Below are 87541 nucleotides of genomic sequence, written 5' to 3'. Positions count from 1 at the left end.
GGATAGCGCCGAGGCGGTCGGCTTCATCACCGCGTTGACGCGGCGGCCGTCGGCGAAGGCGTGGAGCTGGGCAGCCAGGTACTCCGCGGGCCGGCCGGCCAGCCGCGGGTAGCCGGCGGCGGCGGTTCCGCCGCCGGGCGCCCCCGGGCCCCCGCGCCGCGGCCCCCCCCCCCCGCGGCGCCACCGTCGCCCGCCCGGGCAATGGCCACGGCGCCCCCCCCTGCGCGAGCTGCCACGGTGGGGCCGGCGGCGTAAACGCCGCCGCCGGCTACCCGCGGCTGGCCGGCCTGCCCGCGGAGTACCTGGCTGCCCAGCTCCACGCCTTCGCCGACGGCCGCCGCGTCAACGCGGTGATGAAGCCGACCGCCTCGGCGCTATCCGACGCCGACATCGCCGCGGTCGCCGAGCACTACGCGCAGATGGCGCCCCCCGCCGGCGATGGCGGCACGCCGGGCGACCACCCGCAGGGCCGGCGCATTGCCCAGGACGGCCTCTGGGAGCAGGGCGTACCCGCCTGCACCACCTGCCATGGCCCGGACGGCCGCGGCGTGGGTAGCGTGTTCCCGCCACTCGCCGGCCAACACGCGAACTACCTGCGCAACCAGATCGAGGCCTGGCAGTCTGGCGACCGCCACGACGACCCCCACGGCCTGATGGCCTCTGTCGCCGGACGCCTCGAGGCGGACCAGGCAGCCGCCGTGGCCGAATACTTCGCCGCGCTGCCCGCCACCCGGCAGTAGGCGCCGGCGGAACCGAGAGGAGAACCATCATGACGACCCGCATGCACGCCGCGATCCCGGCCGCCGTCGCGCTAGGCCTCGCGCTCACGTTCGCCGCCGGTGCCGGCCATGCCGCCGACGACCTGCGCGCCCAGAAGGAGCTGGCCCCGAGCCCGGACGCCGGCGAGGCGGGCTACCACCAGGCCCCCTCCCCCGACGCCATCCCGGACGGCGCGTTCGGCGACTCCGTGCGCCGCGGCCGCGAGGCATTCATCCATACCCGCAAGAACGCCGGCCAGTACGTCGGCAACGGCCAGGAGTGCGCCAACTGCCACGTCGGTGGCGGCACCGTCGCCAACTCCGCGCCGTTGTGGGGCGCATGGCCCGTCTACCCGAAATACCGTGGCAAGAACGACCACGTGAACACCATGGACGAGCGCATCCGCGGCTGCTTCACCTACTCCATGAACGCCCAGGATTCCGAGGCCGGCCATCCACCGCCGCCGGACAGCCAGGTCCTCAAGGACATGCAGGCATACATGTTCTGGATGGCCCAGGGCCTGACCGTCGGCAAGGCCGCCCCGGGCCGCGGCTACAAGGCGGTGCCGAAGCCGGACGGCGGCTACAGCATCGACCGCGGCAAGACCGTCTACACCAAGGAATGCGCCATCTGCCACGGCGACGACGGCCGCGGCCGCTTCGCCGCCGACGGCACCCAGATCTTCCCGCCGCTGTGGGGCCCGAAGGCGTACAATTGGGGCGCCGGCATGCACCGCATCAACACCGCCGCGGCCTTCATCAAGTACAACATGCCGCTCGGCAAGGCGAACCCAGCGGCCGCCGAAGGCGTACTCAGCGACCAGGAGGCGTGGGACGTGGCCGCCTATATCAACAGCCACGAACGCCCGCAGGACCCACGCTTCGAGGGCGATATCGCCAGCACCGACCGCGACTGGCACAACCACACCTGCCTCTACGGTGACGAGCGCGACGGGCACACCATCGGCACCGGGGCGAAGGCACAGTGAGCGCCGCCGCCGGGGCGACTGCGCCCCGGCGGCTCAGAACAGCACGGTGAGCTGCAGCGCAAGCCTGTCCCCCACCCCGTCGAGGTGGGCGTCGGGCCCGGCGGCCTCGGAGCTGAAGTCCCGTACCGCATAGTTGAGCGTGGCCCGGGTCTTTTTCGTGAAGTGGTACTGCACGCCCGCCGTCCAGGTCTCGAAGGTGGCCCGGGTTGGCTGGTCGAGGTTGCGGCGGTAGGCGTCGTAGCGCAGCTGCAGTTCCCAGGGCGTGCCGGGGACGAAGTAGGCGCCCTCGATGTAGCCGCCGCGAGCGCGATAGTCGTTGAACAGCTTCTCCGGAGCGTGCTGGCCCTGGAAGATCATGCCCTTGCCCTGCATGAACTCCGCGCTCACCCGGAACGGACGCCGGAGGTAGTACGCGCCGACACCGTAGCGGACGCGGTCCTGCGTCCGGCTGCTGTCATAGGCGTCCGTGCGCTCGCCGCCCTGGTACCAGCCGAAGAACTTCAGCGTCGGCCGGAAAGGGCCGCCGCCGGGACCGTCGAAGAGGTACGCGGAGGACCAGTAGAGATAGAGGTCCTCGTCACCGTCCGACTCGTCCATCTGCACGCCGCTGCCGTTGCCGAGCATCACCGCGTAGCTGTGCTCCCAGCGGCCGGCGTCGAAGGCGTCGAAGACCTGCACGCCCGTATCGCGGAACGCCCCGACGGGGTTGGAGAAGGCGTTCATGTCCGCGTCCGGGGTCGACTGCGGCGGGACGTTCGTCTCCCCGGCCTCGGGGAAGCGCTCGAGCAGGAGCTGGTTGGTGACGGTGGTGTAGTTGACGTAGGGCAGCGCGATGATGCCCTGCATCCCCTCCTCCGAGCCCGGTGTCTTGAACAGACCGGCACGCACCCGCGCACCGTCGATGGCGTTCACAGTCACGCTGGCATCGGTGAGCTGGGGACTGTAGCTGTCGTAGCGCCCACCGTTGGTGAGGCCGTTGTTGCCGAACTCCGCGAGCACGAAGTAGTTGATCCGCGGGTCCCCCGGGTGCGCGGCGCCACGCACGCCCACACGGGCGCGCTTGATGTTGAAGCCGGACTGCTCGTCCAGCCCCGGGCCGATCAGCTTCGGCGGGATGTAGGCATCCCCCGGCCCGCTGTCGCTGAAGTCGCGCTGGTATTCCGGCTGGATGAAGCCCCAAACCCGGGCCAGGGGCGGATTCTCCGCGCGCTCGGTGCCCTGCAGCATCAGCCAGTTGGCGGAGCGGGCGAGCCCGGCCCAGCCGATGCCGACGCACAGACCGAGGGCGACGGTGGCGAGACGCGTGTGACCGTGTGTCATGGTGATGGTCTCCGAAAGGTATGAATCGTTGGCGCACGGCGGCCACCGGCGGACGGCCGGTGCCGGTGTGATGCGGTAACGCCCGCCCGGGCCGCGCTGCGGCCCGGGCGGGCCTCAGGTGGCCCGTTCCAGCCGCGCGGGCAGCGCCTGCCGCACCGCCGAGCCGCAGGCCCAGTCGACCCAGCCGTTGGGTGCCTCGCGGGTCGGGTCGACGATGCCGAGGTCGTTGAGGTTGACGCCGGCGCCGAGCGCCGGGTCGTGGGGCGTCTCCCGGCCATCCACCACGTGGGCGCGGGCACCGAGCTCGCGGTGGCCGTAGCCGTGCTCCACGGCGAGCACGCCGGGCATGACGCCGTCGCGCAGCAATGCCACCCCGGAGACCCGCCCGCCAGGGGTCACCAGCATCACCGCCTCGCCGTTGGCGATGCCGAGCCGCTCGGCGTCCCGGCGGTTGATGCCGACGGGGTTTTCCGGGTGGACCTGGCGCAACCGGGGCGAACCGATGGACGACGAGCTCTGCAGGTTCGACTTGTAGGCGGTCAGCCGAAACGGCCACGACTGCGCCGGGAACGCCTCGCGCGCATCGCTACCGTCGGCGAGCCGCGCCGGATACCACGTCGGGCAGCCACTGAAGCGCTCGCCGGTCACGGCATGGCGCTTCGCCGCCACGGTCTCGTTCCACAGGCACTGGCCGCGTTCCCAGCGCGGCAGGGCGTCGCCTTCCGGCTCGGCCCCGAAACGGCCGCCGCGGGCCAGCACATACGCGGCACGCCGCCATTCGCCGGCCGTCAGGATCCCGGTGAGATCGGGTTCGAGACGGGTGACGCCGGTGACGGCGAGGTCGTCGTCGTCCGCCTCCGGCACCGGCTCGCCGACATGGGCGACGTTCGCCACCGCACGCAGATAGAAGTCCGCCGCGCGATGGAAGCCGTGGAGCCCGCCGTCGGCGTCCGGGATCGCGTCGTCGCCGAAGCCCGGCAGCCCCAGGCGCGTGGCGGCGGCCACCAGGAAGCTCTCCAGCGCCACGGGCTCGCCGTCCGCGGTGCGCGCCGTGCGCGGCTCGACCACCGGCCAGCGCGCGGTGCTGGTCTTCTGCCGCACGCCGGACCAGGGGGCAGTGAAGCCCCAGCTCTCGTAGGTGATGGTGTCCGGGACGATGTAGTCCGCGAACGCATTGGTCTCGTTGATGAAGGCGTCCACGCCGACCATCAGCGGCAGGCGCTGCGGGTCCTTCAGCCGCTCCGCCACCGCGCTGCGCAGACCGGCCTGGCCGTACAGCGGGTTCGCCATATGGTTGATCCAGACCTTGGCCGGATACGGATAGCCGGCGAGCGCGGAGGCCAGGTGCTCGGTCAGGATCGGCGGCGAGAAGGGATACCACGGCGCCCGCGCGGGATACGGCGACTCGCCGGCCTCGACCTTGCGGCGGTACTCGCTGGTCTTCTCGTAGGGGAAACGGCTGCGCGAGAGGAACACCCCCTTCGGCTTGACCATGCCCGGGAAGGTCTTGAGGTCATAGCGCGGCCCCCGGCCGAACTCCGGGTAGTGGCCACCGGCCAGGGCCGTGCCGCCGCGGGCGTTGAGGTTACCCACCAGGGCGTTGAGCATCATCACCGCGAAGGCGGAGTAGAAGCCGTTGCCGCTCATCAGCCCGCCGTGGGCATCCACCACCGCCTGCTTGCCGTAGCTGGTGAACGTCCGCGCCAGGGCCTCGATGGCCGCCACCGGCACCCCGCACTCCGCACTGTACTCCGCCAGCGTGAACCGCTCCGCCTCCTCGCGGAGGCGCTGCAGGGCGGACTTCACCCGGACGGAACTGCCGTCCAGGGTCACGGTGGTGTCCACGAACAGCCGCGCCGGCGCGGCGGCGGTATGCGCCCGCCAGTGGCCATCCGAGGCGTCCGCGACCACGAACACCTCGTCATCACCGTCGGCGGGCCAGCCCAGGTCGCTGCCACGCAGCAGCCGGCCCTCCGAGGGATGCCCCGGCTCGCTGATCACCAGGTGCGTGGCGTTGCCCCAGCTCGGCTCACCCGCGGCGGCCATGGCGGCGGGCCCCGGCTGGGCCAGGTGGCGGGCGTCGTAGCGCTCGTGATCGATGATCCAGCGGATCATCGCCATGGCGAGGGCCGTATCCCCGCCGGGCCGGACGGGCAGCCAGGTATTGCCGGGCTGGCTGGCGAGGCTGGAGCTGTTCGGCAGCGCCGGCGAGACCACCACGTAGTCCAGCCGGCCCTCGGCGCGGGCGCTCGCGAGCTGCCGGCCCTGGAGCTTGAATGGCTTGCCGGACTGAGCCGGCGCCGTGCCCATGAACAGCGCGAAGCGCACGTGCTCCCAGTCCGGTTTGACGTGGGCATACTTGCGCATGTCGTTGAGCCAGGCGCCGGAGCCGGCGCGGAAGGCGAAGCCGCAGTAGGCGCCGTGGTGACCATAGTTGCGGCTACCGAAGGCGTTGAAGGTGAAGCGCCGGACCAGCGCGTCCCGCCCCTCGTTGGCGCCGGTGGTGAACAGCAGCTGATTCGCCCGTGGCCCGTACTCGGGGCTTTCGGGGGCCACCGGGGTATCCAGATCGCGCACGGCGCGCAGCCCGTCCACGTGGCCCTCGCCGAAGAGGTCGCCACCCTCCACGACCTCCTCGACGAGCTGCTCGAAGCTGATGCGCTGCCAGCGGCCACTGCCCCGCGGTCCCACCCGCTTGAGCGGCCGGGTGACACGGTAGGGGCTGGTGAGCTGCTCCAGCATGGCGGCGCCGCGGGCGCAGGCGGTGGACCGCCCGCCCAGGCCGGACTCCCCGCCCAGCCGCGCGAACGCCTCGCGCACCGGCGTGGTGTAGGCCTCCGGCCGCTCATGGGAGAGCGGGTTGTAGGGGTTGCCGGCGATACGCAGGATCCGGTTGCCCGTGGTGTCCACGCGGGCGCGGACGCCGCACAGCGTCCAGCAGCCGAAGCACTGGGTCAGGCTGACGACCTGTCCCTCGGCCATGGTGACCGCCCCGGTCTCCGGGTCGATATGGCACTCCGGCGGCAGGGCGTTGCCGGCGATGCGGTCCTGCGTGGGCACCCCCGCGGTACCGCGGACGAGTCCCCTCACGGCGTTGACGGCGGGGCCGGCATAGCCGGCGGCGAAGACACCGAGACCGCCGGCGGCGAGGCCGCCCTTGAGCAGATTGCGGCGTGTTTTATCCATGAGCGACCTCCCGGGGAGCGGCCGCCGCCGGGCCCTGGGGCCAGCGGGCGGCGATGGCGGAGACGATGATCACGACGGCGACCCACAGGCCAAAGGTGGCGACGATGCCGAGCAGGCCGTCGCTGCCCAGCGGCAGCTCGTAGGGATAGAGCCCGGCGCCGTACTTGGGCACCGTCTGCACGTTGATGAACACGACCCAGCGGAACGACCAGGTACACAGCAGCGCCGGCACCGACAGCCACCAGCTGTGCGCGAGCAGCGCCGGGCGGCGCAGTGCGAGTGCCGTGCCCGCGATGAGTAGTGCCCCCACGGCCGCCGAGCCCGCATACATCAGCCGCCAGAACGGCTGCTCCACGGCCAGACGCAGCGCCTCGGCGAACGAGGCTCCCCCCCCGGCACCGAGGCCGAGCGCGCCGGTCACCGCCCAGCCCGCGGCGGCCGCGGCCGTCGCCACGAGCACGGCGAGCTGGACCCGGTTCGCCAGCCGGTAGTCGTCCGCGCACGCCACGCCGGACCAGCGCAGGGTGAACAGCACGGCGCCGACGGCGCCCACCAGGGCGGTGAGCGCGAAGTTGAGCGGCAGCCAGTAGGTATGCCAGAGCAGGCGGGCACGCACGACCATGACCTCGGCACCGGTGTAGACGAGCACCGCGAGCGCCAGCACCACGAGCGCCACCGCCAGGGCGAGGACGGCACGCCGGCGCCCCGCCCCGCCGTGCCAGTGCTGCCAGGCCGCCGCGTAGGCCAGCAGTACCGCCACGTAGGCCGGCAGCAGCAGCGAGCCGATGGACATCCACGACCATGGCGTGAAGTGCGCGTAGAAGTGCCAGAACCGCCCCGGCTGATGAAGGTCGGCGAGCAGCGCCACCGGCGCCACCACCCCGGCGGAGACGGCGACCAGCACCGCCGCCGGCTGCAGCCGCCGCAGCGGGCCGCCCGCCTCGCCCGCCGACGCCAGCAGTGCCGCGGCGGTGCTCAGCCCGATGAAGAAGAAGTACTGCACCGCCCAGGGCAGCCAGGCCACGTCCTGGGCGGGGACGATGATCTCCGTGATCGTCATGCCGTGGCCTCCTCTGCGGGGTGCTCTGGCTGGAACCACAGCCCGGGCTGGCCGTCCACGCGTTCGACGAAGGCCTCGTTCATGCCGAGATAGAATACGTGCGGCCCGGTCCCCATCTCCGGCTTGAGCACGCGGATGTCGTCCTCGTGCTCGCGCAGCATCCGGCTGATGGTGCTGTCCGGGTCGCGCAGGTCGCCGATCACCCGGGCACCGCCCACGCAGCTCTCCACGCAGGCGGGCAGCAGCCCCGCCTCCAGGCGGTGGACGCAGAAGGTGCACTTGTCGGCGGTGCGGGTCTCGTGGTTGATGAAACGCGCGTCGTAGGGGCAGGCCTGGACACAGTAGCCGCAGCCCACGCACCGCTCGTTGTCCACGACCACGATGCCGTCGCGGCGCTGGAAGGTGGCCTGCACCGGGCAGACCGGCACACACGGCGGCTCGTCGCAGTGATTGCACAGCCGCGGGAGCATGAAGCTGGCCACGCCGTCACCGTCGGACTCCGCCACCTCGTACTGGTGGACGATGGTGCGGAACTGCCCGATGGGGGGCTGGTTCTCCAGCGAGCAGCTCACCGTGCACGCCTGGCAGCCGATGCAGCGGCGCAGGTCGATCAGCATCGCGTAGCGGCGGTCCGGATCGCCGCCGCGGCGGGGCGGCTGCTCGTTGATCGCCGCCCGGGCCTCGCTGAGGGGGATCGTCGCCGCACCGGCGGTGAGCACCCCGGCCCGGCGCAGGAACTCGCGTCTGCTTGGGTCCATGATCACGCTCCGAAAGATGATGTCGCGATCATGCTGTGCCGCCGCGCACGACGCCGGTATTGTGGTTTTCCACATATCCGGGTGTGGCTTGATCTGGGACAATCAATCCGGGTTTGCGGAGGGAAGGTGCAACGCTGGTGGCGACTTTCAGGCTCCTGCTGGGCGCCATGCTGCTGGCGGTCACGGCGGCCGCCGCGGCGGAGCCGCTGAACGTCGGTGTGCTCGCCTACCGCGGCGAGGGCCGCGCGCTGGAGCGCTGGACACCGACGATGGATTACCTCCACGAGGCCCTGCCGGGACAGCGCTTCGAGATCCGCCCCTTCGATCTGGAGGGAATGACCCGGGCGCTGGCGGACGGCAATCTGGACTTCCTGCTGACCCAGCCGGGACAGTACGGGATGCTGGCACCACGCTACCGCCTCACGCGGCTGGCGACCCTGCGTCCGGCGGACCGCAGCTCTGCCCGTCACGCCACCGGCTCCGTGCTGCTGGTCCGTGCCGGCAGCCACTACCGGGACCCGCGTGCCCTCGAAGGCCGGCCGGTGGCGGCGGTGCACCCACGGGCGTTCGGCGGCTTCCTGCTGCTCCGTGCTGCCCTCGCCCGCCGTGGGATCGACGCCCGCGAGGCCTACGACCTGCACTTCCTTGGCTATCCCGTGGACCGCCTGCTCCTGCGCCTGCAGCAGGGCGAGGTGGAGGCGGCCATCGTGCCGGCCTGCCTGCTCGAGCGTATGGACGCGGAGGACCTGCTGGAGCGCACCGACTTCCGGGCACTGATGGTCCACGACACCGACGGGGACTGCCTGACCAGCACCGCCCTCTATCCGGCGTGGTCGTTCGCCGCCCTGCCCGGCACCTCCGAGGCCCTGAACTCGGCGGTGGCCCGGGCGCTGCTGCGCATGCCCGCCGCGGACGGGGACCGCTGGGGCGCCCCGGTCTCCCAGGCCCGGGTGGAGCGGCTGCTCGACGAGCTCTCGCTCCATCCGCTGCACCCGCCTCTGTCCGAGCAGATCGCCACGTGGGTGGCCGATAACCGCACGCTGGTGATGCTGGCCGCCGTCTTCGCGCTGCTCGGGCTGCTGCATCACTGCTGGCTGCAGGCCCTGGCCCGGCGGCGGGCGCACCAGCTCCGCGCCACCCATGCCCGGCTCCAGTCGCGGGAGCGTGAGCTCGCCGCCGCCCAGCGAGCGAGCCTGGTCGGCGAGATGGCCACGGAGCTCGCCCACGAGCTGAACCAGCCCCTGGCCGCGATCCGCAACTACGCCGAGGGCTGCCTCGTGCGCCTGCGCCGGGACGACCCGGCACACCCGCTGCTGCCGATCCTCCGCCGGATCGATGACCAGGCCGAGCGCGGCGCCGCCGTGGTGGCCCGCACGCGGGCGTCGCTGCGCCGGGAGACACCGCCGAACCAGCCGGTTCGGCTGGGGCCGCTGATCCGCCACGCACTGGCGCTGCACGAGCACCCGCTGCGCCGGCGGGACGTCACCGTGTCCGTCGACGTCCGGCCGCCGGAGCTGACTGCATGCGCCGAACCCCGCGCCCTCGAGCAGGTCCTCGGCAACCTGGTGACCAACGCGGTCGAGGCGTACGCCACCACCGGCTGCGGCGGCCCGCTGTGGATCGAGGCCGGGGCGGTGGACGATGCCGCGGTCGTCCGGGTACGCGACGCCGCGGGCGGCTTCCCGGCGGCCCACCTGGACGAGCCCTTCGTGGGCTTCCGCAGCACCCGGCCCGAGGGGCTCGGCATGGGCCTGCTCATCTGCCGCCGGCTGATGATCGCCCAGGGCGGCACTATCGCGCTGGCGAACCGGGACGGCGGTGCCGAAATCACCCTGCGACTCCCCCTGGAGACAGATGACGATGCCTGCGCCGGACATTCACCTGGTTGACGACGACGCCTCCACGGGCGATGCGTGCCGGTTCCTGCTCGAGGGCTACGGCTACGGCGTGACCTACTGGTCCGCCGGCACGGACTTCCTCGCCGGCGCGACGCTGGAGGCCGAGGGCTGCGTGATCCTGGACCTGCGCATGCCGCGGATGGACGGCACGGCAGTGCACGCGGCGCTGCGGAAGCGCCGCAGCCCCCTGGGCGTGGTGATACTCACCGCCCACGGGGACGTGCCCACCGCGGTCGAGCAGATGAAGCAGGGCGCAGCAGACTTCCTCCAGAAACCGGTGAACGGCACCCGCCTGATCGCGGCGGTGGACGCGGCGCTGGCGCGCTCGCGCTCGGCGTGGGAGGTGCGGATACTGGCGCAGCGGGCGACGACGCTGAGTGAGCGCGAACGCCACGTCGCCGGGCTCGTCCGCGACGGGCTCACCAACCGAGCCATCGCCGAACGCCTGCACGTCGCGGTGCGCACCGTGGAGGTCCACCGCGCGGCCGCGATGCGCAAGATGGGGGCCCACTCCAGCGCGGAGCTCGCCGCGCTGTGGCAGCGCGTCGCCGATTGAGCGCCGCCCGCAGGGCGGCGCATGACACGGGATCGGGGACTCCGCCGGGACGTCGCAGCGCCCCGGCGGCAGTGGCCCGGGCTCAGAAACGCGCCGTCAGCTTGAACCAGGCGTTGCGCCCGGGCTCGTACACGCGCCCGGTACGGGTGCCGGCGTCCGCCGAGCCCGAGGCGAGGTGCTCGGCGTAGGTGCGGTCGAACAGGTTGTCCACGCCCGCGGTGACCGTCCAGCGCTCACCCGGACGGTAACCCGCGTTCACGGATACCACGCCGAAGCCGCCGGTCTCGCCGATGTCCGTGCCGTAGATCGTGCCGCTGCCCGGGTCGATACGGTCCTGGCGGGCGACACCGCGCAGGAGCACGCCGCCGGACCACAGGCCGTCGTCGTAGCGCAGGCCCAGGGTGCCCTCCAGCGGCGGCATCTGCGCCAGGGGCACGCCGTCGGTGCGGTTCTCGCCGCGGACGTAGGACACCGTGCCGGTCACCGCCCAGCGCGGGGTCAGCGCGTAGCGCAGGTCCAGCTCACCGCCGACGGTCCGTGCCCGGATGTTGCGGGCGTCATCGCCGTCATCCGTGATCAGGATGTAGTCGTCGATACGGCTGTAGAACAGTGCCACGGTGGTGGTCAGCCGTGAGCCTCGGTACTGCCAGCCGGCGTCGAGCTGGGTGGCGCGCTCCGGGTCGAGGGAGAAGTCGCGGTCGCGCTCCCAGAAATCCGGCGAGCGCTGGGCGTGACCGAGGCCGAGATAGACACTGGCCGGGCTCGCCGCGAGCTCGTGCTCCCAGCGGGTGAAGCCGCTGAGGTTGGTGTCACTGTCGTCGGTGCCCGCGGCGACACCGCCGTAGCCGTCCGGGTTCATCATGGTGGCCTGCCTGTCGGCGGTGACCGTGACCTCGTCCGCGCGGGCGCCGACGACCACGCGGTCCCGGGCACCGAGGTAGTGCGCGAGCTCGCCGAACACCCCGGTCTGGCGGAAGGTAGCGACGTCCTCGCGGTCGCCGAGCGCCGGCTCGCCGGTGGCGCTCATGGCCATGCGCCCGTCGCGGGCGCTGTGCTGGTAGTCCACGCCGGTCACCAGCTCCGTCGCCGCGGACAGGTCCAGGGTCGCCTCGATCCGCCCGCCCCGCGTCACCCGGCGGGGGTTCATCACCCGGTACACCGACGGCGCGGTGTCGCGCAGGGTGTAGTTGTCCATGACGTGGTCGATCTCGTTGCGGTAGAGCGTCGCCTCCACCCGGGCGATCAGCGGCGAGATGTTCTCACGGGTGGCCCGGAGGCTCACGCCGGTGCGATCGAAGGCGGCACCGTCCATACTCCGGTCGGCGTAGGCGGCCTCGCCATCGCCGCGCTCGTAGGTCAGCTCCATCCGGGTGTCCGCGTCCGGGGTCCAGCCGGCGATGGCGGTAGTGCTCCAGCGCTCGAACTCCGAGTGCACGCTCTCGCCGTCGCCGTCCTCGTAGTCCCCGGCCTCCGAACGGGTGGCGATGCCGCGCAGGTAGCCGGTGCGGTTGCCGGCGGTGACGTCCACGAGCCCGTCGTTGCGGTCGAAACTCCCGCCCAGCGCACTGAGCGTGGCCCGGCTCCCGGGGGCCTCGAAGCGTTCGGTATCCCGCTCGAAGCGCACGGTGCCCGCCACGCTGGCACCGTAGCGCACGCTCTGTGGCCCCTTGAGCACGGTGATGCGGTCGAAGGCCTCCGGCACCACGTAGGCCGTGGGCGGGTCCATACGGTGGGGACAGCCGCCGGGGATGGCGCTGTCGTTCACGCCGATGTTCAGCCGCGAGCCGCCCAGGCCGCGCAGGGCCGGGTCGCCGTTGGTCCCGCCCTTGCGCGAGAGGCTGAATCCGGGAATCGGCTTGAGATAGGCGCCGCCATCGGGGGCCGGCACCGGCTGGCGGGGCCGGCGCGGGTCGGTCACCACGGTGAAGGGATCGCCCATCATCGGGGCGGTGACGACGACGTCCTCCACGGTGATGGACGTGTCTCCGGGCTCGGCCGCGACGGCCGGACACACGGCGACGGCGGCCGCGAAAAAGCCGCCGGCCACGGGCGCGCGGCGGCGGACGGTACGGGTTACGGGCATGATCGGATGCCTCCTGTCCTGCAGGCGTTTCGAATAGCTACTGACGCTGGAAACGGACACGCCGCGGCACCACCGGCCCACACCACCGGCACAACGGGGACGCGGTCCGCAGTGGCAGGGCCGGCACGGGCGGTGTTACCGCGGCGCGGTCAGGACAGAACGGGGGGCGCGCGGGGACGCGCCTGGGACGGCACCGGCCAGTCGTTCACCTCGGCCGCCGGGGCAATCGGCGGCCGGGGATCGTCGAAAGGCCGGCGGATGCCCCCCATGTCACCGCCGGCGAACGGCGGTGCCGGGGCGGCACCCATGCTGTGACAGCCCGGGGTGTCCGGGCACAGGGGGCAGCTCTGCGGCGCGGAGCTATCGTGGTTCGAGGCGAGCAGTTTGGAGAGGCGGACCTGGCGGAAGCCGTCCCCAGTGCAGATGGTGACCCAGCCATCGTCGGCCGCACCGGCACCCAGGGCGGTGGCCAGCGGCATGCTCATGTTCATCAGCATGAGCAGGCACAGGCCGATCACCCAGGCGGGGCGCCGGTGCAGGCGGTGGATGGCGGGGTTTGTCACGGTGTTATCCGAATATCCATATATCTTTCGGAAATATCGCGACTCTACCCCGCCGGAGGTCCCGGGCAGTTGACCCCGATCAATTCAGGCGGCGACGGCATCCCAGTCGTCGATCAGTCGCTCGACGCCCCGCAGCGCCACGGCATACATGGTGTAGGTCGGGTTGTTCGCCCCGGCGGTGGGGAACAGGCCAGTGCCCGCCAGCACGAGATTGGGCACATCGTGGCTGCGCCCGTAGCCGTCCACCACCGAATCCGCAGGATCACTGCCCATGGGCGTGCCACCCATCATGTGCGCCGTGCCGAGCGGCCCCGCCCAGGCCTCGTCCGCCCCGGCGGCCCGCATCACCGCGAGCCCCTCCCCGCGGGCGTGGCGGTGCACCGCCATGGCGTCGTCGGTGAACCGGTGAACCACCTTCGCGGGGCGCCGGCCGTAGCCGTCACGCCCCTCGCCAAGCACGACCCGGTTATCCGGGTCGGGGAGGTCCTCGCCCATCGCGAGCATGTTCGCCATGTGGTGGGAGGCCCGCCGGATGAACGCATGCAGGGCGTCACCGTAGAGGTCCGCCCGGGTGACCGCCATACCGAGGAGACCATTCGGCTTCATCGCCGGGGCGATCAGCCACTGGTAGCTGCCGAAACCCTGCTCCCGGTCCTTGCCGTAGCCGTCGCGGCAGCTCAGCTGGGCGCCGCTCACCCCCATGAACGGCTCGGTGTCCTCCTTGAACAGGCCGTAGATTCCCGCCACCGAGTGGGTCATGAACCCGCGCCCGACCTGGCCGCTGCGGTTGGCAAGGCCGTCCGGCCAGTCGTCGCTGGCGGAGTTGAGCAGGATCGCGGGGTTGTGCACCGCAGAAGCCGCCAGCACAACCACGGACGCGGGCTGGAAACAACGCTCACCGTCGGCATCCGCGTACTCGACACCGGTAGCGCGGCCGTTGCGGCTGGTCACACGGATGACGCTCGCATGGTTGCGGATCTCGGCGCCCGCGGCCAGCGCCCCGGGGACATCGCGGACCAGCGGGTTGTAGAGCGCCCCCGTCGGGCAGCCGGCGTCGCACCAGCCGTCATAGATACACGCGGCCCGTCCGGCGTAGGGCTGGGAGTTGATCGCCATCGGCATGGGCGCGGTATGCATGCCCATGGCGTCGAAGCCGCGACGGATGGCCTCGGCCTGACCGAAGGTGGCAAGCGGCGGCATCGGGTAGGGATCGCCCGCCGGGCGCCAGATCTCCGCCTCCGCGTCTCCGGACAGTCCGACCGCCTTCTGGATGCGGTCGTAGTACGGGCGCAGGGTGGCGTAATCGAATGGCCAGTCCCGGCCGCGGCCGAAACGGCTACGCATCTCGAAGTCCGATTCGTCCAGGCGCAGCCACGTGCCGTAGTGATGGGTCGCCGCGCCGCCATTGCCCCAGCCGGCATTGAACCCGTAGCCGAAGGGATGTTCACCGGTCGTCACCACCTGCTCGCCACCCCAGCGCAGGCGCCGGGCCCAGATCAGGCTGCTCTGAAGATCGGTGTGCTGCCAGCCGGGGCCGGCCTCCAGCACCGCCACTGACCGGCCGGATTCCGCCAGGTGGCGTGCGTAGAACGCCCCCGCGGCGCCGGCACCGACGATGACCGCATCCACACTGTTCATCCGCCTCATGCCATGGCCTCCGGGTCGATGTGGGCCATGTACGGCACGTCCAGGGCATCGAAGCCCTCGGGCCGCCCGTACACCAGGTCCACGGCATCGGCGCGGAGCACGAAGTGCGCGAAGCCGGCCGGCGGGCCCGCCCACTCCGCCACCTCGCCCCCGGCGATCACGCCGGCGAGGTCGTGGGCCGCGTCGGCGGACAACTCGGCGAAGGGGCAGTCGTGACGCCGCTGCGCGAGGGCGTCGAGGCCGTGGGCAACACCGGTATAAAAGCCATCCCACGGCGCGGGCACGTCCAGGTAACGGATCATGAGCAGGCTATCCGCCGGGTCCACGGAGAGCTGTGCATCCAGGTAGTGCGCCAGACCCGCCTCGTCCGCACCGGGCAGCAGCACCTCGCCGTAGGCGGCCAGGGCCCGGGCCTGGGCCGGCGTGAGCGTGCGCAGATCGGCGCCCTCCGCCCGGGCCTCGCGGGGTGTCAGCCAGGCCGGCACACCACCGACAGTGAACAGCACGGCCCCGGAGGCGGCCCCCTTCAGAAACGTTCGGCGATCCAGCGGCATCACGGCTCCTCTCGTTTTTGCCCCACACGGCTCACCACCGCATTTCTTTATATATAAATATTTATTGAGTAAAACAGATCCACACCGGATTGCAACCGCCGGGCGTGGGCCGGGAGCGCGGACAGGGGCCGCCACTGGTCGCTGACGGACGGTCTCCAAGCGATGTTGCAGCGCGTCAAACGCTTTGCTACGCTGCATCGCAACAAGGCTGATGAGTTCGATCAGGCCTTGTGAACTCAAAAGCCTAGGAGGCTCATCATGACGAACACGAACTTCAGTCAGTTCACCGAGCAGTTCGAGAAGACCGTCCTCGGTCCGATGCGTGCCTACGCGACCATGGCCGTGGATCACTTCGAGAAGCTCTCCGAGGTGCAGTACGACGCCGCCAAGGCGTACACCGAGTTCGGCATCCAGCAGGTCCGCTCCGCGATGGACATCAAGGATGCCTCGGACGTGCAGAGCTACTGGCAGCAGCAGCAGAAGGCCGCGGAGACCATCCGTGACCGCGTCAAGGGCGACGCGGAGAAGGTCGTAGCGCTGAACCAGGAGTTCGCCGAGAAGGCGCAGAAGGCCGTTCAGGAGAACGCCAAGACCGTCTCCCAGGCCGCCGGCACCAAGTAAGGCGCGCGCCTGACGCAGTGAACGCAAGCGCCGGTCCCCGACCGGCGCTTTTTTACCTTCCTACCCCTACCCGACGACGCTGAACCGCCCCTCCCGGATACAACCCCGCAGCGGCCGTGGTGTATCATCCTCCGCGCCACGGAGCCCGCAAGGAGTGCCGCCATGGCCCGCCCGGCCGCGCCCAGCCTCGATCCCCAGACCGTCTTCTTCCCCCTGGCCGCCGTCTATGCCGCCGTGAGCGTGCCGGTCAGCGTGTTCGCGATGGCGTACGGCAGCTGGCCGCCGCTGCTGGGCTCGCCGGCGGCCCACGGACTCGAGCTCCTCATCGGCTATTTTCTCGCGGTGATCGCCGGCTTCCTATTGCCCGCGGGCCCCGGCACGGCGGGCACTGCCGCTCTCGCCGGGCTATGGCTCGCGGGCCGCGCCGCCGCCTGGGGCTGGCCGCAACCCGCGATGGCGCTCAACGCCGCCTTTGCCGTCGCGATCGTGCTGACGGCCGCGCCCCGTTTCCTCGGCGGCTCGAGGCAGTGGCACAGCACCCTGTTCGGACTGACCCTGCTCGCCACGGGCGGCACCCTTGCGACCGCCGCCCTGGCGGACGGCGTCCTGCCGCCGGCCTGGCAGCCGGGCGCACTCGTCGAGGCGGCACTGCTGGCCAGCACGGTGGTCGTATTCCTCGGCGGACGGGTGGTCGCGCCCGCCACCGGCGGTGCCTGGCCCACGGCGGAGCGCACCGGCATGGCCGCCGTCCAGCCGGCGACCGAGGCGGTCATTCTTCTCGGTATCACCGCCGGTGCGGTCCTGCTGCCCTACCATGCGCCGTCAGCGGCGGTCCCGGTCGCCGCGGCGGGGGCGGCGGCACTGTGGCGGGTCTTTCGCTGGCGGCCGTGGACGCTGAGACACCAGCCGGACGTGCAGGGGCTGATCACGGCCCACGCCTGGACCGGCGCCGGACTACTCGGCCTCGCTGTTGCGTGGGTCGCCGCTCCGCTGCGGGCGGGAACGATGCTTCATGTCCTGCTCATCGGCGGCCTGGGCACCTTCGGCCTGCACCTGATGGCACGGATCGCGCTGCAGCGCGCCCGCCAGGGTGTGGCCGGCATCCGGCTGCTGCCGGTCGCGACGGTCCTGCTTGCCGTGGCGACGCTGGCGCAGTTCGCCCCGGGGCTGATCCCGGTGGCCGTCGGCCTGTGGAGCCTCGCCTTCGTGCTCGTCGCCCGGCTGCTGTTCAATCTCTCGCGGGAACGCTGGCGGGCCGCCTTCGCCACGGGGTGGTTCCGCCGCCTGTGACGCCGCGCCGGCCGGCGGCTGTGCCACAATGGACGGATCCCCACGCAGCGGAGGCGTGACCATGAGCGAAGCGCGCATGAGGGCGATGGTGCTGCCGGCACAGGGCCGGCCTCTGGAGGCGCAGGAGTGGCCGGTACCGGAGCCGGGCCCGGGGCAGATCCGCCTGCGTGTACGCGCCTGCGCGGTCTGCCGTACCGACCTGCACGTGGTCGACGGGGACCTGCCCGACCCCACCCTGCCCCTGATCCCCGGCCACGAGATCGTCGGCACCGTCGACGCCGTCGGTCCGGGCGCAGAGCGCTACGGCATCGGCGACCGGATCGGCGTGCCCTGGCTCGGCCACGTCTGCGGCAAGTGCGATTACTGCCGCAGCGGCCGGGAGAACCTCTGCGACGACGCCCGTTTCACCGGCTACCAGCTCCAGGGGGGCTATGCCGAGTACACCGTCGCCGACGAGCGCTTCTGCTTCCCGATCCCCGAGCCCTACGGCGACGCCGAGGCCACCCCGCTGCTGTGCGCCGGGCTCATCGGACAACGCGCCCTGCGCATGGCCGGCGACGGTACGCGGCTGGGCCTCTACGGCTTCGGCGCGGCCGCGCACATCGTCGCCCAGATCGCGCGCCACGAGGGCCATCGGCTGTTCGCCTTCACCCGCGAGGGCGATACCCGTGCGCAGGCATTCGCCCGGCGTCTCGGCGCCGAGTGGGCGGGGACGTCCACGGACGCGCCGCCGGAGCCGCTGGATGCGGCGATCATCTTCGCACCGGTGGGATCGCTGGTGCCCGCCGCGCTCCGTGCCGTGGCCAAGGGCGGACGGGTGGTGTGCGCCGGTATCCACATGAGCGAGATACCGGCCTTCCCCTACCGCATCCTCTGGGAGGAGCGCAGCATCCGCTCGGTGGCCAACCTAACCCGCGCGGACGGCGAGGCACTGATGCGCGTGGCCCCGGCCGTACCGGTGACGACCCATGTGCAATGCTATCCGCTGGGCGAGGCCAACCAGGCCCTCCGGGACCTGCGTGACGGCAACCTGGAGGGCGCGGCGGTGCTGATCCCGTAGCGTCCCGGGATCAGCAGCGGGCGGGAATCGTCTTCAGGAGGCGCTGGCAGCCAGGCCTGCGGCCTCGATGCCGGCCACCGCCACGGCCTCGTCGGCGTCGGAGGCGTCACCGCTGACGCCGACGGCGCCGATCACCAGGCCCTCGCCGTCGAGCACGAGCACGCCGCCGGCCACCGGCACCGCGCCGTTGTCGGCGACGCCGCTGACCGCGGCGAGGAAGGCCGGACGCTCGGCGTTGGCGGCGCCGAGGGCTCCGCTGGCCACGCCCGTGCCCAGAGCGGCCGACGCCTTGCCGCGGGCGACCTCGAAGCGCACGGTCCCGGCGCCGTCCTCGCGCTCGACCACCACCGGATGCCCTCCGCCGTCGACGACGACCACGGTCATGGGCTTGAGGTCACGATCCCGCGCCGCCTTCAGCGTTTCGCGGGCGATCACTCGCGCCGACTCCAGCGGCAGCAGCGTCCGGTGCTTGTGAAATCCGGCCATTGAGCAGTCCTCCCCGTATCCATCGATTGCTTCGCCCCGGCGCCGAGACGCCGGACTGGTGTCCTGGATCAGGACACCGGCAGCCTACCCCAAGCCGTCGGCCACAGGGAAACCGAACCATGGGAACGGGCCCCCGACAAGGCGGGATGACACGACGCGAAATGGATTCACCTTTGAACCGATAAAAACAAAGGCACCGCCAGTCAGTGCGTTACAGGAACGTTACGCAACAAAAAAGGCATTCGATCAAAAATGTTGCAGCGCATCACCACCGCTGCTACGATCCAGTCAGAATAACCACAATGGATCACGGCTCTCACAAGGAAAGAGGTGGATAACCATGAATCAGCTCAACTTCGACCAGTTCAACCAGCAGATCGAGAAGAACCTCCTCACCCCGACGCGCGACCTGACGGTCATGGCCCTCGACCACTTCGAGAAGCTGGCCGAGGTGCAGTTCGAGGCGGGCAAGGCCTACACCGACATGGGCGTGCAGCAGCTGCGCGCGCTGCTCAACGTGCGCGACCAGAAGGGCGTGCAGGACTATGTCGAAAGCCAGCAGAAGCTCGCCCAGAGCGTGACCGACCGGCTCAAGGGCGATGCGGAGAAGGTCGTCGCCCTGAACCAGGAGTTCACGGAGAAGGCCCAGAAGGCCGTGCAGCAGAACGTCACCAACGCGACCAAGGCCGCGCAGAAGGCCACCAGCAGCCAGAAGGCCAGCTGATAGTCCGTGTGGCCGCCGCGGGGAGACACCCGCGGCGGCCTTTCCTTCCCGCACTCCCCCCCGTTTTCGTTCGAATGATTCTGGCCTGCATCCTCCGGCGGCAGTAGACTCGCCGGTTTGGACGGAGGCAGCGCATGACACATCGCCACCCGCCCGCGGGCCTGGCCTGGCTGATCTGGGGACTCGGGGCGTGTCTTTACCTCGTGGGCTTCTTTCAGCGCGTGGCCACCGGGGTGATGGGCGACGAGCTCATGAGCGACTTCGCCATCGGCGCCGCCGGCCTGGGCAACCTCTCGGCGTTCTACTTCTATACCTGCGCGGCCATGCAGATCCCAACCGGGCTTCTGGCGGACAATTGGGGACCGCGCCGGCTGCTGACGGCCGGCAGCGTGGCGGCCGCCGCCGGCGGCCTGCTCTTCTCCCTCGCGCCGCAATTCTGGCTCGCCGGGATCGGACGGGCGGTGGTGGGGGGCGGCGTCGCGGTGGCATTCGTGTGCATCATGAAGCTCGCCAGCCACTGGATGGCACCGAGGCAGTTCGCGTTCGCCATGGGCAGCGCCCTGCTGGTGGGGATCATCGGGGCGGTATCCGCCGGCGTTCCGCTCGCCGCCGCGGTCACCACGGTGGGCTGGCGCCCGGTCATGGCCGGGGTCGCGGTGGGCACCGCGATACTCGCCGCCGCGATCTGGTGGGTGGTCCGCGACGATCCCGCGCCGGCGGGCTATCGCAGCCACGCCGCGGTGGCCCACGGCGACGGCCCCGGCGCCCGCGAGAGCCTCGCGACCGTGCTGCGCTACCGCGAGACCTGGCTGCTCACACTCGCTCCCGGCGGACTGGCCGGACCGGTGCTGACCTTCGCCGGGCTGTGGGGCGTACCGTTCCTGGTCACGCACTATGGCTTCAGCCGCACCGTGGCCACCAGCTACTGCACCCTGCTGCTGGTGACCTGGGCCCTCGGCGGCCCGCTGCTCGGCGCCCTTTCGGACCGGCTCGGCCGCCGCCGCCCCCTGTATATCGCCGCCTTCGCCACATCCGCCGCAGCATGGGCGGCGGTCATCCTGATACCGGCGCTGCCGCCGATGGCTCTCGCCGCGGTACTCGCGCTCGCCGGGTTCGCCGCCGGCGGTATCATCATCGGCTTCGCCCAGGCCCGGGAGGCAGTGCCGGCGGAATGCGCGGGCACGGTGGGCGGTGTCGTGAACACCGGCGTGCTGATCGCGCCCATGCTGCTGCAACCGGCGATCGGCGTGGTGCTTGACTGGAACTGGGACGGCACGCTCCGCGGCGGGACGCACATCTATCCGCTCCACGCCTATACCGAGGGCTTCGCGCTGATGCTCGCCTGGAGCATCGCGGGCACGATCCTGGTAGCGCTGACCCGCGAGCGCGCCCCGCAGGCGCAAACGGCCTGACCGGGGCACCCGAACGGCGCCGCGGCAGGGCCTTTCCGGGCACTCTTGCGCCAGATCAAGTTGACCTCGTGCATGCCCGCTAGAATGCCGGAGTCACCCGTCTCTAGCGAGTTCCTCCCATGCCCGACGGCTCCATCTCACTGGCGATCATGGGCAGTGGCGGCACCGGCGTGATGACCGCCGGCCAGCTGCTGCTCTCCGCGGCCGGCGACGCCGGCTGGTACGGCCTGATGACCCGTTCCTTCGGCCCGCAGATCCGCGGCGGCGAGGCCGCAGCGCTGCTGCGCCTGTCATCCCGGCCGGTGGAGGCCCCGCCGGACACCTACCGCCTCGTGCTCGCCTTCGACTGGAGCAACATCGAACGCTTCGCCGCCGAGATACCCATCGACGCCAGCACCCTCGTGCTCCACGACCCGGACGCCGGCCCCCTGCCGGCGCCCATAGCCGGTGCGGGACCACGCACCGCTGAGGTGGCGCTCAAGCAGATGGCCAAGGGCATTGAGGGCGGACGCGTGAACATGATCGCCCTCGGTGTGCTCGCCGCGCTCGCCGGCCTGCCGGTGGAGCCCCTGGAGGCCCGCGTACACCAGACCCTCGCCCGCCGCGGCGAGGCGGCGGTGACCAGCGGCCTGCGCTGCCTGGAGGAAGGCCGGGAGGCGGCCGCCACCCTCGGTGAGCCGCCGGAGCCACTGACCGCCGCGCACACCCCGCGCTGGCTGATCAGCGGTAACGAGGCCACGGGCCTGGGGGCACTGCGCGGTGGTGTACGCTTCGTTGCCGCCTACCCCATCACGCCCGCCACCGACGTGCTTGAATGGCTGTCACCGCAGCTCCCGCGCGTCGGCGGATGTCTGGTTCAGGCGGAGGACGAGCTCGCCTCGGCGAACATGTGCGTGGGCGCGAGTTTCGGCGGCACACCCTCGCTTACCGCGACCTCGGGTCCGGGGCTCGCACTGATGACCGAGACGCTGGGGCTTGCCGTGGCCTCGGAAACGCCGATGGTCGTGGTCGACGTCATGCGCGGCGGGCCGTCCACCGGCATCCCCACCAAGTCGGAGCAGGGGGATTTCGATATCGCGGTCCACGGCCTCCATGGCGACGCGCCGCACCTGGTGGTCGCGCCGAACGGCGTCACGGACTGTATCAACGCGACCCAGTGGGCGGTCTCGCTGAGCGAGGCCCTGCAGACACCGGCGCTCGTGCTCAGCGACCAGGCCATGGGCCAGGGCCGCGCCATCGTGCCCGAGCCGGCGCTGCGGGACGTCGATACCGCGCGGCGCACCCCCTCGGAAGGCGAGGCGAACGACTACCGCCGCTACCGCGTCACCGAGGACGGCGTCTCCCCCATGAGCCTGCCCGGTATGCCCGGCGGCGCCTACACCGCCGACGGCCTCGAACACGGCGAGACCGGCACCCCCTCGTCCCAGGCCGCTCACCACCAGGCCCAGCTCGACAAGCGCCGGGACAAGCTGGAACGCCACGGCTACGGCGACTACTGGGCGGACATCGAGGGCGACGGCGTACTCGCCGTGATCACCTGGGGGTCGATCACCGCGGCGGCACGCGAGGCCGTCGACCGGCTCGCCGCCGACGGGATCGACGTGCGGCTGATCTCCGTACGGCTGCTCGCGCCGACACGCCCGGCGGACATGGCCCGGGCACTGGCCGGGGTGGAGCGGGCCCTGGTGGTCGAGCAGAACCACGGCGGACAGTTCCTCGCGTACCTGCGGGGCCACTACGACATCAGCGCGGAGCTGGTGGCGTTCCACCGGCCCGGGCCGCTGCCCATGCGCCCGGGCGAGATCGTCACCGAGCTGCGGGAGCTGGCGAAGCGGGAGGCGGCGTGATGAGCACGTGCGAATTCAGGCCCAAGGATTTCAAGTCCGGCGTCAAGCCGGTGTGGTGCCCCGGCTGCGGCGATTTCGGTGTCCTCAACGCCATGACCAAGGCGCTGTCGGGGCTGTCGCTGGCGCCGGAGGAGGTGGCCTTCATCTCCGGGATCGGCTGCTCGGCGCGGCTGCCCGCGTACGCCGCGGTCTACGGCTTCCACGGCGTCCACGGGCGGGCCCTGCCGGTGGCCACCGGACTGGCGGTCTCGCGCCCGGAGCTGACCGTGCTCGCCATGGGTGGTGACGGCGACGGCTTCTCCATCGGCGGCAACCACTTCCTGCACGCCTGCCGCCGCAACGCCAACCTGACCTACGTCGTCATGGACAATGCCGTCTACGGAATGACCAAGGGCCAGGCCTCGCCGACCACGGAGGCGGACTGGGAAGGCAGCAAGCTCACCCCGGAGGGCACGCATATCCCGGCGCTCCGGCCGCTGGAGCTGGCGCTCAGCGCCGGCGCGGGCTTCATCGCCCGGGGCTTCTCCGGTGACCCCAACGGCCTTGCCCACCTCATCGCCCAGGGCATCGAGCACCCCGGCTTCTCCTTCATCCAGGTGCTCTCCCCCTGCATCACCTACCGGCCCGAGCAGATGGAGTACAAGAAGCACGTCCACGAAGGCTTCGAGACCACCTCGGACCGCCGTGCGGCCTTCGCCCAGCTCATGGACGACGACAACTTCACCCAGGGCCTGCTCTACCGCAGCGACGCGCCGCCCTACACCCCCGACCGGGCGGAAGCGGCGGACCTCGACCGCATCGCCGGGCAGTTCGCCCTGGCCGCAGGAGAACAGTGATGGAATCTGTGCCCCTGTTCCTCGCCCACGCCGTCGCACTGGAGGACGAGGCCGCCCAGCGCTACGACGAGCTCGCCGACGCGCTGGAGGTCCACAACAATCCGGACGTGGTGGACCTGTTCCGCAAGATGGCCCACTTCTCGCGGCTGCACCTGGCGGAGGCCCGCGAGCGCGCCGAGTCCGAGGGCGGGCTGCCACAGCTCAAGCCCTGGGAGTACCAGTGGCCGGACGACGAGAGCCCGGAGTCGGCGGAGATTTCGGCGAGCCACTATCTGATGACGCCGGCCCACGCCCTGCGCCTGGCCCATGCCGCGGAGACCGCGGCCCACCGTTTCTACGACCACTGCGCCCGGAACACCGGTAACGCGACGCTGCGCGGCCTCGCCGCCGAGTTCGCCGCCGAGGAGTCGGAACACGCCGCGGAGCTGGAGAGCTGGATGGCACTGTATCCCGAACCCGACGCGGGCTGGGACGACGACATGGACCCGCCGGTATCCGTGGACTGAGTGCGGGCATCGGCGCGTCGCGCACCACACGGCGCGCGACGAGGTAGCGTCCACCGGGATCGGGTTAGTACTGTAGCGGGACACACCCACCACCCGACCGGGAGACGACCATGACCATCGCAATCGGTGACACCCTGCCGCGGGCCACGCTCAAGACCAACGGACCCGACGGCCCCGCGGACATCTCCACCGACGAGCTGTTCAAGGGCAAGCGCGTCGTGCTCTTCGGGGTTCCCGGCGCGTTCACCCCGGGCTGCTCCAACACCCACATGCCCGGCTTCGTGGTTCACGCCGACGAGATCCTCTCCAAGGGCGTGGACACCATCGCGTGCATGGCGGTGAACGACGCCTTCGTCATGGATGCCTGGCAGAAGGACCAGAACGCCGAGCGCATCACCATGGTCGCCGACGGCAACGCGGAGTTCACCCACGCCCTCGGCCTGGACATGGACGTGAGCGCCATGGGCATGGGCACGCGCTGCAAGCGCTTCGCACTCGTCGCCAACGACGGCGTGGTGGAGTATATCGGCGTCGACCCCAAGGGCGTCGACGCGAGCAGCGCCGAGACGGTCCTCCAGAAGCTCTGAGGCGGCCCGGCACCGGGGGCCTTCAGCCGGCCCCCGGCCCCATCCCGTTCCCGTCCGTCAGGCGTGCACGGAGCACGTGCAGGTATTCGCGGATCCGGCCCACGTAACGCACCGGCTCCGTGCCCCGCGCGTAGCCGTGATTCAGATCCCGGTAGTAGCGCTTGTCCGCAAGCAGCGGGAGCACCTGCTTGATGTCGTGCCAGCGGTGGGGATCCAGTCCACGCTGACGGGCGAGCACCTGGGCGTCGTGGACGTGCCCCCGACCGACGTTGTAGGCCGCCAGGGCCAGCCACGTGCGATCCGGCTCCTCGACCCCGTCATCGAAGCGCGTCTTCATCCGCGCCAGATACTTCGCACCGCCCATGATGCTCTGCTCCGGGTCCAGCCGGTCCTTCACACCCATCGCCCGCGCCGTGGAGCGCGTCAGCATCATGATCCCGCGCACGCCCGTGGGGCTGCGGGCGTCCGCACGCCAGTGGGATTCCTGGTAGGCCTGGGCGGCGAGGAGCAGCGGCGGCAGGTCATAGCGCCCGGCGGCCTCGCGGAAGAACGCCCGGAACCGCGGATACCGCTCGTCGATGCGACGCACATAGCGGGCGATATCCACATAGTCGAAGACCTGGAAGAACCCGTAGTAGCGGTCGCGGATCAGCGCCAGGCCCTCCTGCGCCCGGAAGTCGTCGAGCCAGTCGCTGACGGCCTGGTCCAGGGCTTCGGCGCCGGCGGGCATCAGCCAGCCCAGGTGCTGCTCGCGGCTGAGGTTGAACGGCGCGATCAGCTCCGGGTAGTAGCGGCGGTTGATGTCGACGATATTGGAGTCCGCCACCGTACAGTCGATCTCCCGGCGCCAGACCCGGGCCAGCAGCGTCTCGGTGTCCACCGCTTCGGTGGTGCGCCAGTCCAGATCCGGGTGGCCATCGGCCTTGAGCGCCCGCAGCCGCTGGACGTAGCTGCTGTTGGCGATCACCACCAGGTCCAGCCCGGCCAGATCCGCAACGGACTCCGGCTGGACATTGTCCCGCCGGCAGACCACCTGCTGGGTCACCGGCTGGTAGGGCGGACCGAAACGGAAACGCTCCCGGCGTGGCCCGGTGATGGTCAGCCCCGCCGCGGCCAGGTCCGCCCCGCCGGCGGCCATACCCTCGATCACCGCATCCACGGTGGGCGCAACGCGGTAGCGCACGGACACGCCCAGGTGCTCGGCGAACGCCTCGACCAGATCGTGCTCCGGGCCGGTGGGCCGGCCGTCACGGCCGATGTAGTAGGTGGTGGGCGCATTGCGCGTGAGCACCACCAGCTCACCGGAAGCCCGGATCGCCGCGAGGCTGCGCGGTCCACTCCCCTGGCCGGACAGCGGCAGGGTCACCGCCAGCAGTAGTGCGAACAGCAGGGCTGCGGCCAGAACGCCGCCGCGGAAGCCCGTCATGGCGTCACCCCCTCGGTCACCGGACAACCATTACAACCAGCCATGAGTCCTGCCGCCCCGCCGCGAGTCCAGCGGCGGCTGCCGCGGGCACGCGAATGCGCCGGGACGGGGATGGAATACACGGTTCAGCGCCAGTGTACCAGTCCCCACAGGCCCGCCCCTCGCGTGTAGAATCCGCGGTCTGCCCGGCACCACAAGAACCTGAGGACACGAGGAGACGGACCCGCATGGAGATCGGCCAGCGCCACACCGCCCTGCTCGCCGGCTTCATCGGTAACGTCGTCGAGTGGTACGACTTCGCCCTGTACGGCTACATGGCCGGCATCCTCGCCGGACTGTTCTTCCCGGGCGACAACCCCACCGCCTCGCTGATCGCCACCTACGGGGTGTTCGCCGCCGGTTTCATCATGCGGCCGCTGGGCTCCGGGGTATTCGGCTGGCTCGGCGATACCATCGGGCGCAGCCGTACCATGCTGGTGTCGGTGATGATGATGGCGCTGCCGACGCTGCTGCTCGGCTGCCTGCCCACGTTCGAGACTATCGGCCTGTGGGCGCCGGTGCTGCTGGTGCTCGTGCGCATCGTGCAGGGACTGTCCGTGGGCGGCGAGTTCAGCAGCTCCGTGACCTATCTCGTGGAGACCGCCGACCCCGGGCGCCGGGGCTTTGCAGGGAGCTGGGCCAACACCGGCAGCATGTTCGGCATGCTCCTCGGCGCCGGCGTCGCCGCCCTGGTGACCACGGTGCTCGCCCACGAGACGGTGCTGGCCTGGGGCTGGCGGCTGCCGTTCCTGTTCGGCGGCGTGCTCGGCACCGCGGCCATCGTGCTGCGCCGCCGCCTGCCCCGCTCGGAACACTTTCAGCGCCACCACCGCGAGCGCGAGGACACCTCACCGCTGCTGGAGGCGTTCACCGCCAACCGCCGGCAGATGATACAGGCGGTGCTGTTTGCCTCGGCCTACGGAGTGCTCTTCTATCTGCCGCTGGTCTACCTGCCGGAGTGGCTGCACGACCAGACCGGCATGCCCCTCGCCGAGGCGCTGCGCATCAATACCGCGGCGACGGCGCTGCTGCTGGTGCTGATCCCGGTCTCCGGCTGGATCGGCGACCATCTGCTACGGCGCACACACTTCATCACCGCGGCCATGGCGGTGATGACCACCGTTGCCCTGCCACTCTACGGCTGGCTCGCCCGGGACGGCGTCTGGGGCGCCGTCACCGTGCAGTTCACGCTGGTGATCCTGCTCGCCGTCCCCCTCGGCTCCGCACCGGCGATGTTCGTCGAGCTCTTTCCCGCCACCGACCGCCTGTCCGGCTACTCCGTGGCCTACAATCTCGGCCTGGGCGTCGTCGGCGGCGCCACGCCCATGATCGCGACGTGGCTGATCGAGGCCACCGGGCTGGCGAGCGCCCCCGCCGGCTTCCTCGCCGCGGTCTCGCTGGTCGCGCTGGCGGTGATGATCTCCATGCCCGACGGCAGCCGCGAGCCGCTACCCTGACCGGCGCACGGTGAGCGTCAGGCCGTCCGCGGCAACCACCTCGACCGCCGTCCCCGCGGCAATGCACCCCCCGTCCACTGCGCGGGCCCGCCAGCGCTCGCCGCGCACGCTCACCCAGCCGTGCGGTGCGAGCTCGGTGCGCGCCACCGCGCGCTGGCCGGTGAGCGCGGCGCCGCCTGTGGGGGCGTCGTCGCGGAGCGCATGGCGGTAGAGCGGATAGAGCGCGATCTCCTTGATCAGCCACAGTCCCGCCACCACGGCCGCTGTATTCGCGGCGAACCAGCCCGCACGCACGGCGAGCACGAGCAGCACCGCGACCAGCGCGAGCTCCGGGAGCTGGATGAGGGCGTAGCGGAGCGGCAGCGACCGGCGCACCGCAGTACCGTCAGCGATCCGCCTCGCCACTCTCGTGGGCGAGCCGGCCCTGGGCCTCCTCGTAGGACAGCCCCGCGATCCCCGACTGCTCCATCGAACGGCCCAGCGAGTGCGCCAGGGCGAAGGCGAAGGCGCGGCGGTAGAAGGTGAAGCGGCGCTCGTGCACGGGCAGTACGTCGTCCACGGCCTCGACATCGCCCAACTGGCGCTCGAAGGCGGCCCGGCGCTCGGCGAGTTCATTCATGAATGCGTCGTCCGCGGCCACCGCCTCGTCGAGCTCCAGCGTCCAGGTCATGTCCGGCTGCAGCTCGCAGGCGCCGATGAACCGCCCGGTCACCGCCTCGCCCCCGCCCCACTCCTGCGGCGGGATCATGGAGAGCCAGTAACGCTCGGGCTTGCGGTAGAGGTAGTAGCGCTTGCCGGGCACGGGCCGGAAGCGGAAGTCGCTCTCGAGCACGAACAGCGAGGTGAACAGCTCCGTGGACACCTGCTCGATGTGCTTCGGCGGCACCGCCGCCACCGCCGCACGCTGCGCCTCTAGGGTGGCGAGAACCGGCGCCCCGCCCTTGCCCTGGGGATTCGGGTTCTTGCTCATGGGTTCCCGGATTTCAATGAGTTGTCGCCAGACTCCGGGCTTACCTTACGCGAGCCGTTGCGGGCTGTCATGGCCGGCGCACCGGCGACGATGCCGATGCCGGCGAGCACCGCAGCGAGGAACGGCAGGACGCTCAGGTTGAGCGTCGACCAGCCCACCCCGTCCAGCAGCGAGCCGGCGGACAGCGCCGTGAGCGTCACCGTGGCGAAGACGATGAAGTCGTTGCAGGCCTGGGCCCGGCCCTTCTCCGCCTCGGTGTAGGTCTCGGTGAGCAGGGTGGTGCCGCCGATGAACATGAAGTTCCAGCCCACGCCCAGACAGACCAGCGCCGCCCAGTAATGCCACACGCCGGTGCCGCTGACGTTGATGCCCACGCAGACGGCCATCAGTACCACGCCCAGGGCCATCACCTTGAGCAGCCCCAGCCGGCGGATGACCTCGCCGGTGAAGAACGAGGGTACGAACATCGCGAGCACGTGCCACTGGATCACGAAGGCGGTATCCGGAAACAGGTGTGCCTGGGCCCGCATCGCCAGCGGCGTGGCGACCATGACCAGGTTCATCACGCCGTAGCCCACCGCGGCGGTGGCCACGGCGAGCACGAACCGCGGCTGACGGGCGATCGCCGCCAGCCCCCGGCCGCTGTGGCCCCGGGCCCGGGGCGGCGGCAACGGGATCCGCAGCCCGGCGATGGCGAGCAGGCCGACGAGGTAGACACCGCCGAGCACCATGTAGCTGCCGGCGAAGTGCGCACCGAGCAGAGTCCGCGTCCACGCCCCCAGGTTCGGGCCGAGGAAGCCCGCAGCGATACCGCCGGCGAGCACCAGCGAGATCGCCCGGCCCTTGCGCTCCGGCGGGGCCACGTCGGCGGCGGCGAAGCGATAGAACTGCCCGGAGCCGTTGAAGGCGCCGAGCAGCACCGCCGCTACGCAGAACAGCCAGTACTGCCACTCCAGGATCGCGACCGTGGCCAGCGCCACACCGGCGAGCCCCAGGGTCATCCCCGCCATGAAGCCCGCGCGCCGGCCATGGCGCTGCATGAACAGCGACACCGGCACGGTGGCGACGGTCATCGCCAGGAACTGCAATCCCAGGGGCACCGTGGCGAGCACCGGCGAGTCGGCGAGTGCCGAGCCCACCAGCGCCGAGGTGGACACCAGCAGCGACGTGCCCGTCATCAACACGGCCTGGCAGAGCGCGAGCAGCGTGAGGTTGCGGTACGGATGCATGCAGCAGCCTCCTCCGGGCAAATTCAGCGGACGGATTACCAGCCCACGGCTGTCACCACACACCGGCCCCGGGGCGTCTCCGCCCACCTTGCCGGCAGGGCACGGGGGCGTTGTCGCGGGCATTCCCGTGCCAGGCGAACCCGACACGACCACCAACGGGATCGCTGAGGGGGGCAATATCGATAGCCGGTTCGTCATGGTGCGCGAGCGCGTCGGCCGGGGCAACTCGGCCCCCCATTGCACCGCGGGCGCACGGGCGCGAGACTCTCACGCTGGCGGCGGACCACGCCGCCGGAACGGGGAAAGATCACCGAACAAGAACGCGCTCTGGAGACATTCATGGAAACGCTTAGCGAGATGCTGGGTTCCGTAAGCGACTTCGTCTGGGGCCCCGTCATGCTCATCCTGCTGCTGGGCACGGGCCTCTACCTCACCATCGGTCTGCGCGCGATGCCGATCCGGCGCATCGGCTACGGCTTCCGCCAGCTCATGAGCGGCCGCCGCGTCGTGGAGGCGGACAAGGGCGAGATCACGCCGTTCCAGGCCCTGTCCACCGCGCTGTCCGCCACCGTGGGGACCGGCAACATCGGCGGCGTGGCCACAGCGATCGCCGTCGGCGGCCCGGGCGCGGTCTTCTGGATGTGGATCACCGCGCTGGTGGGCATGGCCACGAAGTACGGCGAGGCGGTCCTGGCGGTGAAGTACCGCGAGGTCGACGAGGAGGGCCGCTACGTCGGCGGGCCCATGTACTACATCCGCAACGGCATGGGTGCGAAGTGGGGCTGGCTCGGCGCGCTGTTCGCGCTCTTCGCCATGGTCGCGGCCTTCGGCATCGGCAACACCGTGCAGTCCAACGCGGTGGCCGACGTCATGGAGGCCAATCTCTACGTGCCCACCTGGGTCACCGGGCTGGTGCTCGCGGTGCTGGTCTTCTTCGTGATCATCGGCGGCGTGCGCCGTATCGCCGGCCTCGCCGAGCGGCTGGTGCCGCTGATGGCCGTGGTCTACATACTCGGCGCCCTGGTGGTGATCGTCGTGAACATCCAGGCGGTGCCGGGAGCGCTGGCCCACATCGTCGGCGACGCCTTCACCGGCACGGCGGCCACCGGCGGCTTTGCCGGCGCGGCGGTGATGACGGCGATCCGCTTCGGTGTCGCCCGCGGCATCTTCTCCAACGAGGCCGGCCTCGGTTCGGCCCCCATCGCCCACGCCGCCGCGCGCACCAACGACCCGGTACGCCAGGGCACCGTGGCGATGCTCGGTACCTTCATCGACACCATCATCGTCTGCACCATGACGGCGCTGGTGATCGTGCTCTCCGGTGCCTGGGAGAGCGGCACCAGCGGCGCCGAGCTGACCTCGATCGCCTTCGGCGACGGCGTGCCCGGCGGCAACTGGGTGGTCACCTTCGGGCTGATCATCTTCGCGTTCACCACCATCGTGGCCTGGAGCTACTACGGCGAGCGCTGCGCCGAGTACCTCTTCGGCGTAAAGGCCATCATGCCCTACCGCTACCTCTGGGTGGTGCTGCTGTTCGTCGGCGCGGTGGCCAAGCTCGGCATCGTCTGGCTGATCGCCGACGTGCTCAACGCGCTGATGGCCATCCCCAACCTGATCGCCCTGCTCGCGCTCTCCGGGACGATCTTCGCGGTCACCCGCGACTACTTCGCCCGGGAGGAAAGCGGCCGGTAAGGGCCTTCCGTCCCGCCGGCACGGTGCCGGCGGGACGGGTCTCACAGCAGCCGCGTGCCCGTCGGCACATCGCCGTCGGGCACGCACAGCACGACCTCGCCGTCGTCGTCATGGAAACCGGTGACCAGGCACTCCGAGCGGATCGGGCCGATCTGTTTGGACGGGAAGTTAACCACCGCCACCACCTGCCGCCCGACCAGCGACTCCGGCGTGTAGTGCGCCGTGATCTGGGCACTGGACTTGCGCTGCCCGATCTCCGGGCCGAAGTCCACGTGCAGGATATAGGCGGGCCGCCGCGCCTCGGGGAACGGCTCCGCCGACACCACCCGGCCCACACGCAGCTCCACCTTCATGAAATCGTCGAACGTGATCGTCTCCATCATTCCTCCCCGTCACACTGTTGCTGAGCGCGGCCCCTTGGCGGAGTCTCCCGCGGGGGCACACTATACCCGCCGGCGGCACGCCGTGCCGTCACAACGCCACAGGGAGTCGGCATGATCGAGAGTCAGCAGCTGACCCGGCGCTACGCCGGCGTCACCGCCGTGGAGGACGTGTCCTTCCGCATCGGCCGCGGCGAGGTCGTGGGCCTGCTCGGACGCAACGGGGCGGGCAAGAGCACAGTAATGAAGATGCTTGCCGGCGCCCTCGACCCGAGCGCCGGGCAGGTGGTCATAGGCGGCCACGCGATGGACCGGCACCGGCGGGCGCTGCAGCGCCGTATCGGTTACCTGCCGGAGAACTGCCCCGTCTACCCGGAGATGAGCGTCGCCGACTATCTCGACCAGCGTGCCGCCCTCCAGGGGGTTGCACGCGGTAACCGGCCGGCGGCGCTGCGGCGCGCGCTGGCGAGCACCGACCTCGCCGGGCGCGCCGCCCAGACCATCGCCACCCTGTCCCGGGGGTATCGTCAGCGCGTGGGCGTCGCCGCCGCCATCATCCACGAGCCGGCCGTCGTGATCCTGGACGAGCCCACCAACGGCCTGGACCCCGCCCAGATCCGTGGTATGCGCACGCTCATCCGCACGCTGGCAGAAGATGCAACGGTGCTGGTGTCCACGCACATCCTCCAGGAGGTGCGCGCGGTCTGCGGCCGGGTGCTGCTGCTGCGCCGCGGCCGCGTGGCACTGGACGCCCCCCTGGACAGCCTGGACCGGCCCACGGGACTGGCGCTCACCGTCGACACCGGGGCGGAGAGGCTGCGCGCGGCGCTGGCCGGTCTCGACGGCCTCGGCGAGGTGACGCCGCTGCCGGCACCGGAGGGCCTGCACCGCTTCGCCATCGACAGCGGGACCCCCGGCGCCCTCGCCCCGGCCCTCGCCCGCCGACTGCACGAGCACGCCATTGGCCTGCACGCCATGGAACCCCGGCGCCAGGACCTGGAGGCGATGTTCGCCGAGACGGAGAACGAGGCCTGACATGCGTGGAATCCGGCAGATCTTCCGACGCGAGGCGGGGCTGCTCTTCGGGGCCTCCGCCGCCTACCTGTTCATCGGCGCGTTCCTCGCCGTCAGCCTGTTCGTGGTCTTCTGGGTCGAGGCCTTCTTCGCCCGGGGCATCGCCGACCTCCGGCCACTGTTCGAGTGGATGCCGCTGCTGCTGATCGCGCTGGTCGCCGCGGTGACCATGCGCGCGTGGAGTGAGGAGCGCCGCGCGGGGACCATGGAGGTCCTGCTCGGCACCCCGGTGGCGAGTCCGGCACTGGTCGCCGGCAAGTTCCTGGCAGCGCTGCTGCTGGTCGCCACCGCGCTGGCGCTGACCCTGCCGCTGGCGGTGACGGTGGCATGGCTCGGCCCCCTGGACCCGGGGCCGGTTATCGGCGGCTACGTCGCCACCCTGGCCCTGGCCGCCGCCTACCTCGCCATGGGGCTGTTCGTCTCGGCACGCACCGACAACCCGATGGTCGCGCTGATCGCCACCGTGCTGCTCACCGGCGGCTTCTACCTCGTCGGCAGCGACTGGCTGACCGCCCTGTTCCCCGCGCCGACCGCCGCCGCCATGCGACTGATCGGCACGGGCGCGCGGTTCGAGGCCATCAGCCGGGGCGTGCTTGACCTGCGTGACCTCTACTACTACCTCAGCCTCACCGCCACCTTCCTGGCGCTGAACGTCCTCGGCATCGAGCGGCTGCGCTGGGCCGGGGCCGGCGGTTCCCGGCGCCGGGCCGGGGCGTGGTACGCGGTCACCGCGCTGATCGCCGCCAACTGCCTGATCGCCAACGCCTGGCTGCAGCCCGTCGCCACCGCGCGGGCGGACCTCACCGCGGGGCATCGCTACACCCTCTCCGCGGCGAGCCGCGACCAGCTCGCGGGCCTCGACGGACCGCTGGTGATCCGCGGCTACTTCAGCGGCCGGACCCACCCGCTGCTCGCGCCCCTGGTTCCGCAGCTCCGCGACCTCCTCGACGAGTACGCCCGCGCCGGCGACGTGCGGGTCAGTGTCGACACCGTGGACCCGCAGACAAACGCGTCCCTCGCCCGGCGCATCCGCGAGGACTATGGCATCGAGCCGGTGTCGCTCAAGAGCGCGAATCGCTACGAGTCCTCGGTGGTGAGCGCCTACTTCCACGTGCTCGTGCGCTACGGCGGCGAGCACGTGGTCCTCGACTACCACGACCTGGTGGCGATCAAGGGCGGGCGCGGCGGCGATGTGCGCGTGACCCTGCGCAACCCGGAGTACGCACTGACCTCGGCGATCCGCAAGGTCCGACGGCGGGCCCGCCACAACGGCAATCCCTTCACCGGACTCGACGCGCCGGTCACTTTCCACGGCTATGTCTCGCCGGCGGCCGGATTGCCCGGCCCCCTGGCGACGCTGCGGGGGTCGCTCGAGGATATCCTCGCGGACCTGCGCAGGCGCTCGGACGGACGGCTGCGCGTGTCCTTCGACAATCCGCAGGCCGGCGACGGCACCCTCGCCCGCCGCCTCCGGGACGAGTACGGCTTCCGCGCGATGACCACCCGGGCCAACCGCGACAACAGCTTCTATTTCTACATGGTCCTGGAGCAGAACGGGCGCACGGTCACCGTCGACCTGCCCCGGGACCTCGAGCCCGACACCCTGCGCAAGGCGATCGAGTCCGGCATCCGGCGCTTCGACGCGCGCCAGCAGCGCACCATCGCCGTCTACCGGCCGCCCAGGGGCCTGCGCGCGCGCCTCGGTACCGGCGGGCGGACCTACCGCACCCTGCTCCAGCGCCTGGAGCAGCACGCCACGGTCGCACGCACGGACCTGCGCGACGGTCGCGTGCCCACCGGCACCGATCTGCTGCTGGTGCTCTCCCCGCGGGGCCTGGACGAACGCCAGCGCTTCGCCATCGACCAGTTCCTGATGACCGGCGGTACGGTGATCGTCGCCGGCTCGCGCCGCCCGGTACTGGTCAGCGCCAAGGACGGACTGAGCGTGCAGCCCGGCGACACCGGTCTGGCGGCGTGGCTGGCGCACAACGGCGTGTCCGTCAGCGACCGTTTCGTCCTCGACCCGCAGAGCGGCTCACTCACCCTGCCCTCGCGCCGCAACGGCGAGGTGAGCATGCGGACCATGGACTACCCCCTGTTCGTCGACGTGCGCGGCGACGGGCTCGCCGACGTGCCGGCGCTGGGCAACCTCCGACAGGTCACCATGGCCTGGAGCGCACCGGTCCACGTGGACACGGCGAAGGCCCGCGGACTCTCCGTCACACCGCTGGTACAGAGCTCCTCACGGGCATGGACCAGCGGCGAGCGCGCGCTGCTGCCGGACTACGACGCCCACCCGCTGCTCGGCTTCCCCCAGCCCCGGGACCGCGGCCGGCGCACCCTCGGGATCATGCTGCAGGGACGCTTCACCTCCGCCTTCGACGATCCTCCCGCCCCGGGGCCGGACGACAACGGCGCGGCCGGGGCCACACCGCTGATCGACCACTCACCGGCGGGCACGCGGCTGGTCGTGTTCGGCGGAAGCAATTTCCTCACCGACTCCGCACTGGACATCATGGCGCGGAGCATGGAGACCCAGTACCTGCAGCCGGTGACGATGGCGCAGAACCTGGTCGAGGCCTCGCTGGCGGACCCGGCGCTGATCGCCCTGCGCGGGCGCAACCGCTTCTCGCGGCTGCTCCGGCCGATGAGCGACGAGACCCGCCGGCTAGTGGAGTACGGCAACTACGCGGCCGCGCTGGCCGGCCTGCTGCTGGTGCTCGTCGTCCAGCGCGCCGCGGCCTGGCGCCGGCGCCGCCGCCTGCGCCGGATACTCACGGAGGAGGGATAACGATGCGCCGCCTGATCCTCGCGCTCGCCGCGCTGCTCGCCGTCCAGATCGCCGTGACCGCCGCCGTCCGGGCCACCGCCCCGACGGCGGCGACGCCGATCGCCCCGGACCCGCCCACCGACACGGAATAACGCCGGGGTCAGCCGCGGTCGGCGAGCCCGTCCGGCAAGGCCGCCACCCGCCGCATCTCCGCGGTGTCGAGCACCGCCGGCTCCGCGAGGTAGGCCAGCGCGAAATCCATGCCGTCGTTGCCCCAGAACAGCTCGTCGCCCACCGCCAGTGTGGGCACGCCGAAGACACCGCGCTCGATGGCGGCCGCGGTCTCACTCCGCAGCCGGGCACGCACGGACGCCTCGCCGGCCGCGTCCACCGACACCCCGAGCCGCTCGGCGGCCCCGGCCACGGCCGCCTCCGTGCGCGGATCGACACCGGTGGTCCAGAGGTACTCGAAGACGTGATGGACCACCCGGCGTCCGCACCCGGCGGCGACGGCCAGGCGCAGGTAGGGCACCGGGTTGAACGGGTGCGCCGCCGGGAAACGCAGCGGTATGCCGTGGGTCTGGGCGTAGCGCACGCACACCCGGTAGGTCCACAGCCGCTTGCCCGGGATCTCCGCCGGCCCCTTCTGCCCCCAGTGCGAGAGGACGGCGCCGAGCACCACCGGGTGCAGCGCCGGCTCCGAGGGCAGCGCGTCCAGGCGCTGCAGCGCGAACCAGGAGAACGGCGAGACGACATCGAAGTACCAGTCCAGTGCGGTATCCATCGGCCCCTCCCGGTTGCGGCTGTTCACGTTCGGGCGCTTTACCCCGCCCCACCGCGAGTGTAGCGTCAGCGCCGCAGCCGTGCGTCGCCACCACCGGGAGTGCCATTGACCACACTGATGCTGTGGAGCGCCGTCGCCCTGATCGCCACCGGCGTGATCTGGAAGGGCAGCGGCCTGCTGGAGCGCGCCGCCGAGCGGCTGTCCGCCTACTACGAGCTGCCGGAGATCGTCCAGGGCGCCATCGTCGTGGCCATCGGCTCGAGCTTCCCGGAGCTCTCCACCACCGTGATCGCCACGCTCGTGCACGGCGAGTTCGAGCTGGGTGTCTCCGCCATCGTCGGCTCGGCGCTGTTCAACATCCTGGTCATCCCCGCCGTCTGCGGCCTCTCGGGCCGGCACCAGCTCCACGCGAACCGCGACCTCGTCTACAAGGAGGCGCAGTTCTACATGATCGCCGTCGCGGTGCTGACCCTGAGCTTCTCCTTCGCGGTCATCTATCACCCGGTGGCAACCACCGCCGGCGCCATCAGCGGCTCGATGACGCGCGGCCTCGCGCTGATCCCCCTCGCCGTGTATGCCCTCTACGTCTTCGTGCAGTACCAAGACACCCTGGAGTACAGCTCGGAGGTGGACGCCTCGCACATCCGCCCCGGCCGCGAGTGGGCACTGCTCGGGGTGTCGCTCGCGATCACGGTCGCCGGCGTGGAGGCGCTGGTGCGGGCGGCGCTGCACTTCGGGGAGTACTTCGGCACGCCGAGCTTCCTGTGGGGCATGACCGTGGTCGCCGCCGGCACCTCCGTGCCGGACGCCTTCGTCTCCGTGCGCGCCGCCCGCGCCGGGCGCGGGGTGACCAGCATCGCCAACGTGCTCGGCAGCAACATCTTCGACCTGCTGGTGTGCATCCCCGCCGGAATCCTGCTCGGCGGCGCGGCGGTGATCAATTTCTCCGTCGCCGCGCCGCTGATGGGCCTGCTGACCGGGGCGACGGTGCTGCTGTTCCTGCTCATGCGTACCCGCATGGTCTTGAGCCGCCACGAGTCGGTGGCCCTGCTCGGGGCCTACACCGCCCTGCTGGTCTGGATCACGCTGGAGAGTTTCGGCACGATCGACCTGGTACCAAGCCTGCCCCCGGCGGCGCCGGCCTGACCCTCACAGCCAGGGGGGGCGCCGCGGACGCGATAAACAGCCCAACGAGCCCGGCAGGCAACACCGTGGAGGCCGGGCCGAGCCCCGTCGTCCGCGATTTGCACGGCGCTCGGCGGACACCGTCGCTGAGCGGCGGCGGCGACGGGATGCCCGACGGGCATCCGGCCCTCGCGGCCCGGGCCGCCCGCCGCGGCGGGCGCTGCCCCCCGGCGAGGGCGAGGCGGTCACCGAGGCCCTGCCACCACCCGGCCTCTTTCCCCGCTGGACCACCACAGCCGGCGGGCCTACCCTGTCCGCTGCGGGTGGGGGCAACCCGCGGAGATACTCCGCAAGGCACGGGGATGCCGCTGGTTCGGCAACGGCGTGTCGCACGACACTAAAATCCGCCCGGAGATATTGTCGTGTGCCAGTGCGCCGGACCGGTTCGGGGCAGGACGCGTTCGCGCCAGCGTGGCGGGACTCACGTCAGGCGGACCACTCCGACGCTCCCCGTGGGACAGCGCACCGCCGGGGCCGCGTTGCCCGCCACTCCCGTAGCCTGGCTACACCGCGCGACCCGCGCCGTGCCGCGCCGGCACACAGCCCGGCTGACGCAGGACGACACCTTCGAGAAGATGGGTTAAAGGCGCTGCGGTGCACACAACACGACACAATCGATTCCCCTGGCGCTTCGCCGCGGTGATTGCCGGTGGCTATCTCGTCTTCGGGCTGCTGTGGATACTGATATCGGACCGGCTGCTGGCTCTCATAGCGCCCGGCGAGGCCGTCCTGTTGGAGTGGCAGACGTACAAGGGCATGGCGTTCGTGGTGCTGAGCGCGGTGGTCATCGCCGCATTGGCGCTGGCCGAAGCACGCCGTGCACGCCGGGTGGACGTCTTCTGGCACGGAATCATCGACGGCGCCCGGGAGGGCTTCTGGCTGGTCGACGCCAACGGCCGCACCGTCGAGGTCAACCGCACCCTGGCCGAACGGCTGGGCTACGCCCGCGAGACAATGCAGGGACGCCTGCCGTTCGAGTTCGCCGACACCGCCAGCCGGGCCGATTTCCAGCGCCAGGTGGGTCACGACGGCATCCCGGGCCTGCGGCACCGGGATGCCGCACCACGCCGCTACGAGGTCACGCTGCTGACCCGCGACGGCGAACGCGTGCCGTCACTGTTCCATGCCACCAGCCTGTACGACGAGCATGACCACCTGAACAGCTCCTACGCGTTCGTCACCGACCTGACCGAGCTGCGTACCCGAGAGCGTGAGCTCGAACTCACCCGGTATGCGCTGGAGCACAGCTTCGATGCCATCCTGCGGGTCGCGCCCGACGCCCGGATCATCGACGCCAACCAAGCCGCCTGCACCATGTTCGGCTACCCCCGCGACGAGCTTCTCACTCTGGGGGTTCCGGACATCAACACAGAGTTCACGCCGGAGAACTGGGCTGTGCACTGGGCGGAGGTCCGCGACCAGGGGAGCATGCGGATCGAGACGCGCAACCTCGCCCGGGACGGCACGACCCGGCCGGTGGAGGTGGGCATCAGCATGCTCACCTACAACGGCGAGACCTTCATGATCTCCGTGATCCGGGACCTCACCGAACGCAAACGGGGCGAGGCCCAGTTGCGGCGCACCAACCGCGCACTGCGCTCGCTGAGCCGGGCCAACACCGCGCTGATCCACGCCGGGGACGTGGACGGCCTGCTGACCGGCGTGTGCCGGGCGCTGACCGACACCGGCGGCGGCTATCCGCTGGCCTGGGTCGGATGGATCACGGAGGACGACAGCCGCAACGTGCGCGCGGTCGCATCCTCCGGCGAGGGTGCGGGCTATCTCCAGGCCATCCGCGTGAGCTGGGCCGAGGACGACCCCCACGGCCAGGGCCCCGCCGGCAACGCCATCCGCACCGGCGAGATCCAGCGCGTCAACGATATTGAGCAGGACCCCGGCTTCCGGCCCTGGCGCGAGGCGGCAAGGTCCCACGGCCTGCGTGCCCTCATCACCGTGCCGATCCTCCTCGATGAGCATCCCCGCGGCGTGCTCAGCGTCTACGCGGACATGACCAACGCATTCGGCGACGCCGAGGCGAACCTGCTGCGCGAGCTCGCCGACGACATCGCCTTCGGCGTGGAGGCGTTGCGCATCCGGGCCGAACACGAGCGCCAGCTCTCCGAGCTGCGCCTCGCCGCCACGGTATTCGAGCACAGCGCCGAGGGCATCGTGGTCACCGACCCGCAGCAGCGCATCGTCGCGGTGAACCAGGCCTTCACCCGGATCACCGGCTACCCGGAATCCGAGGCCCTCGGCGAGACGCCGACCCTCCTGCACTCCGGCGTTCAGGACGACGGGTTCTACCGCAACATGTGGAGCGAGCTTACCGCTCGCGGCGTCTGGCAGGGACAGATCTGGAATCGCCGCCGCAACGGCGAGACCTATCCGGAGTGGCTCACGATCACGGAAGTGCGCGGCGATGACGGCACCCTGGAGAACTATGTCGCGGTATTCGCCGACATCACCGAGGCCCACCAGGCGCAGGAGGAACTGACCTACCGTACCTACCACGACCACCTGACCGGCCTGCCGAACCGTGCCTTCTTCCGCGAGCGCCTGGAGCACGCGCTGGCCACCACGAGCCGCCGTGGCCGGACGCTCGCCGTGGTCCTGCTGGACCTGGAGGGCTTCGGCGCAATCAACGACAGCCTGGGACCGGAGGCCGGCGACACCGTGCTGCGGCAGGCCGCGGAACGGCTCGGCGCCCACCTGGACGCCGACGACACCCTGTCGCGGCCCGGCGGCGACGAGTTCTGGATACTCCTGGAGACCCTCGGCCCGCGCCATCAGGCCGACCACCAGCTCCAGCGACTGATCGACGCCCTCGCCGACCCGCTCACCGTGTCCGGCCAGACCCTGCGTCTGGCGGCGAGCGTGGGCGTCGCACTCGCCCCCACGGACGGCAGGACCACCGACGAGCTGCTGACCCGCGCGGCCACCGCCCTGCACCGGGCGCAGCAGTCCGGACGCGGGCGCATCGAGTACTTCCAGGCCGATATGCACGAGCAGGTCCAGCGCCGCGTCCGGCTGGAGGAGGCCCTCAAGGTCGCCATCGACGCCGGCGAGCTGCGGCTGTGGTATCAGCCCCAGGTCGACCTCGACAGCGGGGAGACGGTAGCCGTGGAGGCGCTGGTGCGCTGGCAGCACCCGGAATGGGGACTCGTTCCGCCAGCGGAGTTCATCCCCCTCGCGGAGGAGACCGGACTGGTGGTACCGCTGGGGGAGTGGGTTCTCCACCAGGCCATCGCCCAGTGCGCCGAGTGGCGGCACCGCGGATTGCCGTTACAGCGGATCGGCGTAAACGTCGCCGCCGCCCAGCTCCAGGCCGCGGACTGGCCCGACCGGGTCGCCGCCGCTCTCGACCATGGCGGCCTGGCCCCGGAGAACCTGGAGCTGGAGATCACGGAGCAGGGCTTTCTGGCGGACGTCGGTGCGACGATGGCCAATATCGACCGTCTCGTCGACATGGGCATCCGGCTCGCCATCGACGACTTCGGCACGGGCTACAGCTCGCTCGCCTACCTCAAACGCGTCCGTGCACGCACCCTCAAGATCGACAAGGCGTTTATCCGCGGGCTGCCCGACGACGAGCACGACCGCTCCATCGTCAAGGCGATCCTCGCGGTGGCGCAGGCCATGGACATGGACGTGCTTCCGGAGGGGGTGGAGACGACGGCGCAGGCAGAATGGCTCCATGCCCACGGCGTGCACCGCGTCCAGGGCTTCCTCTACGGCCGGCCCCAGCCCGCCGGGGCGCTGGAAGACAGCCTGGCGACGCGCCACTGAGCCCCGTATGGACCGAGCGGGTCATCAGTACCGCCCCCGAAACCAGGGCCGGCCCGATCAGTACCCCGGCTCGGTCTCGAGGATCCGCTTCGCGAGCGCGGCGGCATCGTCCACCACCCGGTCGACATCCGCGGGGCTGTCCGCGAACGCGAGTATGTAGGCGGTCAGCGGTGGCGTGCGTAACACGCGGCACAGATCCTCCACCTTGACCACCGTAGGCTGCTTGCGCCCCCGCTCGAGCTCGCTGATGTAAGAACGCGAGATCGCCGGGGCCATACTGTCCTGGGCAACGCCCCGGAACTGCCTCACGCGCCGAACGGCCTTGCCGTAAGCCCCACGTCCCATCGTCCCTGTCCTATTGATTGCGGGAAATGACGAAGGACAGCACAATCACGCGGACAGTGACGACCCTTCATCGAACGTCATTCAAAAGAATGCAACATCATTCACGCGACAGTCGCAGGACCGGATCACGACAAATGGCCCCACCGATCATGCCCCCAGCGGGGTACCACTGGTGATGCCGGCGGCGCCCGGTCCGCACCAATGGCCGACACGGCGCTCTTCAGCGCCGGCGGCGGCCCTGGTGATACTGTTCGCCCTGGGTGCCGCGCTGCTCTATTCGGCAGACGGGGCGGCCGCCACCGCCAGTCACTTCCTCTACGTCCCCGTGATCGTGGCCGCCAGCATTTACGGCCCGGCAGGCGGCATCGCCGCCGGCGTCGTGTGCGCGCTGCTCGCGGGCCCGGCCCTCAGCGCGGCGCTCGCTGGGGCCGTGACCGCGGCAGCGGCACTCTCGTGGGGCAGCGCAGGGACCGGCTACGTCACGGTCGGCGCGGTCACCGGGATGGCATTCCGGATCATGGGCCGGCAGACGCAGGAGCTGACGCGGCTGCGTTTCACCGATGCGGCAACCGAGCTCCCCAATATCAGCGCCGCACGCGCCTATCTGCGGGGAACGAACATGCTCGGCCTCCCCGCCGGGCCCGGTACCTACACGGTGCTCAGCATCCGCATCCTCAACCACGAGAAGCTCGTGGAGACCTTCGGCCAGGGACACGTCCGTCAGCTCGTCCAGCGCTTCGCCGGCCTGCTGCGCGACCGCCTCGGCGACGAGACCTTCGTCGCCCGCAGCGCGCCGGACCGACTTGCGCTGATTCATCCCCGCGGCCAGGACGATGCCGAACGCCTCCTGCCGGTGATCGACGGGATCGCCAGCCACCCGGTGGACGTCAGCGGCGTCCCGCTGTTCCTGGACATAGCGACCGGCCTGGCCTGCTCGGAGTCGCCCGACGACGACCCGGAGGAGATGATCGCGCGGGCCGACGTGGCCACCACCCGCGCCGCTGGCGCCGGCCGCGACACGGCCGTCTACGACGGGCGCCGGGAAAGCGACCACCGCCGTGGGCTGAAGCTGCTCGGCGAGGTGGACCGGGCCCTGGCGGAGGGCCAGTTCCATCTCGTCTACCAGCCCAAGCTGGATCTCGCCACCGGCCGGCTGCTGGGCGCGGAGGCGCTGGCCCGCTGGCATCACCCGGAGCACGGCCCGCTCAGCCCGGGGGCGTTCATCCCCCTGCTGGAGCAGACCCGGCTGGTGGACCCGTTCGCGCGCTGGAGCGTGCAAACCGCGATTGATCAGGCTCTCGCCTGGCGCCACGCGGGTCTGTGGGTACCGGTGGCCGTCAACGTCGCCGCCCGCAACCTGCACAGCGACACGCTGCTGGATTTCGTCGACCGCACGCTCGACGGGCGCGGCATCGACGCGGCGCTCCTGGAGCTGGAAATCACCGAGACCGCCCTGCTGAACATCGGCGCCCCACGGCTACGCCAGCTGGAACGGCTTCGCGACCGGGGCGTGGGCATCTCCGTGGACGATTTCGGCACCGGCTACGCCTCGCTGACCTACATCCGCGACCTGCCGGTAACCGCGGTCAAGCTGGACCGCTCCTTCATCCATGCCCTGCCGGAACGCCCCCGCGACCGCGCGCTCGTGTACCGGGTGATTCAGATGGCCCACGACCTGGGCCAGCGCGTGATCGGCGAGGGAGTGGAAGACGCGGCGACGCTGCAGAGCCTGCAGGCGCTCGGCTGCGACGCCGCCCAGGGGTTCCACATCGCCCGGCCGGCGGCCCCGGCGGACGCCCGCCGGCTGCTGGCGGCGCCGGCCTGGTCGCCCCCTGCCGGAAGCGGGGCGGCATAACGCGGCCCCGCAGCCGCCGTGTCAGCGGGCGTTGCGTGCGGCCCGGCCGCCGCGCGGCGCGGCGTCGCTGCGCCGCCGCCCGCCGCCGCCGGAACGCCGGCGACCGCCCGAGGGCTTCTTGAACAAGGGCTCCGGCTTCTCCGAGGGATCCGGCTCGAAGCCGGACACCGTGTGCCGGCGGATATCGTCACCGAGCAGCCGCTCTATCCCCTTGAGCAGCTTGAGCTCGTCGACGCAGACCAGCGAGACCGCCTCGCCGCCGTTACCCGCCCGGCCGGTGCGGCCGATGCGGTGGACGTAATCCTCCGGGACGTTGGGCAGGTCGAAATTCACCACGTGGGGGAGCTGGTCGATATCCAGGCCACGGGCGGCAATGTCTGTGGCTATCAGCAGGCGCACGCGGCCCTGCTTGAATCCGTCCAGGGCCCGGGTGCGCGCCCCCTGGCTCTTGTTGCCATGGATCGCCGCGGCGGTGAGGCCCTCGCGGTCGAGCTGCTTGGCAAGCCGGTCGGCACCGTGCTTGGTACGGGTGAACACGAGCACCTGACGCCAGTCGCCCTCGCGGACCAGATGGCTGAGCAGCGAGCGCTTCTCCCCCCGGCTCACCGGGTGGACGGTCTGGCTGACGGTCTCCGCGGCAGTATTGCGCGGCGCCACGTCGATACGGGTCGGCGAGCGCAGCATGCCCTGGGCGAGCCGGCCGATCTCCTCGGAGAACGTGGCGGAGAACAGCAGCGTCTGGCGTTCCGCGGGCAGGGCGCGGATGACCCGGCGGATATCGTGGATGAAGCCCATGTCGAGCATGCGGTCGGCCTCGTCCAGGATCAGCGTCTCCACTTGGGAGAGGTCCACGTTGCCCTGCCCCAGGTGATCGAGAAGCCGGCCCGGCGTCGCCACGAGGATGTCCACGCCCCGGCGCAGCGCCTGGACCTGGGGATTCATGCCCACGCCGCCAAAGATGACCGCGGAGGTCAGCGGCAGGTGTTGGCCGTAGGTGGTCACGCTCTTCTCGACCTGGGCGGCCAGCTCGCGGGTGGGCGTGACGATGAGCGCGCGCACGGCGCGGCGGCGGCCCTCGGTGCGCGTGCGCATGAGCCGCTCGAGCAGCGGCAGGGTGAAACCGGCGGTCTTGCCGGTGCCCGTCTGGGCGGCGGCCATGACGTCACCGCCGCCGAGGATGGCCGGTACGGCCTGCGCCTGCACGGGCGTGGGGGTGTCGTAGCCCTGCTCACGCACGGCACGAAGCAGCGCGGCCGAGAGGCCGAGATCATCGAATGACATGTTCTGGGAATACTCCTGGGATGCCTACCCGGCGGCCAGGGGCCGCGTGCGGGGTCCGGTCCAGGCTTGGAAGATCGGGAATTCGGGGCAGGCCCTGAGGGAAAACCGCGAAAACGGTGATACCGACCGGAGGGTACCAGCGGCGGCGACTATAGCACGTCCCGCCGGCGGTGACACGCCGGCGTGCGCCGGGCCCCGGATCAGCCGCCGCGGAGACACTCGTTGAGCAGACGGTCGAGCTCACCGGCGAAGGCCCGCCGGTCCGCCTGACTGAGCGCCGGCGGGCCGCCGGTCTGTACGCCGCTCGCACGCAGGGTCTCCATGAAGTCGCGCATGGTCAGCCGCGCCCGTATGGTGCCCTCGGTGTAGCGCTCGCCCCGGGGGGTGAGCACGCGGGCATCGCGCTCCAGCACCTCGGCGGCGAGCGGGATGTCCGAGGTAATCACGAGATCCCCCGCCGACACCCGGCGGACGATCTCGCTGTCGGCGGCGTCGAAACCCGCCGACACCTGCAACCGGTCGACGTAGCGCGAGCGCGGCACGTGAACAGGCTGGTTCGCGACCAGGGTGACGTTCACGCAGGTACGCTCCGCGGCGCGGAAGAGGATTTCCTTGATCGGGACGGGACAGGCGTCCGCGTCCACCCAGATTCTCATGTCCGTGCCGACCCGGCGCTGCGCGCCGCGCCGGCCTCCGGCTGCATGGTCCCGGTATCGACGAAGCGCTGGTGCCAGGCCAGGGCCTCGTCGAGCAGGTGCGGGGTATGGCGGCCGTAGCTCTCGCGGCAGGCCCGCTCGAAGTAGTCCTCCAGCAGCGGCCGGTAGTCGGGGTGCGCGCAGTTGGCGATGATGGTGCGCGCCCGCTGCTTGGGCGAGAGCCCGCGCAAATCGGCGAGCCCCTGTTCGGTGATCAGGATCATGACGTCGTGCTCCGTGTGGTCCACGTGGCTCGCCATCGGCACGATCGCGGAGATCCCGCCACGCTTGGCCATGCTCGGCGACATGAACACCGAGAGGTAGCCGTTGCGCGCGAAGTCCCCGCTGCCGCCGATGCCGTTCATCACGCGGCTGCCGGCGATGTGGGTGGAATTCACGTTGCCGTAGATATCCGCCTCGATCATGCCGTTCATGGCAATGCAGCCGAGCCGGCGGATCAGCTCCGGGTGGTTGGATATCTCCTGCGGACGCAGCACGATGCGCTCGCGCAGCTGCTCGATATCCTCCTCGAAGGTCGCCAGCCCGTCAGTGCTCAGCGAGAAGGAGGTCGCCGATGCCATGTCCAGCACGCCGGTGCGCAGCAGATCGAGCATACCGTCCTGGATCACCTCGGTGTAGGCGGTGAGCCCGCGGTAACCGCCCTCGGCGAGCCCCGCGAGCACGGCATTGGCGATGTTGCCCACGCCGGACTGCAGCGGCAGCAGCCGCTCGGTAAGCCGGCCGTGGCGGATCTCGTGGTCGAAGAAGTCGAGCAGGTGCGCGGCGATCTGACGCGAGACCCCGTCCGGCGGGCTGAACGGCGAGTTGCGGTCCGGCGCGTCGGTCTCCACCACCGCGATCACCTTCTCCGGCGGGCAGTGGAGGTAGGGTTCGCCGATGCGCTCGTCCGGATGCTCCAGCGGGATGGGCTTGCGGTGCGGCGGCAGCGCGGTGCCGTAATAGACGTCGTGCATCCCCTCCAGGGCCGCGGGCTGCCATCGGTTGACCTCCAGGATCACCCGGTCCGCCTGCTCCAGCCAGGTCTTGTTGTTGCCGACGGAAGACGACGGGATCAGCGCCCCGTCCTCGCGGATGCCGACGACCTCGATCACCGCCACGTCGATCTCGCCGAAATAGCCGAACCACGCGTGCTGCGCCACGTGGCTGAGATGCATGTCGATGTACTCGAGCTCGCCGGCGTTCACACGCTCGCGCACGGTCGGATCCGACTGGTACGGCAGGCGCAGCTCCATGCCCCGGGCCCGTGCCAGCGCACCGTCGAGTTCGGGCGCGGTGGAGGCACCGGTGAGCACGCGCAGCTGAAACCCCTCGCCCGCATCCGCGGCGGCATTCATGCGCTCGGTCAGGGCCTGGGGGACGGCCTTGGGATAGCCGGCACCGGTGAAACCGCTCATCGCCACGGTCATGTGCGGCTGGATCAGGGCGGCCGCCTCCTCGGCGGACATCAGGAGCTGGCGCAGGCCGGGATGCCGGATGCGTTCGTCCATGTAACACCTCGATTGCAGGATACGGGGAAAGGGGACGCACTCGCGTCCGCCGGCGGGGGAACGCGGCACGAAACCGTTAGACGGCAAATCATAGCATCGCTACCCACCGCCACCGCCAGTGCCCGGCCGCGCCGGGGCCGGGACGGCGGGACACGCCGGCTCAGAGGCCGGGGGCGGGCCGGGCGGAGAGCACGACCCCGGTGAGCACGGCGGCGTAATGACAGCCGGCGGCCACGAGCACCATGGAGTGCCAGATGACCGTGTGGTAGGGCAGCCGGGAGAACACGAACACCAGCACCCCGGCGGTGTAGACGGCGCCGCCGACGGCCAGAAGCACCAGCGGCGGGAACGCCAGCCCGGCAACCAGCGGCTGAAGCGCCGGGAGGATGCTCCAGCCGAGCAGCAGGTACAGCGCGATGGAGGCGGCGTAGCCCAGCCTGCCGGCGAGCTTGAGCCCGGCTCCGGACAGCGCGACGGTCCAGACGAAGGCCAGCAGCCCCCAGCCCCAGGCACCGGCGAGCACACTCAGGGTGAAGGGGGTATACGTGCCGGCGATCATCAGGAAGATCGCGGCGTGATCGAAACGCTCCCGCCGGGCAACCCGTTTCGGGTCGTCATGGCGGTCGTAGTTCGCCAGCGCCGAGGCCACCAGCATGGTGATCAGGCCCACCCCGTAGAGCATCACCCCGCCCAGCATCACGGCATCGCGCCGGCCGGCGGCGAGCCACACGAGCACACCCACGCCCAGCACCGCGACGACGAGCCCGACGACGTGGATGATACGGTCGGCGATCTGTTCCGCCAGCGTGTACCTACGGCTGGAAAGCGGCATTCCTCGACCTCCGTTGCCCTGCCCCGCCCGATTCCGGCGATACCGTCATCGCCGGAAGGATTCGATATCCTGATGCCGCACCACGTTCCACTCGCCGCTGTTGCGGTACAGCCGCTTGTCCCGGCGGGGGTAGTCGGTTACGTCCTGGGCGAGGCGCTGGCCCACCACCAGGCAGACCAGTGGCTCCGTACCGTCATTGTAGAGGTCGTGGGCGACGCCGTTGGCCGGGCAACCGATGAAATCGCCCGGTCCGACGGGCTGCTCCGTCTCGCCGATCGTCGCCCGTCCGCATCCGGCGAGCACGTAGATGCACTCCTCCTCGTAGTGATGGCAGTGGTACTCGGTGGAGAAATGGCCGGGTTCGACGGCGATCCGGTGCACACCGAGATTACGCAGTCCCACCGCGTCACCGAGCGAGCGATTCACCCGCACGGCCTGCGGATTGAGGAAGTGGGTCTTCTCCACGCCTTCCAGTGCTGCTATATCCTCGGCAGAAAGGTACATCGGGATCCTCCCGGCTGGTGGGTGCGACATGTATGATCCGCGTTTCAGGCCTCTCGTTGCAACGCTGCTCGCCGCGGCGTTGACCGCCGGCTGTGCCGGCACCCCCGCGCGGCCGGGGCCCACCGCATCTGCGGCCTTCCCCGCCGACGCCTATCGTGCCCTGGCCGCCGACGGCACGGTTTACCGGCTGGATCCCGCCGCTTCCTCGCTGCAGATCATCGTCTATCGGGGCGGTCCACTCGCGGAAAAAGGACACAACCACATCATCGAAGCCCGGGATTTCCGCGGGCTGGTATTCCTGCCGGACAAGGGTCTGGACGAGGCCCGGCTCGACCTCGCCGTGCCTGCCCGGGGGATGGTCGTGGACCCGCCCGCGGCACGCTCGGCAGCGGGCGGGGCGTTCGCCCACCCGCTGAACGACGAGGCCCGCACCGGCACCCGCGCCAACATGCTCGGCCCGCAGGTGCTGGATGCCGGGCGTTTCCCGCAGATCGCCGTGCACGCCGACGACATCCGTGGCGCCCTGCCCTGGCTGGTGGTCCGGACGACCGTGACCCTGCACGGCAGGACGCGCCGGTTGACCGTGCCGGTGGAGGTGCAGGCCGGGACGGAGGGCCTCACGGCCACCGGTCGTCTGGTACTGCGCCAGAGCGATTTCGGCATCACACCGATTACCGCCATGGGCGGACTGCTGCGGGTGCAGGACACGGTGACCGTGGCCTTCCGCCTGGTCGGGCGCCGCGAAGGGAAGGAGGGCTGAGCGGCGACGCGGCCGGCACCGCCGCGACGACCTGATCCGGAAAACCACGGTGGCCCCGGTGGCCGGGTGACGAACGGCCCACCAACGCGACGGCCGGCACCGCACCGGGCTTCGGATGCTGACGAGGATGACGTATACTGTACGTTTCGTCTGGCCTGCCAGTCCTCTCCCGCTACACCCAGGGTTCCACCACGTTGACTTCCGATTCGCCCGCCGGCTTCCCGGCACTGGGCCTGAGTGCCCCCGTTCTCACCGCTCTGCAGGAGGCCGGTTACGAGGCCCCGACCCCGATCCAGGCCCGGAGCATCCCGCCACTGCTCGCCGGCCGTGACCTGCTCGGCCAGGCCCAGACCGGGACCGGCAAGACCGCCGCGTTCGCGCTGCCGCTGCTCTCCCGGCTGGATGTCAGCCGCCGGGACACCCAGCTCCTGGTGCTCGCCCCCACCCGCGAGCTGGCCATCCAGGTGGCGGAGGCATTCCAGACCTACGCCCGCCACCTCGAGGACTTCCACGTCCTGCCGCTCTACGGCGGCCAGGACTATGGCATCCAGCTGCGCCAGCTGCGGCGCGGCGCCCAGGTGGTCGTGGGCACGCCCGGACGGGTGATGGACCACATGCGCCGCGGCACCCTGGCCCTGGAGACCCTCTCCGCGCTGGTCCTGGACGAGGCGGACGAGATGCTGCGCATGGGATTCATCGACGACGTCGAGTGGATCCTCGGCCAGACCCCGCCGGACCGGCAGGTGGCGCTGTTCTCCGCGACCATGCCGTCGAGCATCCGCCGGGTGGCCCACAACCACCTGAACGACCCGGAGGAGGTCCGCATCGAGGCCCGCTCCTCCACGGCCCAGACCATCCGCCAGCGCTACTGGTCGGTGAGCGGCATCCACAAGCTCGACGCCCTGACCCGGCTGCTGGAGGCCGAGCCCATCGACGGCATGCTGGTGTTCGTACGCACCAAGAACGCCACGGTGGAGCTCGCCGAGAAGCTCACCGCCCGCGGCTTCAGCTGCGAGGCCCTCAACGGCGATATCCCCCAGGCCCAGCGCGAGCGCACCGTCGCCCGCCTGCGCGACGGCCGGGTGGATATCATCGTGGCCACCGACGTGGCGGCGCGCGGACTCGACGTCGAGCGTGTCAGCCACGTGCTCAACTACGACATCCCCTACGACCCGGAGTCCTACGTCCACCGCATCGGGCGCACGGGCCGGGCCGGGCGCAGCGGCGAGGCGATCCTGTTCGTCGCGCCCCGGGAACGGCGCATGCTGCGCACCATCGAGCGCGCCACCCGTCAGAGCATCGAGCCCATGCGCCTGCCGAGCGCCGACGACGTGAACACGCGCCGCGTCGAGCGCTTCAAGCAGCGGATCACCGAGACGCTCGCGGACACGGACCTGAGCGTGTTCCGCCGGCTGATCGAGGAGTACGTGGAAGAGACCGGCGCCGAGCCCACCGCGGTCGCCGCCGCCCTCGCCCATGCCGCCCAGGGCGGCACGCCGCTGCTCCTTGACGAGGTCGCCGCCGAGCCGGAACCGGGCCCCCAGCGCGAGCGCGGCCCGCGCCGCGGCGCCCCGGACGCACGGGCGAAACCGCTGCGCGAGCACCCGGACGTGGCGATGACGCGCTACCGCGTGGCCGTCGGCCGGCGCAACGGCGTGCGCGCCGGCAACCTGGTGGGCGCCATCGCCAACGAGGGCGGCCTGGACAGCAGCTACATCGGCGCGATCGATATCCAGGGCGACTACACCACCGTCGACCTGCCGCAGGAACTCCCCGGCGAGACGCTGAACCGCCTGCGTGCCGCCCGCGTGTGCGGGCGGCGCCTGGAGCTGCGCCCGTTCGAGGCCGGCCCGGCGGGGGGCGGGCGCCGGGCGAAGCCGAAGCACCGCGGCCGCTGAGCGCCCGCCGGCTCAAGCACCCCGGGCCGGCGGCCCCACCCAGAAGAAGGGATTGCAGGCCACCTCCCAGAGGTGGCCGTCCGGGTCGGCGAAATAGCCGGCGTACCCGCCCCAGTCCGCCTCCCGCGCGGCCCGCAGCCAGGAGGCACCGGCCACGCGCGCCTGGGCGAGCATCGTGTCCACCGCCGCCCGGCTGGTGACGTTGTGCGCCAGCGTCACCCCGGAGAAGCCGCTGCCCGCGGGATCCACCCCGGCGTCGGCGGCCAGCGCCTCACGTCCATAGAGTCCGAGCCAGGTCCCGTCCAGGGTGAAGAAGGTCACCTCCGGCGGTGACTCCCGGCGCGGCAGCCCCGGCCCTTCTCCGTAGAAACGCGTGGATGCCGACAGGTCCCGCACACCCAGGGTGATCATGCTGATACGCGGCTCCATCGCGGATGCCCTCCTCACGGGGATGCAGTGCGGCAGCACCGCGCTACTCCCCCAATCATAGCGACACCGATCCGCGCCGGCACGGTGCAGCGACGACGCGCACGCACCACGGCGGGGCGTCGCGAAAGCACCGGGGCACGGCCCGACGGTGCGGCGCGAATCCCACGCATTCCGCGTGGTTGCGCTTACGCCGGCCTCTTCCCGGTGATCGTGTGACCGGGTTAACAACTGGCGCGGGTCTTGCTTGACACTCCCCGACGGATTCTCCGAGGGGGTGGACCGTGAATACCAAGGGGCAGGCTCCGGGGCACACCGGCGTGGGCAGCGCCGCCACAGAACGGCTGCTGCAGGTCGCCGATGCGCTGACCCTGGAGCCGGACTTCGAACGTTTCTTCACCCGCGCCGCAGAGGCGGCGCGGGGGTTCGTCGAGGCGGACGGCGCCGCGCTCATCCTGTGCACGGACGACGACCGCCTCGAGTACCAGTTCTTCAACGGCGCGCTGCGGCGGCTGGCCCGTTTCGCCGGACTGCGCTTCGCCCAGGACGAGGGCCTGGTCGGGCGCGCCCTGCGCGCCGGCCACACCCTGTTCACGCCGGACTACGCCGACGACGGCCACGCCATGGCGGCGTTCGTCAACGCCGGCCTGCGCGCCAACCTGATCATTCCCCTCATCGGCAGTGAGGGCGCCATCGGGGCGCTGGCCCTGTCGTGGTTCCGGCCGGTGGACGGGCCACCGGAAACGGAGGCCGTCCTCCTCGCCGAGAAGGTCGCCGGCCAGATCGCCGTCGCCTGCCAGCGGCGGATGCTCGAGCACCGCCTGGAGGCGATGGTGCGCACCGACGAGCTCACCGGGCTGCTCAACCGGGCCGGCATGATGGAGCGGCTCAACCAGCGCCTGGCCGGCTACCACCGGGACGGCACACCCTTCGCCGTCGTCGTGATCGACATGGACGGATTCAAGACCGTCAACGACCGTCTCGGTCACGCCAGCGGTGACGCCGTGCTCTGCCACACCGCGGAACGGTTGCATGCGGTATGCCGGCGCAACGACGACATCGCACGCATGGGCGGCGACGAGTTCGTGATCCTCGCCGACGGCGCCCACGGGAGCGTGGCGCTGGATTCCCTGCTCGCCCGCATTGCCCGGACGCTGTCCGAGCCCGCCACCATGCCCCGGACCTTCCGCTGCACCGCGAGCATGGGCAGCGCCCTGTGCCCGGAGCACGGTGCGAGCCCGGAGGCCCTGCTCGGACGTGCGGACATGGCCATGTACCGCGCCAAATCCCGCGGCGGGGCGGAACTCCACCGTTTCGACGCGGCCATGGAGCGGGCCAGCCGGGAGCGGGAGTCGCTGGCGGAGGACCTCGCCCGGGCCCTCGAAGACGGCGAGCTCCGGGTGCACTACCAGGCGATCTTCGCCGCCCCCGGGGAGGTCCCGCCCGCCGCGGAGTGCCTGGTGCGCTGGCAGCATCCCACCCGCGGATTGCTGCCCGCCGCAGCCTTCATGCCGGCGGTGGAGGCCGGCAGCCGCCGGCTCGTGCGCGACATCGACCGCTGGGTACTCAACGCCGCGCTGTCCCAGATCCGCGACTGGCGCCGTCGCGGCATCCCCCACCCGACACTGCACGTCAACGTCTCCGCGCGGAATTTCATCGCCGGCGACTTCTCGGACCACCTCGCCCGCACCCTCGCCCTCTACCCCGAGGTGCCGCCGGAGACCCTGGTGCTGGAGCTCACCGAGACCTCGCTGATCGACAACATGAGCGCCGCCGCGGAGACCGCCGCGGCCTGCCGCCGCCTCAACGTGCGCCTGGCACTGGACGATTTCGGCACGGGTTACGCCTCGCTCACCTACCTCAAGCGCCTGTCCGTGGACATGGTCAAGATCGACGGCGACTTCGTCGGCGACATCTTCGATAACCCGAACTCCGACGCCATCCTCCGCGGCATTCTCGCCATGTCACGGGCCCTCGGGCTGGACACCGTGGTCGAGGGCGTGGAGACCGTGGCCCACGCCGACATCCTCCGCAGCCTCGGCTGCGACCTGCTCCAGGGCTTCGGGCTCGCCCGCCCCGTCCCTGTGGACGCACTGGTGCCCGAGCCGAGCTACGCCGGCGCCATGTAGCCCCCACCCACCCGAAAGGAGAAACACGATGCCCCGGATCACCGCGCTCGCCAGCCAGCCGCGTCAGACCGTCGCCGCCCGGATCGAGGACGCCACCACGGAAGGCCTCGACCTCTCCCTGTCGCTGCCGGAGACCGGCCGCCAGGCGGACGTCGCCGCGGCACTGAACACCCTGCTGGACCGCACCGCCGCCCAGATCACCGACACCATGGGCAGCGCGCTGAGGCTCTCGGAGACCGCGCCGACCCTCGCCGATCTCGCCCGGACGGGCGAGAGTCAGAGCACGGCACTCTCGGACGCGGCCAACCACATCGCGGCGGCGAGCGAGGAGATGACCACCACCCTCGAGCAGGAGATCACCCCGAGCACCGAGGAGCTCGCGCGCTACGCCGGCCAGGTCACCGGCCTGGTCGACGCCAGCCACCGGCGCGGCGAGGCGATCGCACGGCACATGAGCGATCTCGACACCCGGCTGCAGGCCCTGGAGTCCCAGGTCGACGCGCTCCAGGCCCGGACCTCGGAGGTATCCGAGGTGGTGGGACTGATCAGCCGGATCGCCGGACAGACCAACATCCTCGCCCTCAACGCCGCCATCGAGGCTGCCCGGGCGGGCCAGTACGGCCAGGGGTTCGCGGTAGTCGCCGAGGAGGTACGTCAGCTCGCCCAGCAGACCGGCGAGGCCACCGGACGCGTCTCCGGCGTGATCGAGGGCCTGACCACCGGCATGGAGGAAACCGGGAGCGCGGCGGAATCCGTACGGGCGGGGCTGACCGAATCCCAGGCGGACGTCACCACGACCCTGGACGAGCTCGACTCGGCCCGCCAGGCGATGGCGGACCTCGATTCACGCAGCCAGCGGATATCCACGGCCATGCACCAGATGAACACCACCACCCAGGGCGTTGCCGAACAGGTCCACGAGGTGGCCAGCGTCTCGGCGACGATCCTCGAGCAGTCGCGCAAGGTAAACCACGCCAGCCAGCGCATCCACGAGTATTCCGATGAAGTCCTCACCTCCCTGGGCGCGTTCCGGCTCGCCGCCCACGGCCACGCCCGCACCGCGGTGACCGGGCTCGCCGCCGACCCGGCGCTCGCCGGCGGCGGGCGCGACGAACGCGAGCGGCGCCTGCGCGAGGCCCTCTCGGAGATGCCGTGGGTGGAGCTGTTCTACATCACCTCACCCGCCGGGGATCAGGTCACCGCCAACGTCGCCCAGGCCTCGTTCACCACCAGCTACGAGGGCGACGGCTCCGGCCGCGACTGGTCCGGTCGTGACTGGTTCCGCCGCGCGATGAGCACCGGCCGGGCCTGCGTCACCGATATCTACCGCTCCGCGGCGAACAATCAGTTCTGCCTCACCGTGGGTGTGCCCCTCGTTGACGCACGCGGCGATATCCGCGGGGTGCTGGGGGCGGATGTCAGCCTCGACCGGTTACTCGAGGTCGCCGGCTGAGGGGCCCGTCCTCTCCGCGGCGAGCGCACGCAGCGCCGCGACGGCATCGCTGCCGCGGTGCGCCGGCACCAGGATATGATCGTGATGGAAAGCGGCGATGACATTGGCGGGAATGCCCTCGCGGGTCAGCCGCCGGGCCACGGCGGCGGTAAGCCCCACCGCCCCCAGGCTGGAGTGAACGCGCAGGGTGATGAGCCGGAAGAGGCCGTCGTAGGCGAGTCCATGGCCGTCCGCGGCCTCGCGGCGGCACACCAGCGACAGGCCCTCGGCCTCGCGGAAGCTGGCCAGGGGATTGAGCCCGGCGTACGCACCGTAGGCCGCCGGGCCCACGGTCACGAACACGTACGTGCCGGGGGCAAGCGCCGGTGAGAGCCCCCGCAGCAGGGCGGAGAGATCGCTCAGCCCTGCCACCGGGGAACCCGGCATCCGGAAAGGCGGTCTCCGGGGCACACACCCCGGAGACGGATCCCGCTCACTCCAGCAGGCTGCGCAGCATCCACGCGTTCTTCTCGTGAACCTGCATGCGCTGGGTCAGCAGATCGAGGGTCGGCTCGTCGTGCGCCTCCTCCGCCAGCGGGACCACCTGGCGCGCGGTGCGCACCACGGTCTCCTGGCCCTCGGCGAGCTGGCGGATCATCTCCTTGGCCTCGGGCACGTCCGTCGCCTCCTCGACCGAGGAGAGCTCGGCGAACTGCTTGTACGAGCCCGGCGCAGGGAACCCGAGGGTACGGATACGCTCGGCGACCTGATCCACCGCCGTGGCGAGCTCGGTATACTGCTCCTCGAACATGAGGTGCAGGGAGTTGAACATCGGCCCGGTCACGTTCCAGTGGAAGTTGTGGGTCTTGAGGTAGAGCGTGTAGCTGTCGGCGAGCAGCCGGGACACGCCGTCGGCGATCTCTTTGCGCTTGGCTTCGTCGATACCGATATGAACGTCCATGGTTCAATCTCCCTTGGTTAGAAAAATTCCATGCTAAGTATGGAGTCGGCCGGGTGCATTGAGAAATCGAAACGACCGATCATCACGATAAATCCGTACCATGGCGGCGCCGGGCGGGGACACGTTCAGACATGCTGGCCGGCCGCATGGCCGGACGCCCATGCCCACTGGAAATTGTGTCCGCCGAGGTGGCCGGTGACGTCCACGACCTCACCGATGAAATACACCCCCGGGTGATCGCGGCAGGCCATGGTCTTCGACGACAGCGCCGCGGTATCCACGCCGCCGAGGGTCACCTCGGCGGTACGGTAGCCCTCCGTGCCCTCGGGCCAGACCGTCCAGGGCTGGCAGGCCCGGACGACCGCATCGATGTCCGCATCGCCAAGCTCCCCCAGCGGCCGGTCCGGGCACCACAGCTCGCACCAGCGTCGCGCCACCCGGCGCGTCAGGCGCTCGGCAAGGAGCGTGCGCAGCGCCAGGCCCGGCCGCCGGGCCCGCACCTCGCGGATATGCGCGGCGAGATCCAGCCCCGGAAACAGGTCGATCTCGAGCGGCCCGCCGGGCTGCCAGTACGAGGACGCCTGCAGGACGGAGGGCCCGCTCAGCCCGCGGTGAGTGAACAGGATATTCTCGCGGAAGGTCGCGCCGCCGGCGGCGGTCTCGGTATCAAGGGACACGCCGGCGAGATCGCCGAGGCGCTCGCGGGTGCGGGCATCCAGGATCACCGGCACCAGCGCCGCCCGGGTCGGCTGCACGGCGATCCCTAGCGAACGCGCGAAGTCGATGCCGAAGCCGGTGGCCCCCATCTTGGGGATCGAGTAGCCCCCGGTGGCGATCACCAGGGATGCGCAGGTCACCGCGCCGACCGCCGTGTCCAGCGCGTGCGGCTCGCCGGTGCGGATGTCGTGAACCGGTGCCTTGGTGCGCACGGTCACGTCTGCCGCGTCACACTCCTCCAGCAGGAGCGCCACGATGTCTTTGGAGGAGCGGTCGCAGAAGAGCTGCCCGAGCTTCTTCTCGTGGTAGGCCACCCCGTGCCGCTCCACCAGGGCGATAAAGTCCCACGGCGTGAAGCGGCTGAGCGCAGACTTCATGAAGTGGGGATTGGCGCTGAGGAAGTGCTCCGGGCCGGAGTACATGTTCGTGAAGTTGCACCGCCCGCCCCCGGACATGAGGATCTTCTTTCCCACCCGGTTGGCGTGGTCGAGCACCAGCACGCGGCGACCGCGCCGACCCGCCTCGATGGCGCACATCAGCCCGGCCGCGCCGGCGCCGATGATGACCACGTCCCAGTGCTGTTCCCTGTCCACCGTCTGCGTCATGGGCGCGCATTCTACGCGAAACGCCGCCATGGTCCGGCCCCGCTGCGTGAACTATCTTTTCCGGTGAGTGAGCGGCGCGATCCCCACCCGCAGCGGGACGGCCGACGGAGGGAGGTTGCCATGCAGATGACGCGACGCTTCTTCATCAGTACGGACATGGATGACCTCGAACGACTGGAGGAGGACCTGGAGGCAGCAGGCATCGTCACGCCCCAGTGCCACCTCCTCACCACGGACGACGCCGCGGCGGACAGTCACCGCCACCTCAACCAGGTCAAGGCCCTGATGAAGCGCGACCTGGTCCACTCCACGCTCATCGGCGCCGCGGTGGGCGCCGTGCTCGCCGTGATACTGCTGCTCATCGCCCATTTCGCCGGCTGGGTACACTCCGCCGCCGGCTGGCTGCCGTTCGTATTCCTGGCGATCATCACGCTGGGCTTTTTCACCTGGGAAGGGGGGTTGCGCGGTATCGAGACCCCGAACCAGCGTTTCCGCCGGTTCGAGCAGGCACTGGCCGACGGCCGGCACGTGTTCTTCGTGGACCTGGACCCGGGACAGGAGGACGTACTCGAGGCGGTCGTCGCCCGTCACCCGGCGGTGGAGCCGGCGGGCAGCGGTACCGGCTCACCGCACTGGCTGGTGCACTGGCAGCACCGGGTGAAATCGTTCTTCGTCCACACCTTCCCGTGACGGCCCGCCGCGTCCCGGACCGCACGTCCGGGACGGCCATATCGCCCTTGACACCGACGCCGGTTCGGGCAGGTGGGCGCTGTCATCAGTTTTTCACAGAACCTGTGGATAACTCTGTGAACAAACCGTAGAGAGTTATCGCAATCCCCTGTCAGAAGCGGCTTCCCGTTAGATTGCGCAGTTTTTCAACGACGAAAAAAACATGCTTTTAATCAGCTACTTGAAATATTCTCGCGTTGTTTTCTTGACGCGGCAGCGTTTTCGGGCTTCCCCCGGACGAAAGCTGTGCGGCCTGTGTACAAACTTGCGATTCCCTCCTTGACAAACCATCTGTCAAGGCACGATCGCCGTCTCCGCAGGCCCTCTTGACCGCGCGCCAGTGCACCGCGATGACGCATCCGCCCCGCAATGGGGCCTCAGCGGATCCGGCGCCCCCGGTAGACGATGGCCCCCCGGCCCGGGCTCTCCCCCTCCCCGGCCGCCGGGGAGGAGGCCGCCACCTCACCGGCCAGGGCGACCCCCCGGTAACGCCGGACGGTGTGCTCACCGTCAGCCGCCTCCGGTTCCTCCGCCGGCAGGCGTGCGTCCAGACCCGCAGCGAGCTCCTGCAACCCCGGGTCGTCCACGGAGGCGGCCAGCTCCAGCAGGGTCGGCACGAGGTCCTCGTCGCTGAGACGCGGCACGGAGAGACCGTGATCGCGCAGCCCCCGGCGCAGACGCATGGCCAGGTCGGTCATCTCCCGGTCGAGCTGTATCATCCCATCACTCCCTGATTCCGGTGCCCCGGAACGGGATGCAATAACGATACCGCAATGGGAAAACCCGGCTCGCCATGCCGTTGGGAAAACGATATGCCGCTGCCGATCGGAGACCTCCGAAGACGGCCGGGGCGGATGCCCGGCCAGGGGAACGGCATTGCCGTACGTCAGTCGTCGCCGCGGTCCGTGTGCCCCAGATCGCGATCCGGGGCCACCGCGTCGCGCACCAGGCGCTTGAGCGCCTTGATCTCCGGGAAACCGCCCTGCTCCCGGCGCGACCACAGGCACTCGCCGTCCACGACGATCTCGAACACCCCCGCCCCCGCCGGACACAGCGAGACCTCCGCCAGCTCGTCACCCAGGCTGGTGAGCAGCTCCTGCGCCATCCACGCGGCCCGCAGGAGCCAGCCGCAGCGGGGGCAGTAACGGATACGGACGTGGTGATTCATGGCGGCCCTCCAGGCGGAGGGCCGCACGATAGCAGACCACCAGGCCGGAAAAACCGCGCCGACACGGGCTCAGCCATTACGTCGGAACGGCAAACGGCGCACGCGCTCGCCGGTCAGGGCGAACCAGGCGTTGGCCACCGCCGGCGCCACCGGCGGTGTCCCCGGCTCGCCCACGCCGGTGGGCGCGGCGTCCGAGTCGACGATGTGCACCTCGACCTCCGGCATGTCCGTCATCCGGGTCGGCAGGTACGTGTCGAAGTTGGCCTGCTTCGGCCGGCCGTCCTCCAGCACCACCTCGTCGTAGAGCGCCGCACCGAGGCCGTAGCCGATGCCACTCTGCATCTGCGCCTCGATGTTGTGCGGGTTGATGGCGACACCGCAGTCGACGGCGCAGACCACGCGGTGGACCCGGGGCAGCCCGTTCTCACCCTTGGAGACCTCCACGACCTGGGCGACGTAGCTGTTGAAGGACTTGTGCACGGCCACGCCCCGGGCGCGGCCCTCCGGGACGGGCTTGCCCCAGCCGGCACGGTCGGCGGCGAGCTCGAGGACGCCGCGGTGGCGATCGTGATCGCCGAGCCGGGCGAGCCGGAAGGCCACCGGGTCCTCCCCCGCCGCGTGGGCGAGCTCGTCCATGAAGGTCTCGGTGCTGAAGGCGGTGTGGGTATGGCCCACGGAGCGCCACCACAGCACCGGCACGCCGGCCTCGGGGTTGTGCCCCTCGACGGCGAAGTGCTCGAAGCTATAGGGGAGATCCTCGGCCCCCTCGACGGAGACCGGATCGACGCCGTTGTCCCGGAGTCCGCCCATCTCCTTCATGATGGACTGGCCGGCGAGGCGGTGCTGCCACGCCACCGGCCGGCCGTCGTCGTCCAGCGCCGCCCGCAGCCGGTGGACGAACAGCGGCCGGTAGCGCCCGCCCTGGATGTCGTCCTCGCGGGTCCACACCAGCTTCACCGGACGCCGGCCATCGGTGGCCTTGAGAATGCCCGCCACCTCCATGGCGACGTCGCCGTTGGGGGTCGCGCGGCGGCCGAAGCTGCCGCCGGCGAACTGCGTGTGCACGGCCACCTTCTCCGCGGGCACGCCGAGTGTCTTCGCCACCACGCCCTGGTCGATGGTCGGGATCTGCGAGCCCGCCCACAGCTCGTAGCCATCGCCGGTGGCGCGGATCACCGCGTCCAGCGGTTCCATCGGCGCATGGGCGAGGTAGGGGAAGCGGTACTCCGCCTCGATCACCCGCGTGCCACCATCGATGGCGGCCTGGGGATCGCCGTGGGCCTCCGCGGTGGCGCCGGGCTCACGGGCCAGGGCGGCGAAGTCCTCGTACAGGGCCTCCGTACCCCGCTTCTCGGCAGCGCTGTCGTCCCACTCCGCCTTGAGGGCATCGCGGCCCTTCTTGGCGGCCCAGAAGCCCTCCGCGAGCACCGCGACGCCCCGGGGGGTGCGCACCACGTCGACCACCCCCCGCACCTTGCGGGCCTCACTGTCGTCCAGCGAGCGCAGGGTCGCGCCGAACAGCGGCGGGCGCAGCATCACCGCGGTGAGCATGTCCGGGAGGTAGATATCCAGGGTGAACTGGGCCTCGCCGTTGCTCTTCTCCGAGGCGTCCACCCGGGGCACCCGGTGGCCGATCAGGCGGAAGGACGACGGGTCCTTGAGGCGAACCTCCTTCGGCGCCTCGCGCCGCCCGGCGGCCTCCGCGAGCTCGCCGAAGCGCGCCTCGCGGCCGCTGCCGGCGTGACGGACGACGCCCTGGGCGACGCTCAGCTCGCTCGCCGGCACGCCCCAGCGCTCCGCCGCGGCGGCCACGAGCATGGCCCGTGCCGTGGCCCCCGCCTGGCGCAGCTGGTCCCAGGAGCTTGCCATCGCGGTGCTGCCCCCGGTGCCCTGCATACCGCCGAGCAGCGCGTTGCCGTAGAGCTCGGCGTTGGCGGGGGCCGGAGCAACCTGCACCCGCGACCAGTCCGCGTCCAGTTCCTCGGCGAGCACGGTGGCCACGCCGGTGTAGCTACCCTGCCCGAACTCGATGTGCTTCGAGATCACCGTGACGGTGTCGTCCGGGGCGATGCGCACGAAGGCATTGGGGGCCCAGCCCCCGCTCTCCGTCTCCGCCGCCATGGCGCGGGGACCGCCAAGGCCCCAGTGAAAACCGATGACGAGGCCCACCCCGGCGGCACCGGCCCCCTTCAGCAGGCGCCGCCGGGACGGCGAGAACGGCTGTGAATACGGCTGCTGCATGGTCACGCCTCCAGCTCGCCGGCCGCGCGATGGATGGCCGCACGGATACGCTGATACGTCGCGCAGCGGCAGACGTTGCCGCGCATGGCGCCGTCGATGGCGTCGTCGTCGGGCTGCGGCGTCTGCTCGAGCAGCCCCACCGCCGACATCACCTGCCCGGACTGGCAGTAGCCGCACTGGGGGACATCCATCTCCGCCCACGCCTTCTGCACCGCGGCGGCGGCCGGACTCTCCAACCCCTCGATGGTGGTGACGGAACGATCGCCCACCGACTGCACCGGCAGCACGCACGAGCGTGTCGGGCTGCCGTCGAGGTGCACGGTGCAGGCGCCGCACTGGGAGATCCCGCAGCCGTACTTGGTGCCGGTGAGCCGCAGCTCATCGCGCAGGACCCACAGCAGCGGCGTGTCGGCGTCGACGTCCACGCTGTGGGTCTTGCCGTTGACCTTGAGGGTGATGCTCATAGTGCTCTCTCTCCGGGTCGGGCCACCGCGAAGGGTGGCAACTGTCCGAAAACGTACGACCCAGTGTAGTAGACGGTGCCCTCAACGCGAGCACCGTGCGCATCTCACCCCCGGCGCCCGCCACCGGCCCGGGCCACGCCGCGGCCGTCGTCGAACCGGACCTGATCGCGCCCGCCATCCTTGGCCGCGTAGAGGCTGCGATCGGCGTCGGCAAGGAGGTCATCGAGGGTGCGATGGCGATGGTCCTTGCCGGCGACGCCGACGCTGGCGGTCACCGCGATGATATCGTCGCCATGGTGAGCGCGGTGTGCGGCCACCGCCGCGCACAGGCGCTCGGCGAACGCCACGGCCTCGGCGAGCTCCGTCTCGGGCATCAGCAGAACGAACTCCTCGCCGCCCCAGCGGGCGAGCACGTCGTAATCCCGGACACTGGCACGGAGCACCCGGGCGACCGCCTTCAGCGCCTCGTCACCGCCGGTGTGTCCGTAGCGGTCATTGACCTGCTTGAAATGGTCGAGGTCGATCAACGCCAGTGACACCGGCCGGGCGTTGCGTACCGCCAGGTTCCAGATCCGCGCGCTGACATCGTGGAACGCCCGGCGGTTGTTGACGCCGGTGAGGGGGTCGATGCGTGCCAGCCGCTCCGCGCGGACGCGCTGAGCCTGCCCCTCGCGGAAACGATAGCTCAGCGCCAGGGCAAGCAGGGTCGCGTCGACCAGCATGCCGATGTCGACGGCACGGTAGGTCCAGGCATTGAACGGGATGAACCCCCATACCGCCATCGCCGTGACCGCGGCGCCGATCATCGACGAGACCGCGGCGAGCAGGAAATAGCGCGCGGCACGCAGACCGGCGCGCACGGACACGATCCCCAGGGCGAGCATGATCACCGTGAACGCGATCATGAAGGTGAACGCCACCACCAGCGCCGCCGCCTGGTAGCCGGCGGTCACGGCGGCGAGCATCGACGCGGCACCCACGGCGATGTAGCCGATCACCGCCCGGCGCAGCCGCGGGAAATGCTCGCGGGTATCGAGAAAACTGAGTGCGAAGGTCAGCCCGGTGGTCGCGTAGGCGAGCATCAGCACCGGGTTCGACCACTGCGCCCAGCCCGTGCTCCGCGGCCACAGCCAGGCGAAGCCGTGACCGGTGTAGGAGAGGTTCATCAGCAGGAAGGCACCGAGATAGAGGGCGTAGAGGGCGTAGCGGGCCTGCCGGAGCCCGGCGAACAGCATCAGGTTGTAAGCCACCAGGGCGAACAGGAAGCCGTAGAGGAACCCGTAGCCGTAACCGGTCACCAGGTCCCGTTCGGCAGCCGCCGCCGGGGTCTCGAGATAAAGGGGCACGACCATCGGGTCGGGGGTCGCCACCCGCAGATAGATTGTGGCGGCGCCGGGGGCGAAGCGATGATCGACCGCGAAGTAACGCCCCGCCACGGGCCGTGCGGCATGCGGTTCCCGGTCCCCGGTGTGGTAGGCGGCCACGGTACGGCCGTTGCGACGGATGTAGACGGTGACGTCGTCCAGCCACGCTGTGGCCACGGTGAGGCGCGCCGGCCGCGGCTCGGCGGCAGCGTTGACCACCTCGAGACGGATCCATACCGGCCGGGCACCGATCCCGAAGGCGAGGACCGGCGATCCACCGGCAGAGAACCGGCCACCGTGGAAGGCCCCGACGGCCTCCGCCAGCGTCAGCGGCCCGCCGGTCTCGCGCAGGTAGCGGGCCTGCTCCCCGACCGGGCCACCGTCGCCGCCGGGCAGCCGTACCGGTTCCTGTGTCTGTGCCGCGACGACGGTGCGCGCCACCATCCACGCCGCCAGCACGAGCAGCGCCATCGGCGACAGACGGGCGATCATGGGTGGGTTCGCACGAGCTGTTTATCCGTTGGTTAACGGGGGCCATGCCCCGCTCCAACTCTACCCCATGCCGGGTTGCCGTTCGATGTCGCCGGGGACCTCAGGGACACCGGGACCGGTCGCCGCCCTCCGGCGGCCGACTGTCGGCCCGCCGTGGCGGATGGCCCGCGGCTGACCCATGCTCCCAGGCATCCACGACGGCCAGAGGACCGGCCATGCGTACCCTCCCCCTGATACCGGCGATCCTGGCCGCGGCCGGCCTGGCGGCCTGCGGCGGCGGCGGAAGCAGCGACGGTGGCGACCCGGTGACCGAACCCACACCCACGGACTACACCGTCGAACGGGTCTTTTCCGGCCTGAGCTTCCCCGGCGTCACCGACATCCAGGCGCCGCCGGCCCCCGACGCCCGGCTGTTCGTGGCGGAGAAGGCCGGACGCATCCGCGTGTTCTCGCGCAACGACCCCGCTGCCGGCGCGCTCACCTTCCTAGACCTGAGCGGCCGCGCCGACCTGGTCACCGACGGCGAGGGCGGCCTGCTCGGTCTCGCCTTCGATCCGGCGTTCGCGGGCAACGGGTACTTCTACGTCCACTACACGGCCGACAGTCCCCGGCGCATCGTCGTCGCACGCTTCACCGACACCGGCGTGCGCCCCGTGGACCCGGCGACCGAGGAGGTAGTGCTGGAGATCCCCCATCCGGGCACGGACAACCACTACGCCGGCGCCCTGGCCTTCGGCCCTGTGGACGGCATGCTCTACCTCACCGCGGGTGACGGCGGCGGCTCCTACGACCCGGACGACAATGCCCAGGACCGCACCAACCTGCTCGGCTCGGTGATGCGTATCGACGTATCCGTCACGGGCACCGGCGTGACGCCCAACTACGCTGTGCCCTCGGATAACCCCTACGCCGGCAACACCGCGGGTCTGCGCGAGGAGATCTACGCCTACGGATTCCGCAATCCGTACCGGCTGAGCATCGACTCCGACCTCTCGGGCCAGCGGATATGGGTCGCCGATGTGGGTCAGGACGCCCGCGAGGAGATCGACGTGGTCACCGCCGGCGGCAACTACGGCTGGGACTGCCGCGAGGGCAGCCTCACCGTCGACGCCAGCCTGCGTTCCAGCGCCTGCGACAGTCTCACGGACAGCGACTTCACCGCTCCGCTCACGGAGTACGGCCACGACCTCGGCGAGTCCGTTACCGGCGGCTACGTCTACCGCGGCACGCGCCTGGCGGCGCTCACCGGGCGATACGTGTTCGGTGACTTCATCAGCGGTCGCATCTGGGCCTACGACCGCGGCAGCGACGAGCGCGAGCTGCTCGTCGACACGGGGCTTTCCATTTCCACGTTCGGTACCGACGATGCCGGTAATCTCTACATCGGCGACTACGGCAGCGGCGCGCTCTACCGGCTCAGTCCGTAGCCGTCTCGCGGTCGCTACCTTCCGGCGCACCGCCGAGGGTATCGCGGAAGAAGGCGGTCATGTCGGCGAGTGCGGCGGTATCGTCGCGGAACCACCAGCCCAGGGACAGCAGCATGTCCACGTGGTCCGCTCCTGCATAGCGGCGGACCACCACCCGCCGTCCCTGTGCCCGCGCCCGCTCCGCCAGCGCGGTGGTGTTTCGCGGTTTCACCGTGGTGTCCGCGGTTCCCGTGGCAAGGAACAACGGCGGCCCCCGGGAGCCCACGACCGCCACCGGCTGGGTCGCCTGCAAATCCGCCACGCCGGCGAACGCCCGCCGGGTGGCGCGCACGTCCAGCGGGAGGAAGTCGTACGGGCCGGAGAGCCCGGCCACCGCCGCCACCGGCAGCCCCTCTGCGCCGTCCGCACCGGTATAGCGCGGCGCAACCCCCAGCATCACGGCGTTGTAGGCCCCGGCCGAATGGCCGGCCACGCCGATGCGTGCCGGGTCTCCGCCGTAGCGGGCGATGTGATCATGGGTCCAGCGCACCGCCGCCGCGACGTCCTCCACGAACGCGGGGTAACGCACCGACGGCACCAGCCGGTAGTCCGGGATCACGGTCACGAAGCCGCGGGCCGCCAGCGCGTGGCCGACAAAGCCGTAGTCCTGGCGGCGCCCGCTGTCCCAGGAGCCGCCGTAGATGAACACAATCACCGGCGCGCCGGCCACGGGCGCCCGCGGGGCATAGACATCCAGGCGCTGACGCGGCCACGTCCCGTACGAGGCATCCCGGGCAACGCGCCGGGCGCCATCGTCCCGGGGCATCACCGAGTCCAGCGCACCGAGCCGCGTACAGCCGGCGGCGAGCGCCACGAGCACCGCGATCGCCGGCGCCCGCCACATCGTCTTCAGGAAGGACATCGTCACCCCGAATCCCTATACTTGGCCGAATCCGGACGCTAACAGGGAAACGGGGGCGCCGCGAGCGTGCCCGGGCAGTCACCGAGAATGAGCACCGATAACGCGGGCCCCGGAGAATCAGGCACCATGCCGCGACAGCCGCAGCCGCCGGCGGGCGGTTTCACCGCCGAGGACATCGGCCGTTACGACCATGTCACCCGCCTGCCAAGCCGGGTCCAGTGCCTGGAGCAGCTTGCCGCCGACCTCGACGGAATCGCGTACAGCGGCCGGCCGCGTACGCTGGTACTGGTCACACTGGCGGAGGCACAGCATTTCAACCGCATCCTGCGTGCACTCGGCCATGCCTTCTCCGAGGACTTCATCCGCGCCGGGGCCCAGCGCGTCATCGAGTGCCTGGATGCAGGCGTGACGGTCTACAACGTCAGCGTGCTGAGCTTCGCGTTCGTCGTCGACAACGACGGCAGATACCCCCCGGAGCACACCGCGAGGAGCATCGCCACCCACTTCACCGACCCCGTCATGGTTCAGGACATCCCCATCCAGACCGCCGCGGGAGTCGGGCTGGTGGCACTGGACGCCGGCTTCACCGCACCCGCCGAGGCACTGCGTGCCGCGCTCACCGCCGCACAGGACAGCCGCAGTTCCCACCATCCGTTCGCGTACTACAACCCGGGCTCGGACGCCGCCCAGCGCCGTGCCTTCCAGCTGCTGACCGACCTGCCGGAGGCGCTGGAGGCCGACGACCAGTTCACCCTGCACTTCCAGCCCCGGGTGTCGTTCGCGGACCGCCTCAGCCACAGCGTGGAAGCGCTGATCCGGTGGCAGCATCCCAGGCTCGGATGGATCTCGCCCGCGGAGTTCATCCCCCTGGTGGAGACCACCGCCCTCATCCGGCCACTGACGGCTCTGGTGCTGGAAACGGCGATCCGCCGGCTCAGCCGATGGCAGGACGCGGGACGCGATCTGGGCATATCCGTGAACGTCTCGCCACGGAACCTGGCGGAGCCCGAGTTTCTGGGGCGGCTGCGCGGATGGCTCGACCGCTACGGCGTGGACCCGCGGCGCCTGGAGCTGGAGTTCACGGAGGGGGCGGTCTCTCCGGACAACGCGCGGACGCTGGAGACCCTGCGGCAGGTCCGCACCCTGGGCATGACCGTGGCCATCGACGACTTCGGCAGCGGCTACAGCAATATGGCCTACCTGACCCGCATTCCGGCGGACGTGGTCAAGATCGACAAGTCCTTCGTGCTCGACCTGGACAGGGGCGAGCAGGCGCGTTTCCTTGTCACCGAGATCACCAACCTCGCCCACGGGCTGGATTTCGACGTCGTCGCCGAGGGCATAGAGACCGCGAATGCGTACACCTTCCTGGACGGTATCGGCTGCGACCAGGGTCAGGGCTTCCACCTCGCCCGGCCGATGCCGGACGACCAGCTCGACGCGTGGCTGGTGCGCTGACCCCGTGCCATACACCACCCAATATCGCCCGTCCCCTCGTCCGCGTGTCGCCGCGCTCGCCATCCTGCTCGCCCTCGGCGTCATCGCCGGGGGTCGGGCCACCGCGGGTGCCGATGCCATCGACACGAACCGGCAGTGGGAGGCGCTGCCGGCCCCCGGGGACGACGGCGGCCGTACCACCCTGGCCGCCGCCGCGCAGGCCCTCCGGGACCTGCCGGTGACCCTGGCCGGGGTGCGCCTGGACGGCACCACGCTGAACGCGCTCGCCGCCACCCCGGCCGACGAGCCGCTGCTGCGCGCCGTGCGCGAACGGCTCGGCCGGCCGGTGGACCTCACCGACCTGCTCTACTTTCTCGACGACGTCGCCGCCGCGCGCGGGCGGCTGGACAGCGTGGACGTGCACTCCGGCCGGGCCCGGCGCGCGGGCATCCTGCTGCACCCCGACGGGGTCTTCGGCGACACGCCCCGGCGCTACGGGGGCCGGCGGCTGGAGATCCGCCCACCGCCCAACCCGCCGGATCTCGAGCCCGCCCCGGACGGCGCACCACCGGGGCCGCGCTGGACGGCACGCTATCCGAACCCCGCCGACGAGGCCGCCCGGCTGCAGGCCCTGGTGGACGCCGGCGCCGCGGGCTTCGCATCACGCCTGCGCTCGCTGATGGCGCAGTGCCGGGACCAGGGCGCGGAGGCGTATCTCTACTCGACGGTGCGCCGGCGCGAACGCGGCTACCTGATGTACGGCGCCTTCATCCTGGCACGGGCAAGGGGTCCCGAGGCGGTGGCACGGCGGGCCGCCGAGCTGGAGCGGCTCAATGCCGGGTGGGGGCTGGACATCCCGATCCGCTGGCAAACCGACGACGGCTGGCGGGCCACAAAGGAGGCGGCCCGGCGTATGGCCGAGGCCTACAACGTGGTCTATGCCACGCGCAGCGGGGCCCGTCATTCCAATCACTACGACGGCGACGCCGCGGACCTGGTCGTCGTCGACCTGCCCCGCCGGCTCACCCTCGCCGCCCCGGACGGTGCCCGGCGGACGTTCGACCTCTCAGCCCCGGAGGAATCCCGCGACCTCGATCTGACGCCCCGTCTGATCGACTGGGTGGAGCGCCACTTCGACCTGCGCAAGCTGCGCAGCGACTATCCGCACTGGACGGATCAGCGCGGCGGCTGATCCGGTGCCACGCCCCGCGCCCCGTCGAGAAAGATCCGCACCGCCTCGTCCACGCAGCGCTCGATCTCCGCCTCCGTGGCCGTGACCGGCTGGCCGAGCACCGCCTCCAGGTAGTGCGCGCCCTTGACGAAGTCCAGGAACTGCCGCGCGGCGGCATCCGGGTCGTCCAGGCGCAGGTGACCGCGCTCGCACTCGACGCGGAAATAGCGGGCGAGCGCCGCGCGCGCCCGGCCCGGGCCCGTCTCGTAGAAGATCTGCCTCAGGTTGGCGTTGCGATGGGACTCGATGATCATCGCGCGGTGGGTACGGAGGGTATCCGGGTCGAGGAGCAGGCGGTTGAGCCGCATGCCCAGCTCGAAGAGCGCGCGCTCCGGCGGCTGCTCGAAGATCGACTCGTCCTCCAGCGGCGCGTACACGCTGCCGGCCTTGCGCTCCATGATCGCCCGGAACAGCGCCTCCTTGCTGCCGAAAAGGCGGTAGAGCGTCTGCATGGACCCGCCGGCCCGCCGGCCGATCTCGCTCATGGTCGCCGCCTCGAAACCGCGCTCCAGGAACACCCCGGCAGCGGCATCGAGGATGCGCGCCGCGCGCTCACGGCCACGCCGGGTCGCGGGCGTGCACCCCGGCGTCTCGCTGTCAGCCATCGCTCACCTGTTCGGCCGTCACGGTCATGCCGCGAAAACTAACACTTGATAGAAACGTAATCTACGTTACGATTTCACGTCTTCACGTTCTCCATTGTCCAACGTTCCGTCGAGGTGCATGCCGTGAGGGGTATCAAACTGGTGGTGTTCGGCGTCGTGCTGGCCGCGGTGATCGCCGCCGGTGTGGTCTACGGCATAGAGTGGTACCGGGTCGGGCGCTTCATCGAGGAGACAGACAACGCCCAGGTCGCCGCCGACAGCGTCGCCATCCAGCCCGAGATCAACGCCCGCGTGGTCGATGTGCCGGTCGCCGAGAACCAGGTCGTCGACAAGGGCCAGCTCCTGGTCCGGCTCGAGGACAAGGACCTCACCACCCAGCGGGACCGGGCTGCCGCGCAGCTGCGACAGGCCCGCGCCAACCTCCAGGCCACGGAGCGCCAGATCACCCTCCAGCAGGCACGCATCGAGCAGGCGGCCGCGCGGGTCGACTCGGCGAAGGCGGAGACCGAGCGCAGCCGGCTCGACCTCCAGCGCGCCAAGAGCCTGGAGAAACGCTCCTACAGCTCGCGCCAGGAGCTCGACAACGCCCAGGCCGCCTACCGGGTCGCCCGTTCGGAGGGACAGGCCGCCAGGGCGACGCTGACCGCCGAGAAGCGTCAGTTGCCAGTGCTCAAGGCGCAGCGGGACCAGGCCAGTGCCGCGGTGGCGGACGCCGAGGCCGCCCTCGCCTACGCCCGCCATCAGCTCGACAAGACGCGGATCGTCGCACCGGCCGCGGGCGTGGTCGGCGACGTCACCGTCGAGGCCGGCTCCATGGCCCAGCCCGCGCGCACCCTGCTGCACGTGGTGCCGCTGCCGGAGGTCTACGTGGTGGCCAACTTCAAGGAGACAGCAGATCGCGCGCATGGAGATCGGCCAACCGGTTGATATCCACGTCGACGCCTACCCGGACCGGGTATTCAAGGGCCGCGTGGCGAGCCTCTCCCCGGCCACCGGCGCGCAGTTCAGCCTGCTGCCCCAGGACAACGCCACCGGCAACTTCAACAAGATCGTACAGAAGGTGCCGGTGCGCATCCGCGTGACCGAGCCGCCGGAACGCCTCGCACTGCTGCGCCCGGGGCTGTCGGTGGTCCCGGAGGTGGACACCCGCGAGACCGGCGAGGGCCGGGTCTATCGCAATCAGGATCGCAACCCCCTCGCCGACGCGGATCAGGGCGAGCGTAGCGGCCCGGACGACAACCGCGACGGCGGGCGGCCGTGACCCACGTCACCGACATGCCGCCCTGGTCCCAGCGACTGGGGTTCGTGGCCGCGGTGTTCGGGATGTTCATGGCGATCCTGGACATCCAGATCGTGGCGAGCTCGCTCAACGAGATCCAGGCCGGCGTGTCCGCCACCGAGGACCAGATCTCCTGGGTGCAGACGGCATACCTGATCGCGGAGGTCGTGATGATCCCCCTGTCGGGGATGCTCACGCGCATCCTCTCCACCCGGGTCGCGTTCGTCGTCTCCTGCGGGGGATTCACCCTGGCGAGCCTGGGCTGCGCGATGGCGAGCTCGGTGGGCACGCTCATCACCCTGCGGGCCGTGCAGGGCTTCCTCGGCGGGGCCATGATCCCCATCGCCTATGCCATCAGCTTCTCGATCTTTCCCCGTAGGGTGATGGGCAGCGTGCAGGCGGTGATGGGGCTGGTGGCGACCATGGCGCCGTCCATCGGCCCCACCATCGGCGGCTACATCACCCAGACGATGAGCTACCACTGGCTGTTCCTGGTGAACGTGCTGCCCGGCATCCTCGTCAGCCTCGCGATCTGGAACACCCTCGCCCTGGACCACGGCAACCGTTCCCTGCTCAGGCGCCTGGACGTCCCGGGGCTGGTGTTCATGGCGGTCTTCCTCGGGACCCTCGAATACATCCTCGAGGAAGGTCCCGGCGACGACTGGTTCGCCAGCGCGCTGATCCGGGACATGAGCGTGCTGTGCGCGGTGGCGGGCGTGGCGTTCTTCGTGCGGATGTTCCGCACTGATCACCCGATCGTCGACCTGCACGCCTTCCGCAACCGCAACTTCGCCATCGGCGCAGCGCTCGGGTTCTGCCTGGGGATCGCCCTGTACGGCCTGACCTACCTGATGCCGCTGTTCTTCGGCATCGTGCGCCAGTACAACGCCCTGCAGATCGGCGAGATCATGTTCGTCACCGGCGCGGCGATGTTCGTGTGCGCCCCGATCGCCGGACGCGCCTCCGATCACATCGACCCACGCATCCTCCTCGCCATCGGGCTGACGCTGGTGGGTACCGGCACCGTCATGAACGCCCACATGACCAGCGAGGCCGGTTACGAGCTATTCTTCTGGCCCCAGGTGATCCGCGGCGCCGGCATGGTACTGTGCATGATCCCCATCACCCGCATCGCCCTGGGCACCCTGCCGCCCCACGAGGTGGGCAACGCCAGCGGACTGTTCAACGTGCTGCGCAATCTGGGCGGGGCCTTCGGCCTGGCGATGATGGACACCATCCGCGACGTACGCTTCGACTTCCACTGGAGCCAGATCATCCCCGCGATCGACACCGGCCGCGCCGCCGTCGTGCACGAGCTCCAGGCCCAGACCCAGCAGCTCACCGGCGCCGTCGCGGATCCGCGGGCGGGCGCCATCGCCAATCTGGCACGACGCATCGGCGTCGAGGCACAGACCATGGCCTTCAACGACATCTTCCTGTGGCTGGGGATGATCTACCTCTGCGCCGTCCCCGTCATGCTGCTCATGAAGCGCCCCACCATGGCGACGGGCGAGGCCGGCCACTGACGCGGCGACCGTCCGTCGGCCCGGCACACGGCGACCGTGCCGTTCAGCCCGGGTTCAGGCACGCGGGGGCATAACGGTAGGTACCGAAACCCGGCATCCGGCTCTACCACCGGAAGGAGTACCGTCATGCGCGTGCGTACACTCACCCTCATCGCCGCGGCCGCCGCCCTGGGCATCGGCGCCGCCGTCGCCAGCCCCCGGGCGGACGCCCGCGAGTACGTCGAGAGCGGTGTCACCATCCACTTCGGCTACCGTGACCCGGCCCCCTACTACGGCGACTACCGGGGCTGGTTCAACCGGCACGACGGCTACCGCTACCGCGACCGCCACCACCACCGTGGCCGCCACTTCGCGCCACCGGCCTTTCGCCACCACGGTGGTCCGCCCGGACTGCGCCACAAATTCGGCTACCGGGAGGACCATGATCGCTACGGTCGTGGCTTCGGCGGCCGCAACGACTGGGACGATGGACACGACCGGCACCGGCGGCACAAGCGCATCGACTGACCCCCGCGCGACACACCGATAGCGTGTGCCGCGCCCTCACGGACCGGCCTTGCCGCACGGCAACGGCCGGACCACAAGATGAGACCGGCCTCAGGCTGGATCGGTTGTGTGCCTCATGACCGGGCAGTCGCCGGACGACGCGGGTTCGCCAGCATGGGGCTGCCCGTCACCGGGTCCTCGATCAGGGTGCACTCGATGCCGTAGAGCCGGCGTACCAGCGCCGGCGTCACCACCTCGGCCGGCGGCCCCTCCGCCACCACGTCACCGTCCAGCATCGCCACCATGTGATCCGCAAAACGGCAGGCGCTGACGAGGTCGTGCACGACCATGACCACCGTCTTGCCGCTCGCCGCCAGCGCCCGGATCAGCTCGAAGACCTCGAGCTGGTGGCCCAGATCCAGGGCGGAGGTGGGCTCGTCGAGGAGCAGCAGCGGCGTCTGCTGGGCGATCGCCATCGCGATCCAGGCACGCTGGCGCTGACCGCCGGAGAGCGCGTCCAGCGGTCGGTCGGCCAGGGCCTCGATGTCCGCCGCGGCAAGGGACTCCGCCAGGACCCGCTCGTCCTCCGCCGACCACTGCCGCATCAGGCCCTGATGCGGGTGACGGCCGAAACGGATCAGCTCCGCGACAGTCAGGCCCTCCGGCGCCACCGTGTGCTGGGGCAGCAGCGCAATCCGGCGGGCCACCTCCCGGGTCGGCAGGTCCCGGATATCCCGGCCGTCCAGCACCACACCGCCACCGCTCGGCGGGTGCAGCCGCGCCAGCCCGGCAAGCAGGGTGGACTTGCCGCAGCCGTTGGGGCCGACGATGGCCGTGACCCGACCGTCCGGCAGCGCGAGGCTGAGCTCGCGGACGATCGTGGTCCGGCCGTAGGCGAGGCCCAGACGGTCGGCCTGCAGGCGGCTGTCACCGTCGGTCACGGGTCGATTCACGGGGTCATCCTCGATGCACGCAGCAGGATCCAGAGCAGATAGGGGCCGCCGACCACGGCGGTGACGATCCCGACCGGGATCTCGATGGGCGCGAGCAGCAGCCGTCCGGCCAGGTCCGCGAGCACCATCACCAGCGCGCCGGCCAGCGCGGCACCGACCACCGGCACGCTCGCCGGCGCGGACAGGTGACGGGCGATCTCCGGGCCGACCAGCCCCACGAGCCCCACCGGCCCGGCGACCGCCACCGCCAGCGCGGTGAGCAGCACGGCCACGGCCAGGGAGAGCCAGCGGCAGGCTCGCACGCGCACGCCCAGCCCCTGGGCGGTGAAGTCGGAGAGACGCATCACCGTCAGCGTCCGCGCCAGTGCCAGGGCCGCCGGCAATCCGACCGCGACCCCCGCCCCGAGCACCCACACGGCATCCGCAGAACGGGCATTGAGGGTGCCGACGGTCCAGGGATAGGCCTGGTTGGCGGCGTCGATCGCCACGCGGGCGAGCATGAGCTGGGTTACCGCCCCGAATAGGGCACCTATGGCGATACCGGCGACGATGAAGCGGTACCCCCGCGTGCCGGTGCCACCCGCAAGGCCGAAGGCCAGCGCCGTGGCAGTGGCCGCGCCGACCAGGGCCATGGCCGGCGGCGCGACGGCGATGCCCACCCCCAGCACCGAGGCCACCGCGAACGCCGTCGCGCCGTTGTCGATGCCGATGATGCCGGGCGTGGCCAGGCGGTTGTGCGCCAGCGTCTGCATCAGGCAGCCCGCCACCGCGAAGGCGGTGCCGGTGAGGATACCCGCAAGCAGCCGCGGCCCGCGCAGCGCCTGTATCAGAAAGCGCGTGACCGCATCGCCGCCGCCGAACAGCGCGGTGACGGCGTCGTGCGGCGCCACCACCGTGCTGCCCAGCGACAGGGCCATCACCGCTGCCGCGGCGAGCAGGAGCGCGAGCAGCAGGTTCGCCCGCTGGGTGCGGCGCTGGACCAGCAGCGTGCGCCCGCCGGGCAGGCGCAGCACCGCAGTGTGCGCAGGGGAGCGGGAAACAGCGCCACCGGACATCGCCACGGTCACAGCGTCGGCAGCCGCCGGGCACGCACCACGGCGATCAGAACCGGCGCACCCAGCAGCGCGGTGAGCACCCCGATGGGCAGCTCCGAGGGCTGAACCACCAGACGCGAGACGACGTCCGCCGCCACCACGACCAGCGCCCCCAGGGGCACGCTCAGCCACAGCGTGCGGCGGATATCCGGACCGGCCAGCGCCCGGGCGGCGAAGGGTACGACCAGGCCGACGAAGGCGATTGGCCCGGCCACCGCGGTGGCGGCCCCCACCAGCAGCGCCACGGCGATCACCGCGAGCAGCCGCACCGTCCCCGGCCGGTGCCCCAGCCCGGCGGCAACCCGGTCACCGAGGGCCAGCGCCGCCAGCGGCCGGGCGATGGCGAGGGTGATGAGCGCGGCCGCCGCCAGCGACGGCAGGATGCCGGAGAGGTCGGACAGGCGCCGCCCGGCGACGCTGCCCACCACCCAGAACCGGATCTCGTCGGCGGTGCGCTGGTCGACGAGCAGCAGCATGGACGTGAGCGCGGCGAGCAGACTGGAGAGCGCCGCGCCGGCCAGCACGAGGCGCACCGGATCGTCCCCGACGCCGCGCAGCCGCCCGGCGCCGATGGCGCACAGGCAGCCACCGAGGGCACCGAGCTGGGCCACGGTGCTGCGCAACGTCGCCGCGCTCGCCCCCAGGGTGAGCGCGACGGCCACGGCGAAGGCACTGCCGGCGCTCACGCCCAGCAGGCCCGGCTCGGCCAGCGGGTTGCGCGTCACCGCCTGCAGCAGCGCCCCGGCGACGCCGAGGGCCGCCCCCACCACCAGGGCGATTACGGTGCGCGGGGCCCGGAGCTCGAAGACCACGAACCGCGCCTCCTCGCTGCCGTGACCGAGCAGCCCGGCCAGCGCCGGGCCGGCGTCGACGCTGCCGGCCCCGAGCAGCAGGCTGGCGAGACACGCCAGGGCGAGCACGGCGGCGCAGGCGGCGGTCAGCCCGGTCATGCGCATGCGCGTCCCCGCCTCCCCCACCCGGGGGGCTCCGTTCGAACCGGCGGCGGTCACTGCAGGACCGCCGCCTCGATGTCGTCCAGCACCACCTCTGCGGCGAGCGGCCCGGAGGCGCTGGTCCAGAGCTGGCCGTCCACCGGCACCACGCGCTCGCGCCGGACGACGTCGAGCCGCCGGAATGCCGGCGAGGTACGGGCCGCGTCCAGGGCCTCGCGGCCGTCGGCGTTGAGGGTGGCGAGGAAGAGCCAGTCGCCGTCGATGCGCGACAGCGCCTCCAGGCTGAGGGGGTCGCTGTGGGGGCGGTCCCCGCCGACCAGTCCGGCGGTCTCCACGTCGAAACCGGCAGCGCCGAGCAGCCCGGTGGCGAACAGCCGCGAAGACATCACCATGGGCCCCTGCGGCATCCAGCGGACGAGATAGGCGGTGCGGTCATCGGCGTTGTAACGCCCGGTCACCGCGGACGCGATCCGCGCAGCGCGGTTCTCCACGCGCGCAATCGCCTCGTCCATGGCCGGCGTCTGCCCGAGCGCACGGGCGTAGAGCCGCGCCTCGTCCTTCCAGGCATCGGCGCGGAAGCCCTGAACATCCGGGACCACCGTCGGTGCGATACCGGAGAGCAGTTCATACTGCGCCCGCGGCAGCCGCGGCGAGGCCAGGATCAGGTCGGGGCGCTGCGCGAGCACCGCCTCGACGTTCGTCTCCCGGGGCGTACCGACGATGGCCACATCCCCGGCGCGATCCTGGATATAGCCCGCGACTCCATCGCCTCCGCGGGTGGTGACCGCACCCACCGGCGCGACATCCACCGCCAGGGCGGCGTCCAGTGCGCCCTCGTAGAGGGTGACAACGCGCTGCGGCGTACCATCGATATCGACCTCTCCGTAGGCCGTCACCACCGTGCGCGCGTCCGCCACCGGGGTCGCCGCGAGGGCGACCATGAAAACCAGCGTCATCGCAAGGATACCGTGGATACGCTCGGCCGCTGCTGTCTGCTGCATGGGTCAGATCTCCCGTCGGCCAACGTCAGGCGTCGCGCCGCCAGTCGACCTGCAGCGACTCCTTCCAGGCAAAGCGCACCAGGTGGTCACCCACCACCTGCTCGAGACGCGCCAGGGACTCGCCGTCGCCAGCCCGGCCGGAGAGGAGCAGCACGCCCTCGCCCGCCGCCATCTCGATATCGCCGAAGGGGAAATGGACCTCGCCGCGCTCGTCGTCGAAGCGGGCCTCGACCTTGTGGCCGAAGTGTCGGCAGAGTTTCTTGAGATTCACGGCGGGCTTCTCGGTGGTGACGGTGGCGCGGGTGGTGACCATGATCACGCTCCCTGGTGGATGGCGGAGTGGACGTGCGGCGGGACCGGCGGAGCGGCGGAGCGGCGGACCCTTAAAGTCCACCCTTCGCCGCTCCCCACTGCACACGGAGCCGCCCGCAAAGGCCTCCCCGCGGGCGAAGGCAGGGCCGCACGGATACGTTAACAAATGATAATTATTCGCTATCGCATATTCAACGCCTGCACAGGTCCTGCCCACGACCGCGGCGGCCCGCCCGATCCACGGCACGGCACACGTGCTGCCGGGTGACACCAATGTCCCTGAGCAGGTGGTCATCCATGTCCATCACCCGGTTCAGGGCGAGACGGGTCCGCCACGCCCGGAGACGGCGCCGCACGGCATCGCGCAGCGCACCGGCGAGCCCCGCGGAGGACGACGGTGCGGACCCGCCCCGGCGGGCGCATTCGGTGGTGTTCGGCGTATCGTGGTGGACGGCCATTGCGCTTGCCTCCCCGGTGGTAGCGCCTGTCCGGCGCCTCCGTGACTGTTGGGGAGAGCATGTGCCGCGGACATTGTTAACTCAAACAAAAAGGAATAAATTCGCCTTTCAGTTTTTGTTAACGGAAATGCCATGAGCGCCCATCCGGAGTCCCGCCCCGCCGCCGGGGCACTGCCGCTGCTGGAGCACGACGTGCTGCGCACCTTCGTCGCCATCGCAGAGACGGGCAGCTTCACCCGGGCGGCACGGCAGGTCTTCCGCACGCCGGCGGCGGTGAGCATGCAGATCAAGCGCCTGGAGGAGACGCTGGGTCGGGCGGTGTTCGTCCGTGAGCCACGGCGCACGCGGCTCACGCCGGAGGGCGAGGCCCTGCTCGGCTATGCCCGGCGGCTGCTGGAGCTCAACGAGGAGGCGGTGTCGCGGTTCCTCTCCCCTGCCGTGGACGGCTCGGTGAGCCTGGGCACGCCGGACGACGCCGGCACCCGGATTCTGCCCGGCGTGCTATCGCGCTTCGCGCGCACCCACCCGGCGGTGCAGGTCACGGTGCGCGTGGGCCGCAGCGGGGATCTGCTGGAACGCCTGGACGCCGGCGAGCTGGACCTGATGCTGATGACCGCGGGCAACGAGGGCCAGGAGGATCGCCGCGGCGAGGTCGTCTACAGCGAGCACCTGGTCTGGGCGGGGCGCGAGGGCGGTGTCTGCGCGGGGCGAACGCCGTTGCCCCTGGCCCTGGCCGAACACGGCTGCGCCTGGCGGGCGATGGCGCTGGAGGCGCTGGACCGCAGCGGCCGCGACTACCGTATCGCCTACACCAGCGAACACTGCGCCGCCCAGGAGGCGGCGATGCTCGCCGATCTCGCCGTGGCCCCCTTCCCCCGGAGCCTGATCCGCCCGCCCCTGCGCGTGCTGGACGCGGACGCCGGGCTGCCGGCACTCGGGGCCTACCGGATCCAGCTCCTGCGCGCCCCGGGGCGCGGCAGCGCCGCGGACGCCCTCGCCGAGCACGTCGTCGACCGTTTCCACGCCATGAGTCGTTAGGAGGCCCGGGCGCTAGACGGTCGCCCCCCGATCCACCGCCTCGATCAGCGCGTCGGCGGAATCCACCACCCGGCCGAAGTTGAGTGCGAACGCCTTGAGCGTCGCCCGGTGCATCTCCGGGTCGTAGTCGGCGGTGGCCTCGTCGACGAGGGCACAGTGGTAACCGCGGTCGGCGGCATCGCGCACGGTGGTCTCCACGCAGGCACTGGTCACCACGCCGGCGACTACCAGGGTGTCGATGTCCATGCGGCGGAGGACGTCATCCAGGCCGCTGCCATTGAAACCGCCGTTGGTGGTCTTGCGCACCACGGTCTCGCCCTCGATCGGGGCCAGCTCGTCGCGGACCGCGAAATCCGGATTGCCGGACCACCAGATGTCGCGCGCACCGGTGACGCGCTCCAGATTGCGCGTCCACTCGCGAAAACGCGGCGGGCACTCGCGCAGGTCCTGGTAGCGCGAACCGAGCACCAGGTGCACCACCGCGATCCCCTCGCGGCGGAAGAACTCCAGCATCCGCCGGATGGCGGGCACGGTGACGCCTTCCAGGCGCTCGTTGTAGTAGTCCATCGCGCCCGGGGCGACCGCCTGGATCGCCCGGCCGAGGCCGCGGGCGGGTGAGGCGTCGTGATACTGCATGTCGATGATCATCAGCGCCATGCGCTCACGGCGTGAAAGGTCGACCGCGGGGACGAGGTCGAACAGCGGGGACAGGGCGTCGGTCATCGGTTCAGGGCCTCCCGCGCTCGCGCGCCAGCAGCCGGATTCCGGCCAGGATGAGGATGATGGATACGCCGACGGTCACCGTGGCGATGGCGTTGATCTCGGGGGTGATCCCGATCCGCAGCATCGACCAGATATGCATCGGCAGCGTATTGCGTGAGCCGGTGAGGAAGAACGTCACCGGCAGTTCGTCGAAGGAGAGCGTGAACACCAGCAGCGCGCTGCCGATGATCGCGGTGCGGATGGAGGGCAGCGTCACCAGGAAGAACGTCTGCCACATGCCGGCGCCCAGATCCATGCTCGCCTTCTCCAGGTTCGGGTTGACCCGTTCCAGCCGCGCGAGCACCTGGGTCACCACGATGGGCATCCACACCAGGCTCTGGCCGAGGATCACCGTGCCCAGCGACAGCCCGACATCCACCCGGTGGAGGATGATCAGCAGCGCCAGGCCGGTGATCAGCTGGGGGATGATCAGCGGCAGCAGTAGCGCGCGCTCCACGCCGGTGCGCATGCCGCCGCCGAGGCGGCGCAGGGTCAGCGCCAGCGGCACCCCCACCACGGTGGTGATGACCACGCAGGCGGTGGCGACGAACAGGCTGTTGCCCACCGCCGCGATCATCTCCGCGTCCTGCCAGAGCACGCGGTACCAGTGCAGCGACCACGACTCGATGGGCCACGCGAGGATCCGGCTCTCCTGGAAGGAGAAAGCCACCAGCACGATCAGCGGCAGGTAGAGGAAGGCGAATATCGCCGCGGCCGCCGCCGTAAACAGGCGCCGGGCCGCGTTGCCGGACGTCGATGCATTCATAGTCATGCGTTCCGCCCCAGGCCGCGGGCGACGAGCGAGGTCACGCCCAGCAGCGCGAAGACCACCAGCAGCACGATCACCGCGAGGGCGCTGCCGAACGGCCAGTTAAAGGCGGCGCCGAACTGCTCGATGATGACGTTGGCGATCATGATGTCGGAGCTGCCGCCGAGGAGCTTGGGCGTGATGAAGTCGCCGAAGGACAGGCAGAACACCACCGTCGCCCCCGCCGCCAGCGCGGGCACCGTCAGCGGGAAGACCACGTGCCTGAAGGTCGGCAGCGGCGGCGAGCCCAGATCACGGCTGGCCTCGATGTAGCTGCGCGGGATCTTCTCCAGCGCGGCGTACACCGGCAGCGCCACGAAAGGCAGGAAGATGTAGATCAACGCAAGGCAGATGGAGAACTTGTTGTAGAGCAGCAGCGGGGTCGGGTCCTGGATGATCCCCAGGTTCACCAGCAGCGTGTTCAGTATCCCCTCGCGGCCGAGGATGATGGTCCAGATGTAGGCGCGCAGCAGGAAGCTCGTCCACAGCGGCACCACCAGCAGGAAGAACAGCAGATTGCGCCAGCGCCGGGCGTACACGGCCAGGTAGTAGGCGAGCACATAGCCGAGCACCGAGGCGACCACCGTGACCGTGGTGGCCACCAGCACGGAGTTGCCGATGACGTGGGCGTACACGCCGCTGCCCGCGATCTTGGCGTAGTTGTCCACGGACAGTGCCGGACGGATCGTGTAGAGGTCCTTCTCCCAGAAGCTGAAGATCGCGACCATCGCGTACGGCAGCACGATGAACACCAGCGTGTAGAGCAGTGCGGCGCCCCCGGACGCGAGCTCCAGGCGGCGGCGTCCGAGACGCCGCAGCAGCGACATCGCAGGGGCACCGACGGCAGCACCACCGGCGGCCGTGGCCACGCCCTGGGCCCTACTCACCGCGCGCCTCCAGCGCAAAGGCATGCAGCTGCGTCTCGGGCAGCTGGAGCAGCACGGTGGTGCCGAGCCGTTCGCCGATGTCGCCGGGCAGGCGCTCGCCGCGCTCGTGGAGCTCGATGCGGGTGCCGTCCGGCCCGCGGAGGACGAGCTTGCGGTCGACCCCGAGGTAGACCATGTCCTCCAGCCGGGCGGAAACGACATTCTCCCGCGCGGCGAGCCCGGTAGCGAACTGGATGTGCTCCGGGCGGACGATCAGGCAGGCCGCCATACCGGGGCGCAGGTCCGTCGCCGCCCCCGCGGCGGCGGCGATGCGGGCGCCGTCCTGCAGATCCACCACCACCCGGCCGTCGGCGGCGTCCACCACCCGGCCCTCGAACCGGTTGGAGGCACCGACGAACTCCGCGACGAACAGCGAGCGCGGGTGCTCGAACACCTCGGAGGGGGCTCCGAGCTGGCGGATGCGGCCGCTCTCCATCACGGCGATGCGGTCGCTCATCACCAGCGCCTCCTCCTGGTCGTGGGTGACGTAGACGAAGGTGATGCCGGTGTCGCGCTGCATGCGCTTGAGCTCGAGCTGCAGCCCGCGGCGGAGCTTGGCGTCGAGCGCGGAGAGCGGCTCGTCGAGGAGCAGCACCTCGGGCTCCTTGATCAGCGCCCGGGCGAGCGCGACGCGCTGCATCTGGCCGCCGGACAGCGCGTCCGGATATTCGTCCATCCGTCCCGCAAGCCCCACGCGCTCGAGCATCTCCCCCGCCCGGCGCCGCCGTTCGGCACGGGCGACGCCGTCGAAGCGCAGGCCGTAGCCGACGTTCTCCGCGACGCTCATGTGCGGGAACAGCGCGTAGTCCTGGAAGACGGTGTTCACCCGCCGCCGGTGCGCGGGGACGTCGTTGAGGGACTGGCCGTTCATGTAGACGGCCCCCTCGCTCGGCGCCTCGAAGCCGCTGATGATCCGCAGCGTCGTAGTCTTGCCGCTGCCGCTCTCGCCGAGCAGCGTCAGGAACTCGCCGCGCCGGATGTCGAGATCGACATGGTCCAGCGCGACGAACCCACCGAAACGCTTGGCGACACCATCGAGGCGGATCACCTCACCCGTTTCAGTCAACATTGGCCGCCTTGATCTCGTTCCAGACCTCGAGGTACTTACCGCGCCGCGGGATCTCCCGCCAGAAGTTGATGTTGCGGCGGAAGCTCTCGTCCCTGGCCATGATCGACCTGGCGAACGCCTCCGCGGGCAGGTACTCCCCGGCCTTCGGGTTGGTGACGCCGAAGCCGCTCGATTCGTAGACCTGGGCCATGACCTTCGGCGAGATCAGGTAATTGATGAAGGCGTGGGCCAGATCGCGATGCTCGGTGCCGGAGACGACGAAGTTGGAGTCCAGGAACGCGGTGGTGCGCTCGGGAGTGCACTGAACGACGTTCACGCCCTGGTCCTTGAGCTGCTCGGTGACGTAGCTCCACGACAGCGTCGCCACCACCTCGCCGCTGGCGAACAGCTGGGTGATCTGCCCGCCCGTGGACCAGTAGGTCCGCACCAGCGGCTTCTGCTCGATCATCTTCTGTTTGACCTTCTCGAGCTGTTCGTCGGAGAGGGTCCAGATGTTGTCGTAGCCCATGTAGGCGGCGACGGTGCCGAGGGTGGCGACGTCGTCCCACATGGAGATCCGGCCGCTGTAGCTGTCGTCGAAGAGCACGTCGAAGCTGCAGCCGTCGACCTCGTCGGCGTTGACGGTCACCGGCAGCACGTCCCAGTCATTGGGCACGCCGTACTGGCGGCCGTCCTGGCGCAGGAAGCCGAGCTTCTGGAACCTCGGGTAGAGCTGTCCGAAATTCGGGATCCTGTCCAGATCCACCGGCTCGACGAAGCCGGCGTCGATGGCGGGCTGCGCCAGCGAGCTCACGATCACGACCACGTCGTACTGCGTGTCGCCGGCGGCGAGCTTGGCCATGTACTCGTCGTTGGAGCCGACGTAGGTGCGCTTGACCTCGACGTCGTGCGCCTCCTCGAAGGGCTTTACCCACTGGTCGTTCGCCAGCCCCTCCCAGGTCAGCACACGCAGGACGTCATCCGCGGCACTGGCGCGGAACGAGGCGCCGGCCACGAGGGCCAGGCCGGCGGCGCCGAGCACGAGGGCGCGGACCAGCGGGAAGGACGACGGACGTTTCTTGGACATGCTTTCCTCCGGACCCGGCGGGTCGTTTTCTGAGGTCGGCCTTGCGGGGGACCGATCGCGGCTCGGCACTCCCGCGGCTTCATCGCAGTCTATGGAGCCACGCAGCATCGCGGCAACAGAATGCTGCGTTGCAGCATGACGCTTTCTGTTATAGTCAGTGCGACAAAATGCGACAGAGTACCTACGGATGGCGAGCGACGACTTCCCGCGCAACCTCCGGCTCGTGTGCAGCTACTCCCGGTCCATTGCCGACACCTGCCGCCGGCTCGGCGTGAACCGCCAGCAGTTCCACCGCTACCTCTCGGGGGACAGCCGGCCCGGGCTGCAGCGCCTGCGCCTCATCAGCGACTACTTCGGCTTCGAGGAGTCGGAGATGCTGCTGGACCACGAAACCTTCCGGCGGCTCGTGGCCGTCAAGCGCCCGGTGGCCGGCGAATTCTCCGCCATCTCCGAGCGCATGCGCGACATCCTGCTGCTCAACCCGGACAGCCACGAACGGCTGCGCGAGTACACCGGCTACTATTACAACTACTTCTGCCCGGCGGAGCACCCGGGCCGGCTGATGCGGGGATTCATCCAGGTGACGGAGGACAGCGGCTTCGTGTTCAGCCGCAACATCGAGCGCTACCCCGACGACCCCAGGCAGACCACGCTCAAGTACAACGGCCTGTTCGTCCACTCGGGGCAGAACGTGCTGATGTTCGAGCGGGAGGCGAGCGTGGGGAAAATGGTGTGGCTCACCGTCCTCTACGCGCGGGACCGCGACCAGCCCTCGCTCATGCCGGGCCTGACCCTCGGCGTGACCGGCACGGCCGACCGCGGCATCGCCTGCTACCGCGTCATCCTCCAGTACCTCGGCCGCGACGTGCCCCTGCGCGAGACCCTGCGCGGCTGCGGCCTCTACGACCTGGACGACCCGCGGATCGACCCCGCCATCCGCGAGCGCGTACGCAACGAGATGCAGCCGGAGGAGCCGGCGTTCAGCTTCCGGCTGTAAAATCGGGAACGAACAGGGCCCGTCGCCCCGCGAGCGCGACGATCCGCGGCACCGCGGACACCGCCATTCAACCGCCGGGATCGGCGCCCGTCCCGGCGTTCGGGACGAAACCGGATCGACCGGACGAGCGCTCGATGAGTCCGCCCAGCGTTTCAAGCGCCTCGTACGAGCGCCCGTTCCACGCCACGGCGGCATTCAGACGCATGCAATTGCCGAAACGATCATCCGGTGCGAACAGCGCCCCCGGGGCAAAGCTGATCCCCCGTTTCAGGGCCTCGCCCAGCAACGAGGCCGTATCCACGGCCCCGGGCAGCTCGACCCATACGAGAAACCCGCCCTGGGGCGCGCTGATCAGGGTGCCCGCCGGGAAATGCCTCTCGATCCGTGCGATCAGCTCCGAGACGCACCCCCGGTACGAGCGCGCCGCCGATCGCAGCTGCCGGTCCACCTGCCCGGTCGCGAGGTACTGCGCGAGCGTGAGCTGGGCCTGGGTGTTGACCGAGATCGTGCGCAGGTACTGCTCGAAGGCAACCGACTGTCGCCGGGATGCGGGGGCCACCAGCCAGCCGACACGCAGACCGGCACAGATCGTCTTCGTGGCCGAGCCGCAGTAATACACGAGACCGGTGCGATCCCAAGCCTTCACCGGAGTGTGCCGGCGCCCTGCCTCGACCAGCTCGCCATACGTGTCGTCCTCTATCAGCGCAACGGCGTGGCGCTCCACCAGGTCCACAAGGGCCTGTTTGCGTTCATCGGACAGCGTCACGCCCAGCGGATTGGACGCCACCGGCGTGACGACACACGCCCGGACATCGCCTGTCTGCAGGGCCCGGTCGAGCGCCTCGAGCGATATCCCTTGACTGGGGTCGGCCGGGATCGGCAGGGCCCGAAGCTGCTGCTGTTCGAGCACCTCCAGCAGGCCGTAGTAGGTGGGCGCCTCGACGGCCACGACGTCCCCCGGCCGGCACAGGGTCTTCAAGGCGATCGCCATGGCCTCCTGACAACCGTTGGTGATCAGGATGCCGTCCGGATCGAGTCGACACCCCGACATGGCCAGACGCCGTGCCACCGCCGTCCTCAGTTCGACCGCACCGGGCGGAAAGGCCTGACTCATGCACCGCCGGCGTGCACTGCCCCAGACCGTCCGGCTCGCCGCCGCGACTGCCGTTCCGGGCATGTAGTCCGGATGCGGCGTGGCCGCACCGAAATTCACTACCCGGGGATCGGTGGCTGCCGCGAGCAGTTGCAGGATGCGGTCACTGCCGGCAACCGCCACCGGCGATGAACGTCCGCCCGGTATCGTGGGCAGCGCCGAGTGCCGGCGGCCAACGACGAAAAAGCCCGAGCGCGGCGCCGCTTCGATAACCCCGCGACGCTCGAGCTCGTGATAGGCCCGAACGCAGGTGGACACGCTCACACCACGGTGCCGACTGACATCGCGCACCGATGGCAGCCGCGTGCCCGGCGGGTAGACCCCGGCACCGATCGCCCACGCGACGTCGTCCGCCAGCCGCTCGTATAGCCGCATGCCCTGTCTGTATCGCCTCTGCGTCGTAAATCTGTCGCTGTATCGCTCCGCGTCACGATACGAGGATCGATGTCACTGGTCCATTCGCCCTGGAGATCGGTATGGGCATCGAACCGCCGGCCACATCCACCGACACCGCGGGATCGACCCGCGCCCCGACGGCCGTCCACGGCAGAGCGCCCGTCCCGACGACACTGCGAACCGGCACACGCGGCAGCAGACGGTGGCGCGCGCTCAGCTACGGCCTGCTGGCCACGGCCTTTTACATCGGCTTTTTCAACCGATTCGCCCCGGCCACGTTCTCCCTGCCCATCGGCCGGAGCTTCGAACTCGGTGCCGCCGGGATCGGGGCGCTCGCAGCCACGCATTTCTGGGTCTACACGCTGATGCAGATCCCCGCGGGCATGCTCGTGGATCGACTCGGCGTCCGGTGGCCGGCCACCGCCGGCACCCTGTTGACCGGCGCCGGGGCGCTCACGCTCGGGCTCGCACCGAGCTACCCGGTCGCACTCGCGGGCCCGCTGCTGGTCGGCATCGGCATGTCGATCGTCTTCGTGGCCGTGATGAAGAACAACGCACTGTGGTTCGCCGGTCGGCGGTTCGGTCTGGTGACCGGCGTTACGCTCCTTGCCGCCGCACTCGGATCGATCTCGGCGGAGGCACCGGCATACGCCCTGCTCCGGGTGCTCGACTGGCGTTCGATCTTCGTCAGTCTCGGCGCGGCCACGATCGGGGTCGGTGCGCTCATCGCCCTGCTCTGGCGTCACCCCGCGGAAACCGGGCATGACTGCCCCCCGCCGGGCGCCGCAGCGCCCGGCGGCACCGCACTGGCCCGCAGGCGGGCCTGGCTGGGTGCCGCACGTCAGCCACAGCTCTGGCTGGTGCTGCTGGCGATCTCCGGCACGAACGGTACGTTCTATGCGTTTGCCGGGCTCTGGGGCACTCATCTGCTGGGCAACGGTTTCGGCCTGTCGGGCAACACCGCGTCGTGGATCATCACCTGCGCACTGGTGCCCTACGGACTCGGTTCACTGCTCGTCGGCCATGTCTCGGACTGGCTGCGAACGCGCAAGGCGTTCATCTGCCTGGCCTCACTGGTCGGTGCGCTGGCCTGGGCCTGGCTGCTGTTCGGGCCATGGAGTGGCGCCGCCACCGGCCTGGCCTGCTTTCTGGTACTGGGGTTATCGAGCGCGCAGGTCGTGGTTTCCTTCGCCACCGTGAAGGAGAGCGTGTCCGAAGACGTCATCGGCGTCGCGCTCGCCCTGGTAAACATGGGCGTATTCCTGACGACGGCGGTCGTGCAGACGGGCTATGGCTGGTTCGTCTCGTGGGTCTCCACCGCCCCGGCATCGCCGGCGACATACCGCACCGCACTCTGGCTACCCGCCATGCTGAGCGTCGCCGGGCTGGCGGCGGCGCTGCTGGTTCGCGAGACCTATCCACCGGCCGAGCCCCGGCAGAGGCGCCGGCCTTGACGGCGGCCAGAGTATCGTCGGACTGAGCTCGTTGAGCATTTACCCGACAGTCTGCCCCGTTGAGTGACGGCGCTGCGCCGTCACCAGAGCAACGCGGCCAATCACGGAAAAATCATCCCGCTCCCTTATTTGTCAGGTCCCGGATGATTGCGCACCTGCCGAATGAATAGTTGCGGGTGGCTTTGTTGCCATTCCTTCAGCGCCTGTATCGGCGTTCGCTGGTGCAGCGCTTTCTGCGGTATGTGGTGATTGTACAGGTGGCAGTAGCGC

The 87541-nt window shown here is 70.7% G+C and carries 80 protein-coding genes and 2 pseudogenes; 37 read left to right on the top strand and 45 right to left on the bottom strand.

The features are described from left to right. Positions 1-233 precede the first annotated feature (233 nt). The 3 genes and pseudogenes from ACEZHJ_RS02910 to ACEZHJ_RS02900 all read left to right on the top strand — a co-directional run. A pseudogene (locus ACEZHJ_RS02910) lies at positions 234-398 on the top strand (c-type cytochrome); the annotation flags it as partial. Between the two features lie 21 nt (positions 399-419). Next, positions 420-740 (top strand): c-type cytochrome, encoded by a 321-nt coding sequence (locus ACEZHJ_RS02905; protein WP_375036223.1) that lies wholly within the window; start codon positions 420-422, stop codon positions 738-740. Between the two features lie 29 nt (positions 741-769). After that, on the top strand, positions 770-1747 hold the full coding sequence (locus ACEZHJ_RS02900) for a c-type cytochrome (RefSeq protein ID WP_018717919.1): 978 nt from the start codon (positions 770-772) through the stop codon (positions 1745-1747). A gap of 33 nt (positions 1748-1780) precedes the next feature. On the opposite strand, the gene ACEZHJ_RS02895 is transcribed toward ACEZHJ_RS02900, so the two are convergent. The 4 genes from ACEZHJ_RS02895 to ttrB form a co-directional block, all read right to left on the bottom strand. Continuing rightward, positions 1781-3067, bottom strand: coding sequence for a porin (locus ACEZHJ_RS02895; RefSeq protein ID WP_018717918.1), 1287 nt, complete (start codon positions 3065-3067; stop codon positions 1781-1783). A 114-nt stretch (positions 3068-3181) separates the two neighbouring features. Next, positions 3182-6253 carry a tetrathionate reductase subunit A gene (locus tag ACEZHJ_RS02890; protein ID WP_375036222.1) on the bottom strand — a complete coding sequence of 1024 codons (3072 nt, stop codon included), beginning with the start codon at positions 6251-6253 and terminating at the stop codon, positions 3182-3184. Further along, on the bottom strand, positions 6246-7313 hold the full coding sequence (gene nrfD / locus ACEZHJ_RS02885; protein ID WP_375036221.1) for an NrfD/PsrC family molybdoenzyme membrane anchor subunit: 1068 nt from the start codon (positions 7311-7313) through the stop codon (positions 6246-6248). The genes ACEZHJ_RS02890 and nrfD overlap by 8 nt, the downstream gene beginning before the upstream one ends. Then, the gene (gene ttrB / locus ACEZHJ_RS02880; RefSeq protein ID WP_375036220.1) at positions 7310-8071 is read right to left on the bottom strand and encodes a tetrathionate reductase subunit TtrB; all 762 of its coding nucleotides are present in this window, start codon (positions 8069-8071) and stop codon (positions 7310-7312) included. Before ttrB ends, nrfD begins: the two co-directional genes overlap by 4 nt. Positions 8072-8208: 137 nt before the next feature. Here ttrB and ACEZHJ_RS02875 point away from each other — a divergent pair, with 137 nt between their 5' ends. Further along, positions 8209-9960 (top strand): PhnD/SsuA/transferrin family substrate-binding protein, encoded by a 1752-nt coding sequence (locus ACEZHJ_RS02875; RefSeq protein WP_375036219.1) that lies wholly within the window; start codon positions 8209-8211, stop codon positions 9958-9960. Further along, positions 9932-10525, top strand: a complete 594-nt coding sequence (locus ACEZHJ_RS02870; RefSeq protein WP_163143814.1) for a response regulator — start codon at positions 9932-9934, stop codon at positions 10523-10525. Before ACEZHJ_RS02875 ends, ACEZHJ_RS02870 begins: the two co-directional genes overlap by 29 nt. A gap of 82 nt (positions 10526-10607) precedes the next feature. On the opposite strand, the gene ACEZHJ_RS02865 is transcribed toward ACEZHJ_RS02870, so the two are convergent. From ACEZHJ_RS02865 to ACEZHJ_RS02850, 4 genes are all read right to left on the bottom strand, one after another. Continuing rightward, entirely contained in the window at positions 10608-12608 is a 2001-nt protein-coding gene (locus ACEZHJ_RS02865) for a TonB-dependent copper receptor (protein WP_375036218.1), read from the bottom strand. Positions 12609-12757: 149 nt separating this feature from the next. Continuing rightward, entirely contained in the window at positions 12758-13171 is a 414-nt protein-coding gene (locus tag ACEZHJ_RS02860) for a hypothetical protein (RefSeq protein ID WP_375036217.1), read from the bottom strand. An 84-nt stretch (positions 13172-13255) separates the two neighbouring features. Beyond that, a complete protein-coding gene (locus tag ACEZHJ_RS02855) occupies positions 13256-14818 on the bottom strand; it encodes an FAD-dependent oxidoreductase (RefSeq protein ID WP_375036216.1) in 1563 nt (520 codons plus the stop codon). Next, positions 14815-15372, bottom strand: coding sequence for a twin-arginine translocation signal domain-containing protein (locus tag ACEZHJ_RS02850; RefSeq protein WP_375036215.1), 558 nt, complete (start codon positions 15370-15372; stop codon positions 14815-14817). The genes ACEZHJ_RS02855 and ACEZHJ_RS02850 overlap by 4 nt, the downstream gene beginning before the upstream one ends. Before the next feature lie 258 nt (positions 15373-15630). Between ACEZHJ_RS02850 and ACEZHJ_RS02845 the strand changes: the two genes are divergently transcribed. The 3 genes from ACEZHJ_RS02845 to ACEZHJ_RS02835 all read left to right on the top strand — a co-directional run bounded on the left by ACEZHJ_RS02845 (position 15631) and on the right by ACEZHJ_RS02835 (position 18343). Further along, a complete protein-coding gene (locus ACEZHJ_RS02845) occupies positions 15631-15993 on the top strand; it encodes a phasin family protein (RefSeq protein ID WP_018717908.1) in 363 nt (120 codons plus the stop codon). A gap of 162 nt (positions 15994-16155) precedes the next feature. After that, positions 16156-17283 carry an NnrS family protein gene (locus ACEZHJ_RS02840; RefSeq protein WP_163142791.1) on the top strand — a complete coding sequence of 376 codons (1128 nt, stop codon included), beginning with the start codon at positions 16156-16158 and terminating at the stop codon, positions 17281-17283. A 61-nt stretch (positions 17284-17344) separates the two neighbouring features. Beyond that, entirely contained in the window at positions 17345-18343 is a 999-nt protein-coding gene (locus ACEZHJ_RS02835) for a zinc-dependent alcohol dehydrogenase family protein (protein WP_205599910.1), read from the top strand. A gap of 33 nt (positions 18344-18376) precedes the next feature. Here the strand turns inward: ACEZHJ_RS02835 and ACEZHJ_RS02830 are convergent, their stop codons facing one another. Next, positions 18377-18829, bottom strand: a complete 453-nt coding sequence (locus tag ACEZHJ_RS02830) for a heme-binding protein (RefSeq protein ID WP_018717905.1) — start codon at positions 18827-18829, stop codon at positions 18377-18379. Positions 18830-19169: 340 nt separating this feature from the next. Here ACEZHJ_RS02830 and ACEZHJ_RS02825 point away from each other — a divergent pair, with 340 nt between their 5' ends. From ACEZHJ_RS02825 to ACEZHJ_RS02800, 6 genes are all read left to right on the top strand, one after another. Further along, complete coding sequence (locus tag ACEZHJ_RS02825; RefSeq protein ID WP_018717904.1) at positions 19170-19553, top strand: phasin family protein; 384 nt, start codon at positions 19170-19172, stop codon at positions 19551-19553. 134 nt (positions 19554-19687) lie between these two features. Continuing rightward, a complete protein-coding gene (locus tag ACEZHJ_RS02820; protein ID WP_259202413.1) occupies positions 19688-20965 on the top strand; it encodes a nitrate/nitrite transporter in 1278 nt (425 codons plus the stop codon). 119 nt (positions 20966-21084) lie between these two features. Further along, positions 21085-22812: a 2-oxoacid:acceptor oxidoreductase subunit alpha gene (locus ACEZHJ_RS02815; protein WP_375036214.1), complete on the top strand. Its 1728-nt coding sequence runs from the start codon at positions 21085-21087 to the stop codon at positions 22810-22812. After that, entirely contained in the window at positions 22812-23648 is an 837-nt protein-coding gene (locus ACEZHJ_RS02810) for a 2-oxoacid:ferredoxin oxidoreductase subunit beta (RefSeq protein ID WP_018717901.1), read from the top strand. The genes ACEZHJ_RS02815 and ACEZHJ_RS02810 overlap by 1 nt, the downstream gene beginning before the upstream one ends. Next, on the top strand, positions 23648-24154 hold the full coding sequence (locus ACEZHJ_RS02805; RefSeq protein WP_375036213.1) for a ferritin family protein: 507 nt from the start codon (positions 23648-23650) through the stop codon (positions 24152-24154). The genes ACEZHJ_RS02810 and ACEZHJ_RS02805 overlap by 1 nt, the downstream gene beginning before the upstream one ends. Positions 24155-24264: 110 nt before the next feature. Next, on the top strand, positions 24265-24741 hold the full coding sequence (locus tag ACEZHJ_RS02800) for a peroxiredoxin (RefSeq protein WP_018717899.1): 477 nt from the start codon (positions 24265-24267) through the stop codon (positions 24739-24741). 22 nt (positions 24742-24763) lie between these two features. On the opposite strand, the gene mltF is transcribed toward ACEZHJ_RS02800, so the two are convergent. Continuing rightward, positions 24764-26167 carry a membrane-bound lytic murein transglycosylase MltF gene (gene mltF / locus ACEZHJ_RS02795; protein ID WP_375036212.1) on the bottom strand — a complete coding sequence of 468 codons (1404 nt, stop codon included), beginning with the start codon at positions 26165-26167 and terminating at the stop codon, positions 24764-24766. A gap of 227 nt (positions 26168-26394) precedes the next feature. Here mltF and ACEZHJ_RS02790 point away from each other — a divergent pair, with 227 nt between their 5' ends. After that, on the top strand, positions 26395-27663 hold the full coding sequence (locus ACEZHJ_RS02790) for an MFS transporter (protein ID WP_375036211.1): 1269 nt from the start codon (positions 26395-26397) through the stop codon (positions 27661-27663). On the opposite strand, the gene ACEZHJ_RS02785 is transcribed toward ACEZHJ_RS02790, so the two are convergent. Genes ACEZHJ_RS02785 through ACEZHJ_RS02775 form a run of 3 tightly spaced genes read right to left on the bottom strand, consistent with a single transcriptional unit; the run spans position 27655 to position 29862 of the window. Further along, on the bottom strand, positions 27655-28068 hold the full coding sequence (locus tag ACEZHJ_RS02785; protein ID WP_084594132.1) for an NfeD family protein: 414 nt from the start codon (positions 28066-28068) through the stop codon (positions 27655-27657). The genes ACEZHJ_RS02790 and ACEZHJ_RS02785 overlap by 9 nt on opposite strands. Next, positions 28049-28633 (bottom strand): DUF2452 domain-containing protein, encoded by a 585-nt coding sequence (locus ACEZHJ_RS02780; RefSeq protein ID WP_018717895.1) that lies wholly within the window; start codon positions 28631-28633, stop codon positions 28049-28051. Before ACEZHJ_RS02780 ends, ACEZHJ_RS02785 begins: the two co-directional genes overlap by 20 nt. Further along, complete coding sequence (locus ACEZHJ_RS02775; RefSeq protein WP_375036210.1) at positions 28630-29862, bottom strand: MFS transporter; 1233 nt, start codon at positions 29860-29862, stop codon at positions 28630-28632. Before ACEZHJ_RS02775 ends, ACEZHJ_RS02780 begins: the two co-directional genes overlap by 4 nt. A 339-nt stretch (positions 29863-30201) precedes the next feature. On the opposite strand from ACEZHJ_RS02775, the gene ACEZHJ_RS02770 reads away from it, so the two are divergent. Continuing rightward, complete coding sequence (locus ACEZHJ_RS02770) at positions 30202-31554, top strand: sodium:alanine symporter family protein (protein WP_375036209.1); 1353 nt, start codon at positions 30202-30204, stop codon at positions 31552-31554. Between the two features lie 41 nt (positions 31555-31595). On the opposite strand, the gene ACEZHJ_RS02765 is transcribed toward ACEZHJ_RS02770, so the two are convergent. Next, positions 31596-31934 (bottom strand): tRNA-binding protein, encoded by a 339-nt coding sequence (locus tag ACEZHJ_RS02765; protein WP_163140690.1) that lies wholly within the window; start codon positions 31932-31934, stop codon positions 31596-31598. Between the two features lie 114 nt (positions 31935-32048). On the opposite strand from ACEZHJ_RS02765, the gene ACEZHJ_RS02760 reads away from it, so the two are divergent. Genes ACEZHJ_RS02760 through ACEZHJ_RS02750 form a run of 3 tightly spaced genes read left to right on the top strand, consistent with a single transcriptional unit; the run spans position 32049 to position 35930 of the window. Further along, the gene (locus ACEZHJ_RS02760; protein ID WP_163140692.1) at positions 32049-32969 is read left to right on the top strand and encodes an ABC transporter ATP-binding protein; all 921 of its coding nucleotides are present in this window, start codon (positions 32049-32051) and stop codon (positions 32967-32969) included. Between the two features lies 1 nt (position 32970). Next, on the top strand, positions 32971-35799 hold the full coding sequence (locus ACEZHJ_RS02755; protein ID WP_018717890.1) for a Gldg family protein: 2829 nt from the start codon (positions 32971-32973) through the stop codon (positions 35797-35799). 2 nt (positions 35800-35801) lie between these two features. Beyond that, on the top strand, positions 35802-35930 hold the full coding sequence (locus ACEZHJ_RS02750; RefSeq protein ID WP_018717889.1) for a hypothetical protein: 129 nt from the start codon (positions 35802-35804) through the stop codon (positions 35928-35930). Between the two features lie 8 nt (positions 35931-35938). Here the strand turns inward: ACEZHJ_RS02750 and ACEZHJ_RS02745 are convergent, their stop codons facing one another. After that, on the bottom strand, positions 35939-36562 hold the full coding sequence (locus ACEZHJ_RS02745; protein WP_163140694.1) for a 2-hydroxychromene-2-carboxylate isomerase: 624 nt from the start codon (positions 36560-36562) through the stop codon (positions 35939-35941). A 105-nt stretch (positions 36563-36667) separates the two neighbouring features. Here ACEZHJ_RS02745 and ACEZHJ_RS02740 point away from each other — a divergent pair, with 105 nt between their 5' ends. After that, positions 36668-37708 (top strand): sodium:calcium antiporter, encoded by a 1041-nt coding sequence (locus ACEZHJ_RS02740; RefSeq protein WP_205599841.1) that lies wholly within the window; start codon positions 36668-36670, stop codon positions 37706-37708. 633 nt (positions 37709-38341) lie between these two features. After that, entirely contained in the window at positions 38342-41533 is a 3192-nt protein-coding gene (locus tag ACEZHJ_RS02735; RefSeq protein WP_163140698.1) for an EAL domain-containing protein, read from the top strand. 57 nt (positions 41534-41590) lie between these two features. Here ACEZHJ_RS02735 and ACEZHJ_RS02730 read toward each other — a convergent pair whose 3' ends face one another. After that, positions 41591-41878, bottom strand: a complete 288-nt coding sequence (locus ACEZHJ_RS02730; protein ID WP_375036208.1) for a helix-turn-helix domain-containing protein — start codon at positions 41876-41878, stop codon at positions 41591-41593. Positions 41879-42119: 241 nt separating this feature from the next. Here ACEZHJ_RS02730 and ACEZHJ_RS02725 point away from each other — a divergent pair, with 241 nt between their 5' ends. Further along, on the top strand, positions 42120-43733 hold the full coding sequence (locus ACEZHJ_RS02725; RefSeq protein WP_163141947.1) for a bifunctional diguanylate cyclase/phosphodiesterase: 1614 nt from the start codon (positions 42120-42122) through the stop codon (positions 43731-43733). 21 nt (positions 43734-43754) lie between these two features. On the opposite strand, the gene ACEZHJ_RS02720 is transcribed toward ACEZHJ_RS02725, so the two are convergent. The 5 genes from ACEZHJ_RS02720 to ACEZHJ_RS02700 form a co-directional block, all read right to left on the bottom strand. Beyond that, entirely contained in the window at positions 43755-45014 is a 1260-nt protein-coding gene (locus ACEZHJ_RS02720) for a DEAD/DEAH box helicase (protein ID WP_163141950.1), read from the bottom strand. A 200-nt stretch (positions 45015-45214) separates the two neighbouring features. Then, complete coding sequence (locus tag ACEZHJ_RS02715; RefSeq protein ID WP_163141953.1) at positions 45215-45670, bottom strand: YaiI/YqxD family protein; 456 nt, start codon at positions 45668-45670, stop codon at positions 45215-45217. Continuing rightward, a complete protein-coding gene (locus ACEZHJ_RS02710; protein WP_375036207.1) occupies positions 45667-47217 on the bottom strand; it encodes an acetyl-CoA hydrolase/transferase family protein in 1551 nt (516 codons plus the stop codon). The genes ACEZHJ_RS02715 and ACEZHJ_RS02710 overlap by 4 nt, the downstream gene beginning before the upstream one ends. A gap of 160 nt (positions 47218-47377) precedes the next feature. Next, positions 47378-48049, bottom strand: coding sequence for a hemolysin III family protein (locus tag ACEZHJ_RS02705; protein WP_018717879.1), 672 nt, complete (start codon positions 48047-48049; stop codon positions 47378-47380). 45 nt (positions 48050-48094) lie between these two features. After that, the gene (locus ACEZHJ_RS02700) at positions 48095-48553 is read right to left on the bottom strand and encodes a cupin domain-containing protein (RefSeq protein ID WP_018717878.1); all 459 of its coding nucleotides are present in this window, start codon (positions 48551-48553) and stop codon (positions 48095-48097) included. Positions 48554-48581: 28 nt separating this feature from the next. Between ACEZHJ_RS02700 and ACEZHJ_RS02695 the strand changes: the two genes are divergently transcribed. Both ACEZHJ_RS02695 and ACEZHJ_RS02690 read left to right on the top strand, forming a co-directional pair. Beyond that, positions 48582-49313, top strand: coding sequence for a YceI family protein (locus ACEZHJ_RS02695; RefSeq protein ID WP_163143752.1), 732 nt, complete (start codon positions 48582-48584; stop codon positions 49311-49313). 194 nt (positions 49314-49507) lie between these two features. Beyond that, complete coding sequence (locus ACEZHJ_RS02690; protein ID WP_018717876.1) at positions 49508-51211, top strand: DEAD/DEAH box helicase; 1704 nt, start codon at positions 49508-49510, stop codon at positions 51209-51211. Between the two features lie 12 nt (positions 51212-51223). On the opposite strand, the gene ACEZHJ_RS02685 is transcribed toward ACEZHJ_RS02690, so the two are convergent. Further along, complete coding sequence (locus ACEZHJ_RS02685; protein WP_018717875.1) at positions 51224-51640, bottom strand: VOC family protein; 417 nt, start codon at positions 51638-51640, stop codon at positions 51224-51226. A gap of 281 nt (positions 51641-51921) precedes the next feature. Between ACEZHJ_RS02685 and ACEZHJ_RS02680 the strand changes: the two genes are divergently transcribed. Next, the gene (locus tag ACEZHJ_RS02680) at positions 51922-53766 is read left to right on the top strand and encodes a bifunctional diguanylate cyclase/phosphodiesterase (RefSeq protein ID WP_018717874.1); all 1845 of its coding nucleotides are present in this window, start codon (positions 51922-51924) and stop codon (positions 53764-53766) included. 28 nt (positions 53767-53794) lie between these two features. Then, positions 53795-55219 (top strand): methyl-accepting chemotaxis protein, encoded by a 1425-nt coding sequence (locus tag ACEZHJ_RS02675; RefSeq protein WP_018717873.1) that lies wholly within the window; start codon positions 53795-53797, stop codon positions 55217-55219. On the opposite strand, the gene ACEZHJ_RS02670 is transcribed toward ACEZHJ_RS02675, so the two are convergent. From ACEZHJ_RS02670 to ACEZHJ_RS02660, 3 genes are all read right to left on the bottom strand, one after another. Beyond that, a complete protein-coding gene (locus ACEZHJ_RS02670; RefSeq protein ID WP_018717872.1) occupies positions 55199-55645 on the bottom strand; it encodes an ACT domain-containing protein in 447 nt (148 codons plus the stop codon). The genes ACEZHJ_RS02675 and ACEZHJ_RS02670 overlap by 21 nt on opposite strands. Before the next feature lie 46 nt (positions 55646-55691). Further along, a complete protein-coding gene (locus tag ACEZHJ_RS02665) occupies positions 55692-56159 on the bottom strand; it encodes a Dps family protein (protein ID WP_018717871.1) in 468 nt (155 codons plus the stop codon). A 125-nt stretch (positions 56160-56284) separates the two neighbouring features. Next, positions 56285-57481: an NAD(P)/FAD-dependent oxidoreductase gene (locus tag ACEZHJ_RS02660; RefSeq protein ID WP_259202391.1), complete on the bottom strand. Its 1197-nt coding sequence runs from the start codon at positions 57479-57481 to the stop codon at positions 56285-56287. Positions 57482-57601: 120 nt separating this feature from the next. Here ACEZHJ_RS02660 and ACEZHJ_RS02655 point away from each other — a divergent pair, with 120 nt between their 5' ends. Beyond that, positions 57602-58171: a hypothetical protein gene (locus tag ACEZHJ_RS02655; RefSeq protein ID WP_018717869.1), complete on the top strand. Its 570-nt coding sequence runs from the start codon at positions 57602-57604 to the stop codon at positions 58169-58171. A gap of 416 nt (positions 58172-58587) precedes the next feature. Here the strand turns inward: ACEZHJ_RS02655 and ACEZHJ_RS02650 are convergent, their stop codons facing one another. The 5 genes from ACEZHJ_RS02650 to ACEZHJ_RS02630 form a co-directional block, all read right to left on the bottom strand. Continuing rightward, positions 58588-58929: a hypothetical protein gene (locus ACEZHJ_RS02650; RefSeq protein ID WP_018717868.1), complete on the bottom strand. Its 342-nt coding sequence runs from the start codon at positions 58927-58929 to the stop codon at positions 58588-58590. A 167-nt stretch (positions 58930-59096) separates the two neighbouring features. Then, on the bottom strand, positions 59097-59378 hold the full coding sequence (locus ACEZHJ_RS02645; RefSeq protein ID WP_018717867.1) for a SelT/SelW/SelH family protein: 282 nt from the start codon (positions 59376-59378) through the stop codon (positions 59097-59099). A 69-nt stretch (positions 59379-59447) separates the two neighbouring features. After that, a complete protein-coding gene (locus ACEZHJ_RS02640) occupies positions 59448-61619 on the bottom strand; it encodes a xanthine dehydrogenase family protein molybdopterin-binding subunit (protein ID WP_163141493.1) in 2172 nt (723 codons plus the stop codon). A 2-nt stretch (positions 61620-61621) separates the two neighbouring features. Further along, positions 61622-62083 carry a (2Fe-2S)-binding protein gene (locus ACEZHJ_RS02635; RefSeq protein WP_018717864.1) on the bottom strand — a complete coding sequence of 154 codons (462 nt, stop codon included), beginning with the start codon at positions 62081-62083 and terminating at the stop codon, positions 61622-61624. Positions 62084-62187: 104 nt separating this feature from the next. Beyond that, a complete protein-coding gene (locus ACEZHJ_RS02630) occupies positions 62188-63939 on the bottom strand; it encodes a diguanylate cyclase (RefSeq protein ID WP_375036206.1) in 1752 nt (583 codons plus the stop codon). Between the two features lie 215 nt (positions 63940-64154). On the opposite strand from ACEZHJ_RS02630, the gene ACEZHJ_RS02625 reads away from it, so the two are divergent. Continuing rightward, entirely contained in the window at positions 64155-65366 is a 1212-nt protein-coding gene (locus ACEZHJ_RS02625; RefSeq protein WP_375036205.1) for a PQQ-dependent sugar dehydrogenase, read from the top strand. On the opposite strand, the gene ACEZHJ_RS02620 is transcribed toward ACEZHJ_RS02625, so the two are convergent. Beyond that, positions 65356-66267, bottom strand: a complete 912-nt coding sequence (locus ACEZHJ_RS02620) for an alpha/beta hydrolase (protein ID WP_205599886.1) — start codon at positions 66265-66267, stop codon at positions 65356-65358. The genes ACEZHJ_RS02625 and ACEZHJ_RS02620 overlap by 11 nt on opposite strands. Before the next feature lie 126 nt (positions 66268-66393). On the opposite strand from ACEZHJ_RS02620, the gene ACEZHJ_RS02615 reads away from it, so the two are divergent. Together ACEZHJ_RS02615 and ACEZHJ_RS02610 are read left to right on the top strand one after the other, a co-directional pair. Further along, positions 66394-67725 (top strand): bifunctional diguanylate cyclase/phosphodiesterase, encoded by a 1332-nt coding sequence (locus ACEZHJ_RS02615; protein ID WP_163142180.1) that lies wholly within the window; start codon positions 66394-66396, stop codon positions 67723-67725. Positions 67726-67729: 4 nt separating this feature from the next. After that, complete coding sequence (locus ACEZHJ_RS02610) at positions 67730-68896, top strand: hypothetical protein (RefSeq protein ID WP_375036204.1); 1167 nt, start codon at positions 67730-67732, stop codon at positions 68894-68896. On the opposite strand, the gene ACEZHJ_RS02605 is transcribed toward ACEZHJ_RS02610, so the two are convergent. Beyond that, the gene (locus ACEZHJ_RS02605; protein WP_163139849.1) at positions 68881-69540 is read right to left on the bottom strand and encodes a TetR/AcrR family transcriptional regulator; all 660 of its coding nucleotides are present in this window, start codon (positions 69538-69540) and stop codon (positions 68881-68883) included. The genes ACEZHJ_RS02610 and ACEZHJ_RS02605 overlap by 16 nt on opposite strands. A 123-nt stretch (positions 69541-69663) precedes the next feature. On the opposite strand from ACEZHJ_RS02605, the gene ACEZHJ_RS02600 reads away from it, so the two are divergent. The 4 genes from ACEZHJ_RS02600 to ACEZHJ_RS02585 all read left to right on the top strand — a co-directional run bounded on the left by ACEZHJ_RS02600 (position 69664) and on the right by ACEZHJ_RS02585 (position 72852). Next, positions 69664-70467 carry an HlyD family secretion protein gene (locus ACEZHJ_RS02600; protein ID WP_205599795.1) on the top strand — a complete coding sequence of 268 codons (804 nt, stop codon included), beginning with the start codon at positions 69664-69666 and terminating at the stop codon, positions 70465-70467. Then, positions 70445-70801: an HlyD family secretion protein gene (locus ACEZHJ_RS02595; RefSeq protein WP_205599794.1), complete on the top strand. Its 357-nt coding sequence runs from the start codon at positions 70445-70447 to the stop codon at positions 70799-70801. Before ACEZHJ_RS02600 ends, ACEZHJ_RS02595 begins: the two co-directional genes overlap by 23 nt. Beyond that, complete coding sequence (locus ACEZHJ_RS02590) at positions 70798-72345, top strand: DHA2 family efflux MFS transporter permease subunit (protein WP_205599793.1); 1548 nt, start codon at positions 70798-70800, stop codon at positions 72343-72345. The genes ACEZHJ_RS02595 and ACEZHJ_RS02590 overlap by 4 nt, the downstream gene beginning before the upstream one ends. Before the next feature lie 126 nt (positions 72346-72471). Beyond that, positions 72472-72852, top strand: coding sequence for a hypothetical protein (locus tag ACEZHJ_RS02585; protein WP_163139847.1), 381 nt, complete (start codon positions 72472-72474; stop codon positions 72850-72852). A gap of 113 nt (positions 72853-72965) precedes the next feature. Here the strand turns inward: ACEZHJ_RS02585 and ACEZHJ_RS02580 are convergent, their stop codons facing one another. The 6 genes from ACEZHJ_RS02580 to ACEZHJ_RS02555 form a co-directional block, all read right to left on the bottom strand. Continuing rightward, complete coding sequence (locus ACEZHJ_RS02580) at positions 72966-73784, bottom strand: ABC transporter ATP-binding protein (RefSeq protein WP_163139845.1); 819 nt, start codon at positions 73782-73784, stop codon at positions 72966-72968. After that, on the bottom strand, positions 73781-74797 hold the full coding sequence (locus tag ACEZHJ_RS02575) for an iron chelate uptake ABC transporter family permease subunit (protein ID WP_018717853.1): 1017 nt from the start codon (positions 74795-74797) through the stop codon (positions 73781-73783). Before ACEZHJ_RS02575 ends, ACEZHJ_RS02580 begins: the two co-directional genes overlap by 4 nt. A 50-nt stretch (positions 74798-74847) precedes the next feature. Next, positions 74848-75828, bottom strand: coding sequence for an iron ABC transporter permease (locus tag ACEZHJ_RS02570; RefSeq protein ID WP_156831171.1), 981 nt, complete (start codon positions 75826-75828; stop codon positions 74848-74850). Between the two features lie 56 nt (positions 75829-75884). Next, on the bottom strand, positions 75885-76832 hold the full coding sequence (locus tag ACEZHJ_RS02565) for an ABC transporter substrate-binding protein (protein ID WP_163139843.1): 948 nt from the start codon (positions 76830-76832) through the stop codon (positions 75885-75887). 25 nt (positions 76833-76857) lie between these two features. After that, positions 76858-77145, bottom strand: a complete 288-nt coding sequence (locus ACEZHJ_RS02560) for a DUF2218 domain-containing protein (RefSeq protein WP_163139841.1) — start codon at positions 77143-77145, stop codon at positions 76858-76860. Positions 77146-77335: 190 nt separating this feature from the next. After that, entirely contained in the window at positions 77336-77602 is a 267-nt protein-coding gene (locus ACEZHJ_RS02555) for a DUF1127 domain-containing protein (protein WP_163139838.1), read from the bottom strand. A 132-nt stretch (positions 77603-77734) separates the two neighbouring features. On the opposite strand from ACEZHJ_RS02555, the gene ACEZHJ_RS02550 reads away from it, so the two are divergent. Next, entirely contained in the window at positions 77735-78640 is a 906-nt protein-coding gene (locus tag ACEZHJ_RS02550) for a LysR substrate-binding domain-containing protein (protein ID WP_163139835.1), read from the top strand. Between the two features lie 12 nt (positions 78641-78652). Here the strand turns inward: ACEZHJ_RS02550 and ACEZHJ_RS02545 are convergent, their stop codons facing one another. Genes ACEZHJ_RS02545 through ACEZHJ_RS02525 form a run of 5 tightly spaced genes read right to left on the bottom strand, consistent with a single transcriptional unit; the run spans position 78653 to position 83271 of the window. Next, entirely contained in the window at positions 78653-79363 is a 711-nt protein-coding gene (locus tag ACEZHJ_RS02545) for a cysteine hydrolase family protein (protein ID WP_163139831.1), read from the bottom strand. A 4-nt stretch (positions 79364-79367) separates the two neighbouring features. Beyond that, positions 79368-80168, bottom strand: coding sequence for an ABC transporter permease (locus ACEZHJ_RS02540; RefSeq protein WP_018717846.1), 801 nt, complete (start codon positions 80166-80168; stop codon positions 79368-79370). Between the two features lie 2 nt (positions 80169-80170). Then, positions 80171-81097 carry an ABC transporter permease gene (locus ACEZHJ_RS02535; protein WP_240466228.1) on the bottom strand — a complete coding sequence of 309 codons (927 nt, stop codon included), beginning with the start codon at positions 81095-81097 and terminating at the stop codon, positions 80171-80173. Further along, positions 81090-82205 carry an ABC transporter ATP-binding protein gene (locus ACEZHJ_RS02530; protein ID WP_040409367.1) on the bottom strand — a complete coding sequence of 372 codons (1116 nt, stop codon included), beginning with the start codon at positions 82203-82205 and terminating at the stop codon, positions 81090-81092. The genes ACEZHJ_RS02535 and ACEZHJ_RS02530 overlap by 8 nt, the downstream gene beginning before the upstream one ends. Next, on the bottom strand, positions 82195-83271 hold the full coding sequence (locus tag ACEZHJ_RS02525) for a PotD/PotF family extracellular solute-binding protein (protein ID WP_163139829.1): 1077 nt from the start codon (positions 83269-83271) through the stop codon (positions 82195-82197). Before ACEZHJ_RS02525 ends, ACEZHJ_RS02530 begins: the two co-directional genes overlap by 11 nt. 187 nt (positions 83272-83458) lie before the next feature. On the opposite strand from ACEZHJ_RS02525, the gene ACEZHJ_RS02520 reads away from it, so the two are divergent. After that, on the top strand, positions 83459-84268 hold the full coding sequence (locus tag ACEZHJ_RS02520) for a helix-turn-helix transcriptional regulator (protein WP_163139827.1): 810 nt from the start codon (positions 83459-83461) through the stop codon (positions 84266-84268). A 67-nt stretch (positions 84269-84335) separates the two neighbouring features. Here the strand turns inward: ACEZHJ_RS02520 and ACEZHJ_RS02515 are convergent, their stop codons facing one another. After that, positions 84336-85796, bottom strand: a complete 1461-nt coding sequence (locus tag ACEZHJ_RS02515) for a PLP-dependent aminotransferase family protein (RefSeq protein WP_163139825.1) — start codon at positions 85794-85796, stop codon at positions 84336-84338. A gap of 101 nt (positions 85797-85897) precedes the next feature. Between ACEZHJ_RS02515 and ACEZHJ_RS02510 the strand changes: the two genes are divergently transcribed. After that, positions 85898-87271: a nitrate/nitrite transporter gene (locus ACEZHJ_RS02510; protein ID WP_163139823.1), complete on the top strand. Its 1374-nt coding sequence runs from the start codon at positions 85898-85900 to the stop codon at positions 87269-87271. Positions 87272-87396: 125 nt separating this feature from the next. Here the strand turns inward: ACEZHJ_RS02510 and ACEZHJ_RS02505 are convergent. Beyond that, positions 87397-87541 (bottom strand): annotated as a pseudogene (locus tag ACEZHJ_RS02505) (IS481 family transposase); the annotation flags it as partial.

It is taken from the genome of Arhodomonas sp. KWT2, from assembly GCF_041949875.1.
Taxonomy (GTDB): Bacteria; Pseudomonadota; Gammaproteobacteria; order Nitrococcales; family Nitrococcaceae; genus Arhodomonas; species Arhodomonas aquaeolei.
This window is presented reverse-complemented; position numbering and strand designations above follow the sequence as displayed.

Bases quoted from the DNA above. Each gene is read 5' to 3' on its own strand.
- ACEZHJ_RS02905 (WP_375036223.1), top strand. From the start codon at position 420: ATGGCGCCCCCCGCCGGCGATGGCGGCACGCCGGGCGACCACCCGCAG.
- ACEZHJ_RS02900 (WP_018717919.1), top strand. From the start codon at position 770: ATGACGACCCGCATGCACGCCGCGATCCCGGCCGCCGTCGCGCTAGGC.
- ACEZHJ_RS02895 (WP_018717918.1), bottom strand. From the start codon at position 3,067: ATGACACACGGTCACACGCGTCTCGCCACCGTCGCCCTCGGTCTGTGC.
- ACEZHJ_RS02890 (WP_375036222.1), bottom strand. From the start codon at position 6,253: ATGGATAAAACACGCCGCAATCTGCTCAAGGGCGGCCTCGCCGCCGGC.
- nrfD (WP_375036221.1), bottom strand. From the start codon at position 7,313: ATGACGATCACGGAGATCATCGTCCCCGCCCAGGACGTGGCCTGGCTG.
- ttrB (WP_375036220.1), bottom strand. From the start codon at position 8,071: ATGGACCCAAGCAGACGCGAGTTCCTGCGCCGGGCCGGGGTGCTCACC.
- ACEZHJ_RS02870 (WP_163143814.1), top strand. From the start codon at position 9,932: ATGCCTGCGCCGGACATTCACCTGGTTGACGACGACGCCTCCACGGGC.
- ACEZHJ_RS02865 (WP_375036218.1), bottom strand. From the start codon at position 12,608: ATGCCCGTAACCCGTACCGTCCGCCGCCGCGCGCCCGTGGCCGGCGGC.
- ACEZHJ_RS02855 (WP_375036216.1), bottom strand. From the start codon at position 14,818: ATGAGGCGGATGAACAGTGTGGATGCGGTCATCGTCGGTGCCGGCGCC.
- ACEZHJ_RS02850 (WP_375036215.1), bottom strand. From the start codon at position 15,372: ATGCCGCTGGATCGCCGAACGTTTCTGAAGGGGGCCGCCTCCGGGGCC.
- ACEZHJ_RS02845 (WP_018717908.1), top strand. From the start codon at position 15,631: ATGACGAACACGAACTTCAGTCAGTTCACCGAGCAGTTCGAGAAGACC.
- ACEZHJ_RS02840 (WP_163142791.1), top strand. From the start codon at position 16,156: ATGGCCCGCCCGGCCGCGCCCAGCCTCGATCCCCAGACCGTCTTCTTC.
- ACEZHJ_RS02835 (WP_205599910.1), top strand. From the start codon at position 17,345: ATGAGCGAAGCGCGCATGAGGGCGATGGTGCTGCCGGCACAGGGCCGG.
- ACEZHJ_RS02830 (WP_018717905.1), bottom strand. From the start codon at position 18,829: ATGGCCGGATTTCACAAGCACCGGACGCTGCTGCCGCTGGAGTCGGCG.
- ACEZHJ_RS02825 (WP_018717904.1), top strand. From the start codon at position 19,170: ATGAATCAGCTCAACTTCGACCAGTTCAACCAGCAGATCGAGAAGAAC.
- ACEZHJ_RS02820 (WP_259202413.1), top strand. From the start codon at position 19,688: ATGACACATCGCCACCCGCCCGCGGGCCTGGCCTGGCTGATCTGGGGA.
- ACEZHJ_RS02815 (WP_375036214.1), top strand. From the start codon at position 21,085: ATGCCCGACGGCTCCATCTCACTGGCGATCATGGGCAGTGGCGGCACC.
- ACEZHJ_RS02810 (WP_018717901.1), top strand. From the start codon at position 22,812: ATGAGCACGTGCGAATTCAGGCCCAAGGATTTCAAGTCCGGCGTCAAG.
- ACEZHJ_RS02805 (WP_375036213.1), top strand. From the start codon at position 23,648: ATGGAATCTGTGCCCCTGTTCCTCGCCCACGCCGTCGCACTGGAGGAC.
- ACEZHJ_RS02800 (WP_018717899.1), top strand. From the start codon at position 24,265: ATGACCATCGCAATCGGTGACACCCTGCCGCGGGCCACGCTCAAGACC.
- mltF (WP_375036212.1), bottom strand. From the start codon at position 26,167: ATGACGGGCTTCCGCGGCGGCGTTCTGGCCGCAGCCCTGCTGTTCGCA.
- ACEZHJ_RS02790 (WP_375036211.1), top strand. From the start codon at position 26,395: ATGGAGATCGGCCAGCGCCACACCGCCCTGCTCGCCGGCTTCATCGGT.
- ACEZHJ_RS02780 (WP_018717895.1), bottom strand. From the start codon at position 28,633: ATGAGCAAGAACCCGAATCCCCAGGGCAAGGGCGGGGCGCCGGTTCTC.
- ACEZHJ_RS02775 (WP_375036210.1), bottom strand. From the start codon at position 29,862: ATGCATCCGTACCGCAACCTCACGCTGCTCGCGCTCTGCCAGGCCGTG.
- ACEZHJ_RS02770 (WP_375036209.1), top strand. From the start codon at position 30,202: ATGGAAACGCTTAGCGAGATGCTGGGTTCCGTAAGCGACTTCGTCTGG.
- ACEZHJ_RS02765 (WP_163140690.1), bottom strand. From the start codon at position 31,934: ATGGAGACGATCACGTTCGACGATTTCATGAAGGTGGAGCTGCGTGTG.
- ACEZHJ_RS02760 (WP_163140692.1), top strand. From the start codon at position 32,049: ATGATCGAGAGTCAGCAGCTGACCCGGCGCTACGCCGGCGTCACCGCC.
- ACEZHJ_RS02755 (WP_018717890.1), top strand. From the start codon at position 32,971: ATGCGTGGAATCCGGCAGATCTTCCGACGCGAGGCGGGGCTGCTCTTC.
- ACEZHJ_RS02750 (WP_018717889.1), top strand. From the start codon at position 35,802: ATGCGCCGCCTGATCCTCGCGCTCGCCGCGCTGCTCGCCGTCCAGATC.
- ACEZHJ_RS02745 (WP_163140694.1), bottom strand. From the start codon at position 36,562: ATGGATACCGCACTGGACTGGTACTTCGATGTCGTCTCGCCGTTCTCC.
- ACEZHJ_RS02730 (WP_375036208.1), bottom strand. From the start codon at position 41,878: ATGGGACGTGGGGCTTACGGCAAGGCCGTTCGGCGCGTGAGGCAGTTC.
- ACEZHJ_RS02720 (WP_163141950.1), bottom strand. From the start codon at position 45,014: ATGTCATTCGATGATCTCGGCCTCTCGGCCGCGCTGCTTCGTGCCGTG.
- ACEZHJ_RS02715 (WP_163141953.1), bottom strand. From the start codon at position 45,670: ATGAGAATCTGGGTGGACGCGGACGCCTGTCCCGTCCCGATCAAGGAA.
- ACEZHJ_RS02710 (WP_375036207.1), bottom strand. From the start codon at position 47,217: ATGGACGAACGCATCCGGCATCCCGGCCTGCGCCAGCTCCTGATGTCC.
- ACEZHJ_RS02705 (WP_018717879.1), bottom strand. From the start codon at position 48,049: ATGCCGCTTTCCAGCCGTAGGTACACGCTGGCGGAACAGATCGCCGAC.
- ACEZHJ_RS02700 (WP_018717878.1), bottom strand. From the start codon at position 48,553: ATGTACCTTTCTGCCGAGGATATAGCAGCACTGGAAGGCGTGGAGAAG.
- ACEZHJ_RS02695 (WP_163143752.1), top strand. From the start codon at position 48,582: ATGTATGATCCGCGTTTCAGGCCTCTCGTTGCAACGCTGCTCGCCGCG.
- ACEZHJ_RS02685 (WP_018717875.1), bottom strand. From the start codon at position 51,640: ATGGAGCCGCGTATCAGCATGATCACCCTGGGTGTGCGGGACCTGTCG.
- ACEZHJ_RS02675 (WP_018717873.1), top strand. From the start codon at position 53,795: ATGCCCCGGATCACCGCGCTCGCCAGCCAGCCGCGTCAGACCGTCGCC.
- ACEZHJ_RS02670 (WP_018717872.1), bottom strand. From the start codon at position 55,645: ATGCCGGGTTCCCCGGTGGCAGGGCTGAGCGATCTCTCCGCCCTGCTG.
- ACEZHJ_RS02665 (WP_018717871.1), bottom strand. From the start codon at position 56,159: ATGGACGTTCATATCGGTATCGACGAAGCCAAGCGCAAAGAGATCGCC.
- ACEZHJ_RS02660 (WP_259202391.1), bottom strand. From the start codon at position 57,481: ATGACGCAGACGGTGGACAGGGAACAGCACTGGGACGTGGTCATCATC.
- ACEZHJ_RS02655 (WP_018717869.1), top strand. From the start codon at position 57,602: ATGCAGATGACGCGACGCTTCTTCATCAGTACGGACATGGATGACCTC.
- ACEZHJ_RS02650 (WP_018717868.1), bottom strand. From the start codon at position 58,929: ATGATACAGCTCGACCGGGAGATGACCGACCTGGCCATGCGTCTGCGC.
- ACEZHJ_RS02645 (WP_018717867.1), bottom strand. From the start codon at position 59,378: ATGAATCACCACGTCCGTATCCGTTACTGCCCCCGCTGCGGCTGGCTC.
- ACEZHJ_RS02640 (WP_163141493.1), bottom strand. From the start codon at position 61,619: ATGCAGCAGCCGTATTCACAGCCGTTCTCGCCGTCCCGGCGGCGCCTG.
- ACEZHJ_RS02635 (WP_018717864.1), bottom strand. From the start codon at position 62,083: ATGAGCATCACCCTCAAGGTCAACGGCAAGACCCACAGCGTGGACGTC.
- ACEZHJ_RS02630 (WP_375036206.1), bottom strand. From the start codon at position 63,939: ATGATCGCCCGTCTGTCGCCGATGGCGCTGCTCGTGCTGGCGGCGTGG.
- ACEZHJ_RS02625 (WP_375036205.1), top strand. From the start codon at position 64,155: ATGCGTACCCTCCCCCTGATACCGGCGATCCTGGCCGCGGCCGGCCTG.
- ACEZHJ_RS02620 (WP_205599886.1), bottom strand. From the start codon at position 66,267: ATGTCCTTCCTGAAGACGATGTGGCGGGCGCCGGCGATCGCGGTGCTC.
- ACEZHJ_RS02615 (WP_163142180.1), top strand. From the start codon at position 66,394: ATGCCGCGACAGCCGCAGCCGCCGGCGGGCGGTTTCACCGCCGAGGAC.
- ACEZHJ_RS02605 (WP_163139849.1), bottom strand. From the start codon at position 69,540: ATGGCTGACAGCGAGACGCCGGGGTGCACGCCCGCGACCCGGCGTGGC.
- ACEZHJ_RS02595 (WP_205599794.1), top strand. From the start codon at position 70,445: ATGGAGATCGGCCAACCGGTTGATATCCACGTCGACGCCTACCCGGAC.
- ACEZHJ_RS02585 (WP_163139847.1), top strand. From the start codon at position 72,472: ATGCGCGTGCGTACACTCACCCTCATCGCCGCGGCCGCCGCCCTGGGC.
- ACEZHJ_RS02570 (WP_156831171.1), bottom strand. From the start codon at position 75,828: ATGACCGGGCTGACCGCCGCCTGCGCCGCCGTGCTCGCCCTGGCGTGT.
- ACEZHJ_RS02565 (WP_163139843.1), bottom strand. From the start codon at position 76,832: ATGCAGCAGACAGCAGCGGCCGAGCGTATCCACGGTATCCTTGCGATG.
- ACEZHJ_RS02560 (WP_163139841.1), bottom strand. From the start codon at position 77,145: ATGGTCACCACCCGCGCCACCGTCACCACCGAGAAGCCCGCCGTGAAT.
- ACEZHJ_RS02555 (WP_163139838.1), bottom strand. From the start codon at position 77,602: ATGGCCGTCCACCACGATACGCCGAACACCACCGAATGCGCCCGCCGG.
- ACEZHJ_RS02550 (WP_163139835.1), top strand. From the start codon at position 77,735: ATGAGCGCCCATCCGGAGTCCCGCCCCGCCGCCGGGGCACTGCCGCTG.
- ACEZHJ_RS02545 (WP_163139831.1), bottom strand. From the start codon at position 79,363: ATGACCGACGCCCTGTCCCCGCTGTTCGACCTCGTCCCCGCGGTCGAC.
- ACEZHJ_RS02540 (WP_018717846.1), bottom strand. From the start codon at position 80,168: ATGAATGCATCGACGTCCGGCAACGCGGCCCGGCGCCTGTTTACGGCG.
- ACEZHJ_RS02530 (WP_040409367.1), bottom strand. From the start codon at position 82,205: ATGTTGACTGAAACGGGTGAGGTGATCCGCCTCGATGGTGTCGCCAAG.
- ACEZHJ_RS02525 (WP_163139829.1), bottom strand. From the start codon at position 83,271: ATGTCCAAGAAACGTCCGTCGTCCTTCCCGCTGGTCCGCGCCCTCGTG.
- ACEZHJ_RS02520 (WP_163139827.1), top strand. From the start codon at position 83,459: ATGGCGAGCGACGACTTCCCGCGCAACCTCCGGCTCGTGTGCAGCTAC.
- ACEZHJ_RS02515 (WP_163139825.1), bottom strand. From the start codon at position 85,796: ATGCGGCTATACGAGCGGCTGGCGGACGACGTCGCGTGGGCGATCGGT.
- ACEZHJ_RS02510 (WP_163139823.1), top strand. From the start codon at position 85,898: ATGGGCATCGAACCGCCGGCCACATCCACCGACACCGCGGGATCGACC.